Source organism: Pseudomonas sp. 22526 (assembly GCF_052044735.1).
GTDB classification, from domain to species: Bacteria; Pseudomonadota; Gammaproteobacteria; order Pseudomonadales; family Pseudomonadaceae; genus Aquipseudomonas; species Aquipseudomonas piscium.
The window spans coordinates 1-112,598 of record NZ_JBQENK010000007.1 but is presented as its reverse complement, the minus strand read 5'-3'; the positions used below and the strand labels follow the sequence as shown (position 1 = coordinate 112,598).

Annotated in this window: 104 protein-coding genes (1 of these 104 running past the window's edge); 60 read left to right on the top strand and 44 right to left on the bottom strand. The window is 64.2% G+C overall.

Annotated features, from left to right (window positions below; translation table 11 throughout):
• The 15 genes from ACTJKT_RS12605 to ACTJKT_RS12535 all read left to right on the top strand — a co-directional run.
• Positions 1-766, top strand: partial view of an ABC transporter substrate-binding protein gene (locus tag ACTJKT_RS12605; protein ID WP_440787311.1) — the 3' portion only. It extends 284 nt beyond the left edge of the window; the window shows 766 of its 1,050 coding nt (coding positions 285-1,050); the start codon falls outside the window, past its left edge; the stop codon is at positions 764-766.
• A gap of 102 nt (positions 767-868) precedes the next feature.
• Positions 869-1,501, top strand: a complete 633-nt coding sequence (locus tag ACTJKT_RS12600) for a TetR family transcriptional regulator C-terminal domain-containing protein (protein WP_440787310.1) — start codon at positions 869-871, stop codon at positions 1,499-1,501.
• A 106-nt stretch (positions 1,502-1,607) separates the two neighbouring features.
• Positions 1,608-2,324, top strand: coding sequence for a response regulator (locus ACTJKT_RS12595; protein ID WP_025809297.1), 717 nt, complete (start codon positions 1,608-1,610; stop codon positions 2,322-2,324).
• Between the two features lie 5 nt (positions 2,325-2,329).
• Complete coding sequence (locus tag ACTJKT_RS12590) at positions 2,330-3,103, top strand: substrate-binding periplasmic protein (protein WP_440787473.1); 774 nt, start codon at positions 2,330-2,332, stop codon at positions 3,101-3,103.
• Positions 3,100-5,361: an ATP-binding protein gene (locus tag ACTJKT_RS12585; RefSeq protein ID WP_440787309.1), complete on the top strand. Its 2,262-nt coding sequence runs from the start codon at positions 3,100-3,102 to the stop codon at positions 5,359-5,361. Before ACTJKT_RS12590 ends, ACTJKT_RS12585 begins: the two co-directional genes overlap by 4 nt.
• Before the next feature lie 209 nt (positions 5,362-5,570).
• Positions 5,571-6,980 carry an amino acid permease gene (locus ACTJKT_RS12580; RefSeq protein WP_440787308.1) on the top strand — a complete coding sequence of 470 codons (1,410 nt, stop codon included), beginning with the start codon at positions 5,571-5,573 and terminating at the stop codon, positions 6,978-6,980.
• A gap of 333 nt (positions 6,981-7,313) precedes the next feature.
• Positions 7,314-8,105, top strand: coding sequence for an enoyl-CoA hydratase/isomerase family protein (locus ACTJKT_RS12575; RefSeq protein WP_440787307.1), 792 nt, complete (start codon positions 7,314-7,316; stop codon positions 8,103-8,105).
• Between the two features lie 135 nt (positions 8,106-8,240).
• Positions 8,241-9,401, top strand: coding sequence for an acyl-CoA dehydrogenase family protein (locus ACTJKT_RS12570; protein WP_440787306.1), 1,161 nt, complete (start codon positions 8,241-8,243; stop codon positions 9,399-9,401).
• A gap of 27 nt (positions 9,402-9,428) precedes the next feature.
• The gene (locus ACTJKT_RS12565; RefSeq protein ID WP_440787472.1) at positions 9,429-11,531 is read left to right on the top strand and encodes an acetate--CoA ligase family protein; all 2,103 of its coding nucleotides are present in this window, start codon (positions 9,429-9,431) and stop codon (positions 11,529-11,531) included.
• Positions 11,532-11,541: 10 nt separating this feature from the next.
• A complete protein-coding gene (locus ACTJKT_RS12560; RefSeq protein ID WP_440787305.1) occupies positions 11,542-13,149 on the top strand; it encodes a 5-guanidino-2-oxopentanoate decarboxylase in 1,608 nt (535 codons plus the stop codon).
• A 29-nt stretch (positions 13,150-13,178) separates the two neighbouring features.
• Positions 13,179-14,369 carry a pyridoxal phosphate-dependent aminotransferase gene (locus ACTJKT_RS12555; RefSeq protein WP_440787304.1) on the top strand — a complete coding sequence of 397 codons (1,191 nt, stop codon included), beginning with the start codon at positions 13,179-13,181 and terminating at the stop codon, positions 14,367-14,369.
• Positions 14,362-15,771: an aldehyde dehydrogenase family protein gene (locus tag ACTJKT_RS12550; RefSeq protein ID WP_440787303.1), complete on the top strand. Its 1,410-nt coding sequence runs from the start codon at positions 14,362-14,364 to the stop codon at positions 15,769-15,771. Before ACTJKT_RS12555 ends, ACTJKT_RS12550 begins: the two co-directional genes overlap by 8 nt.
• A gap of 109 nt (positions 15,772-15,880) precedes the next feature.
• The gene (locus ACTJKT_RS12545; RefSeq protein ID WP_440787302.1) at positions 15,881-16,582 is read left to right on the top strand and encodes an NAD(P)H-dependent oxidoreductase; all 702 of its coding nucleotides are present in this window, start codon (positions 15,881-15,883) and stop codon (positions 16,580-16,582) included.
• Positions 16,583-16,774: 192 nt separating this feature from the next.
• Positions 16,775-17,320: an RNA 2',3'-cyclic phosphodiesterase gene (thpR, locus tag ACTJKT_RS12540; protein WP_440787301.1), complete on the top strand. Its 546-nt coding sequence runs from the start codon at positions 16,775-16,777 to the stop codon at positions 17,318-17,320.
• Between the two features lie 99 nt (positions 17,321-17,419).
• Positions 17,420-17,611: a hypothetical protein gene (locus tag ACTJKT_RS12535; protein WP_009048622.1), complete on the top strand. Its 192-nt coding sequence runs from the start codon at positions 17,420-17,422 to the stop codon at positions 17,609-17,611.
• 16 nt (positions 17,612-17,627) lie between these two features.
• Here the strand turns inward: ACTJKT_RS12535 and ACTJKT_RS12530 are convergent, their stop codons facing one another.
• On the bottom strand, positions 17,628-18,113 hold the full coding sequence (locus ACTJKT_RS12530; RefSeq protein WP_053278798.1) for an adenosine-specific kinase: 486 nt from the start codon (positions 18,111-18,113) through the stop codon (positions 17,628-17,630).
• A gap of 143 nt (positions 18,114-18,256) precedes the next feature.
• Positions 18,257-21,805 (bottom strand): hypothetical protein, encoded by a 3,549-nt coding sequence (locus ACTJKT_RS12525; RefSeq protein WP_440787300.1) that lies wholly within the window; start codon positions 21,803-21,805, stop codon positions 18,257-18,259.
• Positions 21,806-22,163: 358 nt separating this feature from the next.
• Here ACTJKT_RS12525 and ACTJKT_RS12520 point away from each other — a divergent pair, with 358 nt between their 5' ends.
• From ACTJKT_RS12520 to ACTJKT_RS12505, 4 genes are all read left to right on the top strand, one after another.
• The gene (locus tag ACTJKT_RS12520; protein ID WP_097135569.1) at positions 22,164-22,445 is read left to right on the top strand and encodes a DUF3303 domain-containing protein; all 282 of its coding nucleotides are present in this window, start codon (positions 22,164-22,166) and stop codon (positions 22,443-22,445) included.
• Positions 22,446-22,506: 61 nt separating this feature from the next.
• On the top strand, positions 22,507-22,779 hold the full coding sequence (locus tag ACTJKT_RS12515) for a DUF4242 domain-containing protein (protein WP_025809282.1): 273 nt from the start codon (positions 22,507-22,509) through the stop codon (positions 22,777-22,779).
• Positions 22,780-22,999: 220 nt separating this feature from the next.
• Positions 23,000-23,989 carry a DUF2157 domain-containing protein gene (locus ACTJKT_RS12510; protein WP_440787299.1) on the top strand — a complete coding sequence of 330 codons (990 nt, stop codon included), beginning with the start codon at positions 23,000-23,002 and terminating at the stop codon, positions 23,987-23,989.
• A complete protein-coding gene (locus tag ACTJKT_RS12505; RefSeq protein ID WP_440787298.1) occupies positions 23,986-25,023 on the top strand; it encodes a hypothetical protein in 1,038 nt (345 codons plus the stop codon). Before ACTJKT_RS12510 ends, ACTJKT_RS12505 begins: the two co-directional genes overlap by 4 nt.
• A 54-nt stretch (positions 25,024-25,077) precedes the next feature.
• Here the strand turns inward: ACTJKT_RS12505 and ACTJKT_RS12500 are convergent, their stop codons facing one another.
• Positions 25,078-25,431, bottom strand: a complete 354-nt coding sequence (locus ACTJKT_RS12500; protein WP_440787297.1) for a hypothetical protein — start codon at positions 25,429-25,431, stop codon at positions 25,078-25,080.
• A gap of 479 nt (positions 25,432-25,910) precedes the next feature.
• On the opposite strand from ACTJKT_RS12500, the gene ltnD reads away from it, so the two are divergent.
• The 6 genes from ltnD (at position 25,911) to ACTJKT_RS12470 (ending at position 31,784) form a co-directional block, all read left to right on the top strand.
• On the top strand, positions 25,911-26,816 hold the full coding sequence (gene ltnD, locus ACTJKT_RS12495; protein WP_440787296.1) for an L-threonate dehydrogenase: 906 nt from the start codon (positions 25,911-25,913) through the stop codon (positions 26,814-26,816).
• Between the two features lie 10 nt (positions 26,817-26,826).
• On the top strand, positions 26,827-28,119 hold the full coding sequence (otnK, locus tag ACTJKT_RS12490; protein ID WP_440787295.1) for a 3-oxo-tetronate kinase: 1,293 nt from the start codon (positions 26,827-26,829) through the stop codon (positions 28,117-28,119).
• Positions 28,116-28,763 carry a 3-oxo-tetronate 4-phosphate decarboxylase gene (gene otnC / locus ACTJKT_RS12485; protein WP_440787294.1) on the top strand — a complete coding sequence of 216 codons (648 nt, stop codon included), beginning with the start codon at positions 28,116-28,118 and terminating at the stop codon, positions 28,761-28,763. The genes otnK and otnC overlap by 4 nt, the downstream gene beginning before the upstream one ends.
• Before the next feature lie 171 nt (positions 28,764-28,934).
• Positions 28,935-30,401 (top strand): GntT/GntP/DsdX family permease, encoded by a 1,467-nt coding sequence (locus tag ACTJKT_RS12480; protein ID WP_440787293.1) that lies wholly within the window; start codon positions 28,935-28,937, stop codon positions 30,399-30,401.
• Positions 30,402-30,420: 19 nt separating this feature from the next.
• Positions 30,421-31,203, top strand: coding sequence for a 2-oxo-tetronate isomerase (otnI, locus tag ACTJKT_RS12475; RefSeq protein ID WP_440787292.1), 783 nt, complete (start codon positions 30,421-30,423; stop codon positions 31,201-31,203).
• A gap of 167 nt (positions 31,204-31,370) precedes the next feature.
• Positions 31,371-31,784: a hypothetical protein gene (locus tag ACTJKT_RS12470; protein WP_440787291.1), complete on the top strand. Its 414-nt coding sequence runs from the start codon at positions 31,371-31,373 to the stop codon at positions 31,782-31,784.
• Between the two features lie 21 nt (positions 31,785-31,805).
• Here ACTJKT_RS12470 and ACTJKT_RS12465 read toward each other — a convergent pair whose 3' ends face one another.
• Positions 31,806-32,639 carry a DeoR/GlpR family DNA-binding transcription regulator gene (locus ACTJKT_RS12465; RefSeq protein ID WP_124304861.1) on the bottom strand — a complete coding sequence of 278 codons (834 nt, stop codon included), beginning with the start codon at positions 32,637-32,639 and terminating at the stop codon, positions 31,806-31,808.
• Between the two features lie 414 nt (positions 32,640-33,053).
• Here ACTJKT_RS12465 and ACTJKT_RS12460 point away from each other — a divergent pair, with 414 nt between their 5' ends.
• From ACTJKT_RS12460 to ACTJKT_RS12415, 10 genes are all read left to right on the top strand, one after another.
• Positions 33,054-33,368, top strand: a complete 315-nt coding sequence (locus ACTJKT_RS12460) for a hypothetical protein (protein ID WP_440787290.1) — start codon at positions 33,054-33,056, stop codon at positions 33,366-33,368.
• 126 nt (positions 33,369-33,494) lie between these two features.
• The gene (gene parS, locus ACTJKT_RS12455; protein WP_440787289.1) at positions 33,495-34,091 is read left to right on the top strand and encodes a type II RES/Xre toxin-antitoxin system antitoxin; all 597 of its coding nucleotides are present in this window, start codon (positions 33,495-33,497) and stop codon (positions 34,089-34,091) included.
• Entirely contained in the window at positions 34,091-34,588 is a 498-nt protein-coding gene (locus ACTJKT_RS12450; protein ID WP_097303177.1) for an RES family NAD+ phosphorylase, read from the top strand. Before parS ends, ACTJKT_RS12450 begins: the two co-directional genes overlap by 1 nt.
• A gap of 159 nt (positions 34,589-34,747) precedes the next feature.
• A complete protein-coding gene (locus ACTJKT_RS12445; RefSeq protein WP_440787288.1) occupies positions 34,748-35,836 on the top strand; it encodes a colicin E3/pyocin S6 family cytotoxin in 1,089 nt (362 codons plus the stop codon).
• Positions 35,837-35,848: 12 nt separating this feature from the next.
• The gene (locus ACTJKT_RS12440; protein WP_440787287.1) at positions 35,849-36,088 is read left to right on the top strand and encodes a pyocin S6 family toxin immunity protein; all 240 of its coding nucleotides are present in this window, start codon (positions 35,849-35,851) and stop codon (positions 36,086-36,088) included.
• Between the two features lie 61 nt (positions 36,089-36,149).
• Positions 36,150-36,428 (top strand): pyocin S6 family toxin immunity protein, encoded by a 279-nt coding sequence (locus ACTJKT_RS12435; RefSeq protein WP_440787286.1) that lies wholly within the window; start codon positions 36,150-36,152, stop codon positions 36,426-36,428.
• Positions 36,425-36,658 carry a DUF7683 domain-containing protein gene (locus ACTJKT_RS12430; protein ID WP_440787285.1) on the top strand — a complete coding sequence of 78 codons (234 nt, stop codon included), beginning with the start codon at positions 36,425-36,427 and terminating at the stop codon, positions 36,656-36,658. The genes ACTJKT_RS12435 and ACTJKT_RS12430 overlap by 4 nt, the downstream gene beginning before the upstream one ends.
• Before the next feature lie 494 nt (positions 36,659-37,152).
• Complete coding sequence (locus ACTJKT_RS12425; protein WP_440787284.1) at positions 37,153-37,437, top strand: DUF3077 domain-containing protein; 285 nt, start codon at positions 37,153-37,155, stop codon at positions 37,435-37,437.
• 199 nt (positions 37,438-37,636) lie between these two features.
• Entirely contained in the window at positions 37,637-38,257 is a 621-nt protein-coding gene (locus tag ACTJKT_RS12420) for a dihydrofolate reductase family protein (protein WP_440787283.1), read from the top strand.
• Positions 38,258-38,648: 391 nt separating this feature from the next.
• Positions 38,649-40,076: a restriction endonuclease gene (locus ACTJKT_RS12415; RefSeq protein ID WP_440787282.1), complete on the top strand. Its 1,428-nt coding sequence runs from the start codon at positions 38,649-38,651 to the stop codon at positions 40,074-40,076.
• Between the two features lie 432 nt (positions 40,077-40,508).
• Here the strand turns inward: ACTJKT_RS12415 and ACTJKT_RS12410 are convergent, their stop codons facing one another.
• The 4 genes from ACTJKT_RS12410 to ACTJKT_RS12395 form a co-directional block, all read right to left on the bottom strand.
• Entirely contained in the window at positions 40,509-41,504 is a 996-nt protein-coding gene (locus tag ACTJKT_RS12410) for an amidohydrolase family protein (RefSeq protein WP_440787281.1), read from the bottom strand.
• 58 nt (positions 41,505-41,562) lie between these two features.
• Positions 41,563-43,017: an aldehyde dehydrogenase family protein gene (locus tag ACTJKT_RS12405; protein WP_440787280.1), complete on the bottom strand. Its 1,455-nt coding sequence runs from the start codon at positions 43,015-43,017 to the stop codon at positions 41,563-41,565.
• A 16-nt stretch (positions 43,018-43,033) separates the two neighbouring features.
• On the bottom strand, positions 43,034-44,683 hold the full coding sequence (locus ACTJKT_RS12400; protein WP_440787279.1) for a GMC family oxidoreductase: 1,650 nt from the start codon (positions 44,681-44,683) through the stop codon (positions 43,034-43,036).
• Positions 44,684-44,816: 133 nt separating this feature from the next.
• The gene (locus ACTJKT_RS12395) at positions 44,817-45,758 is read right to left on the bottom strand and encodes a LysR family transcriptional regulator (RefSeq protein WP_440787278.1); all 942 of its coding nucleotides are present in this window, start codon (positions 45,756-45,758) and stop codon (positions 44,817-44,819) included.
• A 464-nt stretch (positions 45,759-46,222) separates the two neighbouring features.
• On the opposite strand from ACTJKT_RS12395, the gene ACTJKT_RS12390 reads away from it, so the two are divergent.
• From ACTJKT_RS12390 to ACTJKT_RS12360, 7 genes are all read left to right on the top strand, one after another.
• The gene (locus ACTJKT_RS12390) at positions 46,223-48,763 is read left to right on the top strand and encodes an EAL domain-containing protein (protein WP_440787277.1); all 2,541 of its coding nucleotides are present in this window, start codon (positions 46,223-46,225) and stop codon (positions 48,761-48,763) included.
• A 414-nt stretch (positions 48,764-49,177) separates the two neighbouring features.
• On the top strand, positions 49,178-50,731 hold the full coding sequence (locus tag ACTJKT_RS12385; RefSeq protein ID WP_440787471.1) for an amino acid permease: 1,554 nt from the start codon (positions 49,178-49,180) through the stop codon (positions 50,729-50,731).
• The gene (locus ACTJKT_RS12380; RefSeq protein ID WP_440787276.1) at positions 50,731-52,020 is read left to right on the top strand and encodes an NAD(P)/FAD-dependent oxidoreductase; all 1,290 of its coding nucleotides are present in this window, start codon (positions 50,731-50,733) and stop codon (positions 52,018-52,020) included. The genes ACTJKT_RS12385 and ACTJKT_RS12380 overlap by 1 nt, the downstream gene beginning before the upstream one ends.
• A gap of 209 nt (positions 52,021-52,229) precedes the next feature.
• Entirely contained in the window at positions 52,230-53,426 is a 1,197-nt protein-coding gene (gene fabV / locus ACTJKT_RS12375) for an enoyl-ACP reductase FabV (protein ID WP_106697298.1), read from the top strand.
• A 599-nt stretch (positions 53,427-54,025) separates the two neighbouring features.
• Entirely contained in the window at positions 54,026-54,967 is a 942-nt protein-coding gene (locus ACTJKT_RS12370; protein ID WP_440787275.1) for a formylglycine-generating enzyme family protein, read from the top strand.
• 155 nt (positions 54,968-55,122) lie between these two features.
• The gene (locus ACTJKT_RS12365; RefSeq protein WP_440787274.1) at positions 55,123-57,078 is read left to right on the top strand and encodes a sulfatase-like hydrolase/transferase; all 1,956 of its coding nucleotides are present in this window, start codon (positions 55,123-55,125) and stop codon (positions 57,076-57,078) included.
• A 61-nt stretch (positions 57,079-57,139) separates the two neighbouring features.
• Entirely contained in the window at positions 57,140-58,720 is a 1,581-nt protein-coding gene (locus ACTJKT_RS12360; RefSeq protein WP_440787273.1) for a sulfatase-like hydrolase/transferase, read from the top strand.
• Between the two features lie 454 nt (positions 58,721-59,174).
• Here ACTJKT_RS12360 and ACTJKT_RS12355 read toward each other — a convergent pair whose 3' ends face one another.
• The 4 genes from ACTJKT_RS12355 to ACTJKT_RS12340 form a co-directional block, all read right to left on the bottom strand.
• Entirely contained in the window at positions 59,175-60,542 is a 1,368-nt protein-coding gene (locus ACTJKT_RS12355) for a DUF1329 domain-containing protein (protein WP_440787272.1), read from the bottom strand.
• A gap of 59 nt (positions 60,543-60,601) precedes the next feature.
• Entirely contained in the window at positions 60,602-62,572 is a 1,971-nt protein-coding gene (locus ACTJKT_RS12350) for a DUF1302 domain-containing protein (RefSeq protein WP_440787271.1), read from the bottom strand.
• A 150-nt stretch (positions 62,573-62,722) separates the two neighbouring features.
• Positions 62,723-64,108, bottom strand: a complete 1,386-nt coding sequence (locus ACTJKT_RS12345) for a glycoside hydrolase family 1 protein (protein ID WP_440787270.1) — start codon at positions 64,106-64,108, stop codon at positions 62,723-62,725.
• A gap of 53 nt (positions 64,109-64,161) precedes the next feature.
• Positions 64,162-65,583 (bottom strand): MFS transporter, encoded by a 1,422-nt coding sequence (locus ACTJKT_RS12340; protein WP_440787269.1) that lies wholly within the window; start codon positions 65,581-65,583, stop codon positions 64,162-64,164.
• A gap of 198 nt (positions 65,584-65,781) precedes the next feature.
• On the opposite strand from ACTJKT_RS12340, the gene ACTJKT_RS12335 reads away from it, so the two are divergent.
• The 5 genes from ACTJKT_RS12335 (at position 65,782) to ACTJKT_RS12315 (ending at position 69,808) form a co-directional block, all read left to right on the top strand.
• Positions 65,782-66,405, top strand: a complete 624-nt coding sequence (locus ACTJKT_RS12335) for a TetR/AcrR family transcriptional regulator (RefSeq protein WP_440787268.1) — start codon at positions 65,782-65,784, stop codon at positions 66,403-66,405.
• Positions 66,406-66,571: 166 nt separating this feature from the next.
• Positions 66,572-67,504 carry a GDP-mannose pyrophosphatase NudK gene (nudK, locus tag ACTJKT_RS12330; RefSeq protein ID WP_440787267.1) on the top strand — a complete coding sequence of 311 codons (933 nt, stop codon included), beginning with the start codon at positions 66,572-66,574 and terminating at the stop codon, positions 67,502-67,504.
• Positions 67,505-67,706: 202 nt separating this feature from the next.
• Positions 67,707-68,093, top strand: a complete 387-nt coding sequence (locus ACTJKT_RS12325; RefSeq protein WP_063430239.1) for an HvfA family oxazolone/thioamide-modified RiPP metallophore — start codon at positions 67,707-67,709, stop codon at positions 68,091-68,093.
• A 64-nt stretch (positions 68,094-68,157) separates the two neighbouring features.
• On the top strand, positions 68,158-69,054 hold the full coding sequence (locus tag ACTJKT_RS12320) for an HvfB family MNIO-type RiPP peptide maturase (protein ID WP_440787266.1): 897 nt from the start codon (positions 68,158-68,160) through the stop codon (positions 69,052-69,054).
• On the top strand, positions 69,047-69,808 hold the full coding sequence (locus tag ACTJKT_RS12315; protein ID WP_440787265.1) for an HvfC family RiPP maturation protein: 762 nt from the start codon (positions 69,047-69,049) through the stop codon (positions 69,806-69,808). The genes ACTJKT_RS12320 and ACTJKT_RS12315 overlap by 8 nt, the downstream gene beginning before the upstream one ends.
• Before the next feature lie 432 nt (positions 69,809-70,240).
• Here the strand turns inward: ACTJKT_RS12315 and ACTJKT_RS12310 are convergent, their stop codons facing one another.
• The 4 genes from ACTJKT_RS12310 to ACTJKT_RS12295 all read right to left on the bottom strand — a co-directional run bounded on the left by ACTJKT_RS12310 (position 70,241) and on the right by ACTJKT_RS12295 (position 73,646).
• The gene (locus ACTJKT_RS12310) at positions 70,241-70,747 is read right to left on the bottom strand and encodes an HvfX family Cu-binding RiPP maturation protein (RefSeq protein ID WP_440787264.1); all 507 of its coding nucleotides are present in this window, start codon (positions 70,745-70,747) and stop codon (positions 70,241-70,243) included.
• A gap of 87 nt (positions 70,748-70,834) precedes the next feature.
• Positions 70,835-71,470: a hypothetical protein gene (locus ACTJKT_RS12305; protein ID WP_440787263.1), complete on the bottom strand. Its 636-nt coding sequence runs from the start codon at positions 71,468-71,470 to the stop codon at positions 70,835-70,837.
• 116 nt (positions 71,471-71,586) lie between these two features.
• The gene (locus ACTJKT_RS12300; protein ID WP_440787262.1) at positions 71,587-72,909 is read right to left on the bottom strand and encodes an ATP-binding protein; all 1,323 of its coding nucleotides are present in this window, start codon (positions 72,907-72,909) and stop codon (positions 71,587-71,589) included.
• Positions 72,906-73,646: a response regulator gene (locus ACTJKT_RS12295; RefSeq protein WP_009048666.1), complete on the bottom strand. Its 741-nt coding sequence runs from the start codon at positions 73,644-73,646 to the stop codon at positions 72,906-72,908. The genes ACTJKT_RS12300 and ACTJKT_RS12295 overlap by 4 nt, the downstream gene beginning before the upstream one ends.
• Before the next feature lie 294 nt (positions 73,647-73,940).
• Here ACTJKT_RS12295 and ACTJKT_RS12290 point away from each other — a divergent pair, with 294 nt between their 5' ends.
• From ACTJKT_RS12290 to ACTJKT_RS12280, 3 genes are all read left to right on the top strand, one after another.
• The gene (locus ACTJKT_RS12290; RefSeq protein ID WP_097303201.1) at positions 73,941-74,204 is read left to right on the top strand and encodes a DUF2790 domain-containing protein; all 264 of its coding nucleotides are present in this window, start codon (positions 73,941-73,943) and stop codon (positions 74,202-74,204) included.
• A 47-nt stretch (positions 74,205-74,251) separates the two neighbouring features.
• Entirely contained in the window at positions 74,252-74,488 is a 237-nt protein-coding gene (locus tag ACTJKT_RS12285; RefSeq protein ID WP_440787261.1) for a hypothetical protein, read from the top strand.
• 71 nt (positions 74,489-74,559) lie between these two features.
• Entirely contained in the window at positions 74,560-75,780 is a 1,221-nt protein-coding gene (locus ACTJKT_RS12280; protein WP_440787260.1) for a cytochrome c biogenesis protein DipZ, read from the top strand.
• 601 nt (positions 75,781-76,381) lie between these two features.
• Here ACTJKT_RS12280 and ACTJKT_RS12275 read toward each other — a convergent pair.
• A complete protein-coding gene (locus tag ACTJKT_RS12275) occupies positions 76,382-76,699 on the bottom strand; it encodes an AzlD domain-containing protein (RefSeq protein WP_097305341.1) in 318 nt (105 codons plus the stop codon).
• Positions 76,699-77,397, bottom strand: coding sequence for an AzlC family ABC transporter permease (locus tag ACTJKT_RS12270; protein WP_097303204.1), 699 nt, complete (start codon positions 77,395-77,397; stop codon positions 76,699-76,701). Before ACTJKT_RS12270 ends, ACTJKT_RS12275 begins: the two co-directional genes overlap by 1 nt.
• A gap of 400 nt (positions 77,398-77,797) precedes the next feature.
• Between ACTJKT_RS12270 and ACTJKT_RS12265 the strand changes: the two genes are divergently transcribed.
• From ACTJKT_RS12265 to ACTJKT_RS12255, 3 genes are all read left to right on the top strand, one after another.
• The gene (locus ACTJKT_RS12265; protein ID WP_440787259.1) at positions 77,798-78,454 is read left to right on the top strand and encodes a ribonuclease T2 family protein; all 657 of its coding nucleotides are present in this window, start codon (positions 77,798-77,800) and stop codon (positions 78,452-78,454) included.
• A gap of 84 nt (positions 78,455-78,538) precedes the next feature.
• Positions 78,539-79,459 carry a pyridoxal-phosphate dependent enzyme gene (locus ACTJKT_RS12260; protein WP_440787258.1) on the top strand — a complete coding sequence of 307 codons (921 nt, stop codon included), beginning with the start codon at positions 78,539-78,541 and terminating at the stop codon, positions 79,457-79,459.
• Between the two features lie 57 nt (positions 79,460-79,516).
• On the top strand, positions 79,517-80,146 hold the full coding sequence (locus ACTJKT_RS12255) for a LysE family translocator (protein WP_440787257.1): 630 nt from the start codon (positions 79,517-79,519) through the stop codon (positions 80,144-80,146).
• A gap of 314 nt (positions 80,147-80,460) precedes the next feature.
• Here ACTJKT_RS12255 and ACTJKT_RS12250 read toward each other — a convergent pair whose 3' ends face one another.
• The 17 genes from ACTJKT_RS12250 to ACTJKT_RS12170 form a co-directional block, all read right to left on the bottom strand.
• A complete protein-coding gene (locus ACTJKT_RS12250) occupies positions 80,461-81,246 on the bottom strand; it encodes a hypothetical protein (RefSeq protein WP_440787256.1) in 786 nt (261 codons plus the stop codon).
• 71 nt (positions 81,247-81,317) lie between these two features.
• Positions 81,318-81,671, bottom strand: a complete 354-nt coding sequence (locus tag ACTJKT_RS12245; protein WP_440787255.1) for a DUF2493 domain-containing protein — start codon at positions 81,669-81,671, stop codon at positions 81,318-81,320.
• On the bottom strand, positions 81,659-83,368 hold the full coding sequence (locus ACTJKT_RS12240) for a Na/Pi cotransporter family protein (RefSeq protein ID WP_097303209.1): 1,710 nt from the start codon (positions 83,366-83,368) through the stop codon (positions 81,659-81,661). Before ACTJKT_RS12240 ends, ACTJKT_RS12245 begins: the two co-directional genes overlap by 13 nt.
• A gap of 21 nt (positions 83,369-83,389) precedes the next feature.
• The gene (locus ACTJKT_RS12235; RefSeq protein ID WP_440787254.1) at positions 83,390-83,605 is read right to left on the bottom strand and encodes a hypothetical protein; all 216 of its coding nucleotides are present in this window, start codon (positions 83,603-83,605) and stop codon (positions 83,390-83,392) included.
• A gap of 166 nt (positions 83,606-83,771) precedes the next feature.
• Positions 83,772-86,486 carry a magnesium-translocating P-type ATPase gene (mgtA, locus tag ACTJKT_RS12230; RefSeq protein WP_440787253.1) on the bottom strand — a complete coding sequence of 905 codons (2,715 nt, stop codon included), beginning with the start codon at positions 86,484-86,486 and terminating at the stop codon, positions 83,772-83,774.
• A gap of 289 nt (positions 86,487-86,775) precedes the next feature.
• Complete coding sequence (locus tag ACTJKT_RS12225; protein ID WP_440787252.1) at positions 86,776-87,060, bottom strand: hypothetical protein; 285 nt, start codon at positions 87,058-87,060, stop codon at positions 86,776-86,778.
• 455 nt (positions 87,061-87,515) lie between these two features.
• A complete protein-coding gene (locus tag ACTJKT_RS12220; RefSeq protein WP_063430270.1) occupies positions 87,516-88,673 on the bottom strand; it encodes a glutathionylspermidine synthase family protein in 1,158 nt (385 codons plus the stop codon).
• Between the two features lie 11 nt (positions 88,674-88,684).
• Positions 88,685-89,401, bottom strand: coding sequence for a DUF1190 domain-containing protein (locus ACTJKT_RS12215; RefSeq protein ID WP_025809226.1), 717 nt, complete (start codon positions 89,399-89,401; stop codon positions 88,685-88,687).
• A 20-nt stretch (positions 89,402-89,421) separates the two neighbouring features.
• Positions 89,422-89,850, bottom strand: coding sequence for a DUF350 domain-containing protein (locus tag ACTJKT_RS12210; protein WP_009043573.1), 429 nt, complete (start codon positions 89,848-89,850; stop codon positions 89,422-89,424).
• Positions 89,851-89,865: 15 nt separating this feature from the next.
• Complete coding sequence (locus ACTJKT_RS12205; RefSeq protein WP_440787251.1) at positions 89,866-90,516, bottom strand: DUF2491 family protein; 651 nt, start codon at positions 90,514-90,516, stop codon at positions 89,866-89,868.
• The gene (locus tag ACTJKT_RS12200; protein WP_440787250.1) at positions 90,503-91,537 is read right to left on the bottom strand and encodes a potassium channel family protein; all 1,035 of its coding nucleotides are present in this window, start codon (positions 91,535-91,537) and stop codon (positions 90,503-90,505) included. Before ACTJKT_RS12200 ends, ACTJKT_RS12205 begins: the two co-directional genes overlap by 14 nt.
• 69 nt (positions 91,538-91,606) lie before the next feature.
• Positions 91,607-92,173 carry a rhomboid family intramembrane serine protease gene (locus tag ACTJKT_RS12195; RefSeq protein WP_440787249.1) on the bottom strand — a complete coding sequence of 189 codons (567 nt, stop codon included), beginning with the start codon at positions 92,171-92,173 and terminating at the stop codon, positions 91,607-91,609.
• A 206-nt stretch (positions 92,174-92,379) separates the two neighbouring features.
• Positions 92,380-93,081, bottom strand: a complete 702-nt coding sequence (locus tag ACTJKT_RS12190; protein ID WP_440787248.1) for a PspA/IM30 family protein — start codon at positions 93,079-93,081, stop codon at positions 92,380-92,382.
• Positions 93,082-93,107: 26 nt separating this feature from the next.
• A complete protein-coding gene (locus ACTJKT_RS12185; RefSeq protein ID WP_440787247.1) occupies positions 93,108-93,842 on the bottom strand; it encodes a YjfI family protein in 735 nt (244 codons plus the stop codon).
• A 145-nt stretch (positions 93,843-93,987) separates the two neighbouring features.
• Positions 93,988-94,431 (bottom strand): hypothetical protein, encoded by a 444-nt coding sequence (locus ACTJKT_RS12180; protein ID WP_440787246.1) that lies wholly within the window; start codon positions 94,429-94,431, stop codon positions 93,988-93,990.
• Between the two features lie 51 nt (positions 94,432-94,482).
• On the bottom strand, positions 94,483-94,989 hold the full coding sequence (locus tag ACTJKT_RS12175) for a GNAT family N-acetyltransferase (RefSeq protein ID WP_440787245.1): 507 nt from the start codon (positions 94,987-94,989) through the stop codon (positions 94,483-94,485).
• Entirely contained in the window at positions 94,986-95,576 is a 591-nt protein-coding gene (locus ACTJKT_RS12170; RefSeq protein WP_440787244.1) for a GNAT family N-acetyltransferase, read from the bottom strand. The genes ACTJKT_RS12175 and ACTJKT_RS12170 overlap by 4 nt, the downstream gene beginning before the upstream one ends.
• Positions 95,577-95,679: 103 nt before the next feature.
• On the opposite strand from ACTJKT_RS12170, the gene ACTJKT_RS12165 reads away from it, so the two are divergent.
• A complete protein-coding gene (locus ACTJKT_RS12165) occupies positions 95,680-96,267 on the top strand; it encodes a LysE family translocator (protein ID WP_097303220.1) in 588 nt (195 codons plus the stop codon).
• Positions 96,268-96,485: 218 nt separating this feature from the next.
• On the opposite strand, the gene ACTJKT_RS12160 is transcribed toward ACTJKT_RS12165, so the two are convergent.
• The 3 genes from ACTJKT_RS12160 to ACTJKT_RS12150 all read right to left on the bottom strand — a co-directional run bounded on the left by ACTJKT_RS12160 (position 96,486) and on the right by ACTJKT_RS12150 (position 98,901).
• Complete coding sequence (locus ACTJKT_RS12160) at positions 96,486-97,319, bottom strand: helix-turn-helix domain-containing protein (protein ID WP_440787243.1); 834 nt, start codon at positions 97,317-97,319, stop codon at positions 96,486-96,488.
• A gap of 39 nt (positions 97,320-97,358) precedes the next feature.
• Positions 97,359-97,862 carry a VOC family protein gene (locus tag ACTJKT_RS12155; RefSeq protein ID WP_025809216.1) on the bottom strand — a complete coding sequence of 168 codons (504 nt, stop codon included), beginning with the start codon at positions 97,860-97,862 and terminating at the stop codon, positions 97,359-97,361.
• Between the two features lie 124 nt (positions 97,863-97,986).
• Positions 97,987-98,901: a LysR family transcriptional regulator gene (locus tag ACTJKT_RS12150; RefSeq protein WP_440787242.1), complete on the bottom strand. Its 915-nt coding sequence runs from the start codon at positions 98,899-98,901 to the stop codon at positions 97,987-97,989.
• Positions 98,902-99,011: 110 nt separating this feature from the next.
• On the opposite strand from ACTJKT_RS12150, the gene ACTJKT_RS12145 reads away from it, so the two are divergent.
• The 5 genes from ACTJKT_RS12145 to ACTJKT_RS12125 all read left to right on the top strand — a co-directional run bounded on the left by ACTJKT_RS12145 (position 99,012) and on the right by ACTJKT_RS12125 (position 103,949).
• Positions 99,012-99,857 carry an oxidoreductase gene (locus ACTJKT_RS12145; protein WP_440787241.1) on the top strand — a complete coding sequence of 282 codons (846 nt, stop codon included), beginning with the start codon at positions 99,012-99,014 and terminating at the stop codon, positions 99,855-99,857.
• A gap of 188 nt (positions 99,858-100,045) precedes the next feature.
• Positions 100,046-100,501: a (2Fe-2S)-binding protein gene (locus ACTJKT_RS12140; protein WP_023966162.1), complete on the top strand. Its 456-nt coding sequence runs from the start codon at positions 100,046-100,048 to the stop codon at positions 100,499-100,501.
• A 23-nt stretch (positions 100,502-100,524) separates the two neighbouring features.
• Positions 100,525-102,672, top strand: a complete 2,148-nt coding sequence (locus ACTJKT_RS12135) for a molybdopterin cofactor-binding domain-containing protein (RefSeq protein WP_440787240.1) — start codon at positions 100,525-100,527, stop codon at positions 102,670-102,672.
• 1 nt (position 102,673) lies between these two features.
• Positions 102,674-103,252: a hypothetical protein gene (locus ACTJKT_RS12130; RefSeq protein ID WP_440787239.1), complete on the top strand. Its 579-nt coding sequence runs from the start codon at positions 102,674-102,676 to the stop codon at positions 103,250-103,252.
• 91 nt (positions 103,253-103,343) lie between these two features.
• Positions 103,344-103,949 carry a GGDEF domain-containing protein gene (locus tag ACTJKT_RS12125; protein ID WP_440787238.1) on the top strand — a complete coding sequence of 202 codons (606 nt, stop codon included), beginning with the start codon at positions 103,344-103,346 and terminating at the stop codon, positions 103,947-103,949.
• Positions 103,950-103,977: 28 nt separating this feature from the next.
• Here the strand turns inward: ACTJKT_RS12125 and ACTJKT_RS12120 are convergent, their stop codons facing one another.
• Positions 103,978-104,448 (bottom strand): MarR family winged helix-turn-helix transcriptional regulator, encoded by a 471-nt coding sequence (locus ACTJKT_RS12120; RefSeq protein ID WP_440787237.1) that lies wholly within the window; start codon positions 104,446-104,448, stop codon positions 103,978-103,980.
• Positions 104,449-104,549: 101 nt separating this feature from the next.
• On the opposite strand from ACTJKT_RS12120, the gene ACTJKT_RS12115 reads away from it, so the two are divergent.
• The gene (locus tag ACTJKT_RS12115; protein WP_440787236.1) at positions 104,550-104,918 is read left to right on the top strand and encodes an antibiotic biosynthesis monooxygenase family protein; all 369 of its coding nucleotides are present in this window, start codon (positions 104,550-104,552) and stop codon (positions 104,916-104,918) included.
• Positions 104,919-105,029: 111 nt separating this feature from the next.
• On the opposite strand, the gene ACTJKT_RS12110 is transcribed toward ACTJKT_RS12115, so the two are convergent.
• The 5 genes from ACTJKT_RS12110 to ACTJKT_RS12090 are packed head-to-tail and all read right to left on the bottom strand — an operon-like array spanning position 105,030 to position 112,417.
• On the bottom strand, positions 105,030-106,640 hold the full coding sequence (locus tag ACTJKT_RS12110) for an ABC transporter ATP-binding protein (protein WP_440787235.1): 1,611 nt from the start codon (positions 106,638-106,640) through the stop codon (positions 105,030-105,032).
• 1 nt (position 106,641) lies between these two features.
• A complete protein-coding gene (locus ACTJKT_RS12105) occupies positions 106,642-107,661 on the bottom strand; it encodes an ABC transporter permease (protein WP_085531098.1) in 1,020 nt (339 codons plus the stop codon).
• Position 107,662: 1 nt separating this feature from the next.
• Positions 107,663-108,736, bottom strand: a complete 1,074-nt coding sequence (locus ACTJKT_RS12100; protein ID WP_097303228.1) for a microcin C ABC transporter permease YejB — start codon at positions 108,734-108,736, stop codon at positions 107,663-107,665.
• A gap of 1 nt (position 108,737) precedes the next feature.
• On the bottom strand, positions 108,738-110,591 hold the full coding sequence (locus ACTJKT_RS12095; protein ID WP_440787234.1) for an extracellular solute-binding protein: 1,854 nt from the start codon (positions 110,589-110,591) through the stop codon (positions 108,738-108,740).
• The gene (locus tag ACTJKT_RS12090; protein WP_169913576.1) at positions 110,588-112,417 is read right to left on the bottom strand and encodes an extracellular solute-binding protein; all 1,830 of its coding nucleotides are present in this window, start codon (positions 112,415-112,417) and stop codon (positions 110,588-110,590) included. The genes ACTJKT_RS12095 and ACTJKT_RS12090 overlap by 4 nt, the downstream gene beginning before the upstream one ends.
• Positions 112,418-112,598 lie beyond the last annotated feature (181 nt).

Here is a 112,598-nt window from a genome sequence, read left to right as displayed (position 1 = left end):
TTGTGAGGAGGGCATGTACGAGCCATTGGACTGGAAGGTCCTGGGGCGCGCCGAGCAGCTGATTGCCGACGCGGCGCAAGCCTGCGGCTCGGCGGCCCTGGTGTGGAGCGTGGCCATCGCCTATGACACGGACAAACTGGCCAAGGGGCCGGCTTCATGGGCGGACTTCTGGGATGTGGCGACCTTTCCCGGCAAGCGCGGCCTGCGCAAGCGCGCGGTGTACAACCTGGAGTTCGCGCTGCTGGCGGACGGGGTGAAAGTCGAGGATGTGTATGCGCAACTGAATACGCCGCAGGGTATCGATCGCGCCTTCGCCAAGCTCGACCAGCTCAAGCCCTATATCCAGTGGTGGGAGGCCGGGGCGCAGCCGGCCCAGTGGCTGGCGGCCGGCGATGTGGTGATGACCTCGACCTATAGCGGCCGCGTCGCCCAGGCGGCCCAGGCCGGCAGCCATCTGGGGCTGGTCTGGCCCGGCAGCCTGTACGGCATGGATTACTGGGCGATCATCAAGGGCTCCAGGCATGTCGAGCAGGCCAAGCGTTTCATCGCCTTTGCCAACCGCCCTGAGGCCCAGCTCAAGTACGTCGAGCAGATTCCTTACGGGCCGACCAACACCGAGGCGGCCGCCCGGCTCGATCCCGACCTGTCGCGGTGGGTGCCCACCGCGCCGCAGAACCTCAAGGGCGCGCTGGCGATGGACGTGGGGTTCTGGGTCGACCATGGCGAGGAGCTCGAAGAGCGTTTCAACGCCTGGGCCAGCAAGTAAGCGCCCGGGGCCAAGCGGGGCGAGCGCTGGAGGCGGCCAGGGTTCTTGCTGTACAGTCGTTCAGCGCCGCCCCCATCGATTGCCCACAGGAGATTGCCGCCGATGAGTCAGGAAGCCCGTTTTTCCCGGATGGAGCCGGAACTGCGCAAGGCCAATCTGATCGAGGCCACCCTGGTCTGCCTCAAGCGCCATGGGTTCCAGGGCGCTTCGATACGGCGGATCTGTGCCGAGGCCGGGGTGTCGGTAGGGCTGATCAGCCATCATTACTCAGGCAAGGACGAACTGGTGGCCGAGGCCTATCTGGCGGTGACCGGGCGGGTCATGCAGCTGTTGCGCGAGGCCATGGCCCAGGCCGCGCCGAGTGCCCGGGAGCGCTTGTCGGCGTTCTTTCGGGGTTCGTTCTCGGCCGAGTTGCTCGACCCGCAGTTGCTCGACGCCTGGCTGGCGTTCTGGGGCGCGGTCAAGACCGCCGAGGCGATCAACCAGGCCCACGAACACTCCTATGGCGAGTACCGCAACGAGCTGAGCGGGGTGCTTGGCGATCTGGCCACGGAGGAGGGCTGGGAAGACTTCGATGCCGACCTCGCCGCGATCAGCCTCAGCGCCTTGCTCGACGGGCTCTGGCTGGAGTCGGGGCTCAACTCCGGGACCTTCACCCCGAACCAGGGCATACAGATCTGCGAGGCCTGGGTCGACGGTTTGCAGGCCGGTGCCCGGCGGCGATTCCGGCGATAGACGGAGGGCTGTTGATCGATCGTTCAGCAGTGGCTAACCTCTGGGCGCTGATGCGGTAAAACTCTAATAAGAAACGCGCCTTCGGGCAGGTCCAGGACAACAAGCGATGACTCCTCGGGTACTGATCGTCGACGACGATCCGCTGATTCGCGAACTGCTGCATGCCTATCTCTCCCAGGAAGGTTACGAAGTGCACTGCGCCGAGACGGCGGAGCTGGCCGAAACCTTCCTGGCCTCCCACGTGGTCGATCTGGTGATGCTGGATATCCGCCTGCCGGGCAAGGACGGCCTGACCCTGACCCGGGAGCTGCGGGTGCGTTCGGAGGTGGGGATCATCCTGATCACCGGGCGCAACGACGAGATCGACCGCATCGTGGGCCTGGAATGCGGCGCCGATGACTACGTGATCAAACCCCTCAACCCGCGCGAACTGGTGTCCCGGGCAAAAAACCTGGTGCGTCGGGTGCGCCATGCCCAGGCGTGCAAGCCCGAGCCGGCGATTGCGCGCCCGGTCAAACAGTTCGCCGCCTGGGCCCTGGACACCGATCGCCGGCGCCTGATCGACCAGGACGGTGGCGAAACCCTGCTGACCCAGGGCGAATATCAGCTGCTCAGTGTGTTCCTGCGCAACAGTGGGCATACCCTGAGCCGCGACCAATTGATGGACCAGATCCGCAACCGCGAGTGGGTGCCCAACGATCGCTCCATCGATGTGCTGGTCGGTCGCCTGCGCCGCAAGCTGCATGACGATCCGGCCGAACCGCAACTGATCATCACCATCCACGGCGCCGGGTATCTGTTCACTGCCAGTGTGGCGGCATGAATGCCCTGGGGCGATGGCTGGCGCTGCTGATGCTGCTGGCGCCGCTCGGCACCCTGGCCGCCGAGCGCATCCGCTACTGCGACTACCCGGTGTATCCGCCGGTGTCCTGGAGCGACGGCAGGCAGGTGCGCGGCCTGGCGCCCAACGTGGTCAAGCAGTTGTTCGGGCAATTGGGCTACGAGGTCGAGATCGTGGTGCTCGGCAACTGGCAGCGCTGCCTGCTGGACGCCGCCGAAGGGCAGGTCGACGTGATCCTGGCCTACAGCACCGCGCAACGCGAGCAGAGCATGCGTTTCTCCAAAGTGCCGGTGCTGCGCGAAGAGGTCGCGGTGTTCGTCAACCGCCGCCATCCGGTGCGCTTCGAGCGCCTCGAAGACCTGGCCGGTTACCGCGGCGGCTTGCTGTTCGGCGAAAGCTACGGCCTGGAGTTCGACCGCTTTGTCGCCCGGCACCGCAATATCGAATGGGTGTCCGACAGCCAGCAGAATTTTGGCAAGCTGATTCGCGGCCGTATCGACTTCATCACCCAGGAGCGGCGCACCGGGCAGTTGTTCGTCGAGCGCCTGCCAGGGGCGGAAGACATCGTGGCCTTGCCCGCGGCCTTGAGCGTCGACTACCTGCGGATCGCGGTGTCGCGGCGCTCCCCGCTGGCCCGGCGCATGGCGGAAATCGATGCGCAGTTGCAGCGCATGGTCGATGCCGGCGAGATCGAACGCTGGCTGAATGAAAGCGAGGCCACCTATCGCGACATGCTCAAGCTACCGGCGGGTGCCCGATGATCAGCGCCCGACCCGGTGGCCTGCTGCGGCGCCTGCTGCTGTTCATCCTGCTGTTCAGCCTGTGCTTCACCGTGCTCGCCAGCACCGTGCAGCTGTATTTCGAGTACCGCCGGGAAATGCGTGAGATCGATTCGCGCATGGCGTTGATCCGCGCCGGTTACCTGGCCAGCCTGGAGCGCAGCCTGTGGGACTTGAACCAGGAGCAACTGAATGTGCAACTGCGCGGCCTGGTGGATTTCTCCGACGTGGCCCGGGTGCACCTGCGCAGCCCGGACTTCGACCTGGTGCAGGGCAACCCCGAGCCGACCGGGCCGCTGCGCATCGAGCGTTTCGAATTGGATTACCAGCCACCCAGCGGTGGCTCGCGGCACCTGGGCCAGCTGGAAGTCAGCACCGACCTGGGCGCCGTGCATCGGCGCCTGTACGCCACCGGGCTGACCAGCCTGTTGTGGATGAGCGTGTTTCTCTGCGGCCTGGCGGTGGCGCTGTCGGGGCTGTTCTACCGACTGGTGACCCGGCACCTGCAAGTCATGGCCGACTTCGCCCGGCGCGTCGCCGCCGGTGACTGGCACGAGCCGCTGCGCCTGGACAAGAGCCGCCGCGGCGGCGAAGACGAAATCGATACCGTGGCCCACGCCCTGGATGACATGCGCCGGGCGATCCTCAGCGATATCGACCGCCGCGAAGTCGATCGCCTGGCCTTGCAGGACAAGCGCGACGAGCTGCAGAAAATGGTCGAACGGCGCACTGCCAGCCTGATGCGCGCCAAGGACGAGGCCGAAGCGGCCAACCTCGCCAAGTCGCGGTTTCTCGCCACCATGAGCCACGAGTTGCGCACGCCGCTCAACGGCATCCTCGGCATGGCCGAACTGCTGCGCGGCGCACCCCTCGACGAGCGCGACGGCAAACGCCTGGAAGCCCTGTACAAAGCCGGGGAAGGCCTGCTGACGATCCTCAACGAGGTGCTGTATTTCGCCCGGCTGGAGGAGGGTGAAAGCCATCCGGAGCCGGTGGACTTCTCGGTGCGGCAACTGATCGACGAAGTGCTGACGCTGTTGGAACCGCGGGCGCAGGGCAACGGTACCCAGCTGCACAGCCGGATCGATCGGCAACTGGCCGAGCGCCTGCACGGCGCCGAGCAGTTCTTGCGCCAGGTGTTGAGCAACCTGCTGGCCAACGCGATCAAGTTCACCACGGCCGGGCAGATTGTCGTGGCGGTCGAGGTGGTGCCGCAGGCGACGCAGCAGGGCGGCCAGCGTCTGCGCCTGAGCGTCAGCGACAATGGCATCGGCATCGCTCCGGCGATGCAGGAGAAGATTTTCGAGCGCTTCACCCAGGCCAGCGAAGAGGTGGCGCAGCGTTATGGCGGCACCGGCCTGGGCCTGGCGATCAGCAAACATCTGGTGGAGTTGCTCGGCGGCCGTATTGGCGTCGACAGCGAAGTGGGGCGGGGCAGTCGCTTCTGGTTCGAGCTGCAGCTGCAGGCCGCTGTTGGCGGCAGCGAAGTCGCGACGGCCAGCACGCCGGTGCAGGCGCTGGAGATCCTGGTGGTCGAGGATATGGCGCTGAACCGCGAGGTGGTCAGCGGCCTGCTGGAGAGCGACGGGCACCGGGTCTGGCTCGCCGAAGAGGGCGCTGAGGCCCTGACGCTCTGCCAGCAGCGGCGTTTCGACCTGATGCTGCTGGACGTGCACCTGCCAGGCATCAGCGGCGTCGAACTGTGCAAGCGCATTCGCGGCACGCCGGGGGCCAATCGCGACTGTCGGATCTTCGCCCTGACCGCCAGCGTCCAGCCGGCCCTGGTACGCAGCTATCTGGAGGCCGGCATGCAAGGCATCCTGGCCAAGCCGCTGACACTGCACAGCCTGCGCCAGGCACTGGCGGGCCAGACGCCGCTGGCTGCCGCGGCACAGGCCGATGAGGAGCTGGACGGGGCGTTGCTGGAAACCCACCGCACCTTGCTGGGCACCGAGAAACTCAAGGGCCTGCTGACGGTACTGCGCGATTCGCTGGCCCAGCACCGGGTGACGCTCGCGGACGCCATCGCGGCCGACGACTGTACTGAAATCGCCCATCTGGCCCACCGGCTGGCCGGGAGCAGCGACTCGCTGGGCCTGAGCGCCCTGGCCAGGGTCATGCGGACGCTGGAGACGGCGGCGCTGGGTAACGATCAGCAGGCGGTGCAGCGCCTGGCCCCGCAGGTGAGTGAGCAATTGCAACGCTCCCTGCAGACCCTGGAGGCGCTGCTGGAGGCCTGACGTACAAAATCCTTACGACTTTTTACATCTTTGATCTTCAGGTTCAACGCGAACTTACATGGCTTTCCAATAATCGCTTGAACCGCGCCGGGCGCGGTCCTCGAAGCTTATTGGAGATAATAATAATGAACTGCCGTAAAGCTGATCCTTCCCCGCGCCATGACGTCCTGTCGGCCGCCGCGCTCCTCACTGACTGCTGAGGTGCCGACATGAGCGAATCTATCGAACGCAAAGGCATCCACCTGACCCGGGCCTTGAAGAGCCGGCATATTTTCATGTTGTCGCTGGGCGGGGTGATCGGCACCGGGCTGTTCATGGGCTCCGGCGTGATCATCAACCAGGGCGGCCCGGTCGGGGCTATCCTGGCGTACCTGGTGGCAGGTTTGCTGATGTACCTGGTGATGGTCTGCCTCGGCGAATTGTCGGTGCAGATGCCGGTATCCGGCTCGTTCCAGACCCACGCCACGAAGTTCATCGGTCCGGCCACCGGCTTCATGATCGGCTGGGTGTACTGGATGAGCTGGGCCACCACCGTGGGCCTGGAGTTCACCGCCGCCGGGATGCTGATGGAACGCTGGTTTCCCGGCGTGCCGATCTGGTACTGGTCGGCGCTGTTCGTGGTGGTGCTGTTCGGCATCAACGCCCTGGCCACCCGCGCTTTCGGTGAGGCGGAATACTGGTTCTCCGGGATCAAGGTGGCGGCGATCCTCGGCTTTATTGTGGTCGGCGTGCTGGTGATCTTCGGTGCTATCCCGCTGGCCAGCGGCGCACCGGCGCCGATGATGAGCAACCTGATCGGCGACACCCTGTTCCCCAACGGCCTCTCGGCGGTGTTCGCGGTGATGATGACCGTGGTCTACGCCTTCCAGGGCTGCGAGATCATGGGCGTGGCGGCGGGGGAAACCGACCAGCCGGAGAAGAGCATCCCGCGGGCGGTGCGCAACGTGGTGTTCCGCGTGCTGATCTTCTACGTGCTGGCGATCGTGGTGCTGTCGGCCATTGTGCCCTGGCAGCAGGCGGGGCTGATGGAAAGCCCGTTCGTCCAGGTGTTCGACATGGTCGGTATTCCTTATGCCGCCGACCTGATGAACTTCGTGATCCTCACCGCGATCCTCTCGGTCGGCAACTCGGGCCTCTATGCCTCGACGCGGATCCTGTGGGCGATGTCGAAAACCGGCATGGCCCCCAAAAGCCTGTCACCGCTGAGCAAGCGTGGCGTGCCGCTGCGGGCGCTGAGCATCACCCTGGGCTTCGCCCTGATCTCGCTGATGACCAGCTTCATCGCCGCCGACACGCTGTTCATGGTGCTGATGGCCGTGAGCGGCATGTCCGGCACCGTGACCTGGATCGTCATCGCCCTGGCGCAGTACAAGTTCCGCCGCGCCTACCTGCGCGACGGCGGCCAGCTCAGTGACCTGAAGTACCGGGCACCGTGGTTCCCGCTCCTGCCGATTCTGTGCATCGGCCTGTGCTGCTCGCTGTTCGTGTTCCTGGCCATGGACGCGACACAGCGGCCTTCGCTGTACTGGGGCTTCGGCTTTATCGCGATCTGCTACGGCGCTTACTACCTGATCCAGCGCAAGCGGCAGATGGTGCTGGCGCCGACCGTGCCGGTGTAGGGCGGGCAGCGGTAAACCAAAACGCGACAGGTAACTGTCGCGTTTTTTGTTGGTGCTCAAGGTGGGCGTCGGGCATTCGATTTTATCGCGAGCAAGCTNCGCGACAGGCGGCGCAGCCGCCGCTCCCTCTGTAGCCAGTTGTTCAAAGTTGTAACACCACGCCGGCCGCTCACCGCGGAACAGAAAAATAACTCAATGAAAACAATCGAGTAGCGTCAGTTTACGGCTGTTACAAGGCCCTGGGCCGCGGATTGTCGCCTTGCTGAACACTCGTTTAGTATCGTCGGCAAGTCGTCCCCACCTCACGCCAAACACAATAATTCGAGGACTCACATGACTACTCCATCGTCGCTGCTCTGCCAGGTCGAAGCAGGCGTTGCCTGGATCACCCTCAACCGCCCCGACCAACGCAATGCGCTGGACATTCCCACGCTGCAAAAACTCCATGGCCTGCTGGATGACTGCAACGCCGATCCAGCGGTCCGGGTGCTGGTGTTGACCGGCAGCGGTCGCAGTTTCTGCGCGGGCGCCGATCTGGCCGAGTGGGCCGAAGCCGAGGCCCGGGGGGCGCTGGAAAGTTATGGCTGGACCGAAACCGCCCACGCGCTGATGGGCCGCCTGTACGGCCTGGATAAACCGACCATCGCCGCGATCAACGGCACCGCGGTCGGCGCCGGCATGGACCTGAGCCTGTGTTGCGACCTGCGCATCGCTGCCCGATCGGCGCGGTTCAAGGCTGGCTACACCAGCATGGCTTACTCGCCGGACGCCGGCGCCAGTTGGCACCTGCCGCGGCTGATCGGCAGCGAACAGGCCAAGCGCCTGCTGTTTCTCGATGAGCCCTGGGGGGCCGAACGTGCCCTGGCGGCCGGACTGGTCGGGGAGCTGTGCGCCGACGAACAGCTGCCGAGTGTGGCCGCGGCGCTGGCCGCACGCCTGGCCAGCGGGCCGACCTTCGCCTTTGCCCAGACCAAGCAGCTGCTGCGCGAAGGCGCCGGGCGCAGCCTGCCCGAGCAACTGCGGGCCGAGCTGGCCGCCGGCCTGCTGTGCGGGCGCAGCGCGGATGGCGCCGAGGCCTTGCGCGCCGCTACGGAAAAACGCGCGCCGAACTTTATCGGTCGCTAGGCCCAACCCCGTAGGAGCAGCCGGTCGAGGCTCGATTGCTCGCGCTGTGGGCGCCGCGCTGTGTCAGGCATGACGCCATCGCGAGCAAGCTCGCTCCTACAGGTCCTTCAATAAAAATGCACAACAGGTAGCGCCATGAATTTCCAACTGAGCCAAGAACAAGAAATGTTGGTGGATGCGGTCCGCAGCTTCGTCGCCAAGGAACTGCTGCCCCACGAAGAGGCGGTGGACCGCGCCGACGAAGTCCCTCCGGAACTGGCCGCGCAGATTCGCGGCAAGGCCATCGCCGCCGGTTTCTACGCCTTCAACATGCCCGAGGAAGTCGGCGGCGGTGGCCTGGACTATCTGTCCCAGGCGCTGATCGAGCGCGAGCTGTCCAAGTGTTCCTGGGCCCTGCATGTGTTTGTCGCACGGCCGTCGAAGATTCTCATGGCCTGCACCGGCCAGCAGATCGACGACTACCTGCTGCCCTGCATCCAGGGCGAGAAGATCGACTGTTTTGCCCTCACCGAACCGGGCGCCGGCTCCGATGCCAATGCGATCAAGACCCGCGCGGTCCGCGACGGCGACGACTTCATCCTCAATGGCAGCAAGCATTTCATCAGCCACGCCGGCCACGCCGATTTCGCGATCGTCTTCGCCGTGACCGACACCTACGAGCACAACGGTCGCAAGCGCAACGCCGTGACCGCCTTCCTGGTGGACCGCGGCACCCCGGGCCTGACCATTCGCCGCGGGCCCAAATGCGTGAGCAACCGCGGCTACCACACCTTCGAGATGTTCTTCGACGACTGCCGCGTGCCGGCGTCCAAGGTGCTGGGCGAAGTCGGCAAGGGCTGGGACGTGGCCAACGCCTGGCTCACCGCCGGCCGGGTGATGGTCGCGGCCAACTGTGTCGGCCAGGCCCAGCGCGCGCTGGATGTTTCGCTGCAGTGGGCGGCGGATCGCCAACAGTTCGGCCAGCCGATCGGCAGCTACCAGGGGGTGTCGTTCAAGCTGGCCGACATGGCCACGCAGATCCGCGCGGCCGAGCTGTTGACCCTGCACACCGCCTGGAAGATGGACCAGGGCAGCATGACCGACGGCGAGGCCGGCATGGCCAAGCTGTTCGCCAGTGAAGTGCTCGGGCGCGTGGCCGACGAAGCGGTGCAGATTTTCGGCGGCATGGGCCTGATGGACGAGGGGCCGGTGGAGCGTATCTGGCGCAATGCGCGGATCGAGCGGATCTGGGAGGGCACTTCGGAGATCCAGCGCCACATCATTTCCCGCGAACTGCTGCGTCCGCTGTTGCGCTGAGCCGCCTGGAGAATGCCCATGACCCAGATTCTTCGCGACAACCTCAAACGTCTGCTCGCGCCGCGCCACCTGGCCTTTATCGGTGGCCGCAGCATGGCCCGGGCGCTGCGGCGCTGTGCCGAAGGCGGTTTTCAGGGCCAGATGTGGCTGGTCAACCCGCAGCATGCCAGCCTCGAAGGCATACCCTGTGTGCCCAGCGTGGCCCAGCTGCCCTGTGGCCCGGATGCGGTGTTCGTCGCCACCAACCGGGAGCTGACCCTGACCTGCGTCGCCGAGCTGGCGGCCAAGGGCGCGGGCGGGGCGATCTGCTATGCCTCGGGCTTTGCCGAGACCGGCGCCGCGGGCCAGGCCCTGCAACGCCAGTTGCTCGACGCCGCCGGCAACATGGCGCTGCTCGGCCCCAACTGTTATGGCTTGCTCGACTATCTGCACAACGCGGCGCTGTGGCCGGTGGCCCATGGCGGCCAGCCGGTGGAGAAGGGCGTGGCGGTGCTGACCCAGAGCGGCAACTTCGCCTACAACCTGTCGATGAGCGACCGCTCCTTGCCGGTGGCCTACATGGCCTCGGTGGGTAACCAGGCGCAACTGGGCATCGCTGAACTGATGGACGTGCTGCTCGACGAGCCACGGGTCACCGCCATCGGCCTGCACCTGGAAGGCCTGAAGAACGTGCCCGGCTTCGCCAGGGCGGCGTACAAGGCGCTGGAGAAGGGCATTCCGATCGTTGCGCTGAAAACCGGGGTGTCGCAGATCGGCGCCGAGCTGGCCTTGAGTCACACCAGTTCGCTGTCCGGTTCCGATGCGCTGTACGACAGCCTGTTTGCCCGTCTCGGGGTGATCCGCGTCAGTGGTTCGGTGAGTTTCGTCGAGACCCTCAAGGCCGCCGCCTGCGGCAAGCTGCCGGCGGGCGACAGCCTGGTGGCGCTGGCCTGCTCCGGTGGCGATGCCGGGTTGATCGCCGACTATGCCGAGCGCAACGGGGTGAGCCTGGTCAAGTTCGATGACAGCCAGTGTGCCGAACTGGCCCAGGTGTTGCCGGCCTACGCCAACCTGGTCAACCCGCTGGATTTCACCACCGCGATCTGGGGCGATGGCGAGGCCCTGACCCGCATGCTCGACAGTGCCCTGCGCAGCCCAGCCGACGCGGCCATGCTGGTGCTCGATTACCCGGCCGAATTCACCGGCGAGCGCCAGGAGTGCGACCTGCTGCTGGAGCTGTACTGCGCGGCGCTGGAGCGCCACGGCAAGACCGGTTTCGTCACCTCGGCCTTTCCCGAACTGCTGCCGGCCAGTGCCCGCGAGCGTTTGCACGCCCGGGGCGTGGCGGCCTTGCAGGGGGTGGAGGACGCCCTGGCGGCCTGGGCGCGCATCGCGCGTTATCAAACGACCCGCCAGGCCCTGCTGGACCTCGGTGAGGCGGCGCTGACGCCCCTGTGCCCGCAGGCCTTGCCGGGTTCCTTGTCAGGGGGCGGACGGCTGCTCGACGAGTGGCAATCGAAACAGGCCTTGCAGGTCTTCGGCCTGCCGATCCCCAGCGGGGTCTTGAGCACCCCGGACGATGCCCTGCAAGCGGCCCAGGGGATGGGTTACCCGCTGGTACTCAAGGCGGTCAGCACGCAGTTGCCGCACAAGACCGAGGTCGGCGCGGTGGCGCTGAACCTGGGTTCTCCGGCGGCGTTGAAGGGCGCGCTGGAGCAGATGGGCGCGCGGATCGCCGCCTGCGCCCCGCAAGTGCCGTTCGCCCAGGTGCTGCTGGAACCCATGGCCAGTGCGCCGTTGGCCGAGCTGATTGTCGGCATCAAGCGCGAAAACGACTTTGCCCTGGCGCTGGTCATCGGCGCGGGGGGCGTGCTGGTGGAACTGCTCCAGGACAGCCGCAGCCTGTTGCTGCCGACCACCGATGGCGCCATTCGCGCGGCCGTGCTCAGCCTGCGCAGCGCGGTGCTGCTGCAGGGCTTTCGCGGGCGCGAGCCGGCGGACCTCGACGCGCTGGTGGCGGCGATCCGCGCGGTGGCGGACTACGCCTGCGAAAACGCCGAGCAGTTGCTCGAACTCGATGTGAACCCATTGTTGGTCGGTGCCCGGGGCACCCTTGCGGTCGATGCGTTGATACGCCTCGGCCAGGCTTGAGGAGATGAACATGTACAGCACTACCTTGACCGGCGGCCAGGCCCTGGTACGCCTGCTCGCCAACTACGGTGTCGATACGGTATTCGGCATCCCCGGCGTGCACACGCTGGAGCTGTATCGCGGCCTGCCCGGCAGCGGCATCCGCCATGTCCTGACCCGTCACGAGCAGGGCGCGGGTTTCATGGCCGACGGTTATGCCCGGGTCAGCGGCAAGCCGGGGGTGTGTTTCGTCATCACCGGCCCCGGCGTGACCAATGCCGCGACCGCCATCGGCCAGGCCTACGCCGACTCGATCCCGATGCTGGTGATTTCCAGCGTCAATCACACCGCCAGCCTCGGCAAGGGCTGGGGCTGCCTGCACGAAACCCAGGACCAGCGGGCGATGACCGCGCCGATCACCGCGTTCTCCGCGGTGGCCCTGAGCGCCGAGGACCTGCCCGAGCTGATTGCCCGCGCCTACGCGGTGTTCGACAGCGAGCGCCCGCGGCCGGTGCATATCTCGGTGCCACTGGATGTGCTGGCCGCGCCGGTGGCCCGGGACTGGAGCGCTGAAGTGCGGCGTCGCCCGGGTCGCGGCGTACCGACGGCGCAGGCCTTGGACCAGGCCGCGGCCAAGCTGCAGGCCGCCCGACGGCCGATGATCATCGCCGGTGGCGGCGCGCTCGATGCGGCGCAGGAGCTGCAACAGCTCAGCACGCGCCTGGCCGCGCCGTTTTTCAGCAGTGTCGCCGGCAAGGGCCTGCTGGCGCCGGATGCGCCGCTGAATGCCGGCTCGACCCTGTGTGTCGAGCCGGGCTGGCAACTGATCGGCGAAGCCGATGTGGTGCTGGCGGTAGGCACCGAGATGGCCGACACCGACTATTGGCGCGAGCGCCTGCCGCTGAACGCCGAGCTGCTGCGGGTGGATATCGACCCGCGCAAGTTCAATGACTTCTATCCCTGTGCGCTGGCCTTGCAGGGCGACGCCCGGCAGACCGTCGCGGCCCTGTTGCAGCGCCTGGAGCCAACGCCCCGGGACGCGACGGCGGCCATCGAGGCGGTGGCGCGACTGCGGGCGGCGGTGCGCGCCGGCCATGGTCCCCTGCAACTGATCCACCAGGCGATTCTCGAACGGGTGGCCGCGGAGCTGCCGGAGCAGGCCTTTGTCAGCAGCGACATGACCCAGCTGGCTTACACCGGCAACTACCTGTTCGCCAGTCGGGCGCCGCGCAGCTGGTTGCACCCGACAGGCTACGGCACCCTGGGTTATGGGCTGCCGGCGGGGATCGGCGCCAAGTTCGGCGCGCCGCAGCGGCCCGGGCTGGTGCTGGTCGGCGACGGCGGCTTTCTTTACACCGCGCAGGAGCTGGCGACCGCCGTCGAGGAACTGGACAGCCCGCTGGTGATCCTGCTGTGGAACAACGACGCGCTGGGGCAGATCCGCGACGACATGCTCGGCCTGGATATCGAACCGATCGGCGTGTTGCCGCGCAATCCGGATTTCGCCGCGCTGGGCCGCGCCTTCGGTTGCACTGTGGCCCAGCCGCAGAGCCTGGATCAATTGCAGAACGAGTTGCGCAGCGGCTTTCGCCGCAACGGCGTGACCCTGATCGAACTCAAGCACGCCTGTGCGCGCTGACCCTCAACGCTTTTGCGGGGACTCTTACCATGCGTTTTTCCGATCTGACTCAACGTATCGCCGGTGACGGCGCCGCCGCCTGGGGTATCCACTACCGGGCCCTGGCCAAGCAGGAGCAGGGCGAGGACATCCTGCTGCTGTCGGTCGGCGACCCGGACTTCGACACCCCGGCGCCTATCGTGCAGGCGGCCATCGACAGCCTGCTGTCCGGCAATACCCATTACACCGACGTGCGGGGCAAGCGCAGCCTGCGCGAAAGCATCGCCCGGCGGCATCGGCAGCGCAGCGGCCAGCAGGTCGACGCCGATCAGGTGATGGTGCTGGCCGGTGCCCAATGCGCGCTGTTCAGCGTTGCCCAGTGCCTGCTCGACCCGGGCGACGAGGTGCTGGTCGCCGAACCGATGTATGTCACCTATGAAGCGGTGTTCGGTGCCTGTGGCGCCGTGGTGGTGCCGGTGCCGGTGCGTTCCGAGAACGGCTTTCGGGTGTTGCCCGAGGACGTCGCCGCGCGCATTACCCCGCGGACCCGGGCCATGGCGCTGAACAGCCCGCACAATCCGTCCGGCGCCAGCTTGCCGCGTGGCACCTGGCAGGCCCTGGCCGAGTTGTGTATCAAGCATGACCTGTGGCTGATTTCCGATGAGGTCTACAGCGAACTGCTGTTCGACGGCGAGCACATCAGCCCGGCCAGCCTGGCGGGCATGGCCGAGCGCACCGCGACCCTCAACAGCCTGTCGAAATCCCATGCCATGACCGGGTGGCGGCTGGGCTGGGTGGTCGCGCCGCCGGCGTTGGCGGCGCACCTGGAAAACCTCGCCCTGTGCATGCTCTACGGCTCGCCGGAATTTATCCAGGATGCCGCCTTGGTTGCCCTGGACAGCGGTTTGCCGGAGCTGGATGCCATGCGTGAAGCCTATCGCCAGCGCCGCGACCTGGTCTGTGAATGCCTGGCCGATTGCCCCGGCGTGCGCGCGCTGAAACCCGATGGCGGGATGTTCGTGATGGTCGATATCCGCGAAACCGGGCTCAGCGCCCAGGCGTTCGCCGATCGCCTGCTGGAACGCCATGGGGTGTCGGTGCTGGCCGGCGAAGCCTTCGGCCCCAGTGCCGCCGGGCATATCCGCCTGGGGCTGGTCCTCGGTGCGGCGCCGTTGCGCGAGGCCTGCCAGCGGATCGCCCGCTGTGCCCGTGAGTTGCTGGAGGTAGCGGTCGATGCGTGATTACAACCGACTGTTCATCGATGGGGCCTGGCGTGTGCCGTCGGGACAGGGCAGGGCCGAGGTCGCCGACCCGGCCTCCGAGCAGGTGGTCGGTAGGGTCCCTCTAGGCGACGAGCGCGATGTCGATAACGCCGTGGCCGCGGCCCGGCGCGCCTTCGGCCCATGGTCGCGAACGCCGTCGGCGGTGCGTGCTGGTTATATCCGGGCGCTGGCCGGGCAGTTGCGCCAGCGGGCCGACGAGATGGCCGCGCTGATCACCGCCGAGCTAGGCATGCCGGTGCAGTGGTGCCGTGCGGTGCAGGTCGACGGGCCGATCGTCGGGTTGGAGCAGTACGTCGAGCTCGCCGGGGCGATGGATGAAGTGCGCGAGGTCGGCAACTCGCTGGTGGTCCGCGAACCCGTGGGCGTCTGCGCCTTTATCAACCCCTGGAACTATCCGTTGCATCAATTGATCGGCAAGCTCGCACCGGCCTTGGCGGCGGGCTGCACGGTGGTGCTCAAGCCGAGCCAGGAAACGCCGCTGCATGCCTTTCTGCTGGCCGAAATGATCGAAGCCATCGGCCTGCCGGCCGGGGTGTTCAACCTGGTCAGCGGGCCGGGCTCGAAGGTCGGCGAAGCCCTGGCCCGGCACCCGGACGTCGACATGCTGTCGTTCACCGGCTCCACCGGCGCCGGGGTGCGCGTGGCCCAGGCCGCGGCGCCATCGGTGAAGCGGGTGTGCCTGGAGCTGGGCGGCAAGTCGCCGCTGTTGATCGGCGAGGATGCCGACCTGGCCGCCGCGGTGCGTTATGGCGTGCAGGACGTGATGATCAACTCCGGCCAGACCTGCACCGCGCTGACCCGCATGCTGCTGCCGGCCCGGCGTTATGCCGAGGCGCTGGAACTGGCCGTGGAAGAGGCGCGCAGCCTGCGCATGGGCGACCCTCAGGACCCGCAGACTTTTCTCGGACCGATGTGCTCGGCCTCCCAGCGCCGCACCGTGGAGGAGTACATCCGGCTCGGCCAGCAGGAAGGCGCGCGTCTGCTGTGGGGCGGTGCGGCGCAGTATGAGCGGGGCCATTATGTCGCGCCGACCCTGTTCGCCGATGTCGACAACCGCATGCGCATCGCCCAGGAGGAAATCTTCGGCCCGGTGCTGTGCCTGATTCCTTATGCCGACGAAGACCAGGCCGTCGCCCTGGCCAACGATTCACCGTTCGGCCTGTCCAGCGGGGTCTGGGCCGCCAGCCCCGAGCGCGCCCTGGGCCTGGCCCGACAACTGCGCGCCGGGCAGTGCTTCATCAACGGTGCGGCATTCAATTACCAAGCGCCATTCGGTGGCTACAAACAGTCCGGCAACGGTCGCGAATGGGGTGAGGAGGGCCTGGCCGAGTTTGTCGAAATCAAGGCCATCCAGCGCTGAGTCCGGTACCGTCGGTGGCGGGTCACAGACCTTTGTGGTCTTGTGTCTCGTCACCTTGGTGCAGTCTTTATTCCGCCTTGCTCATTGGAACATGTCTAAGGAACCTGCCATGAATGTACTGATCGTCCACGCCCATCCCGAGCCGCAATCCTTCACCGCCGCCTTGCGTGACCAGGCGCTGCGCACCCTCGAGGCCCAGGGGCATCAGGTGCAGGTCAGCGACCTGTACGCCATGCAATGGAACCCTGTGGCCAGTGCCGCCGATTTTTCCTCGCGGGAGAATCCCGACTACCTGGTGTACGCACTGGAACAACGCCTGGGGGTGAAAAGCCAGTCGATCGCCGCGGACATCCGCCAGGAACTCGACAAGCTGCTGTGGGCCGACCTGCTGATCCTGAATTTTCCGATCTTCTGGTTTTCGGCGCCGGCGATCCTCAAGGGCTGGATCGACCGGGTGCTGGTGTCCGGCGTCTGCTATGGCGGCAAGCGTTTCTACGACCAGGGCGGCCTGAGCGGCAAGAAGGCGCTGGTCAGCGTGACCCTGGGCGGTCGCGAGCACATGTTCGGCGAGGGGGCGATCCATGGGCCGCTGAACGACATGCTGCGGCCGATCCTGCGCGGCACCCTGGCCTATGTCGGGCTCGAGGTACTGGAGCCCTTCGTCGCCTGGCATGTGCCCTATATCAGCGATCAGGCCCGCGAGGAATTCCTGGTGGCTTATCGGCAGCGACTGGAGCAGGTGGCCGACGACCTGCCCATCGAGTTTCCACGTTTGTCGCAGTTCGACGAGGCGCTGTACCCGCTCGGCTGACGAGACCCGGGCGCCCAGGCAGATGGTTGGACCAGTGCTTGGCTATGCTGTTTGTGCCGACCGCCGGTCCGCTGTCGCCCCTTGCAACCTTGGGCTTCATGGCCTGACCGTCGGTTCGCGCTGCCGAAAAACCAGGGGCCTGGAGTAACCTGACACGCAGCACTTCGCCCGGGCCGAATCGGAGGACAGGGCATGAATGATGAACCCCGCGAGCAGGGTGAGCCGTTCAAGCGGCTGTTCTTCGCCTTGCCCTGCACAGCCGCCCAACGCCGGGCCATTGCCCAGTGGCGCGGCGCGCTTGGCCTCAGGAACGGCCGGCCGGTGGCGGCGGAAAACTTTCATTTGACCCTGATGTTCCTGGGCTCGGTCGCGGTGGCGCAGATCCCGGGGATCTGCACCGCGGCGGCGGGCGTGCGCACCTCCGGTGAGCCGCTGGACGTCCCGCTCGACCGCCTGGAGGTCTGGCGCCGGGCCGGGGTCTTGTTGCTGGCGCCGACACAAGCGCCGCTGGAGTTGCGTCAGCTGGTGTATGCCTTGCAGGAAGCGCTGCTGCCGCTTGGGTTGGTCGATTCGCCGCGGGAGTTTCGTCCGCACTTGACCTTGATGCGCGACTATCGGGCGCCGGTGCCCGAGTCCGAGACCCCTGCGGATTTTCACCTGAGTGCCCGGCACTTCGCCCTGTTCGAATCCCATAAAGGCCGTTATCGGCCGCTGGCCGAATGGGCGCTGGCGCGGTGATTGGGGGCGCCATCTCGGCAGATTCGCCGACCGGCCGAAATCCGCGTGCCTCAAGGCTTGCAGGCTATAGTTGAGGGGCCGAATCAACGGGAGGGGAGCATGCGTCAGATCGTCAGCAAAGAGCCCTGGTGGGCGGCGCCGCCGAAGCCGGGCCAGGATGAGTCCGAGCTGGAGTGGGGCTGGCTGGTCACCTACAGCGAGGGCGAACCGCGTTTCGAGTTCGTCAAGGAGCGTCCTTCGGAGCAGGAGATTCGCCAGCGCAAGAGTTGCCGGACCACGCCATCCGAGTAGCCTGTGGGCGCAGCGCTCACTGCTTGTAGCCGATCTGCCGCAACAGGTTCTTGCGCCACAGGATGTCGTCGTCGCCTTCCAGGCCCTTGGCGCAGAAGCCATCCACCACCCCCAGCACCGCCCGGCCCTGCGCCGTTTCAGCGAGAATCACCTGGGTCGGGTTGGCGGTCGCGCAGAAGATGCGGCACACCTCAGGCACCATCTTCAGGGTGTTGAGCACGTTCAACGGATAAAAACCGTCGCCGAGAAACAGGATAAAGCTATGGCCGGCGGCGATCGCCTGGGCGTTTTTTTGCGCCAGCGCGATCATCGCCGGATCGCTGCCGGACCAGCGCACCAGGCATTGGCCGGAGGCTTCGCAAAAGGCCAGGCCAAAGGCGATGTTCGGCACGGCGCCGACCAGGGCTTCGTGGATGTCCTCGACGGATTTGATGAAGTGGGTCTGGCCGAAAATGAAGTTGGTGGCTTCCGGCTTGTCGATGGTCACGCTGATCAGTTGCATCTGGAACCTCTCCTTGCCGATGTCGCGCGGCGTGGGGGGCATTGGCGAAAAGGGTGGGCCCGTCGCAGCCGTTATCGCGGCGACGGGATTGCTTCCAGCAACAGATCAAGCATAGCCACTCATCGAGTCGCCACGCTCAGTGCCTAGAACTTCGCGTAATTCAATGCATCGACAATCAGCGAGCCGCCCACGCCGGTCAGCGACAGCAGCAGGGCGCGTACCAGAGGTTCTTGCGAGTAGCGCGAGAAGGCTCCGGTATCGAGAGCATCTATGCGTCCGCGGATCAGTTTGAGCTTGTTGTAGACAGGTGTGCTGTCGGTGATTTCCAGCAGGTAGTCATCAAGGCGCCGTAACGCTGCGCCACGTGCCTTTTCTGCGGCACGGCGTAGCGACAGCGCGGACGTGAGCAATATCAGGGTGGTCAGCAGGAAGGAAATGACGATGCTGGGTGGGGTCGGCCAGTTGTCGAACACGCTGTTGCGCGAGGCAATCAGGATCAACATGACCACCGTCGGGGCATAGATCAGGCGATTGACGGTCGCCGTGCGCTTGGCGATCAGTTGCATGTCCACCCAATCGTCGATGCAGGGGTGCAGAGAAACACCGAAGAGCCTCTGGTGCTCCTTGCGTAACTCTTTTGGCCAGATCGCATAATGCTTGCTCAGGTTGCGGATGAATCGCGTCAGCAGGCGGTTGGCATCCACCACCCAGAACACCAGCAACTGGAAGGCCAGGGTGGGCAGCAGCCAGCTCAACATCCAGATCGGCGACTCGCCCCGAATGGGCATTCCTTCCATTGGCCAGAGCACGAAGAGTGCGCTGGTGGCGACCATGAATATCCAGGTGGCGAGGATGCTGCGCAGCATGCGGGCACCGAAGGTGCCACCCACGCAGTGTTCTTTCCAGAAGCTCGTGACGAAAATGATCCTGCGCTTGTCTGCAGCATAGGGCTGGACCGCGGCTGTCAGTCGCTTGGGCATGCTCCAGTCGCGACTGTTGGTCGAGAGCGGGAACAGGGTCAGGAACAGGCAGCGTCCAAGCGCGGCGCGCCACTTTTGCAGCCTTGTCCCCTTTTCCCTGCGAGCGAGACGCCGCAGCTGGCCCCACAGGCTCATCCGCAGCCTGCTCATGTACAGATCCAGGTGGTAGGCCTTTTCGATCTCGAGACTGTTGATGCGCAGGTTGCGCCAACCCCAGGCCAGCGCCGTGATCGAGATGACCACGGCGAGCAGGCGCAGGGCCACGGTGGGCCAGGCACTGATGCCCTCGAACAGGAACATCGGCTCACCCAGCCCGTCCTCCGTCAATACACGCCGGATCTGGTACATCCACAGCAAGGCCAGGACGAATACCACGACCGGTACCATGAGGTACCACGCCGAGGCGTCGAACAATCCACTGCTTGCAGGGACGGGGGGCTGTCCGGCTTGCGCTGGTTCGGGCTGATGATGGCGGATAAGTTCCGAGCAGACGATGCCCAACAGGATCAGCACGAAGGCAGTCCACATGAACTCCACACGCCAGAACCGCATGGCGAGCCATACCGACAGTCCGGACACCACATAAAGCGTCAGCGGGATACTGCGCACCCAGGCCGGCAGTTCGTCGTCGCTGGATTGCACATAAGTCCACCACCAGCCAAGGAGCGTCACCAATACCAGCAGGATGAACGTAAGCGGCCCCGCCCAGAAAAACGACTGATTCTCATCGAGCTTGTCGCGTACCGACTGGGAGAGTTCGGGATAAGGAGGTGGCGACGGATCCTGCAGGCAGCGCAGCGCCATGATGTCGTGCGTTGCTTGCCGGGTCTGGCCGGGTGCGGCGCAATCCTTGGGGCGTTCGGCGCTGAGCTTTCTCGACAGGGGGATGAAGCCGCTGATGCCCACCTCATAGATGCCCGGCGAAAGCAGCTCCGATGTGGCGTAGTCGAACTTCGCCCGCTTGGCTTCGTAGGGCTGTGGCGCCTGCGCGGCCAGAACCGCGATGAACACGGCACTTTGCAAACTGTCGCGGAACGGAGGGACATCCTGTTGCAGGGCGCGCGTCAGCGTAAGTCCGTAGGGCGCTGCCAGGACCAGGTTGCGGGTGGTCTGGGCCTGACCGCGCTGGAGCATGCGCGCATCGAGGTTGGTCGAGAAAAACACCTTGTTCGGCATCCGCCCCTTGAGGGCCTGCAACACCAGCAGCTTGTCGTAGGTATCGGCCCCCAGCACCCCGATGGCGCCGATACCGCTGGTGCCCTTGCGGCGATAGGCTTCGTCCTCGCGGGCGATGTGGTCGGCGAGGCGGCGCAGATAGTCGAGCTGGGAATTGCCGTCGGATCTCTCCAGCGGGCTCAGATCCAGGGTGTTCTTGTCCTTGCTGTTCTTATTGTCCTCGCTAGCGGGCGCTTTGTTGGCGCTTGCGGCTTCCTCCGGAAGGCGTCCGTCCATGCCTCGCAGATAGCTGAAGCGCAGTACCCAGTCATTGACGGCCGCCTGGTCTTTGCCGTCGAGGTGGGCATCCTCCGCAACCTTGGATTTGAAACTCTCGATCAGGGCGCGGCTGTAGAAACTGTCCCACTCGGAGACCAGCGCGATGCGATTGAGGCGCGGCCAGCCTCTAGCATCGCAATGGGTTCCGACCAACTGCGGTGCCCCTTCTCTGCATTGCACACCCGCGACTGGATCCACACGGCGCAGTTTCAGCTCCTCCAGCAGCAGGCGCGTCATGGTGCCGTCATGGCTGACGGTGCGCAGCAGTTTCATTGCTTCAGGCGTCGCAGGTGTTTGCTGTTGGGAGGCGACTTTGCCGGGCGAGGGCTTGCCCAGGGCACGCATCAATGTTTCGTGATCAGCGGTGGCCAGGGGGGAGTAGATCTCGATATCGGGTTTGGCGCGGCCGTTGGCTTCGTCCCGATACATATCGAGCAAGACTTTCGAGGTGGAAGGGCCGATGACCTTCAGCAGTGCCCGGTCGGGCTCCTTCGGGCAGGTGTTTGGGGGACCGCAATCCGAATGATCCCTGTTCTGCAGGGTGAGGCGCAATGTTTCGAGTCGTTGTAGCGGGTTTGAACCCAGATATTCCTGCTTTACCCAGAGCAGTATGGTCTGGGCGGATGGGCGCGGCCTATTGTCCATATCCCTGGGTGGGTCGAATGGATTGGCGATGAAGGTTTCATAGGGGATTTCTACGCGCTTCAGCTTGCCTTGCGCATCGGTTTGCAGCGTGCCCGAGAGGTCGTCTGCAAGGCCCAGGCAGCGGATGTGTTGCTCGTCCTCGGGCACCATGCGGGAGTTTTTGAACCCGGCCAGGATTGCATAACGAATGCGCCGGCGCATTTCCACTTCATCGGCGTATGGGCCGCCTTCGACCAGCGCCACCATGAATTGGGGAGGCTCTGGAGTTTGCTGCTGTTTGGCGTCCAGCCCCAATGGCGGGCTGACAACAGGCTTGTGACTGCACTCAAAGTCAGCGCCTGGGGTCTTGTTACTCTCCTTGAACTTTTTGCGATAGCGCTCGAACGCATCGAACGGGTCCTGCCACAGACGGGCTTCTATCGGTGGCTGCGTCTGGAATTGTGCACCGATGGGGCGTGGTTCGAGGAACGGCTCGCGGGTGAGGGCGAAGGTCGAGACGACCAGGCTGAGGATGAGGGCGCTACCCGGTAACCAGAGGACGAGGTTGTTACCCGAGCCATTGCTGTTGTCCATGGTCTTTTTCCCCTTCCTTAGGTGTAGGGCCGACCGCTATGCATAGGTATAGCCCCCGGATTGCGCTTTATCTACTGGCCTCCCGACGCTGCAAGGAGGGTGCTGCTGGGCCGATCGAGTGCGCTTTCAAGCGGCCTGGGGAGCGAGAGGGATCCGGCTGCTAGCCGGTGGCTTCATGCTGGGGGCGGGAACAGGATCGGCGGTCATGCGGCGGGAGCCCAAGGCTGCTATTCCTTCCCTTGGGACAATCGTTTCAGACCAGACGGAATGCGGGTCGATGCCGATGCGTGGCCGTGGTCAAGGTGCCTGCCAGGTGCGCGCGCAGAACAACGGGCGCCAGTTTCGCTGGAGGTGGCAAATGTTATTCATTGTCAGCTGGTCAATCAGCCCCGAACGTCGCAACAGTGCGATCGAACGATTTCTCAAGACCGGTGGGGCGCCACCCGCAGGGGTGAGCATGCTGGGACGCTGGCATGCCGTCGGCGGCATGACGGGGTTTGGTGTCGCACAGACCGACGATCTCACGCTGATGCAGAAATGGGTGCTGGAGTGGAGCGACCTGCTCAGGATGGACGTGCACCCGGCGCTGACCGATGAACAGGCCGCGCCGTTGCTGGCGGCGGTGATCGGCAGGCAATAGCCGTTGGCGATCGGCCTGGGGCTGTTGCTTCGGCAAGAGCGGAACAGAACTGGAGGTTGTCATGCCTAAATTTGTGATTGAACGCGATTTTCCGGGCGCTGGAGCGCTGTCGGCGCAGGATCTGCAAGGGATCGCGCAAAAGTCCTGCGAGGTGCTCGATGAAATGGGGCCGCAGGTGCAGTGGCTGCACAGCTACGTCACGGGCGATAAAATCTACTGCGTCTATATCGCGCCAAACGAGGAACTCATCCGCGAGCATGCCCGGCAAGGCGGCTTTCCGGCGGACCGGGTATCGCGGGTGACCTCGATCATCGATCCGACGACAGCGGAGTAGTGTCTTGCGGTGACAGGCGCGCGCCTGGCTCGGCGTCCCCTTGCCCCAGGGCGAGGTGATGCCGCTGGCAGGAAACCAGGCCGTCCTCGGGGCGGCCTTTTTCATGGGCGCGGCGTGCCGCGTTAGCGTCGCGGGGCGTCTTGCCAGACACAGGCTCGGCTATGCTGCACAGTCGACGGCCGGTTTGCGGCCGATGTCCAAACCTTGAACCAAGAGCGCCATGAGAAAAACCACCCAGCAGCTGTTGCTCCACGAAATCGCCGACTGGCGCCACCGTGGCCTGATCGATGCCGAGGCGCAGCAGCGGCTCGGCGCCCTGTATGAACGTCCCGAGCACCGCTTGTCCACGGTCCTGCAATGGCTGGGCATCGGCGCGGTGCTGCTGATCGGCATGGCGGTGCTGGGCGGCATTGGCCTGCTGGCCGAGTCGGTGCTGGTGGGGGCGGTGCTGTTTTTCGCCGCCGGCGTCGGGCTGTGGCTGATCGGCGCGCGCCTGGCCCGCGACCCGGCGCGGCGCATGCCGGTCACCGGGGTGGCGATCCTGACCATCGGTTTGATCCTGATGGGCGCCAGCCTGTTGCTCGGCAGCTCCGACAGCGAGACCGGCGAGTTCGGCAACCTGCCGCTGGCGCTGCTGGTCACCGCCGCCCTGAGCATCGCCACCGCCTATGGCTATCGCCTGCGCTGGCCGCTGCTGCTGGGCCTGCTCTGTGTCTTCCACGGTTTGGGTTCGTGGGAGTGGTATGGCGGTTCCGGCACTTACTATTTCGGCATCCAGGACCGGCGCTCCATGGCCGTGATCGCTGGGCTGGTCGCGCTCCTGGGGCTGTGGCACCAGCGCGCCGAGGATCATGCCTTGCGCCGGTTCAGCGGCTTCGGACGGCTGTATGTGATCTTCGGGCTGCTGTACTTCAACTGCTCGCTGTGGTTCCTCAGCCTGGAGGAAGCTTACCGCCAGGGCCTGACCTGGACCCTGTTGTTCACCCTCGGCGCCATTGCCCAGCTGGTGCTCGGTGCGCGTTTCAAGCACCCCAGCTTCACTGGCTTCGGCGTGGTGTTCCTCGGCATCGACCTGTACACGCGTTTTTATGAGTACGCCTGGGAACATCTGAGCGCCGCGGTGTTTTTTGCCCTGGCCGGCGCGGTGGGCATGCTCCTGGGCTGGTTGTTCGAACGCACCGCGCTGCGCGCCGGGGAGGCTGGCCAATGAACCCGGATCGCCGTAATCGCCAGGTGCACAACGCCCTGGACCAATGGCTGCGCGACGGCCTGATCGACACCCAGGCCCACGCGCGGATCGCCGAGCTGTACCCGCTGACCCGCTGGGACTGGCGCTCCCTGGGGCGCTGGTTCCTGACCTTCGGCGCCATCAGCCTGGCGGCTGGGCTGTTGATCCTGCTGCATGAACACCTGACGTTCACCTTGCCGAAACTGGCGGGCGGTCTCGGTGTGTTGATGGTCGGGTTGTTCGGCGCCGGGCGCTGGCTGCTGGGCAAGCAACTGAAGCTGCTCGGCGCGACCCTGGAGTTGCTTGGCGGCTTTGCCCTGATCGGCCTGAGCCTGGTGCTGGGCCTGATCTACTCCGACGGCTCGGGCAACTGGCCGGCGCTGTTGCTGGTGGACCTGCTGCTGTTGCTGGCGCTCAGCTATGGGCTGAACAACGCCTTGCTGCTGACCCTGTGCAGCGTGCTGTTCTTCGTCTGGTTCGGCGGGCGCAGCGGTTATGAATCGGGCTGGGGCGCCTACTGGTTCGGCATGAACTATCCGCTGCGTTTCCTCGGCGCGGCCCTGGCCATGGCCCTGTTCGGTTTTGTTCATCTGTGGGGCGAGGCGTCATGGCTGGCCCGTTATCGCGGCTTTGCCAAGGTGTGGATTTCCGCCGGGCTGTTCATGGCCCAGATGTCGTTGTGGCTGCTGTCGCTGTTCGGCAGCTACGACCTGATCGACGGCCCCTGGCACCTGGCCGAGTCCGGCGAGCTGGTGCTGTTCAACGGGCTGTGGGCGGCGTTCAGCCTGGGCCTGTTGGCGCTGGGCATTCGCCTGCGCTTTTCCATGCTGGTGGGCTATGGCGCGACCTTCTTCATTATCCAGCTGTACACGCTGTTCTTCACCCAGCTGGCGGAAACCCTGGGCTGGTTCGTCAGCCTGCTGATCGCCGGCGGTAGTCTGCTGGGATTGGTGATCTGGCTGGAAGGCGAACGGCAGAAGCGCCGGGCTGGGCCGGGCGAAGCGGAATCGGCGTAGGGCAGGGGAGTAGCCCATGCCCGAAGTTGCGGGCATGGGCAGGCGGAGACGGTGTCAGGCCGTCAGCCGTTTTTCGATATCCCGGTAGGTTTCGCTGTCTGTGGCCGCCAGCAGTTTGCGGCCATCCTTGAAGGTGGCGATGAAGGTCACCTCGGTTTCCTTGCCGGCAATCAGGTAGCCCGCAAGAGCACCCACCGGACCCAGCAGCATGGCCCCGGCGATGCCGTAGCCAATGGCGTCCCTGTTGGTGATGCTGTCCTGTGTCGCGATTTCCAGATGTTTGAATGCGGAGGCTTTCACTTCGACCCCCGGCGAGGGGTTGGTGACTGTGGCCAACCTGAAGACTCCCTGACGATACTCACCATCCCCTTGTAGAAAATCACCAGCCAATACGTTGATTTTTGCCATGTTGAATATCCTTGTTCAAGCATTGCGGATTGACCATACAGCGCCGCCCCATGCCTACCGTCAATGGGTGGACGATGAAGGGCGGTACCACTGATCGGGGGTGTTGCGACTAACAGCATCGGTCTCGAGTGTAGACGTTCGTTTGATACAGATCAGTTCGTTGGTCGCAATCGCCTACCGCTCGTCCGTTTGATTCTGCGCGGGCTGCAAGGTTGTCGCGAGGTGCCTGGTGTTCATGTTCGGCAATGTTAATAAATGTTAGATTGAAAAAATACTTCACATAATCCGTTCATTGGTGGATGATCGGCCACAACCTGATAACAACAAATCACAGGACGGCCCTTCGATGTCCGACAAGGTCTCGATTCACCTGCCAAGCGACCCTGTCGCCCCCGCCGCCCGTGCTCCCATTTACCCCGCGGCCCGCCACCTGCGCCTTGCCGGCGTGGACCAGGCTGCTGTCTTCCCTGGAGTACCCCATGAATAACAAGAATGTCGGTGTCGTCGGTCTGGGCGCGATGGGCCTGGGCATTGCCCGCTCGCTGCTGCGCGCAGGTTTCAATGTGCATGCCTGTGACGTGCGTGAAGCGGTCACCCAGCAGTTCGCCAGCGAAGGCGGGGTGGCCTGTGCGTCGCCGGCGCGGATGGCCGATGCCTGCGATGTGATCATCACCGTAGTAGTCAACGCCGAGCAGACCGAAACCGTGCTGTTCGGTGGCGATGGCGCCGTGTCGGCCTTGGGGGCCGGCAGCCTGGTGATAGGTTGCGCCACCGTGGCGCCGACCTACGCCGTGGAGTTGGGCGAGCGCCTGGCCGAACAGGGCCTGCTGTACCTCGACGCGCCGATCTCGGGCGGCGCGGCCAAGGCCGCCGCCGGCGAGATGACCATGATGACCTCCGGCCCGGCTGCGGCCTACGCCAAGGCCGAAGCGATACTCGCCGGCATGGCGGGCAAGGTCTACCGCCTGGGCGATGCCCATGGCCTGGGTTCCAAGGTCAAGATCATCAACCAGCTGCTGGCCGGGGTGCACATCGCCGCATCCGCCGAAGCCATGGCCCTGGGCCTGCGCGAAGGGGTGGACGCCGATGCCCTGTACGAAGTGATCACCCACAGCGCCGGCAACTCCTGGATGTTCGAGAACCGCGTGCCGCACATCCTCAAGGCCGACTACACCCCGCTGTCGGCGGTGGACATCTTCGTCAAGGACCTGGGCCTGGTGCTGGATACCGCCCGCGCCAGCAAATTCCCGCTGCCGCTGTCGGCCACCGCGCACCAGATGTTCATGCAGGCCTCCAGCGCCGGTTTCGGCCGCGAGGACGACTCGGCGGTGATCAAGATTTTCCCGGGCATCGACCTGCCGACCGCCAAGCCCGAGCCTGTCTGAGGAAGCTTTCATGACCGATTCCACCGCACGCCCGTTTCTGGGCTGCATCGCCGACGATTTCACCGGCGCCACCGACCTCGCCAACATGCTGGTGCGGGGCGGCATGCGCACGGTGCAAAGCATCGGCATCCCGAGCCGCGAAGTGGCGGCCGGGCTGGATGCCGACGCCATCGTCATCGCCCTCAAGTCGCGCACCACGCCGGTTGCCGAGGCGGTCGAGGAATCCCTCGCCGCCCTGGACTGGCTGCGCGAGCAAGGCTGCGAGCAGATCTTCTTCAAGTACTGCTCGACCTTCGATTCCACCGCCGCCGGCAATATCGGCCAGGTCAGCGAGGCCCTGCTCAAGGCCCTGAACAGTGATTTCACCCTGGCCTGTCCGGCGTTCCCGGAAAACGGCCGGACCATTTTTCGTGGCCACCTGTTCGTCCAGGACCAGTTGCTCAGCGAATCGGGCATGCAGCATCACCCGCTGACGCCCATGACCGACGCCAACCTGGTGCGCGTGCTGCAGGCCCAGACCCAACTGAAAGTCGGCCTGCTGCGCTACGACAGCATTGCCGCGGGCGTCGAGGCGGTGCGGGCGAAGATCGCCGAACTGCGCCAGCAGGGGATCGGCATGGCCATCGCCGATGCGCTGTCCGATCAGGACCTCTACACCCTGGGCAGCGCCTGCGCCGACCTGCCGCTGCTGACCGGCGGCTCGGGCCTGGCCCTGGGCCTGCCGGGCAACTTCCGCCGCGCCGGCAAACTGCGCGACTTCGATGCGGCGTCGCTGCCGACCGTTGAAGGCGGCGAAGTGGTGCTGGCCGGCAGCGCCTCGGTGGCCACCATCGGCCAGGTCGCGGCCTGGCTGGAGGCCGATCGTCCGGCCCTGCGCATCGACCCCATGGCCCTGGCCGCCGGCAAACCGGTGGTGGAGCAGGCCCTGGCCTTTGCCCGCGACAGTGACGAAACCGTACTGATCTACGCCACCAGCACCCCGGCCGAGGTCAAGGCGGTGCAACAGCAGCTCGGCGTCGAACGCGCCGGCGCGCTGGTGGAGAACGCCCTGGGCGAGATTGCCGCGGGCCTGCGCCAGAACGGCGTGCGCCGCTTCGTGATCGCCGGTGGCGAAACCTCCGGTGCGGTGGTCAAGGCGCTGGGGGTCAACCTGTTGCAGATCGGCGCGCAGATCGACCCGGGCGTACCGGCCACCCTCAGCAACTCCGCCGAGCCGTTGGCGCTGGCCCTGAAGTCCGGCAACTTCGGTAGCCGCGACTTCTTCGCCAAGGCCCTCAAGCAACTGGCCGGAGGTGACCAATGAGCGCCGCGGCAAGGGAACAGGCCCTGCGCGAAGAGATCTGCGACGTCGGTCGCAGCCTCTACCAGCGTGGCTACACCGTGGGCAGCGCCGGCAATATCAGCGCGCGCCTCGACGATGGCTGGCTGATCACCCCGACCGATGTCTGCCTCGGCCGCCTCGATCCGGCCGCCATCGCCAAGGTCAACCTGGCGGGGGAGTGGGTGTCCGGCAACAAGCCATCCAAGACCCTGGCCCTGCATCGCCAGGTCTATGACCGCAACCCGAGCGTCGGTGGCGTGGTGCACACCCATTCCACCCACCTGGTGGCGCTGACCCTGGCCGGCGTATGGCGGCCGGACGACATCCTGCCGCCGCTGACGCCGTACCAGGTGATGAAGGTCGGGCACATTCCGCTGATCGGCTACCAGCGCCCGGGTTCGCCCAAGGTCGCCGAGCAGGTGGCGTTACTGGCCAACAGCGTGCGCGGGGTGATGCTCGAGCGCCTGGGGCCGGTGGTCTGGGAAAGCTCGGTGGCCAAGGCCAGCTACGCCCTGGAAGAACTGGAAGAAACCGCGCGACTCTGGCTGATGAGCAACCCCAAGCCCGCGCCGCTGGATCAGGCAGCCCTGGATGAGCTGCGAGAGACCTTCGGCGCGCACTGGTAGCGCGCCGCTGTAAACGACACTGCAAGTACTGCCCGGGAGCCGTCGTCAGGCTCTCGACGGCCCCGGCTTGCCTGAAAAAACAATAACAACAGGACATCCCAGCATGACGTTCCCTGACTGCAGCTGTTTTGGTTTCACCGCCGCTTCCACCTTTGAGGGAGGGGCCGCGCAATGAGCCCGCTTATCCTGATGTTGACGGCCGGCGCGGGCATCGCGCTGCTGCTGTTCCTGGTGCTCAAGTACAAGTTCCAGCCCTTTGTCGCGCTGATGCTGGTGAGCATCCTGGTGGCCCTGGTGGCCGGGGTGAAACCGGCCGACCTGGTGGCGACCATCGAAGGCGGCATGGGCAAGACCCTCGGCCATATCGCGATCATCATTGCCCTCGGCGCGATGATCGGGCGGATCATCGAGCTGTCCGGCGGCGCCGAGGCCCTGGCCAAGACCCTGATCGAGCGTTTCGGCAACCGCCGCACGCCGCTGGCGCTGACCATCGCCGGGTTCATCATCGGCGTGCCGGTGTTCTTCGAAGTGGGGGTGATCATCCTCATGCCGCTGGCCTATGGCGTCGCCCGCCGGGCGCGCAAGCCGCTCTTGGTGTTCGCCCTGCCGATGTGCGCGGCGCTGCTCACCGTGCATGCGTTCCTGCCGCCCCATCCGGGCGCCGTGGCCGCGGCCAGCCAGCTGGGTGCCGACCTGGGCCGGGTGCTGATGTTCGGCCTGCCGATCACCGCTTTCCTGTGCTACGTCGGCTACCGCGTGGCCGGGCGCATGACCCGGCGCTTCTACCCGATGACCGACGACATCCGCGCCGAAGTCTATGGCCCCCACGTGACCAACGAGGACCTGCTGGCCTGGACCAATGGCAACGGCCATGAGCAGAACCCGCAACAGGCGGCGCTGGCCGTGTCCCATATGGGCCTGGAAGAGTCCACCAGCGCCATAGTCGCCAAGCTGCCAGCGGCCCCCGCACCGGGTTTTGGCCTGATCGTCGGCCTGATCCTGCTGCCGATCGTGCTGATCCTGCTGGGCACCCTGGCCACTTCGCTGCTGCCGGCCGAATCGGCCCTGCGCGGTGTGCTGACCGTGCTCGGCGCGCCGCTGGTGGCGCTGCTGATCGATACCTTGCTCTGTGCCTGGCTGCTGGGTTCGCGCCGTGGCTGGAGCCGCAGCCAGGTGTCGGACGTGATCGGCTCGGCCTTGCCGGGCGTGGCCATGGTGATCCTGATCGCCGGCGCCGGCGGGGTGTTCGGCAAGGTGCTGGTGGACACCGGGATCGGCGCGGTGGTCTCCGACCTGCTGCGCACCACCGGCCTGCCGGTGCTGGCCCTGGGCTTCTTGCTGACCATGCTCCTGCGCGCGGTGCAGGGTTCGACCACCGTGGCCCTGGTGACCACCGCCGGGATCATCAGCCCGCTGATCGCCACCCTCGACCTGACCCCCAACCACATGGCGCTGCTGTGCCTGGCCATGGGCGGTGGCGGGTTGGCCATGTCCCATATCAACGACGCCGGCTACTGGATCTTCACCAAGCTCGCCGGGCTCAACGTGGCCGACGGCCTGCGCACCTGGACCGTCATCACCACCTTGCTCGGTACCCTGGGTTTCTGTATTACCTTGCTGATCTGGCCTTTTGTCTGAGCCGTTTTTAGGAGCCAACATGCCTCGTTTTGCTGCCAACCTAAGCATGCTCTACCAGCAACACGGGTTTCTCGACCGTTTCGCCGCCGCCGCGGCCGACGGTTTCGAAGCGGTGGAATACCTGTTCCCCTACGACTACAGCGCCGAGGAACTCAAGCAGCGCCTGAGCGACAACGGCCTGGTCCAGGCCCTGTTCAACGCACCGCCCGGCGACTGGGCGGCGGGCGAGCGGGGCACCGTGACCCTGCCGGGGCGCGAGGCGGAATTCCGCGCCGGCTTCGACCGCGCCCTGGAATACGCCGCGGTGCTGGGCAACTTGCGGATCCATGTGATGGCCGGCCTGCTGCCCTCGGAAAGCCTGCGCGAGCGCCATCACGCGGTGTACCTGGAGAACCTGGCCTACGCCACCGCCCAGGCGGCCAAGGTCGGCGTCACCGTGCTGCTGGAGCCGATCAACACCCGCGACATGCCGGGCTTCTTCCTCAACCGCCAGGACCAGGCCCAGGCGATCTGCAAGGAAGTCGGCGCGAGCAACCTCAAGGTGCAGTTCGACTGCTACCACTGCCAGATCGTCGAGGGCGATCTGGCGACCAAGCTGCGTCGCGACTTCGCCGGCATCGGCCATATCCAGATCGCCGGCGTGCCGGACCGCCACGAGCCGGACCTGGGCGAGCTGCACTACCCCTACCTGTTCGCGCTTATGGACCAGCTGGGCTACGACGGCTGGGTCGGTTGCGAGTACCGGCCGCGGGGCGATACCTCGGCCGGCCTGCAATGGCTGCGGGACTGGAAAGCCTTCTGAGGAGCGGGCGGGGCGGTGGCGCTACTTGCAGGCGCACGCCGTCCTGGAACCGTGATTCTGCGGGAATCTGAACATTTCTGGAGGTGTCGGCCTTCATCTCCCACCTGCGGGTACATTGGCTCCCTGTCGCCAGGGCCATCACTGGTGCCATCAAGGAGCAGGGGAGCATGGGCAAGTCGATATTCGTAGACCAGTCGGGCCTGGACGACGCGCCTTGTCGTCCGCACGACCTGCATTGGGAACAGATTCCCACCCTGACCCTGGAGCGCATCGAGCGCGACTACCGCCGCGCCCGGCGCACCACCATGCTTGGCCAGTGGATCAATATCGCTAGCGTGCTGCTGGTGGTGCTGAGCGCCGCCTGCGGCCTCTGGCTGTGGAACCACTTCCGCGCCCAGGGGCTGGACCAGGGCTTCGGCCTTTGGCAACTGTTTGTGCTGCTGTTCTTTTTCGCCACCCTGTGCGCGGTGGTGGAGTGGCTGCGGCGCATTCGCCGAACCACTCGGGTCGCCCTCGACGGCTTGAGCGAAGACCTGCGGGATATCGCCTGCGTGCTGTGGTTCAGAAAGCAGCACCAGTGAGCCGCACTCGCGCAGCGGCTGTCAGTCTTTCGCTGCTACGGCTTGCAGGTCGGACGGCAGCAGCAATTCCACTCCTTGTTTGCGAATCCCGTCCGCCGCGGCCTGGGCCAGGTCGTCGTCGCTGATGATCACATCGAACTGCTCCAGCCCGGCGATGCGGTACATGCTGAAAGTGCCGTACTTCGAACTGCTGGCCACCAGCACCACCTGGGACGCCGATTGCATCGCCACCTGCTTGACCTCGACCTTCAACGCCGACGGCGTGGTGATGCCGCGACGCAGGTCCCAGGAGCTGGTGGACATGAAGGCGATATCGGTCACCACCTGACGCAGGGTCGCCACCGCCAGCCCGCCGACGCAGGAATGGTTGTCGTGGTCGAGCTGGCCGCCGGTGTGGATCACCGTCACCTGCGGCGCCTCCATCAGCGCCTGGACGATGCCGAAGTCGTTGGTCACCACCGTCATGCCCGACAGCGCCTTGATATAGGGCACGATCTCCAGGGTGCTGGTGCCGGCGTCCAGGTACACCGTCATGTCCGCGTGCAGCAAGCGCGCCGCCAACCGGGCCATGGCCTGCTTCTGCGGCAGCTCGACCACCGCCTTGCTCTGGTGGCTCGGCTCGCTGTGCAACTGGCTGGCGATGCGCACCCCACCGGTCACCGAATAGGCCCGGCCTTCCTGCTCCAGCAGCGCGATATCACGGCGCACCGTCATGTGCGAGCAGTCGAACATCTCCATCAACTGATGCACGCTCAACACCTGATGCTTGCGCAACTGGCGCAAAATCAGCTCGCGACGCTGCTCGGGAATCATCGGGGCGCCGCTATCGCTGGCGATGTCCTTGGGGTTGGGCATTGAGGCTCCGGAGTGGCTGGGCAGAAGGCGGGTAACTGGCGGACATAGTAGCGAATCCGCGAGGTATGGACGAGAAGCACACGCACCCGGTTTCTCCCGTAGGAGCGAGGCTTGCCCGCNGGCACTGCGCGTGATGGCTATCGCGGGCAAGCCTCGCTCCTACAAGATTGCGCGTGTTTCTTCTGTAGGAGCGCAGCTTGCTCGCGATGAACGATAACGCGGTACCCCGGTATTGCGCGTGACGGCTATCGCGGGCAAGCCTCGCTCCTACAAGATTGCGCATGCTTCTTCTGTAGGAGCGCAGCTTGCGCGCGATGAACGATAACGCGGTACCCCGGTATTGCGCATGACGCTATCGCGGACAGGCCTCGCTCCTACAGAATGGCGTGTACAAGCGGTTACCAAGGAGCGGTCATGGACCCCAAACGTTATGAACACCTGACAATCAGCGTCGAGCCCCATGAAATGCGCATGAGCCATTGGTTGTACGCGCCCAAGGTGGTGGATGGGCGCGATGGCCGGGTGCTGCTGGACCTGAGCGGCGGGCCGTGGGACCTGGTGTCCAGTTCGCCATCGACGGCGGCAGTGGAGCTGCTGTTGCGCAAGTACCCCGGAGATCGCAAGGCTGTCTGCCTGTGCATTCGTCTTGCCGACAACAGCCTGTGGCTGGAGGGCACTGCGGTTGCCACCGTGGATATCAAACGGGCGTTGGAGAGGGCGCAGGGCTGAGCGGCGCCGTGGCGCATGCCGGCGAAGCGTCACCGGGGCCTGACGACCGTTGGTAAGCTGGCGGTTCTTTCTTTTGCCAAATGGCATTAAGATTAATGCCATCTGTCATCAGGCAGGGAGATGAGCATGACCGCCGCAGCCAAAAATACCGCCACCGTGAAACCTTCAGCCAAGGCCGAGAAGGTCAAGGGCGTTGCGCCCAAGGCCATCGCCAAGGTCGAGCCACGCAAGCCCTCCGCAAGCCGCATCCCCAAGGCCAAGGTGAACCTGCTGCGCGAAGAGGCGGCTGTCTATGCGCTGCCTTCGCCCATGGTGCGCGGGCTGCTGCCCGGCACCGACGCCGATGACCCCATGGCGGTCTTCAGGGCCACCCAACTGGGGTTCTCCCTCGGCGCGGTGATCGAGCTGGTGGAGTCGGTCGAGGCCTTCAAACGCTACAACGTGCTGTCGAAGATCGTTGGGTTTTCCGAGCGCACCCTGGCGCGGCGGCTGAAGAACCAGGACCAGGCCCTGACCCCCGAACAGAGCGCCCGCGCCTTGCACTACGCGCAAGTGCTGGAAAAGGCCGAGGCGGTGCTGGGCTCCCGGGCGCTGGCCGAAGACTGGATGACCCAGCCGGCCCTGGGCCTGGACGGCGAAGTCCCCATCGACCTGCTGGCCAACCCGGTGGGCTATGAACTGGTGACGGACTTTCTGCACCGGCTCGAGTTCGGGGTCTACTGATGCTCACCGACCCCTTGGCTCCGTCCCTGCATTTCTGGCGCCTCGACCAGGCCCGGCATGCCTCGACCTGGAACAGCGGCATCGGCGCCGAAGGCAGCGGCGGCCGCTGGAACCCCAAGGGGCTGCAAGTGGTGTACGCCAGCCTGGACGCCTCGACCGCCATCCTGGAAGTGGCGGTGCACAAAGGCTTCAAGGCCCTAGACTGCCTGCCCCACACCCTGACCGCGGCCCGGGTGCTGGACCCATCGCGGGTCCACACCGTCCGCCCCGAAGACATCCCCAACCCCAACTGGCTGATCCCCGGCACCCCCAGCCACAGCCAACAAGCCTTCGGCGCCAGCCTGCTGGAACAGCACCCCTTCGTGCTGATCCCCTCCAGCGTATCGCGCCATAGCTGGAACCTGCTGATCAACCCACTGCTGGCCACGGGGTTGTATGAACTGGTGTTGCAGGAGCGCTTTGCGCTGGATGGGCGGTTGAGTCCGCCGGAGCGGTGAGGGACTTTCAGCGCGCATCACAAAGAGACCTTTGAGGTCTTCAGTTCAGAATTCTCCTAAATACCTGCTGCCGTCCTTCAGGGTAACGTCCAGCCGCTAACTGCAACTATTCGCCTCCTCCCGGAGGCTTTTTTATGGGCAATGCGGAAGCGGACACGGATGAGCGGCTATGTACCCAACGCCCCAAAGGGCTATCGCAATAGAGGCGTGGAGCCTGTCGATCTCGGTGAGCAGCGCTGGGCTGAATACAACGACCTGCCAGCCAAGCCAGAGGCAAAAACTGGCCCTGTTGGCTGTGTCTTCGCCAAGTCCTGCACCCTGCCCAATGGGGTGATAAACCACAGCAACCCTGGCGGCTTCGTACCTGTTGAGTCGCTGAAGCAGTACGGCACCTTTGCGGTACTGGGTATTGACTCCGCGATAACCGCAGGCGGCACAACACTGCAATGGGTGGGTGGTTCGGGTAGTGCTTCGGAACTGGTAACCCGTCTTGGCGGCACCTTGGCCTTGGCGGGTTCCACGGCTGTGGGTTTCGCGGCATTACTGCTGCCTGACGATACTTCGGCTGACAGTGCGTTCTATACCTCCGAGCAATACGCGCAGTTGAGCCAAGGGAACACCCGCGTACGAGTCAACGTAAAACACCTGCCGGATGGTTCTGTGAGTGTTTACGGGTTCTATACCGGGACCAAGGCAGAGTGGCAGAAGGTGCCTGTCATCGAAGCGAAGAGCCGTGGCGATCAACGGGTAGCGGATTTGGGGAACGGAACTGAGCTCATATGGACTCCGGCAGCCGATCCAGACACCGTGCTAGGCACCCCCGCGCTGGAAGGCGCCTCGTTGAAGCCGGGGACATGGGTTTTTCCTCCCACTGAGCAGGCCGATAAGATACTGGTCAACCCAGTGCATCCACCCGACTACCAAGACGCAATCATCTGGTTTCCCAACACGGGTATTCAGCCGATTTATATTTCGCTGAGTGTTCCGGGGGACCATAGCTATTATCCAGCCCCCGACGAGCTATTGGCTTTCCCAGATGCTAAGCAGGTTAAATCCAAAAGTAGCGTTCAGGGCGGGGGGAAGAAACGTCCACGCTGGAAGGACCGCAAGGGGCGGATCTACGAGTGGGATAGCCAGCATGGAGCGGTTGAGCTTTACGACAAGCAGGGCAAGCACTTAGGAGAATATGACTCTGTTTCCGGCGAGCAGACCAAACCGGCACAGCCGGGAAGAACCACACCTAAATGAAAAGGAGTTTTTATGTATTTGCGCATCACTGGTTTTCTGCCTGACGAAGCTAACGACGACTCATTGCAGTACAAGCTGAAAGTCTCATCTGAATTTGAACAGACCGTAATGGAAATATTGGGTTGGCAGAGCTTGGCAGCCGAAGCCGATGGCGAGCTACCGCTAACCAAGGAGCAGGTCAGACAGATAGCATCTGCCATCAAAGAGTCCTTACCCGATCACCTCGATTTGTTTATTGGTGTCATTGCGTAGTGCCGCTGCTGGGTCGATACCTGGCAGAACACCGGTCAATATTGAAATTGGGATATCGCCTATGTACCTCTGTCTTACTGGCTTTTTACCTGGGGACGATGAGGACGATTCGTTGAAGTATCAGTTGAAAGTCTCATCTGAATTTGAACAGCAGATTGTGTCTCTACTGGGTCATAAAAGCCTTAATGCAATGGCAAGCGGGGAGTGGTTGTTGACGGCGGAGCAGGTTCAGCAGATCGCTGCTTTGATCAATGAATCCATTCCGGATGATCTTGATATTTTTATTGGGGTTGAGGCTTCGGGGGAGGGCATGGTTAAAGTCCGCGAGGTCGAACCGTGAGATATGCCGTTGAAGCTTTCGATAAAGAAACCGAATTTTTAGCTTTTGAGATAGACCTTCCGCACAGGTGCGATGCTCATCTGGCTGAGATTATGGAGTGGTCGTCTCCTCAGCGAGGTGACGAGGGTTACACCCTCAGTTGTGGCCAGTTAGCTGCTATTGAGAAGCTCGTCGGTAGGGCGTTTTACGACCCAAGCTACATCTTCCAACTCACTTGCAACCTGAGTTGAGTGCTGAGGCGTTTGTGCTTCCAGTTGCGACCATTCCGGATAAACGCCGATAGGTCGACACCTCATTACCGCGCGCAGAGCGCGGCTCTCCATGACTTACCGCAGTACACATATTTCCAAGACGATGGGTTAGACATAAACTGCCACGCCTTTGTCGTTGCTCCGTATCGAGCCCGGAACTAGCCTTTGATCGTCGCTGCCAACTCAGCGATTGGGCTTGGTAACCCGTTTTGATACAGGCGTAACAGTGCCCCATTTCACTATTGCAGGCGCTTTTTCTGTGCCTGCACACTCGTGCAATGGCGGCTGTGCGTGGGAGGGCTCGTCCCTGCCGGGTTCCTGTATCTCCGGTTTACCAACCTGCGCGCAGCTGCCACCCATTCGCTTGGTAACGAACGTGGCAGCTCTCACTTTGATATGGGAGTTTCAATCATGTGCGCTATCAAAACCTCCGCAAATCGTGGTCGCTTCAACGGGGTAAAAGGAGGTGCGCTATGAGCACCTCCACCCCAGTCAAAACCCTCGGCTTCGTCACCTTCGGCCCTTGCGGCGATGGCGATCAAACCCTGTTTCGCGTCAACGCCGACGTACCTCTGCACCAAGCCCTGGAACACGCTTCGACCCTGCTGTACTACGCCAAGAAACTCGTCCTGGACGCTGCCATGGAGGAGCAGGGCGAACGTTACGCCTGGGCCGCGCACTTTCTGGCGGAGATGGGTAAGGCGGTAATCGATGATGTGGGGTTGGGGCTGAGGGAAGAGGAGGTGTTGCAGGTTTAACAGGTAGGCGGATGTTGGGAAGGGCGCCGTTTCTGGGTGGCAGGGAAACGGCGTTTTTTAGAGTGGTCACCCCGGAACCGCACTGTCGATTTCCCGGAGTCTGGTTCGACTATCTTTCAGGGAGTGACGCCGATGGGTCGCAATGATCGTCGGCGCTCCCTGCCTGAGCACTTTTACGCAGACGAACGAGGAGAAGACCATGCGTAAGCTTATCGTTGCCGCTTTCATGAGTCTGGATAACGTCATTCAAGCGCCCGGCGGGCCTGACGAAGACACCAGCGGCGAATTCCGCTTCGGTGGCTGGATAGTGCCCTACGCCGACGAAGCCTTCGGCCGGGCCATACAGAAGCTGTTCTCGCAGCCGTTCGACTTGCTGTTGGGGCGGCGCACCTACGACATATTCGCCGGGTATTGGCCGCACATACAGGCCGGTTCAAGCAACAGCGCCATCGCCGACCTGTTCAACCGCGTGCCCAAACACGTCGCCACCCATAGTCCCGATACGCTTGATTGGCACAACAGCCATGCGCTGAAAGGAAACCTTGCCGACGCCATACAGGTCCTCAAACAGCAGCACGGCGCCCACCTGCTGACCCAGGGTAGCGGCGATCTGGTGCACCAACTGCTTGCCGCCGGGTTGGTGGACGAGCTTCGGCTGATGATCCATCCCATCGTATTGGGACGCGGCAAGCGCCTGTTCGACGACCAGGCACAAGCTTCGGCTTTCACTTTGGTGAGCTTGACGAGTACTCCTGGCGGGGTGTTGATTGCCCACTACGTTCGCAGTGGTGAGGTGCGCACAGGAATGTTCGAAGATTGATTAGGAAAAGCCAGTGACGTCTGACAAGTTGCTCAAGGCCTAGATCTTTTGTGGGCCTCGTCCTTGACTGGGGCAGATATGTGGTCGAGTGAAAATGCCAGTAGTAGATTTATTCCCCATCTCTCGAATGCTCTTAATTTTTGAGTTTGCTGGTCGATATAGGGAGCAATGGCGTATCTATTGTCGTAAGTTATAGGTGGTGCAGTAAGGTGACAGCAAGTAAGATGATTTTTGTAGAGAGTGAGTAAGGGGTAGGCAGTAGAGGGGGTAAGTGAAATGCTCGATTTTATAGGTGCTCTGGTCGGCTGTGTTCAACTCTTAAATGATTAGGTGCATGCTTGGTGTGGTTGTATTAAGGTAAGATGGTTTTATTTTTTTATGGTGATATCTAGTGGCATTATTGGATTTTTTCGAGATTCCCCCATCTAAAGCTCCATCTTCGGATGTTAGCGCTTTTGAAAAATTTGCAAAGGATTTCTTTGTTACCCTTTATGGTGCTGTAGTTGAAAAGACAGTCGGACGAGGCCCTGATGGTGGTGCAGATATTGTAATTAGAGTGGGGGCTGAACGCTGGCTTATAAGTTGTAAGAACTATGCTAGAGGCGCCATTCCGCGCGACGATGAAAAAGCTCCTCTTGGAGATATGCAACAGTGGGGGTGTCAGAAGTTTGTTGGGTTTTATTCGCCCGAACCATCGTCGGGTTTAGAATCAAAATTAAGGCAGACGGCTGCTAATAATTCGTCTTTCAAATATCAGATTTTTGATAGTGAAGATATTGAGCGAAATTTGATTGCCACTGCTTCTTCAGCTGGTTGGATACTCGCATTTCGCTGGTTTCCTAAAAGCTTTTCTAGGATTGCTACAGCATTAGTGCTTCCGTTTTCTGAGTATAGTAAAGATCATGTGGTTAGTGGGGGAGGTGTTTCTCGAATAGAAGGTATTCCGACAACTTTTCATTATATGGCAGGTAATCTTGAGGCTGCGAATGCTGCTACCGAAGATTTAATATTGCTTGCTAATGAGTTAGCAACTGAAAAAGCCTTCTCCAATGTGTTTATGGAGCGTATCAAAGACTTTTGCTTGGTCGTTCCTGGATCTTTCCTGCGTCCAGCCTTTACTCAAGATAGTGATGTTTTTCCTCAAGGTTTGTTTCCGAGTTGGGATATAGGGTTGGTTAGGGATATTTGCTCTGGCGGAAATAGAGTTGGTCTGAAGAGTTTGTGCGTTGTTTGGTCGTTCTGGGATTTGAGATGTGCTCAGGCTATTTATTGTTATGGTAGAACTCTTATTGATAGAGGTGAAGATATCTTAATTGATTTAAGTTCGGTCTCTATGGCGGAGCTTTTTCACGCGATAAAAAAATATGAGGAGAGGGAAGATTGTACCCATCGAGGAAATGGTCTGCGCGAGGCATTATCGCTTGCTGAAATAGCTTTGACTGGTCGTACTGCTGAGAGAGGGTACTATGCGTCTCTCCTCTGTTTTTGTCCGTCTGGGTTGAAGTCAAATATTTCGAAAGAGTATGCCTTGTCGATTCTGGCAGCCAAGTCGGGGGAGGAACAGCGACTTAGGGAGGCCGTGAGAGTGCTTATGTTGAACTTTGATGCAGAGGATCGGAGGTATGTGGAGGTAAAGAGTGTTAGTTTTTTAGAGCTTCTGGTTTCAATAAATGTTGTAGAGGCGGATTATGTTGAAAGATTGATTTCTATTGATCCGTCGCTACAGTGTCTTTCTATGCCGCTTACTGAGACTTGGCAGCCTGTTGGTCTAGCAAAAGAGTCAGTAGCTAATGCGCTAGGGTTTTCGTTAGCTCAATAGGTTTTGGGTGTTTTTTAGTCCAGAATATCGAAAGATACAAATATAAGGGTTCGTCGTGATGATACTGCCAGAACTCACCATCTGAATCTTTTTTTTGTGGAAGGTGGTATTCGCTTCTCGCCAGTAGTCGCCAGTCACAAACTTTCATTCCTGGTCGTTTGCTGAAATGGTCAGGTGAAACAAACCCACAAACCATAAGCACATCGAGCTACAACAGCTCTATAGGCGCAGTAGTGTTACGGTGTGCTGTCCAGTTGTTCCATAAACAGGCGTTCGATCTAGTGGTGGGAGCAGCTGGCGCAGGTGGCCAACTGCTCCGGTTTCAGGAGGACTTTGAAGTAGATATCTATCTGGGCAGGAGCGCGCCGAGAGATATAGGCGAAAGGATTTGCAACGCAGGCATCCAGGCCCCCCAATACCTGCACCCTATTATTACTTCAACCCAAACAACCTCCGCGCATTCCCCCGCCCAATCTTCTCCCTATCGTTCTCACTGATCAGCGCCTGATCAAACCAGTTGCTCGCCGTCGCCATGCTTTCATACGGATAGTCCGCAGAAAACAGCACCCGATCGACCCCGATTTCGCTGATGGAATCCAGCAAACCCTTGGTGTGGAAGTGGCCGGCGGTGGTCAGGTAGAAGTTGTGGCTGAAGTAGTGGCTGACCGGTTTTTTTACGTTGCCCAGGCCTTCGCCTTCGCGTTGCATGTGCAGGCGGTGTTCCAGGCGTGGCAGCATCAGCGGCAGGCCTTCGGCGAGGTGGCCGAGGATGATGGTGAGGTTGGGGTAACGGTCGAACAGGCCACTGAGCATCAGACGGATCGCGTGGGTGGCGGTTTCGTGGGCGAAGCCCCAGGCCGAGCCGACCAGCGATGGATAGCCCTCGTAGATCCGTCGCTGGCTCGGCAGCGGTTCGCGTGGGTGCAGGTAGACCGGCACGTTGAGCGCCGCGACCCGCTCCCAGAACTCCCATACCGGCGGTTCGTCCAGGTATTGCGCGGTATCGGCGTTGCCGATGTTGGTGTAGCCGTTGATCAGTGCCCCCACCATGCCGTAATCCTTTACCGCACGTTCCAGTTCGTCCGCCGCGGCCCTGGGCGATTGCAGGGCCACCGTGGCGAAGGCCTTGAAGCGCTGCGGGTGGCGGGCGACGAACTGTTCGGTGACCTGCTCGTTGGTGCGTTGCGCGAAGGCGATGGCCTGGCGCGGATCGAGCAGCGACTGGGCGCCGGGGGAGGTGAGGGACAGGATGGCGAGGTCGATGCCATAACGGTCCATATCGGCGATGCGCTGGTCGCTGTCCAGCAGTCGTCGTTCCACATCCGCCATATAGGCCCGGCCATTGCGCGTGGCTTCGCCGGAAGCATCCCACAGGCTGTTGTTCAGCTCGGTGCTGACGTGTTCCTCGAGTACGATTTTGCCTTTCATGCTGATGTCACCTCTTTAAGGATAAACAGGTACGTGGCGGGTCGACTGAGGCCTGGGCCTAGGCCTCGGCGGTCGACAGGCTGATGTGTTTGTATTCGATGAAATCGTCGATGGCCGCGGCGCCGTTCAGGCGGCCCAGGCCGGACTGGCGATAACCGCCTTCCTCGAATTCGTCGTAGACCTTGGCCCAGTCGTTGATCCACACGGTGCCGGCCTGCACCTTGCGGGCGACGCGCAGCGAGCGTTTGGTGTCGCGGGTCCAGATGGCGGCGGCCAGGCCGTATTCGCTGTCGTTGGCCAGGGCCAGGCCCTCGGCTTCGCTGTCGAAGACTTGCAGGGTCAGTACCGGGCCGAAGGTTTCCTTCTGCACGATGTCCAGCTTCGAGTCGCTGACTTCCAGCAGGGTCGGGCGGTAGAAGGCGCCGTTGGCCAGTTCGCCGTCAGTGGCGGGCCCGCCGCGGACGATGACCTTGGCGCCGGCGGCAATCGCGGCCTCGACGGCCTGGTCGACCCGCTGCACATTGGCCTTGTCGATCAAGGGGCCCATGTCGCTGCGCGGGTCGGATGCCGGGCCGACCCGCACTGCTTGCAGGCGCGCCGCCAGGCGTTCGCGCAGCGGGTCGGCGATGCCGCGCTGCACCAGCAGCCGCGAGCCGGTCATGCAGAATTGCCCGGCGAATACGGTCAGGGCTTTTTCCAGGACCGGCAGGGCGGCATCGAGGTCGGCGTCATCGAACACCAGGTGCGGGGTCTTGCCGCCCAGCTCCAGGCCGAAGCGCTTGAGCGACTGCGCGCCCACCGCGGAAATGGCGCGGCCGGTGGCGGAGGAACCGGTGAAGCTGATGACCGGCACCTGGGGCGAAGCGATCAGGCGGCGCGAGCCTTCGCCGCCGGACTCGGTGAACAGGTTGATCACCCCGCGCGGCAGGGAAGGTGCCTCGGACATGACCTTGGCGATCAGGGCATTGGTCTGCGCGGTCTGCGCCGGCATCTTGATCACCACCGTGGTGCCGGCGGCCAGGGCCGGTGCCAGCGAACGCACCATCAGCACCACCGGCGAGTTCCACGGCACGATGATGCCGGCCACGCCCATGGGTTCGCGCAGCACGATGGACAGTACGTCGGGGCGCGGGGTGCCGCTGTGGCCGCGCTCGGTGCGGGCCAGGGCCGCGTAGTAGCGCAGCTTGGAGGGCACCATGCTGACTTCGAAGTGGGCTTCGGGCTTGATCTTGCCGTTCTCCAGCGCCAGTTGCTCGACCAGCGCCTCGCTATTGCGCTCGAACGCGGCGGCCAGCTCGTCGATGACCCGGGCGCGCAACGCGCTGTCGTCGGTCCAGTCACTGTTGAAGGCGCGCACGGCCGCGGCGATGGCCGCATCGGCCTCGGCGCCGCCGCCATCGGCGTAGTGGCCGATGACTTTGGAGGTGGCCGGGTCGATGGATTCGCGGTGCTCGGTCGAGTCGACCCAGGCGCCGTCGATCCAGTGTTTGGCAAGGGTGTTGTGAATGGTCATGGCAGTGTTCTCCGGCTCAGCTGTAGCGGCGCGCGATGTATTCGGCGGTGGCGATGGTGGTGACGTTGGTGGCGACCGAGATGGTGTCCGGGAAGATCGACGCATCGACTACCCGCAGGCCCTGCACGCCGTGTACCCGGCCCTCCAGGTCGACCACGGCGCCGGGGTCGCCGGCATGGCCCATCGGGGCGCTGGAGGTGGGGTGGTGGTAGGTGTCGAGGGTGGCCAGCATCGACTGCTCGATCTGCTGGTCGCTGCTGGCCTGGGCGCCCGGGTTCAGTTCCGAGTGGATCAGGTCCTTCAGCGGTGCGGTCTGGCCGATCTTGCGCGCCAGCTTCACCCCTTCCAGCAGGCGGGCGCGGTCCTCGGCCTGGGCCAGGAAGTTGAGGTCGATCAGCGGCGCCTGGGCCGGGTCGCGGCTGGCCAGTTTCAGGCTGCCCACCGACAGCGGGCGGGTCAGGGCCACGGCCAGGACAAAACCGACCTTGGTCGGGCTCTGGTCGTGGGGGAACAGGTGGGTGGCGGTGATGTGCAGGTCGAGGTCGCCATTTTTCGCCGTGGAGCTGTGGGTCCAGAGCTTGGCGCCGATCACCGGGGACTGCTTGCCGATCAGTTCGGGGCGGGCGGCATAGGCGTTGTAGTAGAAGGGGTGGTCCTTGAGCCGCTGGCCGACGGGCAGGGCGGCGACCAGGGGGATCGACAGCGACGCCAGATGCTCGCGCGGGCCGATGCCGGAACGCAGCAGAATGGCTGCGCTGCCGTAGGTGCCGGCGGACAGTATGACCTCATTCGCATGGATGACTTCGCCGCTGGCCAGGCGCACGCCGGTGGCGCGGCGGCCGTCGAACAGCACCTTGTCCACCAGCACGTCGCCGCGGATCTGCAGGTTGCCGCGGGCCCGCACGGCATTGTCGAGGTAGGCGATGCCGGTGTTGACCCGCACGCCGTCGACGATGTTCATCGGGTAGGGGCCGACGCCGTTGGCATCGGGGCCGTCGAAGTCGTCGACCGCGTGGTAGCCGTTGGCGATGGTCGCCTCGACGAAGGCCCGCTGCATGGGGCTGATGTCATTGCGGGTCAACTGGTGCACCGGCAGGGGGCCGTCGTGACCATGCAGCTCTGTGCTGCCGGTGTTGCGTTTTTCCAGCTTCTTGAACGACGGCAGCAGTTCTTCATAGGACCAGCCGGGCAGGTTCCAGTTGACCAGGTCCTGTTTGCGCGCGCGGATCGCCACCGCGCCGTTGACCGCTGAGCTGCCGCCCAGCACCTTGCCGCGAATCGCGTGGATCGGATGGCCGATATAACCGGGCAGGGTCTGGTAGCCCCAGTCGCTGCTGGCATCGCCGCCGACGCTGTCGCTGCTGGCGATGACTTTCGGGTAGTCGCGGGTGCCGTAGACGTGGCCGGCTTCGAGCAGCAGCACCTGGCGCTCGCCGCGTTCGCTCAGGCGCCTGGCCATGACCGCGCCGGCCGAACCGCCGCCGATGATCAGCACGTCGACCGGGTTGCCGGCGCTGCCGTCGCGCTTGCCGTTGGCGCCTTGCGGGGCTGCCGCGAAAGCGGGACCGGCGCCCAGCATGGAACCTATTGCCAGGGTCGCCGAGCCGGCGACTGTCTGGGCCAGCAGTTTGCGGCGCGAAGGGTTTTCTGGTTGGTGGTGACTCATCGCTCATCTCCCATAGCAGGCGAATGCCTGTCAGATGGAAGCTGAGGCTAAGGTGCGCTTGGGTTGAGCGACAGCCACTCTAAAGTGAACCGCTGGTTCAGTATTACTGGACCAGGCGTCGGGCCCCGCGCAGTCAGGCGGTGGAGCCGCGCGGCAACAATCCGCGAGCGATCAAAGCCGCGTCCCAGGGCGCCGGGCGACCGATTTCCTCGCCGAGAAATTGAATCAGTGCCTGGACCTTGGGCGGGGTTTTCAGGGTCTTGAGGTACACCGCCGAGATGTGCCCGCCGGACGGCGCATAGTCGTCCAGCACCGACACCAGCCGGCCGTCGATCAGGGCGTCGGCCGCCAGGAAGGTTGGCAGAATCGCCAGTCCCAGGCCGGCCAGCGCGCCTTCGAGCAACTGATGCCCGGAGTCGGTACGCATCCGCACCCGGACCCGGAACGAGTGCTGCGCGCCGTCCAGCGGCAGGCTCCACATGCCGTTCGGCTCGCGGTTGTAGTAGATCAGGCCGTCGTGCTGCTGCAGGTCGCCGGGGTGTTCGGGGGTGCCCTGGCGCGCCAGGTAGTCGGGGCTGGCACAGATCAGGTGGCGGTTCTCGGTCAGTGGCCGCGCCACCAGGCAGGAATCGTGAAGGTTGCCCAGGCGGATGGCGACGTCGAAATGGCCGTCCTGCAGGTTGGCGACCTTGTCCTGGGCTTCCATGTCCACGCACAGTTGCGGGTATTGCAGGGCGAAGCGCGCCAGCAGCGGCGCCAGGTAGCGCGGGGTGAAGGCCATCGGCGCCGCCAGGCGCAGGGTGCCGCCGAGGCTGGCCTGGCGGTCCTGCACCGACTCTTCGGCGCGCGCCAGGTCCCGCAGGATGCGCGTGCAATCGGCGTAGAACAGCTGGCCGGCCTCGGTCAGCTTCAGCGGCCGGCCACGGGTCAGCAACACCACGCCCAGGCGCTTTTCCAGCTGTTGCATGCGTTGGCTGACCAGCGACTTGGTGGTCCCCAGGCGGCGTCCGGCTTCGGAAAAACTGGCCGCCTCGACGACGGCGACGAAGGTGCTCATGTCCGAGAATTTATTCACCGCCACTCCTGTTGCCCTGGGTTGAAGAACCTGAAAAGAACCACGCAGGTTCGCGTGGTGCTCAGGGGCGCCATGAGAAGCCAAGCGTATCGGACAACGCAAGTGGCGAAATGGTCAGAGACGAAATCGCCACCCGGGGCGATAGGCGGGGGCGGCTGTTGCCGATGGGCAGGCGCCCGGATTGCCTGGTGTTGCCGAAGTTTGGCGTTGTTCGCACGGTTTTCCGTGGGCCGGCCACTTCGCGGCTATTCTCTAATTTCAGGTCGATGGCCTAAAAGATTCATGTCCACGCCGCTGGCCTGATGTCCTGCTCGCCCGGGTAAAAGCGCGTTTCTCAGTGTCGCTGAGCCGTGTCGGGTGTGGCTTCGAGGACCGGCCCCTCCAGTTCGAGGGCTCTCAAGGGCGCTTCAAGGGTGATCAGGGACGACGACCGTGATGGCATGCATGCAGTGGCGGCAATGGATATGAGCGTCGGGTCTACGACCGGAGAAGAGGCGGCGGACTTTTTCGTGCAGACCCTGGAACAGGCCAACGATGCCGTGGTGATCATTGACGATCGCAACCTCGTGGTGTTCTTCAACGCGGCGGCCGAACGTTTCTGGGGCTGTCAACGGCGCGAGGTGCTGGGCAGCGAGGTCAGCACGCTGGTGCCGATCCCCATCCGCTCGCGGAACGACGGCGAAACCGGGGTCAACAAGATCATCGGCACCAGCCGCGATGTCTGCATCACCCGCAAGGATGGCGAAGAACGCTGGGGCGCGATGGCGATCTCGAAAATCACTCTGCAGGGGCGCATTCTCTATGCCGCCTTTTTCAAGGACGTGACCCAGACGCGGCTCAAGGATATCGAGCAGCGCTTGCTGTCGATGTCGGTCAACGCCAGCAGCTCGGCCACCTGCATCGTCGACGCCGACGGCCGGCTGATCTACATCAACGACGGGCTGGTGCGCTTGCTCGGGTATTCCCGCGAGGAACTGCTGGAGCGCTCGCCGCAGATGTTCTTCGTCACCGATACCCCGGGGGAGGCCCAGGCCGACGAGCTGCACCTGGAGAGCATCCTCAGTGGCCAGCCCCATGAAGCCTGCGGCCTGGTCAGCAAGCGCAACGGCCAGCGGCTGTGGGTGCAGGTCTGCTCGGCGCCGGTGTTCGACGCCAAAGGGCGGATCGGCAACATCGTCATAGTGTTCACCGACATCACCCGTTCCAGGCTGCCCGAAGTGCTGCAGGACAAGGTCATCGGTGCGCTGTTGCAAGAGCAGCCCCTGGAGAACGTGTTGACTCTGCTGTGCCAGGAAATCGAGCGCCTGGCGCCAGAGGCCGTCGTCTCGATACTTGGCGTGGACCCGCAAGGGCTGCTGCATCACCTGGCCAGCCCCAGCCTGCCGGCCGATTACTCCAGGGCCATGGAGGGGCTGCCGATCGGGCCTGCCGCTGGCTCCTGCGGTACCGCGGCCTTTCGCGGCGAGCCGGTGCTGGTCAGCGATATTGACACCGATCCGCTGTGGGCCGATTACCGCTGGCTGGCGCAGCAGGCCGGGGTGCGGGCCTGTTGGTCGATGCCGGTGCGCAACAGCGGCGGCAGGGTCTGCGCGACCTTTGCCCTGTACTTCAGGGAGAGCCGCAAGCCCGATACCACCCATGCCCATCTGATCATGACCGGGACCCACCTGTGCATGCTGGCCCTGGAACGCGAGGAGGCGCGCCAGTCGCTCCGCCGCATGGCCTGCTCCGACGCCCTGACCGGCTTGCCCAACCGCAGCGCCCTGCTGGCCGAGGCCAACCGCAGCCTCGCCGAGGTCGCCCTGGAGCAGGGCGAACTGGCGGTGCTGTATGTCGACCTGGATCGCTTCAAGCAGGTCAACGATGCCCTCGGGCATGCCTCGGGCGATGAGCTGCTGCAGGTCATGGCGCAACGGCTGCGCAGCGTGCTGCGCGAGTCGGACATCGTCGGGCGGCTGTCGAGCGACGAGTTCGTGCTGGTGCTGCCCCGGATGAACGCCACCCGGGTCACGGCCTTTCTCGAACGCCTGATGCTGACCCTGGGCGCCCCGGCCGATATTGCCGGGACTGCCATGGTTCCCTCGGCCAGCGTCGGCGTCAGCCTGTACCCCAGCGACGGCCAGGATATGGAAAGCCTGCTGCATTGCGCCGATATCGCCATGTACCAGGCCAAGCGTACCGAACGCGGTGGTTTCAGGTTCTTCCTCGAGGAGATGGACCAGCTCGCCCAGCAGCGCCTGCAGCTGGAGACGGCGCTGCGCCAGGCCCTGACCAGCGACGGCCTGCACCTGGTCTATCAACCGCAGATCGATTTGCACACCAATGGCCTGGTGGGGGTCGAGGCGCTGGCGCGCTGGGAGCATCCGAGCCTGGGCAATATCCCGCCGGCGCAATTCATTGCGCTGGCCGAGGAATGCGGGTTGATCAACTACCTCAGCCAGTGGGTGCTGTGCGAGGCCTGCGAGCAACTGGCGCGCTGGCGCCGATCGGGGATCCGGGTGCCGTCCATCTCGGTCAACCTGTCGCCAATCAACTTCCATAACCTCAACCTGGCGGCCCTGATCGCCCGCCAGTTGCAGCGCTGTGGCCTGCAGCCGGCGGACCTGTGCGTGGAGGTGACGGAGGGCGTGTTCCTGTGCAGCAGCCCGACTACCGAGCAAACCATCCAGGACCTGCATACCCTGGGCGTGCGCCTGGCCATCGATGACTTTGGCGCGGGCTATTCCAGCCTGGGCTATCTGCGGCGCTTGCCGATCAGCGAGCTGAAGCTGGACCAGAGCTTCGTCGAGGAGTTGGAACACGACGCCACCTGCCGTGCCTTGAGCGAGGCGGTCATCGGCATCGGCAAGGGCCTGTCCCTGCGGGTGGTCGCCGAGGGCATCGAACACGCCGCGCAGCGCGACATCCTGCAGGCGCGGGGTTATGACGTGGGGCAGGGCCAGCTGTTTTCCTCGCCCATGCCGGCGCGGGTGTTCGGGCAGTGGTTTGTGGGTTGGCACAGTTAGCCGGCGGGACGATTCGGGCCTGCACCGCCATCAAAGACTAAGGCCTGCCGGGCGCCAGGAACGGTAGGGCTATTTGAAGAGTATTGTCTTTAAGTCAAGTTATTAGCCTGTAGGAAACTTCTATTTTTCTCCGTGTACACCAACTAATCCTGACAGGGTTTTAGTTATGGTCTATGGGAAAATAGCACTTTGCTAGTGTGTCGAGTTTTTAAAACTTTAAACCGCAGGCCTATTCCCTAAGCGACTGATGTGATGCTGGAAAATCATTTGTCAGCGGTATTTTTGTGGGCTTTAGTGGGGAGGGAAAACAATCCAGGGACACTGCCATACCGCGTGAGTCAACTCATCGGTGGCTTAAATATAATAAAAAGGTGATCCATGACAGACTCCACAAAAGTGCCGGGTGCGTGCGACATGGCCGGCGATTTTCACAGCGAGAAAACCACCGGCGGGTTGAAAAGAACCCTGACGCCCCGGCACCTGAGCATGATCGCCATTGGCGGCAGCATCGGCACCGGGCTGTTCGTCGCCTCGGGCTCGACCATTGCCCAGTCCGGGCCGGGCGGAGCGCTGCTGGCCTTTGTGGTCATTGGTGCCATGGTGTTCTTTCTGATGACCAGCCTCGGTGAACTGGCGTCCTGCATGCCAGTCACCGGTTCGTTTTCAACTTATGCCTCGAAGTATGTCGATGAAAGTTTCGGCTTCGCCCTGGGCTGGAACTACTGGTATGCCTGGGCGGTGACCATTGCTGTGGACCTGGTGGCTGCGCAGATCATCATGGCTTATTGGTTTCCCGATGTGCCGGGGTATATCTGGAGTGCGGGTTTTCTATTGATCATCACCGCACTCAATATGGCCTCGGTGCGCTTGTTCGGTGAGTCCGAATATTGGTTCGCCCTGATTAAAGTCATCACTATCCTGCTGTTTATCACGGTGGGCGTTCTGATGTTGTTCGGCATTCTCAGCGGCGGCGAAAATGCCGGCCCCAGGCTCTGGTTGATTGGCGATGCGCCAATTGTCGGCGGCCTGGGGGCCCTGGTCGGGGTGGCGATGATCGTGGGGTTTTCGTTCCAGGGCACCGAGTTCGTCGGTATCGCCGCCGGTGAAACCCGGGACCCCGGGAAAAACGTGCCGCGCGCGGTGCGGCAGATCTTTTGGCGGATCCTGCTGTTCTACGTGCTGACCATCCTGATCATCGGCCTGTTGATTCCCTACAACGACCCCAGCCTGTTGCGCAATGGCGTGTCCGATATCCGCGTCAGCCCCTTCACCCTGATCTTCGAGCGGGCCGACATGCTCGGCGCGGCCGCGGTGATGAACGCGGTGATCCTGACCTCGGTGCTGTCCGCCGGGAACTCCGGCATGTATGCCTCCTCGCGGATGCTCTACAGCCTGGCCCTGGAAGGCAAGGCGCCGGCGATCTTCGCCCGTTTGAGCGCATCCGGCACCCCGCGGTGGGCGCTGCTGGCCACCGCCACGGTGGCGGCCTTGTGCTTCTTGACCTTCATTTTCAGCCCGGGGCAGATCTATAACTGGTTGCTCAACACCTCGGGCATGCTCGGTTTTATCGCCTGGCTGGGCATCGCAGTCAGCCACTACCGGTTTCGTCGCGGCTATGTGCGCCAGGGCCATGACCTGGGCAATTTGCCCTATGTGTCGCGGTTCTTTCCGTTCGGGCCGATTTTCGCCTTTGTCCTGTGCCTGTTCGTCACCCTGGGGCAGAACTATCAGGCCCTGCTCGGCGACTCGATCGATTGGGCCGGGATGACCGCCACCTATATTGGTCTGGTGCTGTTCCTGGTGATCTGGCTGGCCCACAAGCTCATCAGCAAGTCCAGGTTCGTCCGGTTCGACGACATGAGCTTCTCGATGATTCGCAACAAGTCCGAATGCTACCCGCCAGAGGAGTCGGCTCTGGACCACGAGACGGCTCTTCCTGTGCACATGACCCAGCTCGGAGCCAAGTGATGAGTAAGGATTTTCTCGAAAGTTATTACGAAGCCACGGTTGAAAAGACCGCCTATCCGGCGCTCGGCGGCCGGGTGGAGACCCGGGTGTGCATTCTGGGCGGCGGGCTGGCCGGGCTTTCCACGGCGCTGGGTTTGGCCGAGCGCGGCGTCAAGGACGTGGTGGTCCTCGAATCCCACAGCGTCGGGCACGGCGCCTCGGGGCGCAACGGCGGGTTTGTATTCGGCGGTTACTGCCTGGGCAATGCCGAGCTGCTCAAGACCCTGGGCCGCGAGGAAGCGCGGCGGCTCTACCGGCTGACCATCGACGCGGTCGAGCTGATCCGCCAGCGCGTCCGGCAATACGGCATCCAGTGCGACCTGACCGACAGGGGCGTGTTGCTGGCCAACTGGTTCAACGACCCGGCGCGCCTGGAAAAACCGCGCCAGTTGATGAAGGAGGTCTATGGCGTCGACTGGCAGTACGTGGCGCCGGGCGAGTTGCGGGAAAGGCTGAAGACCGAGCGCTACTTTGGCGCCTTGTTCGAGAGCAATGCCTTTCACTTCCACCCGCTCAAGTATGTGTATGGCGTGGCCGCGGCTGTCGCTGGCTACGGCATCGATATCCACGAACACTCCGCGGCCCTGGCGATCGAGCAGCAGGGCGGCAAGTACCTGGTCAAGACCACGGGCGGCGAAGTGCTGGCCGAGCAGGTGGTGTTCGCCGCGGGCGGTTATGCCCGCGGTTTGTACCGCCCGGTAGAACGGGCGACGCTGCCGATTGCCACCTATGTGGTGGCGACCGAGCCCCTGGGCGAGGCGCTGAAGGATTCGATCAACTGCGAGTCGGCCATTTACGACACCCGCTTTGCCTTTGACTACTACCGCCCGCTGGCGGACAGCCGGATTCTCTGGGGCGGGCGCATTTCCATCCTCAACCGTGGCCCGCAGGCCATCGCCGGCCTGCTGAAAGCCGATCTGGTGACGGTCTACCCGCAACTGGCCGACGTCGAGATTGAATACTCCTGGGGCGGGCTGATGAGCTACGGTCGCCAGCAGATGGCGCAGATCGGCCAGGACGACAACGGCGTGTGGCATGCCGTGGGGTTTGGCGGTCACGGCATGGCCCCGACCACGGTGGCGGGGGAGGTGCTGGCGGATGCCATTGCCAAGGCCATCCCGATTCCCCAGGGGTTCGGCAAGTTCGGCCTGGTGCCCACCTTCGGCCTGGCCGGCCTGGTCGCGGCGCAGGCGACCTACACCGCCTATCAGGCCCTGGACGCCTACGATGCCCACCGCTTGAACAAATGACCGCCGCTTTTCCCAGGCCCGACGGCCCATGGAGCAATCTCAGCGTTTTCTGGCCCAAACCCCGGAATGAACTTATGCTGGCGGGCAAATCTGCACTCATTGAAAGCCCAAGGCGTGACGCGAGGACGTTCCGAGCGTCTACGACTTGAACAAGTGACGCTGCTGCAGCCCGTATTGGCTCTTGGCATATTGAAATTGGGAGATTGTGTATGGTCATCAAACCCCGCGTTCGCGGCTTTATCTGTGTGACGACCCACCCGGTCGGTTGCGAAGCCAACGTCAAGCAACAGATCGACTACGTCACCGAACAAGGCACCATCGACGCTGGGCCAAAGAACGTACTGGTGCTCGGCGCTTCCACCGGCTACGGCCTGGCCGCCCGCATCACCGCCGCCTTCGGTTGCGGCGCCAACACCCTGGGTGTGTTCTTCGAGCGCGGCAGCGTTGACGGCAAGCTCGGCACCGCCGGCTGGTACAACACTGCGGCTTTCCACAAGTTCGCCGAAGAAAAAGGCCTGTACGCCAAGAGCATCAACGGCGACGCCTTCTCCGACGAAGTGAAGCGCCAGACCATCGAAACCATCAAGCGCGACCTGGGCAAGATCGACCTGGTGGTCTACAGCCTGGCCGCTCCGCGTCGCACCCACCCGAAAACCGGCGAAGTCCTGAGCTCGACCCTCAAGCCGCTGGGCAAATCGGTGACCCTGCGCGGTGTCGACACCGACAAGGAAATCGTTAAAGAAACCACCCTGCAGCCAGCCACCCAGGAAGAAATCGACGGCACCGTAGCCGTGATGGGCGGCGAAGACTGGCAGATGTGGATCGACGCGTTGCACGAAGCCGGCGTACTGGCCGAAGGCGCGAAAACCACCGCCTTCACCTACCTGGGCGAGAAGCTGACCCACGACATCTACTGGAACGGTTCCATCGGCGAAGCCAAGAAGGACCTGGACCAGAAAGTCATCGGCATCCGCAAGGAACTGTCGGACCTGGGCGGCGACGCACGGGTATCGGTGCTCAAGGCCGTGGTGACCCAGGCCAGCTCGGCGATCCCGATCATGCCGCTGTACCTGTCGCTGCTGTTCAAGGTCATGAAAGAGCAGGGCAGTCACGAAGGTTGCATCGAGCAGGTCTACGGTCTGTACAAGGACAGCCTGTACAACCCGAACCCGATCATCGACCAGGAAGGCCGCCTGCGTGCCGACTACAAGGAACTGGAACCGGCCATCCAGGACCGCGTGAAGCAGCTGTGGGATGAAGTCACCAGCGAAAACCTCTACCAGCTGACCGACTTCACCGGCTACAAGCAGGAATTCCTGCGCCTGTTCGGCTTCGAGATCGACGGCGTCGACTACGAAGCCGATGTCGATCCGGACGTGAAGATCGCCAATCTGATCCAGGTGTAAGCGAGCTTACTGCGTCATCGCCAACGCCCCTCTCATGAGGGGCGTTGTCGTTTCTGCGGCGCCATTTGTCCTTTCAACTGAGCGTCCGGTGCTGAACGGCGGAATTCGCGGCCCTTGGTTGGGCCCGTCGCAGCGCTACAGGACTCGCGCGAGCCAGCCGCCGCCACTCCCTCGAGCGCCGGTCTGGCGCCAGTGATCGACCCGCCGGGAAACGCTCATGGCGAGAGCGAAGGGCGTTGACATCAGAAAAGGCAGTCTGCATATTTATCCAGTTGGATGATTTTTTGTCCGCGGTGTATCAGCACCGCGCCTTCACAGGTTTCCCGCCGAACCTGTGTTCGTGGCCAGGCCCGACATCCGACCCCAGGTCTCTGCACCGCAAGCCAATAACAAGAAAAGGTAACAGGAATGGAAACATTGCCCGGCAGCCTGGCGCTCAGCGTCGAAGGCTGTTTTCACTCTCCTGCATCGAAGGCTCCGGGTTTCCTGCCCGGTCGATTGCCGCAAAGTGCTGGTCGCCAGGAAACCCTGAACCCAGCCAATCGGAATTGCCCTCTACCGAAGAGATGCCCCTGGGGTTCAAGCGAGGAGCCGCGGCAATGTCCAGCCCTGTAGCTCATTCGGACGCCATGGTTTATCTGTCGGGCGGAACATTCAGCATGGGCTCCGAGAATTTTTATCCTGAAGAACGGCCCGTCCGCACGGTCAGGGTCGATCCGTTCTGGATCGACGCAACCCCGGTTACCAATCGCCAGTTCGCGGTGTTCGTCGCCGCCACCGGCTACCGGACCTTTGCCGAGAAAGCCCCCGATCCTGCCGACTATCCGGGCATGCCGGCAGAGATGGCGAAGGCCGGCTCCCTGGTTTTCAGCGCGCCTTCCCAGGCTGTCGACTTGGGCAATGTGGGCCAATGGTGGGAGTTCCGGTTCGGGGCCTGGTGGCGCGAACCCCTGGGCGACGGCAGTTCGATTGTCGGCCTCGAGGATCACCCGGTCGTGCATATCGCCCATGAAGATGCGCAGGCCTATGCGGCCTGGGCAGGCAAGGCGTTGCCGACCGAAGCCGAGTGGGAGTACGCCGCGCGCGGAGGGCTGGAGTCCAGCGAGTTCGCCTGGGGCGATAGCCTGGCACCGGAAGGCGCGATGCTCGCCAACTACTGGCAGGGCCGGTTTCCCTGGGAAAACCTCAGGTATGACGGCTGGGAGCGCACCTCTCCCGTGGGGGCTTTTCCTGCCAATGGCCATGGCCTGTTCGACATGATCGGCAACGTCTGGGAGTGGACCGACGATTGGTTTGGCCTGCCGCCAACCCCGTCGGCGGCCAGTTGCTGCGTACCTGCCAATCCGCGTGGGGGAGACGAAGCGCAAAGCCACGACCCGGCGATGCCCGGTATCGGGCGCAAGGTCCTCAAGGGCGGCTCCCACCTCTGTGCGCCGAACTATTGCCAGCGTTATCGCCCGGCCGCGCGAATTCCCCAGCCGATAGACACAACGACAAGCCATGTCGGGTTTCGCTGCGTCCAACGCATGCCGGTTACATAAGGCCACGGCAGCGTCATCCCCGCTCGTTTTTCCCTTGAGCACAAACAGTGTATGGCACCCCTCGGCCCAGCAACGGGGAGGGGAAAGCTGTCCGCCGCGTCCGCAGAGATCACCGAGCGACGCTTCGGGCTGGCTGGATCGACCAGGAGTGAGGCATGAAAAAACAACAGAGTGTGGACAGGGCAGCGCCAGAGGGTAGTGCAGTCGAGGGGCCCTCGCGCCGGGCCTTTCTCAAGCAGAGTGTGACGGGGCTGGCCGCTCTGGGGCTGGCCGGCGGTCTTGTCGACAGTGCCCATGCCGGGCAGGCACAGCCCAATATCCTGTGGCTGGTCAGCGAGGACCATCGGCCGATGTACGGAGCCTATGGCGATCCGCTGGCGCAGACGCCCGCCATCGATGCGCTGGCGAGAAAGGGCCTTGTTTATCGCAATGCCTTCTGTACGGCGCCGGTATGCGCGCCTTCACGTTTCGCCATCCTCACCGGGCTGCATGCCGAGAGCAACGCTCCGGCACATCACATGCGCGCGCAAGCGACGCTGCCGCAGGTCATTGGCACCTGGCCCCAGTATCTGCGCAAGGCCGGCTATTACTGTGTCAACGCGAACAAGACCGACTTCAACTGCGATGTTGACCCGGCCGCGATCTTTGATGATGCCGGGTCCGGGGCGCACTGGAAGAACCGCCCGAAAGGCCAGCCGTTCATGGCGATGTTCAACAGCATGACGACCCATGAATCGAAGCTGCTGCGCTCGGTTTCCGGCGCGGTAAAGCCTGAAACGATCCGGTTGCCCGGTTATCTGCCCGACACCCCGGAGCTGCGCGAGGACCTGGCGAGCTATTACAACCTGATAGCGAAGATGGACCGCGAAGTCGGCGAGTGGCTCGACGAACTGGAGGAAGAGGGGGTCGCCGACGACACCATCGTGTTCTATTTCTCCGACAATGGCGGCGGGCTGCCTCGAGGCAAGCGCTACTGCACCGACGAGGGCTTGCGTTGCGAACTGGTGGTCTATGTGCCGCCCAAATGGGCGCACCTTTCGCCGGCCAGGATGGGCACGCAGGTTCTCGATCCCGTGAGTTTTGTCGACTTTTCGCCCACGGTCCTTTCGATTGCCGGTATCGCCACGCCGCCGCAGATGCAGGGGCGCGCCTTCCTGGGAGGGCATTTGGCGCCACCTCGGCGCTATGCCTTCGGAGGCAGCAATCGCATGGACGAGCGTTACGACTTCGCACGGGCCGCCAGCGACGGACGCTTTCATTACGTGCGCAATTACAGCCCGCACCGGCCAATGGGGCAGCACGTTGCATTCGAGTGGTTGACCGGCGGTTACCAGAGCCTGGAGCGCGAGTACCTGGCGGGACGCCTGAATACGCTGCAGGCCCGGTTTTTCCAGGGGCCGAGGGCCTATGAAGAACTGTATGACCTGCAGCAGGACGCGGACCAGTTGCACAACCTGGCAGGACAGCCCGAACACGCGGCACTCCTGGTGCAAATGCGTGGCGCGCTGGACGAGCACATGCTGGCAATCAATGACAACGGCTTCATCCCCGAACGGACGGCGCTCGAAGGTTACCTGCCCAGCCGTGATCCCGTGGCCTACCCACTGCCGCGCCTGATGCAACTGGGCGAGCTTGCCGCTCAGCGCCAGGCGTCGAATCTTCCTGTGTTGCTGGGCCACCTGGATGACCCCGATCCGTTGATCCGTCATTGGGCTCTGCAGGGCCTGCTGATGCTGGGCAAGGACTCCCTCGCGGCCCACGGGCGAATGTTGCGGCAGATGCGCGACGACCCGCTGGTACACAACCGTGTGGTCGCCGCCGAGGCCGCAGCCTCGTCAAGGCCTACGCCTGAAGCGGTCGAGGTGCTGGCGGCGATCATCGACGACCCGTCGTCGCCCTGGCAGGTGCAACTCCAGGCGCTCAACGCCTTGACCTTCATCGGCGAGCAGGCCGCCATGGCCTTGCCGACGATCAAACGCATGGCGGGTAGCGACCAGGAGTACCTGCGTAACGCCGGTCGTTATCTGGAGGCCGTGCTGGAGGGGCGCTACGAACCCTCGTATCCGGTCCAGCAGCTCTGGCGCTTGCTGTGGAAAAAATGGGTGGGCTGAAGCGCCAGGCGGATACGGTCGAAAACCACCCTCAGATGATGTCAAAACAATAGGAATGTCCATGATGAACCCCCCTGTCCCGTTCGCCCGGCCGCTCGTCGAGCCAGTACCGGCGCGTTACCCAAAGCGCCGACTCATCACCGCGCTGGCCCTGATGGGCATCTGCGCCCTGAGCTCGATGCAGGCGCAAGCGGCGCCCGCCACCGGCGAGCGCCCTAACATTATCTTGCTGATCGCCGATGACATGGGCTGGGGGGACCTGGCCAGTTATGGCAACCCGGTGCTCGAGACCCCGAACCTCGATCGGATGGCCCAGGAAGGGCAGCGCTGGACCGATTTCTACGTCAGTTCACCTATCTGTTCACCGAGCCGCGGGGCGATGTTGACAGGCCGTGTCGAGACGCGGACGGGCATGTACGGTGTCCACAATAACGTTGTCATCGAGAACGATCCGAACACCTTCCTCGACAAGGAGGTCACGGTCGCGCAAATCCTCAAGGGCATCGGCTACCAGACGGCATTGTTCGGCAAATGGCACCTGGGGGACGTTCCCGCGGCCTATCCGACCCGCTCGGGTTTCGATACCTGGTGGGGCACGCCCAAGTCCAACGACGGCTACTTTGTGGGTGGTGTGACGACCGAGACATTACGCAAACGTGCCCTGGCAGGCGAGTCGCGACAGAAGCTCTACGCGGAATACCTGGCTCAGGCCAGCGCAAACTTTACCAACCCAAGGAATGAGATGTGGGACCTTCCCCTGGTCAAGAGCGACCGGCTTGAGGCTAACGGACAGGTCCGGTTCGAGGACAGTGTGCTCGAGCGTCCCATCGACCAGAAAACCTATAACAGGCGCTTGACCGACCAGGTGGTCAACTACGTCGGCCAGCCCCATGAGCGGCCCTTCTTTGTCTGGGTTGGCTATGAGAAGCCGCACTTGCCTCACTTCGCCGGTCCCGAATTCGAAGGAACCAGCAAGGGAGGGCGACTGGGAGATGTGATTGCCGAACTCGATCACAGTGTCGGGCGGGTGCTCGATTCCTTGCGCAAGAGTGGCAACGACAAGAACACGCTGGTGGTATTCGTGAGCGATAACGGGCCATGGCTGCGGTTCGAGGAACTGGTGGGCTCGGCGGGTGTCCTGCGTGAGGGCAAGTCATCGACCTATGAAGGCGGGGTCAGGGTTCCCGCGATCTTCTGGCAGCCCGGGGTGATCAAGCCTGCGGTGGTACACGACATAGGCAGCGCGTATGACTTGCTCCCGACATTCTCGGCACTGGCGGGGGCCAGGCTTCCGGCTGTCGCGCTGGATGGCGTCGACCTTTCCGGCACGCTCGAGGGCCGGCAGCCAAGCCCGCGTGCCAGCATGCCCTATTACCTTGGAGGCAAGCTGATGGCCTGGAGGGAAGGGGACTGGAAACTCAATATCTATGAGTCGAGCGCGCGAATCGGCAGACGTGAGGGCAAGCTGCAACCGCCTACCTTGTACAACCTGGGGCGTGACCCGGGCGAGAAGTACGACCAGGCTGCCAAGGAGCCGGAAATCGCACAACGTCTGCTCGAGGAGGCGCAAGCCTTCGAGCAATCGTTCAGCAAGGCTCCGGCAGGTTTTGACCGGGTCCTGGAGACGCTCAAGAAGCGCTGACTCGCGCTTGAAACAGTCCGGCACTGAGGGATCACTGGCCCTACCGCCGTGCGTCTTCGGTGCCTCTGCCGTGCCAGACGCTCCTTCATGATCAAGAGTTCATTGGCAAGGTAGCGGGCAACCCCATTGCTACAGGGGCGTACGCGCCGTGTTTCTTGTAGGAGCGCAGCTTGCTCGCGATCAAGGATAACGCGGTAAGCCAGACGTTCTGTGTCGCGCCTCTCGCGGGCAAGCTTGGCTTCTTGTCTGTTGTGACCGCATGACAATCCTGATCTGCAATCTCCCCAAAAAACGCCACTGTTTCAGTGGCGTTTTTTGTGGGTTGTGTGCGGGCTGGAGGCAATCGAAGCGTGGCGCAGGTGCGTCGGGAGGGCGGTTCGTTGACTTGCCATGGGGGCAACGCTGGCGCGCGCCCCGGCAACAGCGGTCTGGCGGTTTTGCAAGGGCACGGGATTCAGCGTATGCCGCGAGCCCTCAGGCTCGCCGGGCTGAAGTACTCGTCGCTCGGTATGGGCTGGCTGAAGTCGATACTGCCCTGCGCTTCGTTTTCCATGAGCTGCACCATGTAACGCCGCGATTGCAGGTCATGGTAGACGTCCAGCACGCTCATGGTGGTAGGCAGGTCGTAGAGGTTCGACAGATAGGCCATGGACACTCGCCACAATTCGCCGCGACCGTCGTATTGGTCGACCACGGCGGCGCTCCAGCTGTCTTCATCGAGATAGAGGGTACGACGCGAGTAGACGTGGCGTGCGCCGGGCTTGAGCTTGCCCTCGACGACCCAGACCCGGTGCAGTTCGTAGCGGGCATATTGCGGGTCGATGTGACCGGGCTTGATCAGGTCCTGGTATTTCAGCTCGGGGCTGGAGGTCTTGTAGTTATTGTAGGGAATGTAGATTTCCCGCTTGCCGACCAGGGTCCAGTCATAGCGATCCGGCGCACCGTTGAACATGTCCAGGTCGTCGATGGTGCGCAGCCCGTCCGCGGAAGAGCCTGGCGTATCGTAGGCGAACAACGGTGCCCGGCGTACCCGGCGCTGGCCGGCATTGTAGCTCCAGGCCTGGCGTGGCTCCGCGACCTGGTCCAGGGTTTCGCGCACCAGTGAGGCATTGCCCGCCAGGCGCGCCGGGCTCTTGGTCAGCGTCTGGTAGTAAAACAGGGTGTTGTTCAGCTGGTCGAAGCTGCTGCTTTGCTGGTAGTAGCGAGAGAGCATCTGGTACTGGCTGGTGACCGGCGTGAAGCTGCCGTCGCGCTGCACCGCTGCCTCTGCCGGATTACGCACAAGGAAGGTGCCTCGGTAGCGGGCGACATGGTTCCACAGCGCCTCGACGCCGCTCTGGGGCAGAGGGAAAGGAACGCCGCCGAAGGCATCGGCAAAGCCGATCCCACCCTCGACCAGCCTGGCGCTGGTGGCATTCTTGAAGATGTTGTCGTAGACCCACTGCGGCGCCGAACCGGAACGACGGGTCGGGTATACCGGCATCTTGAAGGTGTCCGGATAGGTATTGAACAAGGCGATTTCACCGGCGGTGAGGTTGGCCTTGTACTGTTCCAGGTTGGCCTTGGTGATGGTGAACAAGAGTTTGTCCGCGTTGAACGGGTCGCTGCGGTACTGCCCCGACTTGTAGCCGGCCGGTGCCTGGGTCAGGCCGCCGGTCCAGGCAGGAATGGTGCCGGCGGCGTTGCCGGCCTTTTCCGCGCCCATGGGGGTCAGGGTGGTGTGCAACTTGCCCGCCTCGCTGGCGGAAACCGCGGCCACGGCGCTGCCGGTGCACAGCACCAGGGCAGCGGAGGCGACGATCAGGGCTGGTAGATGACGCATGGTGAATCTCCGTGAGAAACCCGCCGTGCCATGTCGAATGGCTCGGCATGGGCGGTGGGTTAAAAGGAGTACTTGACGTTGAACCCGACGTTGTCGTGGTCACGCGTGCCGTTGTTCTTCCCGGCGCCATAGAACGCGGTGTATTGCAGTTCGGCCTCGAGCGTGTTGCGGTAGGAAGCCTTGAGGCCCAGGGTGTGAGCCTTGCGTCCTTCGATAAAGTTGCCGGCGGAGGAGGAGTTGCCCTTGAAGTCTTCCTTGTAGACCACATAGGGCGAGAGGTTGACGCCGGCGAACAGGTCGTTCCAGGTTCCCGCGAGCTGCAGGGTGTAGCCGTAGGCGTTGCGATCGGCCTGGCTGTCGCGGCCGTAGCCGGAGACGTAGCCCTTGTTCGCGCTGCTGGCGTAATACCTTGTGCTGCCATCCTGGGCGGTGTACTTGAGGCTGCTGCCGCGCACGTGGTCGCTGGCGATCTCGGCCACCCCGGTCATAGTGTCGAAGAACAGCGTGGGGCCGAAGTTGTAAAGGGTGCCGATAGAGGTATTGAAGGACTCCACCCGTTCGTAGTTATGCACCATCGGGCCGTTGCCCAGGGCGATTTGCTGGTTGCCGACAGTCACCGTCTGTCCCTTGCTCAGGTTGGGGGCTTGGCTCATCAGGTCGCCGAGCAGGTCGTTGGTGGTGGCGACGCCTATCGGCAGGTTCGGCCGGTAGGCCAGTTCACCGAATACCGTGGCATTGCCCACATTGGTATTGAAACTCACCCCCAGCATCCGGATGTCCTCCGGGTATTCGCGCTGGGCCACCAGTTGGTTGGTCAGGTCTACCACGCTCGCGCCATTGACCAGCCCCAGGGCCTGGGCCGCCGCGGCATTGCCGCCACGAGCCGCGGCGGCCAGCTGGTTGTAGCTGCCAAAGCCGCCGAGCGCGGCCAACTGGTCGAGGTTGACCCCGCTGTAGGCGCCATTCACATGGGCCGCGACCGAGGGTTCCTTGGCGTGATAGTTGACGAAGTAGAAACCGAATTCGGTGGAGTTGAGGGATTCGGCCATGTAACGGAAGGCCACCCCGAACTGGCCATCGTTTTTCGCGTTGATATCCGGGCCGACGCTGGCGGCCTTGATCACGCCATTGGCGCCCAGGTAATCGGTGCCCTGCAGGCCCCCCACATGGGCCCCGGCCAACTGTCGATACAGGCTCTGGAAGGCCGGGTTGGCCAGCGACCTGACCTGGGTGTAGGCGGTGTTGCCGCCATCGGCGAACAGATCGGTGCTGCCATAGAAGGTGCCGACCGGATCGATGCGGGTCTCCTTCCAGTTCCATTGGTAGAAGGCGTCCATCGACAGGTTCTCGGTCAGCCCGAGGTTGAAGCTCAGGGCCTCCAGCGGCATCAGCACTTCCTTGACCTCCGAGCCCGGCAGGTGAAAGGCCGAGGCATCCACGGGGTTGGTGGTGTTGACCCCGCCGCGATAGAACAGGCTTTCACCCCAGTTGAACACCTGGCGCCCCAGGCGAGCGGTCAGCGGCCTGCCCGCCACCTCCCAGTTACCGTACACATAGGCGTCGAGGATCTCCGCGTTGCGTCCGGCGACACTGCGGGTCTCGTCGGTGAAATGGTCGTCGTGGGGGTAGGACTGGCTCGGCTGCTGCGGCAAGTTGCGATCGTAGTAGTCCGAGCGCTTGTCCATGATCTGCGTGTCGTAGAACGCCGAACCGCGCAGGAACAGGCCGTAGTTCTGGTAGGTCGCGCCGAGGTCGGAAGTGACCTTGTAGACCTCCGAGACCAGGCCGGTGCCGAAGTTGCGGTTGCCGTCGTTGCCGTTGATGTCGTCGTTGTTCTTGTCCTGGCCCTGCACGCGCCACAACCTGCCATAGGAGAGGGTGGTATCCAGCGAGCCGGTAATCTCGTTGTCGGCGAAGCTGAACTCCACCGCCTGGGCAGGCAGTGCCAGGCACAGCGACCACAGGCCGGTGAGGGCGAAACCGGCACGCGCGGCAGCGGGCAGGGGGCGAGTCCGAAGGAAGATATCCATGGCGAAAGTACTCGAAGTCTGATCATTGTTATTGGCGCCGTCAGTGCGGCGCCGTTGTTGTCGATCTGGCTGTGCAGCAGGTGAGCGCGCGACCCTGGAGCCTGGTCGAGGCGCTACCGGACAAGCAGTGTTCGATGGCTGGGCGATACCTCAGGCCTGTGGCGCGTCGAGGGCGGCGTTGTGGCGGATGCAGTCGGCGAAGTAGCCTAGGCTGCGTTTCGGCGTGCGGGCCAGGGTGGCGCGGTCGACCTGGATCAGGCCGAAGCGCTTGGCGAAGCCTTGGGCCCATTCCCAGTTGTCGGTGGCCGACCAATAGAACAGCCCCTTGAGGCGCACGCCCTGGGCATGGGCGGCCTGCGCGGCCTTGAGGTAGCTGGCCAGGTGGGAGATCCGGCCGAGGTCATCCACCACACCGTCCAGGGGCTGCGGATCGGGCATGGCGAAGCCGGTTTCGGTGATATAGAGCTGCGGTGAGTCGTACTCGTCGTGCAGGCGCAGGAGCATTTCGGTGAGGCCGTCCGGCTCGACGTGAAAATAATCGGTATTTGCCAGATGCCGGGGCGCCTGGCCCTGGGCTATCCCCAGCACGTGATCGGCGGCTTGCCTGACGTAGATCCGGCTGTAGTAGTTCATGCCCAGGAAGTCGGGCTTGACCGCGATCAGCTCCATGTCGCCCTCGGCGACGTAGGGGGCGATCAGGTCGGCGGCGAGTTGCGGATAGCCCTTGCCATACAACGGGTCGACGAAGGCGCGGTTCCACAGTGCATCGACCATGCGCGCAGCCTGTTCGTCCTGCGCCGAAGTCGTTTCGGCGCGTACCGGCTGCAGGTTCACCGTGGTGCCGATGCGATGCCCGCCCGGCAGGGTCGCCCGCAGTGCCTGGAACGCCAGGCCCTGGGCCAGGTTCTGGTGGTGGATCGCGGCATACGCGGCCTCGGCGCTGTTGAACGCCGGGGCGTGGACCTGGGCGGCATAGCCGCGCAGGGCGACGCTGTTCGGCTCGTTCAGGACGATCCATTGCTGCACCCGGTCGCCGAGCTTGCGTGCCACGATCTCGGCATAGTCGGCGAGGCGTTGGCAGATATCGCGCTGGCGAAAATCCCCGGCCCAGGCCGGCACATCCCAGTGGAACAGGGTTGGCCAGGGGGTGAGGCCTTTTTCCAGCATGGTGTCGACCATCCGGTCGTAGACCGCCAGCCCTGCGGCATTCGCCGGGCCAGGGCCATCCGGCTGGACCCGGGGCCAGGCGATGGAGAAGCGAAAAGCCTGCACGCCAGCCTGGGCCAGTAACTCCAGATCCTTGGGATACAGATCCTCGAACTGTGTACACAGGGCATTGGTCGAGCCATCCAGCATCGCCCCGCGTTCAGCGCAAAGCGCATCCCAGTTACTGGGGCCACGGCCGTTGCGGCTCTCGGTCTGCGCGGCGGAGGCCGCTACGCCCCAGACGAAGTCGGAGCAGAAACGCAGTGCCGCAGTGTCCTCGGGCAGAGGGCTCGAATCGGTATTCTGCGGGTGCGCGCGGGTAGCCATCATATGGATTTCCTTAAGGATTATTGTTGTTCGGGGGGATGGAGCGAGGCCTGCGTCTACGTCCGGGGCAAGGGCGAGGCTGCGGGCAGGTCCGGGCTATCTGGCTCCTCTTGGGGGCGCAGAGCCAGGGCATCGAGCAGGCGGCGGTGGGTCGCCGGGTCGATGGGGTAGATCCAGGCGAGCAGGAACACGCCCAGGCTGCCGAGTAGCGGCACGCCGGACATGGTGCTCAACAGCAGTTGGGTGGTATGCGGCGACTGCAGGCTGTTGGGCACGAAACCGATGCTGCTCAGTGCCAGGCCCAGGCTGCCGGCGGCGATGCCGAGCGCGGCCTTCTGGGCGAAAATCACCGTGCCGATAATCAGTGACTCGCAGCGAATGCCCGAACGCCACTGGCCGTACTCGACGGTATCCGGAACCATGGCCCAGAAGCACACAACGGTGGCGCTGGCGCCGATCGCAAGCAAGGCGAGAATCGACAGGAGCACGGCATACCCCGAGGCGCTGAACAGGTACCAGAGGATAAAACCCAGGCAGTAGAAACTGGTGCCTGCCAGCATGGCGAAACGCTTGCTGCGCGCGCGCGCCACATAGGCCCAGAGCGGTGCGGCCAGCGCTGCTACGCACGCCATCAGGGCCAGCGCCGTGCCGCCGAAGTCGGCATCGTTGCGCACGTACTTGAAGTAGTAGAGAAGGTTCTTGGAGAAAAAGGTGCTGGCCAGCGAGTTCATCAGCGTGATGCCCAGCACGATCAGCAGCGGCCGATTGCTCAGCAGGGAGCCCAGCAGGCGCTTGGCATCCGGTCTGTTGGCGGATGTCTGTGGCTCATCCTGCGTCGAGTCATCGGCGCCCGCCGCGATAGCCGCGACGATCAGCATGGCACTGGCCAGGCAGGCGAACAGGCCCACCACCAGCCCCCAGGCGAAAGTCCCGCCGCCGAAATGACGCGTTGCCGGCAGGAGCGTCGCCGAGACGGCCATGGCGGCGAGAATGGCGAACACCATGCGAATGCCAGCCATGGTCGCGCGCTCGGCGCTGTCCTGGGTGACCCGGGCATAGAGCGAGGCATAAGGCACCGAGACCAGGGCGAACAAGGTTCGGAAAGCGAAGTGGCTCACCAGGGTGAGCAGCACCAACTGGGTGGCTTCGCCACGGGGCAGGATGAACATGAGTACAAAGGCGATGGCCAGTGGCGCGGCGCCCAGCAGCAGGTAGGGGCGGAAGCGGCCGAAACGGGTCCTGGTACGGTCGGCCATGGCACCGATCAGCGGATCGACGAGCGCATCCCAGATCAGCGCGCTCATGTAGATCAGTCCGGCGGTGTACGCGGAGAGGCCCAGCACTTCGGTGTAGAAGAACAGCAGGAACAACGATGCGATCTGCCAGTAGAGGTTGACCCCGAAGTCGCCTGCACCGAGGGAAATCTTGCGTACCAACGACATCTTGGGCGGTGCCTTGCGCGCTACGAACCCGATCATTTGCAATCTCCGCATATGCCACTTTGGCTATTGTTTTGCCCGTTTCGATGCCTCGCCCCGGGGTTGTTTCGCATGAGATGAGTTTTTCGCTAAAAAACTATCCGGTCGGATAATTACTCGACCGAATAGGGTTGTCAATACTCGGACACCTGCGCCAGACTTGCGCCCATTCAAAATACTGGCCGGCAGGTACGACGTATGAATACGCCACGAATCGCTAAGCAGGAACGCAGCGAGCAGACGCGAACCGACATCCTGCAGACCGCCCTGGATCTGTTCGCGGCCCGAGGTTTCGCGGCGGTGAGCCTGCGCGATATCGCGGATCGGGTAGGGGTCAACCATGCGATGATCCGCTACCACTTCGGTGGCAAGGAGCAGCTCTGGCGCGAAAGCGCGGCTTTCCTGTTCGAGCGCCTGGAACAGGAAATCCCGCCGCCGGACCTCTCGCGGGATCCGTCTCCCATCGATGCCCTGAAACGCTACATCCGTGCCTATGTCCATTACTGCGCGCGGCATCCCGAGCACGCCCGGCTGATCGTGCAGGAGTCGATCGAAGGTTCGGACCGGCTGCAATGGCTGGCTGAGCACTACATCCGTCCCAATCACGCGCGAACACTTGGTTTTCTGAAGGGTGTCGAGTTGCCCGCCGGCCTCGGAGGGCTGGACCCGGTGATGATGCTGTACATGGTGGTGGCCATTGCGCAGATGCCTTATCTGGTCACCGCTGAGCTGCGATTCGTCCACGAGCGCGATGCCCTCTTGCCTGAGGCAATCGAAGCCCATGCCGAGGCGGTCATGAAGTTCATCTTCCGCGACGGTTGATAGCGGCGCCGCCGGCACAGGCGGGCCGATAATGTCGCCGCCCCAGGCCTGGAGAGCACAGGATGCCTTGAATTGCTTCAGTCGCCCCGGCGCAAGGCCCGGGATGGCATCGACAGCCGCCTCGCCATTGCTGTTGAATGACGCCGAACAGCCAAGAGGGACACTCATGCAAGCCGCACCCGTGCGTATCACCGCGGAGCAATTGCTCTCCGACAACTGGTACCTGCTGAAGAAATACAGCTTCGACCTGCAACGCCGCGACGGCAGCTGGCAGGCGCAGACCCGCGAGGTCTACGACCGCGGCAATGGCGCGACCATCCTGCTGTACAACCGCGAGCGGCGCACCGTGCTGCTGATCCGCCAGTTCCGCATGCCGACCTACGTCAACGACCACAGCGGCTACCTGATCGAGACCGCCGCCGGCCTGCTGGACAATGCCAGCCCGGAAGAACGCATCCGCCTGGAAGCCGAAGAGGAAACCGGCTACCGCGTCGGCGCGGTGGAGAAGGTCTATGAAGCCTTCATGAGCCCCGGCTCGGTCACCGAGCGCCTGCACTTTTTCATCGGCGAGTATGCCCCCGACGACCGCATCGGCGACGGCGGCGGCCTGGAGGAAGAGGGCGAGGACATCGAGGTGCTGGAGCTGGGTTACCAGCAGGCGCTGGACATGGTGCGCAGCGGCGAGATCGTCGACGGCAAGACCATCATGCTCCTGCAATACCTGGAACTGCGCCTGATGCCGCCGCGTCGCCTGACGATCCTGGTGGCCGCGCCCCGGTACTCGGGGGCAGAAGACCCAGCGGCGCTGGCGCGGCAGGTCGCCAGCCTGGACGACTGTGCCGCGCGGCTGTTCGAGGCCGGGCACAGCCCCGTGTTTGGCCAGTGGCTGGGGCTGGCGGCGGAGGATTCGAGCGCTGCCGGCGAGCCAGGCGCCCGGTTCCAGGAGCGTGCGCGGCATCAGTTGCAGCGTTGCGACGCGCTGCTGCGCATCGGCGGTGCCTGCGCCAGTGCCGATGCCCTGGTCGCGATGGGCGAGGGCCGGGGCCTGCCGGTCTACCGCTCGCTGCAGGATATCCCGCGTTGCAATCCGGCCAGTTGAACCCGCGTTCAGCAGGCTGGGTGGTCGACGGCCTTGTATCGGAGTGTGTATCGGCCCGGCGCTGATACACCTGCTTGTCCTGGCGCCGGTTGCGCACACAACCCGGATACACCCCGAGGATTAACTACGTCCACTCGCCAGCACCGAGCTTCTCGGTATCGATGGCGAGAACACTTAGTCAATCCATCCAAGGGGTATCAGCATGTTCAAACTCTCCAATGTTTCCAACGTAGCGCTCGGCCTGGCACTGGTCGGTGGCCTGGGCCTGTCCACCGCCGCTTCGGCGCTGAGCATGACTGCACTGTCCCAGGGCTACACCCTGGCCGCGGCGGACGGGGTCAAGACCTCGGCCGAAGGCAAGTGCGGCGAAGACAAGTTCGCCAAGACCGACACTAACCATGACGGCAAGGTGTCCCGCGAGGAGTTCATCGCCGCGGCCCCCGAGCGGGCGGCCGAGTTCGACAAGATCGACGCCAACCACGATGGCGCCATCAGCCTGAGCGAAGCCAAGCAGTACCTGGCGGCCAAGGCCGGTTCGGCCGAAGGCAAATGTGGCGAAGGCAAGTGCGGTGCGGCGATCGAGTCCTGATCGGCGGTGGCGGGGGGCACTCAGGTGCTCCCCGGTTTTTTCGGGGCAACCAGGAGACGGACCCATGCCTCCCTCAATACGACCCTGCAACATCCCATCATCCGCCCAAGCCCCACAGCAGCCCGTTTCGGCAGCCGTGGGGCTTGGCTTGCGTCGTGCCTTGCTCGACTCATTGAATACGGCGCCTGCGGGCGCTTTTGATTTTCTGGAGCTGGCGCCGGAAAACTGGATCGGCATCGGCGGTGCCCATGGCGCCGCGTTGCGCGCCCTGGCCGAGCGTTACCCGTTGAGCTGCCACGGGCTGTCGTTGTCCCTGGGTGGTCCGGCGCCGCTGGACCTGGGATTCCTGCGGGAAGTCCGGCAGTTCCTCGACCGCTTTAATGTGCCGCTGTACAGCGAACACCTGAGCTACTGCGGCGACGACGGGCACCTCTACGACCTGTTGCCGCTGCCGTTCACCGAAGAGGCGGTGCGCCATGTCGCGGCGCGCATCCGTCAGGCCCAGGATGTGCTGGGCCGGCGTCTGGCGGTGGAAAACGTCTCGTACTACGCGGCGCCACGCCAGGACATGGACGAGCTGGCCTTCACCAACGCGGTGCTGGCCGAAGCCGATTGCGACCTGTTGCTGGACGTCAACAACCTCTATGTCAACTCGGTGAACCACGGGTTCGAGCCCCAGGCCTTTCTCGCCGGCCTACCGCCAGAGCGGGTGGTGGCGATGCATGTGGCCGGGCACTACGACCAGTCCGACAGCCTGAAGATCGACACCCACGGCGCGCCGGTCAAGCCGGTGGTCTGGGCCTTGCTGGCGCGTGCCTATGAGTTGTTTGGCGTGCAGCCGACCCTGCTGGAACGGGACTTCAACTTCCCGCCATTCGCCGAGCTGCTGGGCGAGCTGGACAGCATCCGTCAGTTGCAGGCCGATGCCTGCCAGGCACAGGGGAGGCTGGCCCATGGATAAGCCGCTGATCGCCCTCGACACCCAGCAACAGGCCCTGACCGCTTACCTGCGCGATCCCGAGCACCGGGCGCCGCCCGCCGGGATGGACCGCGCGCGGGTGGAGATTTACCGCGAGCTGGTGTTCGACAACCTACTGTCGTTGCTTGGCAATACCTTCCCGGTGTTGCGCTCGATACTGGGCGAGGCGGACTGGCGCCGGCTGCTGCGGGTGTTCCTGCGCGAGCACCGTTGCGCCACGCCGAAGTTCGGCGAGATCGCCGGCGAGTTCGTGGCCTGGATGGCCTCCGCGCCCGCCGCTTTGCAGGACGCCGGCTGGCCGGTCTTTATGCTGGAGCTGAGCCATTACGAGTGGATCGAAATGGCCCTGCAACAGGCCGAGGCCGAGCCGCTGCCGGCCAGCGACCCGGAGCGGCTGCTGACCCAGCCCTTGCGCCTGTCGCCCCTGGCCTGGCCGCTGGCCTACGCCTGGCCGGTGCAGCGCCTGGGGCCGGCCTGGCGTCCCACCGAGCCTGGGGCAGCACCGACCTTGCTGCTGATCCGCCGCGATGCCGACTACCGGGTGCACTTCTCCGAACTCAGCCCCCTGGCCTGGCGCCTGCTGCAACGTATCGAGGCCTTTCCACTGCTATTGGGTCGCGACCAGTTGCAAGGCCTGGCCCTGGAAGCCGGTATCGACGACCTCGAGACCTTTCTCGCCAATGGCCAGAGCCTGCTGCAACAGATGCACAACCAAGGCGTTATTGGCTCTGTGTAGCCGCTGGCGCAGCCTGCGATCGGCGGCGTAGCCGTCGTAAAACCTGCGATTGCGGTCTTCCTGATACACCGCGTTGCTTGGGGTGCGTCTGCTGCGCAGCCGATCGCAGGCTGCGCCAGCGGCTACAGGTTGCGCGGCGTCGACATGTTGTTCTGTCACCCTTGCTGCCAATGGCCTGGACCGGTTGTAACAAATGCAGGGTGCTACCGGCTCTGTGTAGCCGCTGGCGAAGCCTGCGATCGGCGGCGCAGCCGTCGTAAAACCTGCGATTGCGGTCTTCCTGATACACCGCGTTGCTTGGGTTGGCGGCCGCTACGCAGCCGATCGCAGGCTGCGCCAGCGGCTACAGGGATATGTGCCTGTTATCAAAATTTCCTTCCGTAGAAACACCAAAGCCGCAGCTCAGGCTGCGGCTTTTTTTGCCCCGAGATATCAGCGCCTGTGGCGCAGGCGCCCGATCAACGCATCCAGGCTGAGCTTGCCCGGGCCCTGGAACAGCAGCGGCAGCAGCGCCGCCAGGTAGATCACCGGCAGCTTGAAGTTGCCGTGGCCCTTGTTGCTGATGGCGTAACCCTGGGCCAGTTCGCTGAGGGTCGACCACTCGGCCGGCCAGTGCACGGCGGCGGTGGCGACCACCGTGACCATCATCAGTACCAGCGCGGCGCAGCGGGTGCCCAGGCCCAGCAGCAGCGCCAGGGCGCACAGCAGTTCGGCCCACATCGACAGCTGCCAGTTCAGGCTCGCCGGCAACTGGTCGAAGGGAAAGGGGAAGGCGGACTGGATCTGCTGGAACCAGTTTTCACCCTGCCATTTTTCCAGGCCCGATTCGAAGAACTCCCAGGCCAGCAACAGGCGCAGGCTGAGGAGCGCGACCCAGGGGGAGACGCGGTTGAGGTGGCGTTGCAGCTCGTTGAGGGCGGATGAAAGCGTGAGGATCATGGGGTGGGTCTCCTGTGCAAAGTGGAAAAGCGACGCCGCCTGCGGCGTCGATCGCAGCCTGTGGCAGCGGCTACAGGGCGGTTGAGTTCAGCGCGGGCTCAGGGTCTGGCGTTGCCGGCGTTTGTTGGCCTGGGCCAGCTTGCCCAGCAGGTTGATCGTCATGGCCGAGCAGGTGATGGCGAAGGGCAGCAGGTACCAGGCGCTCAGCGGAATACGTTTGAAGTTGGAGTAGGCGAATATCGTCGCGATCACCCACATGCCGGTGGTGTGCAGGCGTTTCCAGGCGGTACGGCTGAGCAGCGACGCCGGGCCTTTGAACGAGGTCAGGGTCAGCAGCAGGATAAACAGGTAACCCACGGAGCCGGGCAGGTTGCCCAGGGTGCTGCGGCCGGGCCAGAACTCTGGGTTCAGTTGCCCGTAGCTGTAGATCAGCAGGGCGTGCACCAGATGCGAGAAGGCGAACGCCAGGCCGATGAAACGGCGCTCGCGCACCAGTGCCTGGCCCAGCGGCGAGGGCAGCAGCACGGCGAATGCCGAAGCAGTGAAGGCCAGCAGAAACAGCACGAAGGACGAACGCGCGGTGGCGCGGATCGCGCTACGGGTGGCCTCGACCAGGTCTGGATTGAGCAGCAGGATCAGCGCGGTCATCAGCAGCACGACGGCGGCCAGCAGGCTGAACAGCCGCCAGCCGTGGAAACGCAAGGGGAGGGATTGAGTGGGCATGAGAGGCTCCTTGAGGTTGGGCGCCGCTGTCGCGGCGCGTCCCAGGAGTCTTGCAAGGCCGTGTATATCGGCTGTGTCGGCAAAGGGCGGTTATGTATGCCTGTGTAGCAAAGCGTTCAGAGACTGGCCTGGTTGCCGCTGACCAGGATCAGTTCGGCGCACAGGCCGCCTCCTTCGCGATTGCTCAGGCGCAGCGAGCCGCCCAGGGCCACCGCCAGTTGCTGGGCGATGGCCAGGCCCAGACCGGTGCCGCCGGTGTCGCGGTTGCGCGAGCTTTCCACCCGATAGAACGGCTTGAGCACTTCGGCCAGCTGTTCTTCGCTGATCCCCGGGCCACGGTCCAGGACCTTGACCGACAGGCGATCGCCGGCCTGTGCCTGGACCTCGATCTGCGCCGCGCCGGAGAACTTCAGCGCGTTGTCCACCAGGTTCACCAGGACCCGGCGCAGGGCATGGGGGCGGGTGTCGATCAGCGCGCCGTTCTTGCCCGCCAGCTCAACGTCCTGGCCGGTGTCCTGGTAGTCGAACACCAGGCTGTCGAGGAAGGCGTCCAGGTCGATGCGGCAACTGGCCTCGGTGGCGCCATGGATGCTGCGGGCATAGGCCACGCCCTCGCGCACCAGGTGCTCCATTTCACTCAGGTCGTTCCACAGCTTGTCCTTCTCGGCGGACTCGTCCATGAACTCGGCGCGCAGCTTCATGCGGGTGATCGGCGTCTGCAGGTCGTGGGAGATTGCCGCCAAGAGTTGCATGCGCTCCTTGAGGTAGGCGCCGATCCGCGCCTGCAGGGCGTTGAAGGCCTTGGCCGCGTGCACCACTTCGAGCGGGCCTTTTTCGTCCAGGTGCACGCCGTGGGTGTTGGGGTCGAGGCTGTCCACCGCCTGGGCCAGTCGGGTCAGCGGGCGCACGGCGATGCGCACCGCCAGCCAGGCGCAGAGGATCAACACCAGCAGCTGCCCCAGCAGCACCGCCGGCAGCCAGGGCGACATCGGCATCAGCGCCGGGCGCACGTCGATGGTCAGTGGGCTGCCGTCGGCCAGTCGCAGGTGGGCCTGGTAGTGTTGGCGCGGGCCGGGAATGTTGTTGAATGCCAGGTCGTAGTCGCGGCCGAGGGCGTTCTTGATCGAGTTCACCGAGACCGGCACATCGTCGCCGTCCAGGGGCTGGCCGGGTTCGCCGGCGCTGAGCAGGTAGCCATAGTTGCGCCGTTGCAGGCGTTGCAGCCAGGCGGGGCGCTCGGCGGCGGGCAGGCGGTCGAGGATGGCGATGGAGGTCGAGACGTCGCTCTCCAGGTTGCCGAGCATGGTCATCTTCGCGCTCTGGTAGCGCTCGTAGGACTGCGCGGCGAACGACAGGCCCTGGGCCAGCGCCAGGCCGATCAGGAAGATCAGCGACAGCCGCGAGGCGAGGGTACGCGGCCAGTGCAGCGCCAGCTTCATGACGCGGCCTCGAGGATCTCCACCGGCAGCGAGAACACATAGCCCTCGCTGCGCACGGTCTTGATGTAGGCCGGTTCCCGGGCGTCGTCCAGCAGGCGCTGGCGCAGGCGGCTGACCAGCAGGTCGATGGAGCGGTCGAACAGGTCGGCGTCGCGGCCCTGGGTCAGGTTGAGCAACTGGTCGCGGTTGAGCACCCGTTGCGGGTGGTCGAGGAACACCCGCAGCAAGCGGTATTCGGCGCCGCTCAGGGCCACCATAGTGCCGTCCTGGTCCAGCAGGTGGCGCGCGGTGGTGTCCAGGCGCCAGCGGCCGAAGCCCAGCAGGCGGCCGCTTTCGGTGACCACCAGGTTCGGCGGCAGCATGCGCGTGCGGCGCAGCACGGCATTGATCCGCGCCAGCAGCTCGCGGGCGGCGAAGGGCTTGACCAGGTAATCGTCGGCGCCCATCTCCAGGCCGATGATGCGGTCGGTCTCGTCGTTGCGCGCGGTGAGCATCAGCACCGGCGTGGCCTTGTGCTTGCCGGCGCGCAGCTCGCGGCACAGCAGCAGGCCATCGTCGCCGGGCAGCATGATGTCGAGCACGATCAGGTCCACCGGGGTGGTTTCCAGGAAGCTGCGCATCTGCCGCCCGTCAGCCACTACCGTGGTGCGCAGGCCGTTCTTTTTCAGGTAGTTGCCTACCAGCTCTCTGATCTCGCGGTCGTCATCGACTATCAATACGTGATCGACATGATCCATGGGGCTGCCTCTGTATAGGGTCGTGCTGCCTAGTTTATAGGGGCCGAACGGCCTTGCCTGCGGGCCTTTGTATTGCAGTGTATCTGGCGCCTCGTTGAACACACGGCGATGCAAAACAAGGTTTTTCCGGCGCCTTTGTATCGCTCTGTATCCCCCGGCGGCGTGGATACGCAGGGAGACCGCAAGGGCGGTTTGCCGACACAAGCGCGATACCTCCCGCGCATTCAATGGGCTCCATCGAGGCACAGCCACTCGCCTCGCCACCAAAACCCATTGTCGCCCGAGGAAAGCACCATGAAACGCACCGCCCTCTACGCCGCCTGCCTGTTCGCCGCCCTGAATATCTGCACCCTGTCGGCCCGCGCCGAAAGCACCGTGCAGGCCCAGACCTACAGCTACGGCACCCAGCTGGATATCCAGAAAGTCCTGTCGATGAGCGAAGACGCCGAGCCGAGCTGCGGCGTGGTCAATGCGCGCATGACCTACCTCGATTCCCAGGGTCGCACCCAGGCCCTGGATTACCGCAAGTTCGCCAACAACTGTAACGACGGCAACTGAGTGCACTCCCTTGTCATGTAGTCCCTGTTGAACATGAGGATCAGCCCATGAATACCCTGAAAACCTGCCTGCTTTCCCTGACCTTGGCCCTGGCCGGCGTGGCCGTGGATGCCAGCGCCGCCGACTCATCCTGCTCGACCTGCTTCCAGCTCAGCCCGCTTTCAAGTGTCAGCTCCTTTAAACCTGACAGCTTGAAAGCCAGCACCTTGCAGCAGCACAGCTGGCTGGCCGAAGGCGGCTACGAGCGCACCCCGCAAGGGATGCGCGCCGACAACCAGGCCTGAACCGGGCCTGCCACCCCTGAATCCGCCCGCCGCCGATGGCGGGCGGACATTGACCTATCACAGGTGATGCCATGTTGCTCATAGCGTTTCTCGGCGGGGTGCTGACCATCCTCAGCCCCTGCATTCTTCCGGTGGTGCCGTTCCTGTTCGCCCGGGCCGACCGCTCGCGCGGCTCGGTGCTGCTGACCCTCGGCGGCATGGCGCTGACCTTTGCCCTGGTATCGAGCCTGGCGGTGATCAGCAGCGACTGGATCGTCCGCGCCAACGGCATCGGGCGCCAGCTGGCGCTGATCGTGCTGGGGCTGTTCGCCTTGTCGTTGATCTTTACCCGCTTCGGCAACTGGCTGGCCCGGCCCTGGGTCAGCCTGGGCAATCGCCTGGATGGCCTGCGCCTCGATCGGGCGCGCAAGCTCTCCGGGCCCTTGGCGGCGCTGTTGCTCGGGGTGGCCACCGGTCTGCTCTGGGCGCCCTGTGCCGGGCCGATTCTCGGGGTGATTCTGACCGGCGCCATGCTGCAAGGGGCCAGCACCCAGACCAGCTTGTTGCTGCTGGCCTACGGCCTGGGCAGTGCCTTGTCCCTGGGGCTGCTGATTTTCGCTGGAAGAGGGCTGGTCAACCGGCTCAAACCATCCCTGCCGGCCACCGCCTGGTTGCGCCGCACCGCCGGTTACCTGGTATTGCTGGCGGTCGTGGCGATCGGCAGCGGGGTGGACGACCGTCTGTTGGCCAGCACTTCATCTCAAGGTGGCGCGGCCCTCGAGCAGAGCCTGCTGAAGGCCGTGCCCAAGGCCCTGGACTACCTGATCGACAAGGCCGGCGCCGCGCCCGTCGAGACGCTGCCGAGCAAAGGCCCGATGCCTTCGCTGAATGGCGCGGTGCAATGGCTGAACTCGCCGCCGCTGGACGCCGAAGCCCTGCGCGGCAAGGTAGTGCTGGTGAATTTCTGGACCTACGACTGCATCAACTGCCAGCACAGCCTGCCCTATGTGAATGCCTGGGCGAAAAAGTACGCCAAGGACGGGCTGGTGGTGATCGGCGTGCACACCCCGGAGTACGCCTTCGAAAAGGTCATCGACAACGTCAAGGCCCAGGTGCGCAAGCTGGATATCGGCTACCCGGTGGCCATCGACAACGACTACGCGATCTGGCGCGCCTTCGACAATCAGTACTGGCCGGCCCACTACTTTATCGACGCCCGCGGCCAGGTGCGCTACAGCCACTTTGGCGAGGGCAGCTACGAGGCGCAGGAGCAGGTGATCCAGCAGTTGTTGCGGGAGGCCAAGGCGTCGTGAGGGGACGGGTTGCCGGTCGAGGATTTGCGGGGCGGTGGGTCAGTGACACCGCGTCGCCCCCAATCGCCGGCAAGCCTGGCTCCTACGGGTTTTGCGGCGCATGCCGGATTCGCGGCAAACCCCGAACCTGTAGGAACGCAGCTTGCTCGCGAGGCGTCGGGTCAGACACCCCGCGTTCTTCAGTTACACCGCGTCGCGCCCAATCGCCGGCAAGCCTGGCTCCTACGGGTTTTGCGGCGCATGCCGTATTCGCGGCAAACCCCGAACCTGTAGGAGCGAAGCTTGCTCGCGAGGCGTCGGGTCAGACACCCGCGTTCTTCAGTTACACCGCGTCGCCTCTATCGCCGGCAAGCCTGGCTCCTACAGGTTTTGCGGCGCATGCCGGATTCGCGGCAAACACCGGACCTGTAGGAGCGCAGCTTGCTCGCGAGGCGTCGGGTCAGACACCCCGCGTTTTTCAGTTACACCGCGTCGCGCCCAATCGCCGGCAAGCCTGGCTCCTACAGGTTTGCGGCGTATGCCGGATTCGCGGCGAACACCGGACCTGTAGGAGCGCAGCTTGCGCGCGAGGCGGTGTGTCAGGCTCACCGCGTTCTCCAGATCACCCCTGTAACCACCACCGCAGCAGGAAAAAGAACGCCATGCTCAGCAGCATGCTGACCAGGGTGTTGCGGGTGTAGATCACCAGGACGATGGCCACCAGCGAGCTGATCAGGTACGGGTTGTCGTAGGCCAGGTTCAGCTGGTGTTCGGGCATGAACACGATCGGTCCGCAGATCGCGGTGAGCATGCCCGGTACGGCGAACCCGAGGAACTGCCGGGCGTTGCTGCTCAGGCGCACCGGCAGGCGCGGTTCGAGAAACACATAGCGGTTGAGAAACACCAGCAACCCCATGCCGAAAATCACTGCCCAGACCATCATGTGCGCTCCCGGTAGAACTTGTTGCAGAGAAAACCCGCGGTCATGCCCATCAGGCCCGAGAGCACCAGGGCCGAGCCCCATTGCCAGTAGCTCAGCAGCACCGAGCAGAACAGCGACACCGCCACGCAGACCACAGTCGGTACGTTGCGCACCAGCGGGGTGATCAGGGCGATAAAGGTGGCGGCGATGGAGAAGTCCAGGCCCAGGTGTTCGAGCCCGGGAATGGCGCGCCCGAGGACGATGCCGGCCAGGGTGAACAGGTTCCAGGCGATATAGAAGGTCAGGCCCACGCCGAGGGCGTACCAGCGGTCGAACTGCTGCTTGTCGTGCTGGCTGGTCAGGGCGAACAGCTCGTCGGTGAGCAGGAAGCCCAGGCCGACCCGCCAGCGTCCCGGCAGCGGGGAAATCACCGAGCGCAGGCTCATGCCGTACAACAGGTGCTGGGAGGTCAGCAGCAGGGTGGTGAGCAGGATCGAGAAGATCCCCGCGCCGCCCTTGAGCATGCCGATCGCCACCAGCTGCGCGGCGCCGGCGAAGACGATGCTCGACAAGCCCTGGCCTTGCAGGGGCGTGAGATTGGCCTCGATGGCCATGGAACCCGCCAGCAGGCCCCAGGGCGCGGTGGCCAGGGACAGCGGCATGATGGCAACGGCGCCGCGCAGGAACGCGGTACGGGGAAGAAGAACGCTGGACATGACAGCCTGCAACCAAGGAACGGAAACCGACTGTGCCAGCCCGCGATGGGAATGGCTTGAACGATCTTGCGCACTTGCTGCCAACGGCGGTGCTTTTGTAGGAGCCAGGCTTGCCGGCGATGGGGGCGACGCGGTGTGCCTGATACGACGCCTCGCGAGCAAGCTTCGCTCCTACAGAAGCCGGGGGACCGCGAGTCCTGTGCCCGGTTCGTCATCTGTCGCAATGGCGACAACCCGATCTGTCTGCTACAACGCTTCGTTAGCATTGGCCAGCTTCTCCCGTGGGGAAGGTGGCCTGTCATCTTCCTGCAACAGCCCCGTGCCAAGAAAGGTGTCTGGCCGATTCCGGTCAGATCACTACCGGGCTGTCCACCAACCGCCCATCCCAAGGAGAGGGTCAATGAGAAAACTTTTCGCAACCGCGGCGCTGGCCGCGCTGATGATCTGCACCGTCGGTGTCAGCCAGGCACGGGAGACGCGGCAGCAGCGCGACTCGGTCGCCGGGGTGTTCGACTACTACCTGCTGTCGCTGTCCTGGTCGCCGACCTTTTGCCTGACCCATCCGGAAAACGAGCAGTGCTCGGGCAAGGGCTACGGTTTTGTCCTGCATGGCCTGTGGCCGCAATACGCCAAGGGCGGCTGGCCGGAATCCTGCCCGCCCTTGACCCAGCTGACTGCCGAAGAGCGGGCCAAGGGCCTGACCCTGTTCCCGACGGCCAAGCTGATGGAGCACGAGTGGAGCAAGCACGGCACCTGCAGCGGGCTGGGCGCCATGGGTTACCTGGAGAGCTCCGACCAGGCCCTGGGCAAGGTGAAGATTCCTGAGGTGCTGGAACCTTCGACCACCGTGCATTACTTCGAGGCCCGGGAGATCGAGCAGTTGTTTCGCCAGGCCAACCCGGGCATTCCGGACAAGGGCGTAGCGGTGTTGTGCAGCGGCCCGGAACTCTCCGAAGTGCGGGTCTGCCTGGACAAGAACCTGGGCTTCGGCGCCTGTGGCAAAGGGGTGCGTACCCAGTGCCGCAGCGGCGACATTCGCGTACCGCCGATTCGCTGATCGGCGAGCGGCCAGGGGGAGCGGCAGGGGCAGGTGCAAGCATCTATGGTTGGAAGACCGCCGTCTTCCTCCGAGGAGCCCACGATGCTACATATCCGTACCCCCCTGATCCTGCATCCCGGCTTGTCCACGGCCAGCCGGCGCATCTGGCTCAAGCTGGAAAACCTGCAGCCCGGCGGTTCGTTCAAGATCCGTGGCCTGGGCCTGCTCTGTTCCCAGGCCGCGCAGCAGGGCAAGCGTTGCCTGGTCTGTCCGTCCGGCGGCAATGCCGGGCTGGCCACGGCGGTGGCGGCGGCCAGCCTCGGCCTGCAAGCCTGCATCGTGGTGCCGCAGACCACCCCACAAACCACCCGTGAACGCATTGCCCGGACCGGCGCCCAGGTGCTGGTGCACGGCCAGGTCTGGGACGAGGCCAACGAGCGGGCGCTGGAGCTCTGCACCGACGCCGACTGCGAATACGCCCCGGCCTTCGACCACCCGGTGTTGTGGCAAGGGCACAGCAGCATGGTCGATGAAATCCTCGAAGACTGTCCGCAGGTCGATGCGATTGTCGTGTCGGTGGGCGGTGGCGGCTTGTTGGCCGGCATCCTCACCGGCTTGTTGCGCCACCATCGTCACGACTGCCTGATCGTTGCCTGCGAAACCGAGGGCAGCGCCTCCTTCGCCGCGGGGCTGGCGGCCGGCTACCCGGTCAAGCTGGCGAAGATCGAGACTGTCGCCAGCTCCCTGGGGGCGGCCCGGGTAGCGGCCTGGCCGTTGCAGCAGATCCAGCGGTTCACCTACCAGTCGCTGGTGTTGTCGGATGCCGAGGCGATCCTCGGCGTGGTGCGTTATGCCGACGATCTGCGGCAATTGGTGGAGCCGGCCTGCGGCGTCTCGCTGGCGGTGGCCTACCTCGATCACCCGGCCATCGCCGCAGCGCGGGACGTGGTGATAGTGGTGTGCGGCGGCGTCAGTATCAGCGCCCGCCAGGTGGCGGACTGGGGCGCTTCGCTGCCGGGTTGAAAGCGCCTGGTGTATGCTGGCCGACCTGTCGTGTCTGTGGTTTTACGGAGGGTTCGGATGGACGCCACCACATTGTTTCTGTACGTCGTCACCGTCAGCGCGGTGATGATGACCCCGGGGCCGTCGATGCTGCTGGCTCTCAATAACGGTGCTACCCATGGTATGCGCATCGCCGGTTGCGGCATGGTTGGCGCGATGCTGTCCGACCTGCTGCTGATCGGTGCGGTGGGTTGCGGCCTGGGTGCGTTGCTGCAAGCCTCCGAGCAGTTGTTCTCCCTGGTCAAGTGGGGCGGTGTTGCGTACCTGCTGTACCTGGCGTGGGTGCTGTGGAAGGCGCCGACCCAGGCGCTGGCCGCGCAGACGGGCGGCAGTGCCAGCAGTGGGCGCGGGGCGTTTGTGCGGTCGTTGCTGGTGGGGCTGTCGAACCCCAAGGGCCTGCTGTTTTTCTCGGCCTTCCTGCCGCAGTTCGTCCGCCCCGACCAGCCGGTGGCGCAGCAGTACCTGATCCTGGCGCTGGTCAGCACGGCGATCAATTGCGTGATGATGGCGACCTACGCCTTTGGCGGGCGCTATGCCATGCGCACCTTCTCCGCGCGGGTGATGCTGTGGATCAACCGCAGCTGCGCCGGCATGCTCGCGGTCCTGGCGGTGGGGCTGAGCCTGTATCGGCGCAGCGATATCCGTTGAAGCTGCATTGACCTGACAGACCGGCGTCCTGCTTCCTGCTTCTGTAGGAGCGGCCGGTCGACGCTCGATTGCTGGCGATAGGCACACTGCGGAATGCCTGACACACCGCTTCGCGAGCAAGCTTCGCTCCTACAAAAGATGTCTTCGCGCAGCTTGTGCGCGAAGCAGCATATCTGACACACCGCGTCGTTCCTATCGCCGGCAAGCCTGGCTCCTACAGGTTCTGGGGCGCTGCGAGTGGTGCGGCGTACCTGCTTCTGTAGGAGCGAAGCTTGCTCGCGAGGCGGTGTGTCAGGCACACCGCCAGAAGCCATTTAGAACCTCAAGGTCGCGCCGCTGGTCAGCCAGCGGTCGCGGCCTTCGTTCAACTGGCCGCCCAGCACCAGGTCGAGGTCCAGGTTCGCTCCCAGATGCAGCCGTGGCCCGGCTTGCCAGGCCTGTTCGCCGCCGCGCTGGCCGTAACGTTCGGCGACCAGGGTCAGGCGTTCGCCCAGGTCGTATTCGAAGCCGCTGCCCCAGGTCCAGTGATGGTTCTGCTGGCCGTCGTCATAGGCGTGGGCCCAGCCGGCGTTGAAGTTCAGGCGCAGGCTTTGCAGGGGCTGGTAGGTCAGGGGCAGGCTGATGTCGCCACCGTCGAACGCATGGCCGCGGTTGAGGGCGAAATGCGCGGACGTCGCCAACGCCAGTTGCAGGCCCAGGTCTTCGCGGTTCCACAGTTGCGCCTTGAACTGCGGGCTCAGCTGGGTTTCGCCGTGGCCGTCCTCGCGGCTGCGCTCGATGGCGGCGCCCACCTGCAACCAGGGCAGGCCGGCGAAGGTGCAGGCCGGGGAGAACACCGCGCCATGGTTGGAACCCTGGTGGCGCAGGCTCTGGTACCAGATATCCAGGTTGCATTCCCCCGGGGCGTTGATCGCGCCGTCGTCCACCACATAGGCGCCGCCCGCGGCGTTGGCTTTGGCGACCAGGGTCAACAGGCCGATCAGGCTCAGGGTGAGGGTGACGAACATCAGGTTGCGCCGCAGCATGCGCCGTTTCGCCGGGGGCAGGTCGCGGGTGAGGCTGGCGAAGCGGTTGTGGCGCGAAGGGTTGTACTTGGACATGACGGTTCTCGCTAAGGCATGGGAAGCGGTCGCGCTGCGCGGGCCGCTCCGTGGTCGAGTGGGGAAAAGGGTCATTGCCAGTCGTTCACTGACAGGGTCTGGATACCGGCGGCCCTGGCCAGGGCCACCAGCTCTTCGGTGTCGTCGCCGCCGGGCAGGGCGATGACCAGGTCGGGCCGGCTGTCGCGCAACATGAAGGCGTTGCGCAGGCGTTCGGCGAGCTTGCCGTGCAACTGCCAGTTGGCCGGGTAACGCACGATGTCGGCGCCGATTTCCCGGCCCCAGTCTTCTATTTCCGCGCCGAGGAACTGGCTGCCGCCGTGGATCAGCACCTGCACTTCATGCAGGCGCTGAAAGGCGTCGAGCACCCGCCGGCACAGCTGGACGTCGGCGTAATGGCGCCCCGCGCAGATCAGGACGCGCATCGTGCGCGCTCCTGCGCCGTCGGGTTGATGCTCAACGGGTTGTCCAGCAGCACGTCGCCCAGTTCGGCGTTATCCAGGTCGCGCTCGCCGGCCCGCTCCAGCGCCGGATAGGCCAGGGCCGCGATGTGGTGGTGCACGCGTCGGTAGTCGCGCAGCACCCGCTGGAAAATGTCGCCGGACTCGGCCCAGGCCGTGCGGTCTTCGCGCAGGCTGCGAAAGTGCTCGCGGCTGGCGTCGGCTTCCAGCCGCCTGACCAGTTCCTTGCGGTTCACCAGTTGGTGGGCGTTGGCCAGGTCTTCGCGCAGGAACACCGTGATCGCCAGGCTCAGGCTGTCCACCACGGCCTGGTGCAGAGGCTCTATGCAGTCCAGCTCGAACACCGAGAACTGCTCGCCACGCCGCAGCCGGCGCGCCGCCAGCTGGGTCAGGCTGCTGGAGAGGATGTCGCCGGCGTGTTCCAGGTTGATCACGAACAGCAGGATCTCCTGGGCGCGGTCGGCGTCCTGGTCGCTGATGCCGTCCTGGCCGATATCCGCCAGGTAGGCGCGGATCGCCGCGCTGAGCAGGTCCAGCGACTGGTCGATGCGCCGCACCTCGTCGGCGCCGGCCGGGGTCGAGGCCTGGAACAGGCGCAGCACCCGGTCGAGCATCAGCGACAGCATGTCGGCCAGGCGCAGGGCCTCGCGGGCGGCGTTGGACAGGCCGATATTGGCCACCGCCAGGCCGGCTTCGTCCAGGTAGTGGGGCATGCCCGGGTCGACGTCGCGCGGCGGCTCCGGCAGCAGGCGGCTGAGCAGGGTTGCCATGGGCCCGGTCAGGCCGATGAACAGCAGGGCCAGCACCAGGTTGAACAGGCTGTGCAGGTAGACCACCTGCAGGCTGGCATCGAGGGCGGCGACCGGCGCACTCTGGGCGATCCAGGGCAGGCACGGCAGCAGCGCGACGGCACCGCACAGGCGCACCAGCAGATTGCCCAGGGGCAGGCGCCGGGCCACGCTGGAGTCGGCGTTGAGCAGCGACGGCAGGGCGCCGCCGATATTGATCCCCAGCACCAGGGCCATGGCGGTCACCGAGGACAGCAGCCCGGTGGCGGCCAGGGACGCCACCAGCAGCACCACGGCGACGCTGGAATGGCACAGCCAGGTCAGCAGCGCCGCCGCCAGCAGGGCGATCAGCAGGTCGCCGTCGAGGCCACGCATCAGCGCGGCGAATACCGGCGTGCCTTCCACTTCGCCCAGGGTGCTGCCGAGCATGCGCAGGGCCAGCAGCATCAGCCCCAGGCCGATCAGCGCGCAGCCGAGGCTTTCAAAGCGCGAGTCGTCGCGCAGGCGGAACACGATAAAGCCCGCCAGCAGCACCAGCGGCGTGAGGATCGAGATATCGACGCTGAGCAGTTGCACCACCAGGGTCGAGCCGATATTGGCCCCGAGCATCACCGCCAGGGCGGGGGCCAGGCCCAGGGTGCCGGTGGCGGTAAAGGAGCTGGCCATCAGGCTCACCGCGGTGCTGCTTTGCAGGACCCCGGTGATGGCGATGCCGGACAGCAGGGCCATCCAGCGGTTGTTCAGGTGCTGCCCCAGCCACTGGCGCAACTGGGTGCCGAAGCCGCGCAGCAGCGCCGAGGAAATCATCTGGGTGCCCCACAGCAGCAGGGCGATGGAGCCAGCGAGGTTGATCAGCAGAGTAGTTCCCGACATGAGGACTCTCCCTTGTGTGTTTCATGGCTTGGCGGATCGCAGCAGGCGGATGCAGCGGCGATGAATGGCGCTGGCAAGGCCCAGCAATAGGCGAATGGCAGCGCGGCTCAACAGGCTTCTGGCATACAGGCGGATGCCGACCAGGGTGATCAGGGCGGCGATGCCTTCCAGGGTGCTCACCAGCAGGGCGCGCAAGGTGCGCTCGCCGCGGGCCAGCAGCTCGGTGACAGGTTTCATGGTGGATGCTCCACTTGGCTGGGCCCGGCGGCGTGGTGCCGTCGGGCCTGGCGCCGCGTTGCGGCTTTCGCGAGCAAGCTCGCTCCTACAAGGACAGTTGCAACCTGTAGGAGCAGCCGGTCGACGCTCGATTGCTCGCGATGGCCGCGCCGCTAACCGCCGGACTTCAGAACCATTGCTTGAAGCGACGGATGTAGAGGGTCTTCATGGTCTGGGCGACGACGCAGTAGCACAGCAGGGTGCCGACCAGCCAAGGGAAGTATTCCCACGGCAGCGGTACCAGGCCGACCATTTCACCCAGTGGCGAGAACGGCACGTAGATACCCAGGGCCATCACCAGGCCGGTCATCAGCATCACCGGCAGCGCCGCGGTGCTCTGGATGAACGGGATCTTCTGGGTGCGCAGCATGTGCACCACCAGGGTTTGCGAGAGCAGGCCTTCGATGAACCAGCCGGACTGGAACAGGGCGGCCATTTCCACGCTGTTGGCGGCGAACACGAACCACATCAGGGCGTAGGTGGTGATGTCGAAGATCGACGAGGTCGGCCCGATCCACAGCATGAAGCGCCCGATGTTCTTGGCGTCCCACTTGCGCGGCTTGCGCAGGAACTCCTTGTCCATCTTGTCCCACGGCAGCGACAGCTGGGAGATGTCGTACATCAGGTTCTGCAGCAGCAGGTGGATCGCCAGCATCGGCAGGAACGGAATGAACGCACTGGCCACCAGCACCGAGAACACGTTGCCGAAGTTGGAACTGGCGGTCATGTTCAGGTACTTCATGATGTTGCCGAAGGTCTCGCGGCCCTTGATCACGCCTTCTTCCAGGACCATCAGGCTCTTTTCCAGGAGGATGATGTCCGCCGATTCCTTGGCGATGTCGGTGCCGCTGTCCACCGAGATACCGACGTCGGCGTCGCGCAGCGCCGGGGCGTCGTTGATCCCGTCGCCGAGGAAGCCCACGGTGTGGCCGTTGGCTTGCAGGGCCTTGAGCACCCGGGATTTCTGCAGCGGGGTGAGCTTGGCGAACACCGTGCGTTCTTCCACCAGGCGCGCGAGCACCGCGTCGTCCATGTGCTCGATATCGCGCCCGAGCAGCGGCTGGCCGACTTCCAGGCCGACCTCGCGGCAGATCTTCGCGGTGACGATCGGGTTGTCGCCGGTCAGCACCTTCACCGTCACGCCGTTCTCGCGCAGGGCGGCGATGGCCGGGCCGGCGGTTTCCTTGGGCGGATCGAGGAAGGTCAGGAAGCCTTCGATGATCAGCTCGCGCTCGTCGCTGGCGCTGTACTGCTGGCGGGTTTGCCCCGGCGCCAGGTCACGGGTGCCGACCAGCAGCACGCGGAAGCCGTCGCGGTTGTATTCCTCGGCCAGCTCCAGCAGCGCCGCCCGGCGCCCGGCGTCGAGGGCCACAGTGACGCCGTCCTGGCGCACCCGGGTGGCGGTGTCGAGCATTTCCTCGACGGCGCCCTTGCACACCAGCAGGTGATGGCCGCTGTCGTCGGAGAGGATCACCGAGAGGCGCCGGCGGACGAAATCGAACGGCAGTTCATCGACCTTGCTCCAGGCATCGGGCGCGCTGAACTTCGGGTTGTTCTCGGCGTAGCTCACCACCGCGCGGTCCATCAGGTTCTTCATGCCGCTCTGGTGGTAGCTGTTCAGCCAGGCCAGTTGCAGCACCTGGTCGCAGCGGCTGCCGCTGATATCGACGTGGTGCTCGAGGATGATCCGGTCCTGGGTCAGGGTGCCGGTCTTGTCGGTGCACAGCACGTCCATGGCGCCGAAGTTCTGGATCGCATTGAGGCGCTTGACCACCACCTTGCGCTTGGCCATGGCCGCGGCGCCTTTGGCCAGGTTGGCGCTGACGATCATCGGCAGCATTTCCGGGGTCAGGCCGACGGCCACCGCCAGGGCGAACATGAAGGCTTCGGCCCAGTCACCCTTGGTGAAGCCGTTGATCAGCAGCACCACCGGCACCATCACCAGCATGAAGCGGATCAGCAGCCAGCTGACGCTGTTCACCCCGCGGTCGAAGGCGGTCTGGGTCCGCGAGCCGACGATGGAGCGCGCCAGGGAACCGAAGTAGGTGCGCGACCCGGTGGCCACCACCACCGCGGTGGCGGTGCCGCTGACCACGTTGGTGCCCATGAAGCAGATGTTCGGCAGGTCGAGCAGGTCCTGCTGGTCGGCCGCGGTGCGGTGGGCGGATTTCTCCTGCACCGCGCCCAGGGTGTCGTACTTCTCCACCGGCAGCGCCTCGCCGGTCAGCACCGCCTGGCTGATGAACAGGTCGCGGGATTCGATCAGGCGGATATCGGCGGGGATCATGTCGCCGGCCGACAGCTGCACGATGTCGCCGACCACCAGGTCGCGCATCGGCACTTCGCGCAGCGCGGCCTTCATGCCCATCTGCTCGCGGCGCAGCACGGTGGCGGTGGTCCGCACCATGGCCTTGAGCGCCTCGGCGGCCTTGGCCGAACGGTATTCCTGCCAGAAACGCATCAGGCCGCTGACCAGGACCATGACCAGGACGATGATCACCCCGGTCAGGTCGGTTTCCTCGCCGGACTGCAGGGGCAGCCAGAAATCGGTGAAGAAGCTGATGCCGGTCAGGGTCATCAGCACATAGATGAACGGGTTGTTGAAGGCTTGCAGCAATTGCACCAGCGCATGGGGCGGCCGGTCGTGGGCCACCTCGTTGAAGCCGTCGCGCTGCAGGCGGCCTTCGGCGTCGAGCTCGGTCAGGCCGTTGGCGTTCGACTTGACGTTGTCCAGGGTCACGCCAAGGCTGTTCTGCGCTTCGCGGGCGGCACGCATCGACAGCCGGGTGTCGTCGCGGGTGGGGTTTTGCGAGGAGGAGGTGCGGGTTTTTACCGTAGTCATTACGTGTGCTCCTGCCGCAGGCTTGCGGCACGACACACAGACCACTCACCTATTCATAGACGAGCGAACGTATGTCGAGCCGCAAGTAAGCGATCGATTCAGGTAGTTGCGTTTTATTGGTTTTAACGTTCGCCGCCTATTCAATGAGCATGAATAGACGACGAACCTACTACTGGCTTCGTCCATAACAATTACCACCAACTTTTGGTTTTAAGCAGGCAATAGGAAGTTGCCGAATTCCTTATTCAGGAAAACGTTCCGGAAGGACTTGGAAGTGCCTTCGATTGAACTAGAAGTGCGAGTCCCGAGACAGACTCAGCAGCAGGCCGGCCTGCATCAGGAAGCCGGCCAGGCTCCGACTCTGAGGGTCCTGGCTGTCGTCGAAACTCCAGCGTTGCTGGAGCCGGCAGGTGACCGGGCAGACGCGCCAGTTGGCCCGCGGCCGGGTTTGCGAGGAGGGGGTGGAATACAGGGTGCCGACCCGGGAAACGCCAGCGCGCTCAGCGCAGGGCTTGACCCGCATGGTCGATGCGAAGGCGCGTACGCCGGGCATTACAGTGGATTTGAAGTTCATAACAGTTGCCTCGCGACCGGACTGGCTCCGGTGAAGGCAAGTTACGAAGGAGCGTCAAGCTCTAGCGCAGCTCACCCGACCGAAAAGTCGAGTCCCGTCATTTTCTGGGTTAAGTGCCCAGCCCTGCGCAAGCGCATCGACCAGACAGCGTCTAGATACTGTGTCCATTGGCTTCTTTAGTGAGTTGAAAAAAGGCCGGTTTGGCCGGCCCGCGCAATTTACTCAGGCCGACCTGTCAAGTCAAGATTAAATTGCCACGAATCATATATTCGTTCAGCTTTAAGTAAGGTCTGTATCTGAACTCAGATAAATGAAGGGGCAAGTTATATAGGGCAGACCTGAGTAACTGTCATTGAAACAATATTATGAAGCCGTGCGCGCGATAGTTATTGTGCTGTGACAGTTTGAACGCCTGGAGAAACAGGCCGAGGCGCATTGCGCGCCTCGGCGACTGTTCAGTCGAGGATCAGGTGCGGCAGGAAGCGGCTGGAGTCCTTGGTGATCAGGCTGTCGTCTTCGCGCACGCCGATGCCGGCGGCCTGGTCGCCGATGACCCAGGAGCCGATCAGGGTGTAGCTGTCGCCAAAGCGCGGCAGCGGGGCGAAGGACTGCAGGATGTAGGGCGCGTCGGTGTAGGGGCCGTCTTCCTTGACCACCTCGTCCTGCGGGGTGCGCAACTCGATGTTGGCGCCTTCGCGGGAAAAGAACGGCTTGCGCACCCAGCCCTTGGGCACATCGCGCTGCGGGTGCAGGTCCAGGTGGGTCTCCAGCAGGTTCGGGTGGCCCGGGTGGGCCTCCCAGAGCAGCGGCAGGATGCCCTTGTTGGAGAGAATGGATTTCCACGCCGGTTCGAAGAACTGCGTGTCGCTGGCGGCGATTGCCGCGCCGAAGGGCTCGTGGAAGATGAACTCCCAGGCGTGCAGCTTGAACAGGTGCGGGATCCAGCGGTCCTGCAGGTCGACGAAGCGGCCTTCGGCGGTGAGGCCGATGTCTTCCACGTCGATATGCCGCGACTCGATGCCGGCCTTTTCCGCGATCAGGCGCAGGTAGTCGGTGGTGGCGCGGTCTTCCACCGAATCCTTCATCGAGGCGAAATAGAACGGCCGCTCGATCCCCAACTGGGCAAAGGCCTGGTGCAGCCGGGTGTCGATGCTGTTGAACTGGTCGGCATGCCGTGGCAGCAGGCCGCGCTCGATGTTCTGCTCCAGCCAGCCCCATTGGAACGCCGCGGTTTCATAGAGGCTGGTGGGGGTGTCGTAGTTGAGCTCCAGCAGCTTGGCCGGGCCCTGGCCGTTATAGGAAAAATCCAGGCGGCCGTAGAGGTGCGGGTGACCCTCGAGCCATGAAGTGCGGATCATGTCGTAGAAGGCCGGCGGAATGCTCAGGCGATCCAGCAGGGCCTCGCTGCGCACCACCCGGTCCACCAGGTCCATGCACATCTCGTGGATCTCGGTGGTCGGGTCTTCCAGGTCGTCCTCGATCTGCTTGAGGCTGAACTGGTAGTAGGCGCTTTCGTCCCAGTAGGCTTCGCCGTCGATGGTGTGGAACAGGAAGCCGAGTTTTTCCGCGGTCTGTCGCCAGTCCGGGCGTTCGTTGCAGAGGATCTTCTTCATGGCGCGCTTCCTTAGCTGCTCGAGCGCCCCGAACTCCAGCTCGAGGAGCTGGAGCCGCCCCAGCCGCTGCGGGCGCTGGCCTGGCTGCCGAAGCCGCCACGGGAGGTGGAGGAGGACACGGACATTGGCCGGGTGGTGGTCCGGAAGCCGCTGCCCGACTGCGCCTGGCGCGACTTGGAGAAGGTCGAGCCGCTGGCGATGCGCTGGTTGAGCGTCGAGTTGGCGTAGCTGCCGCGGTCGTCGCGGTAGCGGTAGACCGGCTCGGAGTAATAGTTGCGGTTGCCGCCGCTGAGCAGGTTGCCGATCAGCAGGCCGGTGAGCAGGCCGCTGTCATTGCTGCTGAACGACGAGCTGCGGCCGGCCTCGGGGCTGACCCCGGCTGCCGCCAACTGCTCGCGGGTGAAGGCGCCCTGGGCGTTGATTTCAAAGCCGCCCAGCTTCGGCACGAACTTGCCGCTGGAATCCATCTGGCACCAGTTTTCGACGAAGTCGGCATCGCAATCGGCCTGGTTGTCGTAGACCGGCGCCTGGGCGCGGTGCTCCGCCATGGCCTTGATATAGGCATCGGAGCAGACGTCCACGGCGATCTTGCCGTCCACGCATTCCTGCACCGACTGGAAGTTGAATTTCTGCTGGACCGCGAGGGTCTCCGGCTCCGAGTTGCAGCCCGAGATCGCCAGCGCCACCGAGGCGGCCAGGGAGAGCTGAACGTATTGGCTTCGTTTCATCGAGGGCTCCGTGCGGTCGATCAGTTCTGCGAAGGGGTCATGCAGGCGGCGTTGAGCAGGCCGACGCTGATGGCCACGGCGGCGACGTAGATGCCGGCGGCGATTTCGCCGTTGCGGATGCGCTGCGACGTGCCCTTGAGCACCAGGCTGGTCATCAGGAACGCCAGCAGTTGCACCACGGCGGCGATCAGCGCCCAGACGGCGAAGTCCAGCAGGCTGATGGAGTAGGCGATGACGTTGCTCGCCGGGATGGCGAAACCGATGATGGCGCCGCCCAGGGCGATGGCGGCGGAGACGTTGCCCTCGCGGATCAGCTGGAACTCCTTGTGCGGCGTCAGGCGGGTGTAGACGAACTGGAACAGGGCGAACAGCACGGCCGCGCCGAGGATGTAGGTCAGGAAACCGACCACGGCGAATTTGTTCAGGGAAATGGAAAGGGCTTCAAGCATGGGTTCTGGTCCTTGTCAGAGGGTTTGCAGGTCGGTCATGTAAAGGGAAATGCCCAGGGAGGTCACCAGGCTGACGCTGCCGTCGGCGTATTGCTCCACGGAAAACAGCAGGAACTCACGGCGATTGGTCAGGCCGGTGTCACGGGCATACAGCATCGAATGGCTTTCGAAGGCGAAGGTCTCGTCCGGCTTGGACACCTGCTCGCGCAGCGGCACCAGCTCGGTCTGCCCGGCTTCGGTGCCCCATTCGCGCTGGTACTCGACGCCGTCGAGGCTGTAGGTGGGCTGGCCGATCAGGCTGTTCGGGCCGGCCAGGCGCTGCAGCTCGGCTTCGCTGTTGACGGCCTGGTTGCTCAGGTAGTTGAACAGGATGATCGATTTGACCTGGCCGTCGATGCCGCCGCTGGTGTGCACCTGCAGCCAGTAGTCCTCGTCGTCCAGGTAGTAGCGCGACAGCCATTCGGACTGGCCCAGGTCCACCAGGCCTTCGCTGTAGACCGCCTGGTCGCCGGGAATCGCCACGCGGCTGTTGTCGGCGAGCAGCAGCTTGAGGCTGGCATCGAAGCGGATGCCCGCGCCCATGCTCAGGCCCAGTGGGCCGGTGGCGAAACTCGAGCTTGTGGTGGCCGGGGCCTGGAGCCCCAGAAAGCGTTTAAACCATCCCATTGTCGATGTCCTTGAGGCGGGTGGAAGCGATGTAGAAGAGTTCGCCGCCCTGGATCCGCGTATCGCTGTGCGGGTTGATCTGCGGGTGTTGCGCGCCGCGGGCGCGGTAGCCGATCAGGGTGGCGTTGTAGCGTTCCTTGAGGTGTACGTAGAGTTCGGCGAAACGGCCCTCGTAAGTCTCGGGCAGGCGCATGACGTATTGGGTGGCGCCCTGGCCGACGCACAGCAGTTCGTTGATCACCACCGAGGAGCCCGGGTCCTGGGACGAGCGCACCAGCATCTCGATGGCCATGCTCGAGGTGCATTCCAGCTTCGGTGCGTAGGAGGCGGCCAGGGTGGCGATTTCACTGTCGTTGAAGTGGGCGACCACATGGCCGGCAGGGCGCAGCTGGTTGATCGCCAGCACGCTGGCCAGGGTCAGGTCGTCGGAACTGGTGCGCACCAGCACCCGTTCGGCGCCGGGCACCCCGGCGCGCAGCAGCAGGGCGGCGGACGACAGGCTTTCGCCCCTGACGAAGGCGGCCTTGCCCTGCATCGGGTTCTCGTCGAGGGTCGCGTCGCAGATGACGATCAGGTTGTCGTTGGAGGTTTCGTCCTGCAGCAGCAATTCGATCACCCGCTCACTGGACGCGCCTTCCCAGCCGACCAGCACGGTATGCCCGGTCTTGCCGGTGAAGTCGCCTTTGCCTTTCATGCCTTTTCTCCATAGATCCATAACGCTGCTGGTGGTTTTGCCGATGGCCGCGGTCAGCAGCGCGATGCCGCCGAGCATCACCCATAGGGCGACGAAGACCCGGCCGGCGGCGGATTGCGGCGACAGGTCGCCATAACCCACGGTCAGGGTGGTGGTGAAATAGAAATAGATGAAGGTCGCGGGCGCGGTGAGGTGCTGCTCGCCCAGGGCCGCCAGGCCGAGGTAGGAGGTCGCGGCATGTACGCCGAGCGCGATGGCCAGGCCCATCCAGCCGAAGCGCTGGAAGAAGGTGGCCGCGTATACCCGAAGCAAGATGAAAATCGACATCGAATCCCTGATTTCCTGTTGAGCTGATCTATCCGTGATGCAGCGCGCCGTGCCCGGGCAAGGCATGGCTCATTGCCGCGCGGCATTAGACATCGGCTTGGCGCCGGATAAAAGCATTTTTGCTGCGATGAACCCCGCGAAGGCACCAAAGATATGCCCTTCGAAGGAAACCCCGGCCCGTGGCAGGAACCCCAGGACCAGGCCGGAATACAGAAACATCGTCACCGCGGCGGCCAGCAGGCTGCTCCAGCTGCGCAATAACCAGGCGCGGGTGAGGATGTAGGCCCACAGGCCGAAGACCCAGGCGCTGGCGCCGACATGGATGCCGCGGAAGCCGAACAGCCAGAGCAGCGCGCCGCCGAGCAGGACGATGATCAGGCTGACCGCCACGAAGCGTCGCTGGCCTTCGGCGATCACCATGGCGCCGAGGATCAGGAAGGGCACCAGGTTGGCGGTCAGGTGGGTAAAGGAACCGTGGAGAAAGGGCGAGGTGAGTATCCCCGGCAAACCCTGCAGGGTGCGGGGGATCAGGCCGAAGATATTCAGGCTGTAGCCGCTCAGGCTATTGAGCACCTGCACGCCGATCATCAGCAGCGCCAGGCCCGCCAGGGTCTTGAAACCGTTTGCAACGACCATCGCGGTCCTCCCATAGGTCAGGAAAAGGGCGCAGGGTGCTTAAGCGCAGGTGATCCATTGTAGGAGCGCAGCTTGCTCGCGATGATCGTTAACGATACCGCGTACTGACTGGGTGAGCGCGGCGCTCTCCAGTCCATCGCGAGCAAGCTCGCTCCTACAGTTTCCGTGGCATTGCACCGCGTGCCTTTTTTACTGCTCCAGGAGCCTTACTCGGCCGACTTCTGTTTCTTCAGGCGCTCGAGGATGGCGTTGGCGCTGCCCTGGTCCGGCACGATGTTGGCTTCGCGCAGGCGGCGTTCCAGGTCGTTGCCGTTGCTCGCATCGGCCAGCTGTTCCTGGGCGTCCATTTCCGCCGCGCGCTGATCCTGGCGGGCCTGCAGGCGGTTCAGGGTGTTGACCGCGGTTTCCAGCTTGCCGTTGGCGCCGCCGCTGGCGATCGAGGCGCTGACCTGGGCCTTCTGCACACTTTCCCGGGCCTTGGCCATGTCCACTTGCTGGCGCAGGCTGCGGATGCGCGCTTCGGCCTTGCCGATGTCCTTGCGCATATTCTCGGCGTAGGCGCCGAATTCGCTGGCTTGCTTTTGTTCCGCTTCCAGGCCGGTGGTCAGGGTCGAGATGGCTTCGGCGACTTCCAGGGCCAGGTCTTCGCGGTTGGCCTGGAGGGAGGCGAGGGCCTTGGATTCCAGGTCGGCGATCTTGGCGGTGAATTCGCTGACCCGCTCAGTGGACAGCTTGTGCTTGGCCATGATGGTGACCAGTTCGCGCTTGGCGTTGGACAGGGCGTTGTCGGCGTCGCGGATTTCCTGGTCGAGGATGCGCAGGGCCTGCTGGTCGGCGATGGCTTCGCCGACTTCGTTGGCGCCGCCGCGCAGGGCGGTGAACAGTTTGTTCCAGATGGACTGAGTCATGTAGGCGTACTCCGGATTCTCGGCAATCAGTTGAAGAAGCTTTCGAAGGCTTCGGTGGCGCGTTGGACGTTGTCCACCAGGGTCTTGACCTCGGTCACCACGTTGGTCAGGTTCGAGCTGGCGCTCAGGGCGCCGAACATGTTGTAGACGGTCTGGCCGTTGGGCATGGCCTCGATGCCGATCGAGGACAGGGGGAACATCTCCCGGCTGCGCAGCACCGCGTCATTGAAGCGGGCGACGTCGTTGATCGACTCCAGGTCCACCAGCACGGTGTCGACGATGATCTGCTCGCCGACCACCGCGATGTAGATCGGCAGGCCGCCGAAGTCGTGCATTTCCAGCTTGATGCTTGGCTCGGCGCCTTGAATCAGGCTCAGGCCGATTTCGTTCGAGGTCACTTCGTCCAGGGCCTGCAAGGCGCTGAAGAGGCGGTCGATGGTCCAGTTCTCACCTGCGATCATGTCATTCTCCAATACCGGTGCGCCGCCGATCAGGGGTTGGCGCAGCTTCTTCTCAATGTGCTTGAGCACGCTCCGGTTTTCCGGAAGTACCCAGGTTTCGTGTTTCACATAACCAGCGGCACTCAGGCCCGCGCGCATCTGCTTCATGTAGAAGCTCGACGGCTTCTTGGCGGAAGCCTTGCTGCTAGGGGCCTTGTTGCTGGAGGCCTTACTGCTGGAAGCTTTCGAGCGCTCTCCTTGTCGACTCTCAGAGGAAGCCGGTAGGTCAGCAGGCTGACTGGCCGGGAGGGTCTTTTTCATGGGGTGACTCCGTTGTTCACGTATCACGCGTGATAACATTACAGCGGATTTTGTTACGACTCAATGACTCACGCGTGATATTTTTAGATCCATCGAAAAAGTAGTTGAAGGTCTCTGGGGCAGCGCTTTCCGTTGATAAGTCGATTCAGTCCAGGCTCGCCAGCCGCTGGCGCAGGCGCTCGACCTGCTGCGTCTGCTCGAGCTGTTCCGCGGGTGTCAGCGCCCGTTCGGCGTATTCGCGGCTGACAAACAGGATAGCGTCGTTGCCGTCGGGTTCGTCGGGGTAATCCGGGTGTTCGACTATCTCTTGCAACAGTTCCCGGGTCACCGCCACCACGTGGAAATGCACGCTGAAACCGCTGGAGAACCCCAGCTTGTAGAACACCACCTTGTGCGGCTGGTACTCCAGGCGCAGCAGGTGTTCGCTGAGGGCCAGGACCTGGCCCAGGGCGGCCAGCGCCGCAGGTGCAAGGTCGGCGAGGTCGCTGGCTTGGGCGCGGGAGGCGACGATCAGGCTGCCCGGGTGGCGGGCATCGCGGCGATAGCTGATGCGCCAGTGCTCGGTGTCCAGAAGGCTCGTTGAATCCATGCCGGGGCGGTCCTTGTGCGGCGGGCGAGGCTGTTGATGATCGCGTCTCGATCATTGCCCGGGCGCTGTCGGGGTGTGGAATTTATACAGGGTGCAGGGATAGCCGTCTGCCGTGATCGGATGACAGCGGTAGGCGTCGCCGGTGAGCCTGGGAATGACCCGGGCCCAGAAATCCCGGGCCGGCCGGTTGTCATCGATATGGAAGATCTGCCAATGCCCGGGCAGCAGCGCCAGCAGTTGCGTCACCACCTGCCGGCCGATGCCGCGACCGCGAAAGCGCCGGACCACGAAGAAGTAGGCGAGGTTGTACTGCACCTCGGCGAAGTGCACCTGGTCGTCGACTATGACAAAGCCTGCCAGCTCGCCGTCGACCCGCAGCAGCCAGGGGCGGGTGCCGGGCTGGCGCCAGTATTCGGTCATCGGCTGGATCTGGAACAGGCCATGGCAGCCGAGTTTGATCGGCAGCCACTCGCTGAGTTCGTACAGGTAGAACTGCATCAGGTTTTCGATGCATTCCAGCTCGTCGCGCTGGGCCGGGTGCAGTTCGATCTGGCTCATGGTTCCAGGCTCCGCACCGTGTCGGTGGGCGATGTGGCCTTGGCCGCGAAGTAGCGTTCGGCGCTGAGGCTGTACAGCAGGCTGGGGGCCAGGCCGGGGAAGTCGTCCAGTTCGCCGTCCAGGGTCAGGCCCAGGCGCTCCAGGGCGCGGCGCGATGGCAGGTTGTCGGGGCGTACCAGGCCGATCACCTGTTCCTGGCCCAGCACGCGAAAGGCCAGGTGCAGCGCGGCGTCGGCCATTTCACTGGCATAACCCTGGCCCCAGGCATCGACGGCGAAGCGAAAGTACAGGTTCAGCCCGGTGCGCTCGCCGAAGCGGCTGTGCATGATGCCGCCGAACCCCAGCACCCGCTTGGGTTGGGCGCGGTCGCAGACTACCCAATAGCCGAAACCCTGTTCCTGCCAGTGTTGTATCCAGCCCTGCAGCCGGCGCTGGCAGCTCTCGCGGCTGTCGGGGCCGGCCGGGTTGTAGCGCTGGGTCCGCGGATCGCTGTGGATCAGGTGGGTGATGTCCAGGTCGGCGGTCGTTGGTGCGCGCAACAGCAGGCGGGCGGTGAGGGTGGTCGCGGAGGAGGGAGTGTCGGGCATGGGATTCGTCCGTGAGCGAGGGGGTATTTTCTTCAATACACTGGGCGGTCTGCGCACTTACCTTGGTCACCGGACTTTCCGATCGATCCTTTGAAGGTGTGTGATGAGCCTAGTGTTTTCCATGGCGGCCTTTGCGCTAGCCTCTTCGATTACCCCCGGCCCGGTCAATATCGTGGCCCTGAGTTCCGGCGCGCAGTTCGGCTTTCGCGCCAGCCTGCGGCATGTCGGTGGCGCGACCCTGGGGTTTGTCCTGCTGCTGGTGCTGATTGGCCTGGGCCTGCACGAGCTGTTGCGGCTGTGGCCGTTCCTGACCCGCGGCATCCAGTTGTTCGGGGTGGCCTTCCTGCTGTTCATGGCCTGGAAGCTGGCGCTGGACGACGGCCGGCTGAGCAGCGACGGCCAGGCCAAGGCGCCGTCGGCCTGGTACGGCGCGATCATGCAATGGCTCAACCCCAAGGCCTGGCTGGCCTGCGTCGCCGGCATGGGGGCCTTTGCCGCCAATGGCGAGGCGCTGCTGGTGTGGCAGTTCGCCCTGGTGTACTTCGTGATCTGCTACCTGTCGATTGCCTGCTGGGCCTACGCCGGGACTTTTTTGCGCCAGTACCTGAGCAATCCGAAGGGCATGCGCCTGTTCAACCGCAGCATGGCGGCGCTGCTGGTGGCGAGCGCGGTGTATCTGTTGTTGCCTTGAGCATCGACGTGGGTTTTATCGCGGGCAAGTCGGATCGCCGCCCGCTCGCTCCTACAGACCGAATAAGCCTGTGCTTTTGTAGGAGCGAAGCTTGCTCGCGATGAACCTGAGGATCGCGCGGAGTATCAGGTGCTCCGCGTCATCGTTGACGACCATCGCGGGCAAGCCGGATCGCCGCCCGCTCGCTCCTACAGAAGCGGTTTGCGGGCTGCGATGAATCACCCGCGATATTGCCCCGGTGTCGCCGCCAGGTGCTGCTTGAAGGCGCGCTGGAAATGCGCCTGGTCGGCGAAGCCGGCTTCCAGGGCCACGTCGGCGATCGGCTCGCCGTCACGCAGCCGGGACTGGGCGAACTGCACCCGCTGGTTGACCACGAAGGCGTGGGGCGTCATGCCGTAATGCTGCTTGAAGGCGCGGATCAGGTAGGACGGCGACAGCTCGGCGGCCTGGCAGATTTCCTCCAGCTTCAGCGAGCGGGTGCAGTGTTGGCGAATGTAGTCGGCCGCCCGTTGCAGCTTCTGGTTGCTCTCGCGCGGCGGCCGGCTTGCCGGGTTCAGGCGCTGTTGCAGGTCGCTGAAAAACGCCACCGCGGCGCTGTGTTTCTGTAGCGTCTCAGCGTCTTCGTCCACCAACACCTCATACAGGCGATTGAGCCCGGCATAGAGCTCGGGGTCGTTGCTGTAGGGCGTGGAAAAGGCGCGAAAGCCCTGGTCCTGGCTGAACCCCAGCTGGTGCTGCAGATCGGTCAGCCAGGGGGTGTCGACATAGAGCATGAGATACGACCAGGGCTGGTCGTCGATGGGGTTGCAAGCGTGCACTTCGCCGGGGTTCATCAGCACTACGGTGCCGGCGCCGATGCGAAATTGCGCCTGCTCGTGCAGGTAAGTGCTGTGCCCGGCGGTGATGGCGCCGATGGAGAAATGCTCGTGGGCATGCCGGGCGTAACAGACCTTGCGCCCATCGGCGATCGAGCGGGCCTCGATAAAGGGCAGCGCCGCATCGCGCCAGAACTGCGGGGCGGTATCGAGGCTGGGGCTCAAAGTCGGCTTCATCAAAGGCATCCCATCGGCAAGCGTCGGTCTGCGAGTGTATTAGGTCTCGCCGGCGAAGGCTCGCTCCAGCGCGGCGATATCGAGTTTTTTCATTTGCAGCAGGGCCTGCATCACCCGCTGCGACTTGGCTGTGTCGGGGTCGGTCATCCAGTGGTTCAGCGCGCAGGGCAGGATCTGCCAGGACAGCCCGAACTTGTCCTTGAGCCAGCCGCACTGCTGGGCCTGGGGATCGCCGCCGTAGGACAGGGCGCTCCAGAAATGGTCGATTTCGCCCTGGTTCTGGCAGTTGACCTGCAGGGAAACCGCTTCGTTGAACTGGAATACCGGGCCGCCGTTGAGGCCGGTGAAGGTCTGCCCATCGAGCTCGAAGGACACGGTCATCACTGAGCCTTCGGGGCGGCCGTGGAACTCGAAGCCGGCCTTGCCATAGTGGGTGAGGGCGGTGATGCGCGAGTGCTCGAAGATCGAACAGTAGAACTGGGCGGCGGCTTCGGCCTGATGGTCGAACCACAGGCAGGGCGTGATGCGGTGAATGGACGACATGACGGTTCTCCTCGGCGGATGGTCCACGCTTGAGCAAGCGTAGCCAGCCCGGGGGCGGCCGGGGCTGCCGTAGATCGACAAAACGCAGCCGGGCGAGGAGTGGTATCGAGCCGGCGCATCCGCCTCAGAATCGCCGCCCTGGCTCGGCCACCCAGGCGTTGGCCATGTCGATAAAGGCGCGCAGTTTCGGCTGGCTCTGGGTGCGGCTGGGAAAGTACAGGTACAGGCCCGAACTCAACGGTATGAAAGGCTGCAGCACAGACTCCAGGCGCCCGCTGGCCAGGTCGTCGGCCACCTCGAAGTCGCAGGCGTAGGCCAGCCCCTGTCCGCCCCGCGCCATGGCGACCAGCAAGTGCCGATCGTTGACCACCAGCGCACCCTCGACGCCGACGGTGAAATCCCGCCCATTGCGCCGGAACTCCCAGCGATGGGTCGTGCCCGAGGTGAGGAAGCGAAAGCCGATGCCCTGGTGCCGGGTCAGCTCTTCCGGGGTCTGCGGCCTACCGGCCCGGGCGAAATAGTCCGGGGAGCCGACCACCGACCATTGCAGGTCCGGGGTCAGGCGCACGGCGACCATGTCCTTTTCGATCGACTCGCCCAGGCGGATACCGGCATCGAAGCCCTCGCTGACCAGGTCGACCGCGGCATCGTCCAGGGAAATCTCCAGCCTGACGTCGGGATAGGCCGCGCGAAAGCGCGAGACCAAGGGTTCGATCAGCCGCTTGCCGGACAGCCGTGGCGCGGTGAGGCGCAAGGTGCCCATCGGCCGGTCGCGATAGCTGCCCAGCACCGCCAGGGCGTCGCCGATTTCACTGGCGGCCGGGCGCAGGCGGATGAACAAGCTGCTGCCGGCTTCCGTCAGGGCCACGCGGCGGGTGGTGCGCTGGAACAGCAGCACCCCGGTACGCCGCTCCAGGGTCTTTACCGCATGGCTCACAGCGGTCGGGGTCACCCCCAACTGGGTGGCCGCAAGGGTGAAGCTCTTGTGTTCGGCGACGGCGAGAAACTCGGTCAGGCCGTCGAAAGGGTCCTGGTTCATTGCAAGGCCATTATGAAAGAGAGGTTCATAGTGCTTGTAGCACGAGGCCATTTTTCCAGCCAATGCGCTTGCGTACCTTGTGCTCACCCACTTCTCACAAGGTACCGATCATGACTTCGCAAACGACTTTCAAACGTGTCTGGCTGATCACCGGGGCTTCCCGTGGCATCGGCGCAAAAATCACCGCTGCGGCCCTGGCCCATGGTGATGCGGTGGTGGCCACCGCGCGCAATGCCCAGTCGCTCATCGAGCGTTTCGGCGCGCAGCCGGGCCTGCTGGCGGCGCAACTGGATGTCACCGACGAGGCCCAGGCCCGCGACGTGGCGCAGATGGCCGTCGAGCGTTTCGGCCGTATCGACGTGCTGGTCAACAACGCCGGTTTCGGCCTGCTCGGCGCGGTGGAGGAGGCCAGCAGCGACGAGATCCGCCGGGTCTATGAAACCAACGTGTTCGGCCTGCTCAATGTCACCCGCGGGGTGCTGCCGCACATGCGTGCCGCCCGCAACGGCCATGTGATCAATATCTCGTCGATCGGCGGCTATCAGTCGGGGCCGGGCTACGGCGTCTACTGCTCGACCAAGTTCGCCGTCGAAGGCCTGAGCGAAGCCTTGCACAGCGAGCTGGCGCCCTTGGGGGTGAAGGTCACGGTGGTCGAGCCGGGCTACTTCCGCACCGATTTCCTCGACGGCAATTCGTTGCTGGAGTCGCCGGCATCGATTGCCGACTACAGCGCCACCGTTGGCCAGGTACGCCAGCAGGCCAAGGCCTATAACCAGCAGCAGCCGGGCGACCCGGACAAGCTGGCGCAGGCGATGATCGCCCTGGTCGAAGCCGGGCAACCGCCGCTGCGCCTGCCCCTGGGCACCGACACCCTGGGTGCCATCGCGGCGAAGAACGCCTACGTCGAGCAGGAAACCGCGACCTGGCGGACGCTGTCGGCCTCCACTGATTTCTGATACTGCGCATCGCCCGGCCGCCTTGTTCGGGGCGGCCTGGGCGTGACCGGCGGTCGCAGAATCCGGCCTGTTCGGCAAACTGCGCTTAGCTGTATGGAAAACCTCGCGGCGCGCGTAGGCCCTCGGCCACAGCGACGCCGCTCCAGGATCCCGTGAATCCTGTCCCCCCTCGGCCTGAGGAGTTCTGCATGTTGACATTCAATATCAATGGCAAAGACCAGCAGCTCGAGGTGCCCGCGGACATGCCGCTGCTCTGGGTGCTGCGCGATGTGGCGCACCTGACCGGCACCAAGTTCGGCTGCGGCATGGCGCAATGCGGCGCCTGCACCGTGCATGTCGACGGCGCGCCGCTGCGTTCCTGCGTGACCCCGGCCGCGGCGGTGGCCAATGGGCAGAAGATCCTCACCATCGAAGGCCTGTCGACGGACGGTTCGCACCCGGTGCAGCGCGCCTGGGCCGAGCTGGACGTGGTGCAGTGCGGTTACTGCCAGTCGGGGCAGATCATGTCGGCCGCGGCCTTGCTGGCGAAGATCCCATCGCCCACCGACAGCGATATCGACCAGGCGCTGTCCGGCAATATCTGCCGCTGCGGCACCTACCCAAGGATCCGCGCGGCGGTCAAACGCGCCGCCGAAATCGGCTGAGTCGGCATTAAGAGGGACAAGGCATGATCACTGCGTCGCGTCGTGGATTTCTCAAAGGGGGCGCGCTGCTCGGCGGCGGGCTGGTGGTGGCGTTTGTCATCCCGGGGGCCAATCGTTTTGCCCGGGCGGCAAGCGAAGAGTTCGTGCCCAATGCGTTCTTGCGCATCGCCCCGGACGGGGTGGTCACCGTGGTGCTCGGCCATTCGGAAATGGGCCAGGGCATCTGGACCGGGCTGTCGATGCTGATCGCCGAGGAGCTGGATGCCGACTGGTCGAAGATCCGCGTCGAGCACGCGCCAGCCGCCGCGGTGTATGGCTTGCCGGCGTTCGGCGGGATGCAGATCACCGGCGGCTCGACCTCGACCTGGATGGAGTTCGACCGCTATCGCCAGGCCGGCGCTGCGGCCCGCCAGATGCTGATCGAGGCGGCGGCCAAGCGCCTGCAGGTGGCGCCCTCGACCCTGCACACCGAGCAGGGCTGGGTGGTGGCCGGGAAGCAGCGCCTGAGCTACGGCGACCTGGCCAACGACGCCGGGCAGCTGCCGGTGCCGGACCCAGCCTCGCTGCGCTTGAAGGAAGCCAAGGACTGGCGGCTGATCGGCAAGCCGACCAAGCGCCTGGATACCCCGGAGAAAATCACCGGCCGTGCGCAATTCGGCATGGACATGTATTTCGACGGCCTGCTGACCGCCGTGGTCCTGCGTTCGCCGGTGTTCGGCGGCACCCTCAAGTCCTTCGATCCCCAGGCGGCGCTGGCGGTGCCCGGGGTGCTCAAGGTGCTCCAGGTGCCCACGGGCGTGGCGGTGGTCGCCGAGCATTACTGGGCGGCCAAGCAGGGGCGCGACGCGCTCAAGGCCGAATGGGACCTGGGGCCGAACGCCAATATGAGCAGCGAAAGCCTGATGCAGAGCTTTCGCAAACTGGCGCTGACCCCCGGGACCAAGGCGGCCGAGGCTGGCGATGCGGCCGGGAGCATGGCCAAGGCGACACAGGTGATCAAGGCCGAATACAGCGTGCCCTACCTGGCCCATGCGCCGATGGAGCCGCTCAACTGCACGGTGCGCATCGGCGCCGATAAGTGCGAGATCTGGACCGGCACCCAGTTCCAGACCCTGGACCAGATGGTCGCGGCGAAGATCACCGGGCTCAAGCCGGAACAGGTGCAGATCCACACGCAATTCCTGGGCGGCGGTTTCGGCCGCCGGGCCAACCCCACCTCGGACTTCGTCAGCGAAGCGGTGGAGGTGGCCAAGGCCGCCGCAGCCCCGGTGAAAACCGTCTGGTCGCGGGAAGACGATGTGCGCGGCGGCTATTTCCGTTCGGCGTTCCTGCATCAGGCGCAGGTCGGCCTGGACGCCCAGGGCCTGCCGCTGGCCTGGCAGCATGTGCTGGTGGGGCAGTCGATCATGGCCGGCACCTCGTTCGAGGCCAGCTTCGTCAAGAACGGTATCGATAACACCTCGGTCGAGGGCCTGGCGGACGGGCCTTACCTGAAGGGCACGCCGAACCACAGGGTCGACCTGCATTCGCCGATGACCGGCATCACCGTGCTGTGGATGCGCTCCGTGGGCCACACCCATACCGCGTTCGTCGTCGAGTCGTTGATCGACGAGATGGCCGACGCGGTGGGCAAGGACCCGGTGGAGTACCGCCGGATCTTGCTCAAGGATCACCCGCGGCACCTGGGCGTGCTCAACCTGGCGGTGCAGAAGGCGAGTTGGGGCAAGCCCGTGCCCAACGGGCATGCCTTGGGCGTCGCGGTGCACGAGTCCTTCGGCAGCTACGTGGCGCAGGTGGTCGAGGTGTCCCAGGAGGCCGAGCGGATTCGCGTGCATCGGGTGGTCTGCGCGGTGGATTGCGGCATCGCGGTGAACCCGCAGAGCATTGCCGCGCAGATGGAGTCGGGCATCACCTTCGGCCTGGGCATGGCCCTGCACAGCCGCATTTCCTTCAAGGACGGCCGGGTGGTGCAGTCCAACTATCACGACTTCCAGGTGTTGCGCCTGAACGAGATGCCCCAGGTCGAGGTGCATATAGTCGCCAGCACCGACAAACCCGGCGGTATCGGCGAGGCGGGCGTGCCGCCCACGGCGCCGGCGGTGGCCAACGCGGTGTTCGCCCTGACCGGTCAGCGCCTGCGCGAGTTGCCGCTGCAACTGGCGGGGGTGTGAGATGAAACGCCACCTGTTGCTCGGCGCGCTGATCCTGGTCGGCCTGGGCGGTTATGCCTCGGACCTGTTCGCCGCCGATGAACCGGCGCTGGCGGCGTTCGCGACGGTGCAGAAGGTGTTCCAGAGCCCGCGCTGCCAGAACTGCCACATTCCCGGGGATGCGCCCTTGCAGTTCGACGCCGGCACGCCCCATGCCATGGCCGTGGTCCGTGGCCTGGACGGCAAGGGCGCGGCGGGGCTGCCGTGCGCCACCTGCCATGGCACAAGCAACCCGCCGGCCAGCTACGGCCCGCACATGCCACCGGGGGCGCCGCACTGGAGCCTGCCGCCGGCGGCGCACAAGATGGCCTGGATCGGCCTGCCGGGCGACCGCCTGTGCCAGATGATCAAGGACAAGGCCAGCAACGGCGACCGTGACTTTGCCGCGCTGATCAAGCATGTCAGCGAAGACAAGCTGGTGCTCTGGGGCTGGAACCCCGGCGGCAACCGCGCGCCGGTACCGGTGCCCCACGAGGTGTTCGTCAGCCAGTTCAAACTCTGGGCCGAGGCGGGCGGACCCTGTCCGGCGGTCGGAAGTTGACGCCAGGGGCCCCCAGGGAGGGCTGGTTGCAGGGCAGTCACAGGCCTCGGCAACTAAGCTCTATAGGTGATTCCCGCCAATGGAGTGTGCGATGTTTTCCCCAGACAAGCCTGTCCAGGCACCGGACCAGGTGCCATCCCCGGAGGCGGACGACCCGTCCCGGCAACTGTTGCGCGATCAGAGCCGCCGGGCCGAGCAGGAGCTGGCCGCGGTGCAGGTAGCCAACCTCGATAAACTGACCCTGCTGCCCAACCCCCACGGCTTCGCGGTGCTGGCCGGCGATGCGTTGCAGGCCTGCAAGGACCTGAACTGCCCGGCGACCTTGCTGCTGTTCGATCTCGACGATATCTACCGTATCGCCCGCGCTTACGGGCCGGACGAAGGCGAGGCGGCGCTGAGAACCTTCGCCGACGGCCTGCGCATCGCCTTTCGCGAGAGCGACGTGGTCGGGCATCTGGAGTACCAGCGTTTCGCGGTACTGCTGACCGGCTCGGAACGGGTGGAAAAACTGGCGATCATCACCCGCCTGCAGGCCATCCTCGACGAGCGCACGGCCACCCAGCAGTGCATTTACGACATCTGCTTCAGCATCGGCCAGATCGAGTTCGATCCGGCCCGGCCGGCCGATGTGGAAACCTTGCTGGCGGACGCCGACAAGTCCATGAGCAGGCCGGGGCTCGGGCCGTTGAAGGCGTGATGCTGGACCGATATCGCGATACGGCTGGTCATTGCTCGGTGTCGGTCTGCCCTTGGAGCCTGTTGCGCAGCTCGGTGATCACGCGCAGGGCCGTTTGAATATCTTCAACCTCAAGTCCGGCCGACAGCTCGTTGACCAGCGGAGTGTACAGACCGATGGCCTCGTTGAAGGCTGTCGTGCCCTTGTCTGTCAGCGTCACGAGCTGCGCGCGCCGGTGATGCGGATTGGGCTGGAATGTCACCAGCCCTTCCTTCGCCAGGTCGTTGACGATGCGCTGGACGTTCTGCCGGTTGGCCTCCAGGTCCCGAGCGAGCCAGGCGACCGGCTGCGGGCGCTCCGCCGCCACGATCGCGCCCAGAATTTGCCAGCGGGCGCTGGTCAGCCCGAGGGGCGCGACTATCCGGTCGCCCCAGGCCAGCGTCAGGTTGCTGGCCCGGAACATACTCAGAATGAAGTCGGTCAGGGCGGCCCCGGCCGGGGTGGGTTCAGGTTCGTGCATAACGTGGTTATCCAGACAAAGTGATTCTTCAGGGACATTGACATCATGATGTCAATATTGCAATGTGGTTACGAATTCAGCCCTCACACCTGGAGCTTGCCATGCCTCTCATTCGCCCTATGGACCCCGCCTTTCCGATCGACCGCCAGATTACGCTGGAAGCCTCGCCGGTCATCCTGATCAACGTCTTCACCCTGGACCAGGCCGACGAGCCGACCTTCCTGCAGGCCTGGCAAGACGATGCCTGCTTCATGAAGCAACAGCCGGGGTTCATTTCCACCCAGCTGCATCGCGCCATCGGCGAAAGCCCGACCTATCTCAATTACGCGGTCTGGGAGTCCAACGCGCATTTCCGGGCGGCCTTCGTGCATCCGGAGTTCAGGGCCAAGCTCTCGCACTATCCGTCCTCCGCGGTCGCTTCCCCACATCTGTTCCAGAAGGTCGCGGTCCCGGGCATCTGCGTCGCCTAGGAGGCCGACACCCGGCCCAGGTGGTTGCAGCCGTGAGGCGCTTGCCGGCCACTGCTGCATCCGCGCCCGGCCTGCTGGCCGTCGCCCGGTGACAGCAGGCCAACCGCGCATTCATGCCTCGCTGGCCGGCACCAGGAAGGCGGCCTCCAGCAACTGCCGGGTGTAGGGGTGCTGGGGCGCGGCAAAGATGTTCTGCGCGTCGCCCTGTTCCACCACCTGGCCATGCTTGACCACCATCAACTGGTGGCTCAGGGCCTTGACCACCGCCAGGTCGTGGCTGATGAAGAGGTAGGTCAGGTTGTACTTGGCCTGCAGCTTGCGCAGCAGCTCCACCACCTGGCGCTGCACGGTGCGGTCGAGGGCCGAGGTCGGCTCGTCCAGCAGGATCAGCGCCGGCTTGAGCACCAGGGCGCGGGCGATGGCGATACGCTGGCGCTGGCCGCCGGAGAACTCGTGGGGGTAGCGGTGCCGGGTTTCCGGGTCGAGCCCCACTTCCTTGAGCGCTTCGATGATCGCCTGTTCCTGCTCGGCGGCGGTGCCGATCTTGTGGATGCGCAGCCCTTCGCCGACGATCTGGCTCACGCACATGCGCGGGCTGAGGCTGCCGAAGGGGTCCTGGAACACCACCTGCATCTCTCGGCGCAACGGCCGCACCTGCTGCTGCGACAGGCAGTCCAGCTGCTTGCCTTCGAAGCGGATGGCGCCCTTGCTGCCGATCAGCCGCAGGATCGCCAGGCCCAGGGTGGATTTGCCCGAGCCGCTTTCGCCGACAATGCCCAGGGTCTGGCCCTGGGGCAGGCTGAAATTGATGCCGTCCACCGCCTTCACATGGTCGACGGTGTGACGCAGCAGGCCTTTCTTGATCGGGAACCAGACCTTCAGGTCCTCGACCTGCAACAGCGGTGGGCCGACTACATTGGTCGCCGGTTTGCCGCTGGGTTCGGCCGCCAGCAGTTCGCGGGTGTAGGGATGCTGCGGTGCGCGGAACAGCTCTTCGCAAGGCGCCTGCTCGACGATGCAGCCGCGCTGCATCACGCAGACGCGGTGGGCGATGCGCCGGACCAGGTTGAGGTCGTGACTGATCAGCAGCAAGGCCATGCCCAGGCGCGCCTGCAGTTCCTTGAGCAGCTCGAGGATCTTCAACTGCACGGTGACGTCGAGGGCGGTGGTCGGCTCGTCGGCGATCAGCAGCTCCGGCTCGTTGGCCAGGGCCATGGCGATCATTACCCGTTGCCGCTGGCCGCCGGACAGCTCGTGGGGCAGGGCCTTGAGGCGCTTGTGCGGCTCGGGGATGCCCACCAACTCCAGCAGCTCCAGGGTGCGCTGGGTGGCGATCTTGCCGGTCAGGCCCTTGTGCAGGCCCAGCACCTCGTTGATCTGCTTCTCGATGCTGTGCAGCGGGTTGAGCGAGGTCATCGGCTCCTGGAAGATCATGGCGATGCGGTTGCCGCGGATATGGCGCAGGGTCTTCTCTTTCTGGGTCAGCAGATCCTGGCCGGCGTACTGGATGGTCCCGGACGGGTGGCGGGCCAGCGGGTAGGGCAGCAGGCGCAGGATCGAGTGCGCGGTCACCGACTTGCCGGAGCCGCTTTCGCCCACCAGGGCCAGGGTTTCGCCGCGCTTGATGTCGAAGCTGATGCCCTCGACCACCCGCTGCTGGTGTTCGCCGACGACAAACTCGACGGCGAGGTCGCGAACTTCGATCAGATTGTCCTGATTCATCTCATTTCCTCGGGTCGAAGGCATCGCGAGCGGACTCGCCGATGAATACCAGCAGGCTCAACATGATCGCCAGTACGGCGAAGGCACTGATGCCCAGCCACGGCGCCTGCAGGTTGGATTTGCCCTGGGCCACCAGTTCGCCCAGGGACGGCGCGCCGGGCGGCAGGCCGAAACCGAGGAAGTCGAGGGCGGTCAGGGTGCCGATGGCGCCGGTGAGGATGAACGGCATGAAGGTCATGGTCGAGACCATGGCGTTGGGCAGGATATGGCGGAACATGATCGCGCCGTTCTGCATGCCCAGGGCGCGGGCGGCGCGCACGTATTCCAGGTTGCGCCCGCGCAGGAACTCGGCGCGCACCACGTCCACCAGGCTCATCCAGGAGAACAGCAGCATGATCCCCAGCAGCCACCAGAAGTTCGGCTGCACGAAGCTGGCGAGAATGATCAGCAGGTACAGCACCGGCAGCCCCGACCAGATTTCCAGGAAACGCTGCCCGGCCAGGTCGACCCAGCCGCCATAGAAGCCCTGCAGCGCCCCGGCGATGACGCCGATGATCGAGCTGAGGATGGTCAGGGTCAGGGCGAACAGCACCGACACCCGGAAGCCGTAGATCACCCGCGCCAGCACATCGCGGCCCTGGTCGTCGGTGCCCAGCAGGTTGTCCGCCGAGGGCGGCGCGGGGGCCGGGACTTTCAGGTCGTAGTTGATGCTCTGGTAGCTGAAGGGGATCGGCGCCCACAGCACCCAGGCGTCCTTGGCCGCCAGCAGCTCGCGGATGTACGGGCTCTTGTAGTTGGCCTCCAGGGGGAATTCGCCGCCGAAGGTGGTTTCCGGGTAGCGCTTGAGCGCCGGGAAGTACCAGCCGTCGTCGTAGTGCACCACCAGCGGCTTGTCGTTGGCGATCAGCTCGGCGCCCAGGCTCAGACCGAACAGGATCAGGAACAGCCACAGCGACCACCAGCCGCGCTTGTTGGCCTTGAACAGCTCGAAGCGCCGGCGATTGAGGGGGGACAGGTTCATCTCAATGCTCCCGGCTTTCGAAGTCGATGCGTGGGTCGACCAGGGTGTAGGTCAAATCGCCAATCAGTTTCACCACCAGCCCCAGCAGGGTGAAGATGAACAGGGTGCCGAACACCACCGGATAGTCGCGGTTGATCGCCGCCTCGAAGCTCATCAGGCCCAGGCCGTCGAGGGAGAAGATCACCTCCACCAGCAAGGATCCGGTAAAGAAGATGCCGATGAAGGCCGAGGGGAAGCCGGCGATCACCAGCAGCATGGCGTTGCGGAACACATGGCCGTACAGCACGCGGCGCCTGGTCAGGCCCTTGGCCCTGGCGGTGATCACGTACTGCTTGTTGATCTCGTCGAGGAAGCTGTTCTTGGTCAGCAGGGTCATGGTGGCGAAGTTGCCGATCACCAGGGCGGTCACCGGCAGCGCCAGGTGCCAGAAGTAGTCGAGGATCTTGCCGCCCCAGCTCAGCTGGTCGAAGTTGTTCGAGGTCAGGCCGCGCAGCGGGAACCAGTCGAAATAACTGCCGCCGGCGAACATCACGATCAGCAGGATGGCGAACAGGAACGCCGGGATCGCATAGCCGACGATGATCGCCGAACTGGTCCAGACGTCGAAGTGGCTGCCGTGGCGGGTGGCCTTGGCGATCCCCAGGGGGATCGACACCAGGTACATGATCAGGGTGCTCCACAGCCCCAGGGAAATGGACACCGGGAGTTTCTCGCGGATCAGGTCGACCACCTTGGCGTCGCGGAAGAAGCTGTCGCCGAAATCCAGGGTGGCGTAGTTCTTGATCATGATCCACAGGCGTTCCGGCGCCGACTTGTCGAAGCCGTACATCTTCTCGATTTCCTTGACCAGGGCCGGGTCCAGGCCCTGGGCGCCACGGTAGCTGGAACCGGCCACCGAGACTTCGGCGCCGCCGCCGGCGATGCGGCTGGTGGCGCCCTCGAAACCCTCGAGCTTGGCGATCATCTGTTCCACCGGGCCGCCGGGGGCGGCCTGGATGATCACGAAGTTGATCAGCAGGATGCCGAACAGGGTAGGGATGATCAGCAGCAGTCGTCGCAGAATGTAAGCCAGCATCTTATTGCTCCACGCCGGCGGGGGCGGCCTGCGAGTGGGTGTCCGGAGTCACGGCCGGCTTGGCGTCGGGCTTGATCCACCAGGTCTGGATGCCGATGTCATATTTGGGCGAGACCTTGGGGTGGCCGATATGGTCCCAGTAGGCCACGCGCGAGGTCTTGATGTGCCAGTTGGGGATCACGTAGTAGCCCCATTGCAGCACCCGGTCGAGGGCACGGGCATGGGCCACCAGGCTCTTGCGCGAGTCGGCGTTGATCAGGTCTTCCACCAGGGCATCGATGGTCGGGTCCTTGAGGCCGATGAAGTTGCGGCTGCCGGGGTTGTCGGCGCTGGAGGACTGCCAGTATTCGCGCTGCTCGTTGCCGGGCGAACTCGATTGCGGGAAGCCGCCGACCACCATGTCGAAGTCCCGCGAGCGCAGGCGGTTGATGTACTGGGAAACGTCGACCCGGCGGATCACCAGGTCGATCCCGAGGTCCGCGAGGTTGCGCTTGAACGGCAGCAGCACGCGCTCGAACTCGGTCTGGGCCAGCAGGAACTCGATCACCACCGGCTTGCCCTGGGCGTCGACCATCTTGTCGTCGACGATGCGCCAGCCGGCTTCCTGCAACAGCTGGTAGGCATGGCGCTGCTGGGCGCGGATCATGCCGCTGCCATCGCACACCGAGGGCTGGAAGGCTTCAGTGAAGACCTGGTCGGGAATCTTGCCGCGTAGCGGTTCGAGGATCTGCAGTTCGTCGGCGTCGGGCAGGCCGGTGGCGGCCATTTCCGAGTTCTCGAAGTAGCTGCGGGTGCGGGTGTAGGCGCCGTTGAACAGTTGCTTGTTGGTCCACTCGAAGTCCAGCAGCAGGCTCAGGGCCTTGCGCACCCGTACATCCTGGAACAGCGGGCGGCGGAGGTTGTAGACGAAGCCCTGCATGCCGGTGGGGTTGCCGTTGGGGATCTGTTCCTTGATCAGCCGGCCTTCGGTCACGGCCGGGATGTTGTAGGCATTGGCCCAGTTCTTCGCGCTGGTTTCCAGCCAGTAGTCGAACTGGCCGGCCTTGAGGGCTTCCAGGGCCACGGTGTTGTCGCGGTAATAGTCGGTGGCCATGACGTCGAAGTTGAACTGGCCGCGGTTGATCGGCAGGTCCTTGCCCCAGTAGTCCTTGACTCGTTCGTAGCGCACCGAGCGCCCGGCCTTGACCTCGATCACCTTGTACGGCCCGCTGCCGAGGGGGATTTCCAGGTTGCCCTTGGAAAAGTCGCGGTGTTCCCACCAGTGCTTGGGCAGTATCGACAGCTGCCCGAGAATCAGCGGCAGTTCGCGATTGTTGGTGTGCTTGAACTTGAACAGCACCTTGAGCGGGTCTTCGGCGATCACGTCTTCGACGTCGGCGTAGTAGCCGCGGTACATCGGCGCGCCGGCCTTCATCAGGGTCTGGAAGCTGAACACCACGTCTTCGGCACGGATCGGGTGGCCGTCGTGGAAGCGCGCCTCGGGGCGCAGGTAGAAACGCACCCAGCTGTTGTCCGGGGCCTTCTCGATCTGCCCGGCGATCAGGCCGTACTCGGTGAAGGGTTCGTCCAGGCTCTGGCGCATCAGGGTGTCGTAGATCAGGCCGATATTGTCCGCCGGCACGCCTTTATTGATGAACGGGTTGAGGCTGTCGAAGCCACCGAAACCGGACTCGCGGAAGGTGCCGCCCTTGGGCGCGTCCGGGTTGACGTAGTCGAAGTGCTTGAAGTTGGCCGGGTACTTCGGCGGTTCGTTGTACAGGGTCAGGGCGTGTTGCGGGGCGGCCTGGGCGAGGCAGGCGATTCCCGTCAGCAGCACGCCGCCGGCCCACGGGAGCAGGGCACGCAGGGGCATCATTGGGCTTTCTCCAGGGACTTCAGCCACCAGGCGCTCAGGCCCAGTTGGTAGGGCGGCGTGGTGACGAAGGCGAACCGGTTGCGGTACGCCAGACGATGATAGTTGAGGTACCAGTTAGGGATGATGTAGTGCTGCCACAGCAGCACCCGATCCAGGGCCCGACCGGCGGCCAGTTGCTCGTCGCGGCTGTGTGCGGCGAGCAGGTGTTCCAGCAGGTGATCGACGATGGGGTTGTTGATGCCTGCGTAGTTCTTGCTGCCCTTGACCCCGACCTGGCTGGAGTGGAAGTACTGCCATTGCTCCAGGCCCGGGCTGAGGGTCTGGTTCAGGGTCATGAGGATCATGTCGAAATCGAACTGGTCCAGGCGCTGCTTGTACTGCGCGCGGTCCACGGTGCGCAGGCGCGCGTCGATGCCGATGCTGGCCAGGTTCTCGACGTAGGGCTGGAGGATCCGTTCCAGGTTCGGGTTGACCAGCAGCAGCTCGAAGCGCAGCGGTTGCCCGTTGCTGTCGAGCAGGCGCTGGCCGTTGAGCTTCCAGCCGGCTTCGGCGAGCAGGCCCAGGGCCTGGCGCAGGGTCGCCCGCGGGATGCCGCGGCCGTCGGTCTGCGGCAGGCTGAAGGGCTGGGTGAACAGGCTGGCGGGCAACTGCTCGCGGTAGGGCGAGAGCAGCAGCCATTCATGGCCGACCGGCAGGCCCGTGGCGGAGAACTCGCTGTTCGGGTAGTAGCTGGTCGCGCGCTTGTAGGCGCCGCTGAACAGGGTGCGGTTGGTCCACTCGAAGTCGAACATCAGGCCCAGGGCTTCGCGCACCTTGCGGTCGGCGAAGATCGCCCGGCGGCTGTTCATGAACAGGCCCTGGGTCTGGGTCGGGATCTGGTGCGCCACCTGGGCCTTGATGATGTCGCCGCGGTTGACCGCGGGAAAGTTGTAGCCGTTGGCCCAGTTCTTCGCCTGGTGTTCGATGTAGATGTCGAACTCGCCGGCCTTGAAGGCTTCGAAGGCGACGTCGCTGTCACGGTAGAACTCCACCGCGACCTTGTTGAAGTTGTTGAAGCCGCGATTGACCGGCAGGTCCTTGCCCCAGTAGTCCTTGACCCGCTCGAACAGCAGCGAGCGCCCCGGCTGCACCCGGGTGATGCGGTAGGGGCCGCTGCCCAGCGGTGGCTCGAAGGTGGTGGCCTTGAAGTCGCGGTCTTTCCAGTAGTGCTGCGGCAGCACTGGCAACTCGCCCAGGCGCAGGATCAGCAGCGGGTTGCCGGAGCGCTTGAACACGAAGCGGATGCGCTGCGGGCCAAGGATGTCCACCCGCTGCACTTCCTGCAGGTTGGTGCGGTATTGCGGGTGGCCTTCCTTGAGCAGCAGCCGATAGGAAAACGCCACATCGTAGGCGGTGATCGGCTTGCCATCGTGAAAGCGCGCCTCGGGGCGCAGGTTGAACACCACCCAGCTGCGGTCTTCGCTGTATTCGACGGAACGGGCGATCAGGCCGTAGCTGGAAGTCGGCTCGTCGCCGGACGGCGCGTACTGGCCGGTGCCGACCATCAGCGGCTCGTTCAGCTCGTTGACCCCGTATTGTAGGAAGTTGGGCGTGGAAACCGGGCTGCTGCCCTTGAAGGTGTAGGGGTTGAGGGTGTCGAAGGTGCCAAACGCCATGACCCGCAAGGTCCCGCCTTTGGGCGCGGCGGGGTTGACCCAGTCGTAATGGGTGAACTTGGCGGGGTACTTGAGCGTGCCGAACTGCGCGTAACCATGGCTTTCAGTGATCGTTGCGCTTGCGGGAAAGCTCAAGGCCAGACTGATTAGGGACAGGAGGAGGGGACGCATCAAGTCAGAGATCCGATCCAGGCGGCTTGGGCTTTTTATGCTCCGTACAGTAACAGCTTGTATCGGCAGGAAAAAGGCCGCCCCGGGCCGGTCACGACATTTGCTTGCCGCCGCTGGATACAGCGCAATCCGTAGCCGCTACCGAAGGCTGCGATCGACCGGAACGGTCGTGGGGATCTTC

Bases quoted from the DNA above. Each gene is read 5' to 3' on its own strand.
- ACTJKT_RS12225 (WP_440787252.1), bottom strand. From the start codon at position 87,060: ATGAACTTCAAATCCACTGTAATGCCCGGCGTACGCGCCTTCGCATCG.
- ACTJKT_RS12120 (WP_440787237.1), bottom strand. From the start codon at position 104,448: ATGCACGAACCTGAACCCACCCCGGCCGGGGCCGCCCTGACCGACTTC.
- ACTJKT_RS12195 (WP_440787249.1), bottom strand. From the start codon at position 92,173: ATGGTCGTTGCAAACGGTTTCAAGACCCTGGCGGGCCTGGCGCTGCTG.
- ACTJKT_RS12460 (WP_440787290.1), top strand. From the start codon at position 33,054: ATGGACCCCAAACGTTATGAACACCTGACAATCAGCGTCGAGCCCCAT.
- ACTJKT_RS12140 (WP_023966162.1), top strand. From the start codon at position 100,046: ATGTTGACATTCAATATCAATGGCAAAGACCAGCAGCTCGAGGTGCCC.
- ACTJKT_RS12585 (WP_440787309.1), top strand. From the start codon at position 3,100: ATGATCAGCGCCCGACCCGGTGGCCTGCTGCGGCGCCTGCTGCTGTTC.
- ACTJKT_RS12405 (WP_440787280.1), bottom strand. From the start codon at position 43,017: ATGACCATTCACAACACCCTTGCCAAACACTGGATCGACGGCGCCTGG.
- ACTJKT_RS12170 (WP_440787244.1), bottom strand. From the start codon at position 95,576: ATGCCCGACACTCCCTCCTCCGCGACCACCCTCACCGCCCGCCTGCTG.
- ACTJKT_RS12275 (WP_097305341.1), bottom strand. From the start codon at position 76,699: ATGGTCTGGGCAGTGATTTTCGGCATGGGGTTGCTGGTGTTTCTCAAC.
- fabV (WP_106697298.1), top strand. From the start codon at position 52,230: ATGGTCATCAAACCCCGCGTTCGCGGCTTTATCTGTGTGACGACCCAC.
- ACTJKT_RS12555 (WP_440787304.1), top strand. From the start codon at position 13,179: ATGCGTTTTTCCGATCTGACTCAACGTATCGCCGGTGACGGCGCCGCC.
- ACTJKT_RS12560 (WP_440787305.1), top strand. From the start codon at position 11,542: ATGTACAGCACTACCTTGACCGGCGGCCAGGCCCTGGTACGCCTGCTC.
- ACTJKT_RS12535 (WP_009048622.1), top strand. From the start codon at position 17,420: ATGCGTCAGATCGTCAGCAAAGAGCCCTGGTGGGCGGCGCCGCCGAAG.
- ACTJKT_RS12115 (WP_440787236.1), top strand. From the start codon at position 104,550: ATGCCTCTCATTCGCCCTATGGACCCCGCCTTTCCGATCGACCGCCAG.
- ACTJKT_RS12480 (WP_440787293.1), top strand. From the start codon at position 28,935: ATGAGCCCGCTTATCCTGATGTTGACGGCCGGCGCGGGCATCGCGCTG.
- ACTJKT_RS12450 (WP_097303177.1), top strand. From the start codon at position 34,091: ATGCTCACCGACCCCTTGGCTCCGTCCCTGCATTTCTGGCGCCTCGAC.
- ACTJKT_RS12335 (WP_440787268.1), top strand. From the start codon at position 65,782: ATGAATACGCCACGAATCGCTAAGCAGGAACGCAGCGAGCAGACGCGA.
- ACTJKT_RS12435 (WP_440787286.1), top strand. From the start codon at position 36,150: ATGTACCTCTGTCTTACTGGCTTTTTACCTGGGGACGATGAGGACGAT.
- ACTJKT_RS12580 (WP_440787308.1), top strand. From the start codon at position 5,571: ATGAGCGAATCTATCGAACGCAAAGGCATCCACCTGACCCGGGCCTTG.
- ACTJKT_RS12595 (WP_025809297.1), top strand. From the start codon at position 1,608: ATGACTCCTCGGGTACTGATCGTCGACGACGATCCGCTGATTCGCGAA.
- ACTJKT_RS12315 (WP_440787265.1), top strand. From the start codon at position 69,047: ATGGATAAGCCGCTGATCGCCCTCGACACCCAGCAACAGGCCCTGACC.
- ACTJKT_RS12350 (WP_440787271.1), bottom strand. From the start codon at position 62,572: ATGGATATCTTCCTTCGGACTCGCCCCCTGCCCGCTGCCGCGCGTGCC.
- ACTJKT_RS12360 (WP_440787273.1), top strand. From the start codon at position 57,140: ATGATGAACCCCCCTGTCCCGTTCGCCCGGCCGCTCGTCGAGCCAGTA.
- ACTJKT_RS12200 (WP_440787250.1), bottom strand. From the start codon at position 91,537: ATGTCGATTTTCATCTTGCTTCGGGTATACGCGGCCACCTTCTTCCAG.
- ACTJKT_RS12280 (WP_440787260.1), top strand. From the start codon at position 74,560: ATGTTGCTCATAGCGTTTCTCGGCGGGGTGCTGACCATCCTCAGCCCC.
- ACTJKT_RS12090 (WP_169913576.1), bottom strand. From the start codon at position 112,417: ATGCGTCCCCTCCTCCTGTCCCTAATCAGTCTGGCCTTGAGCTTTCCC.
- ACTJKT_RS12520 (WP_097135569.1), top strand. From the start codon at position 22,164: ATGTTATTCATTGTCAGCTGGTCAATCAGCCCCGAACGTCGCAACAGT.
- ACTJKT_RS12220 (WP_063430270.1), bottom strand. From the start codon at position 88,673: ATGAAGAAGATCCTCTGCAACGAACGCCCGGACTGGCGACAGACCGCG.
- mgtA (WP_440787253.1), bottom strand. From the start codon at position 86,486: ATGACTACGGTAAAAACCCGCACCTCCTCCTCGCAAAACCCCACCCGC.
- ACTJKT_RS12325 (WP_063430239.1), top strand. From the start codon at position 67,707: ATGTTCAAACTCTCCAATGTTTCCAACGTAGCGCTCGGCCTGGCACTG.
- ACTJKT_RS12210 (WP_009043573.1), bottom strand. From the start codon at position 89,850: ATGCTTGAAGCCCTTTCCATTTCCCTGAACAAATTCGCCGTGGTCGGT.
- ACTJKT_RS12260 (WP_440787258.1), top strand. From the start codon at position 78,539: ATGCTACATATCCGTACCCCCCTGATCCTGCATCCCGGCTTGTCCACG.
- ACTJKT_RS12570 (WP_440787306.1), top strand. From the start codon at position 8,241: ATGAATTTCCAACTGAGCCAAGAACAAGAAATGTTGGTGGATGCGGTC.
- otnI (WP_440787292.1), top strand. From the start codon at position 30,421: ATGCCTCGTTTTGCTGCCAACCTAAGCATGCTCTACCAGCAACACGGG.
- ACTJKT_RS12345 (WP_440787270.1), bottom strand. From the start codon at position 64,108: ATGATGGCTACCCGCGCGCACCCGCAGAATACCGATTCGAGCCCTCTG.
- ACTJKT_RS12205 (WP_440787251.1), bottom strand. From the start codon at position 90,516: ATGGGATGGTTTAAACGCTTTCTGGGGCTCCAGGCCCCGGCCACCACA.
- ACTJKT_RS12340 (WP_440787269.1), bottom strand. From the start codon at position 65,583: ATGATCGGGTTCGTAGCGCGCAAGGCACCGCCCAAGATGTCGTTGGTA.
- parS (WP_440787289.1), top strand. From the start codon at position 33,495: ATGACCGCCGCAGCCAAAAATACCGCCACCGTGAAACCTTCAGCCAAG.
- ACTJKT_RS12420 (WP_440787283.1), top strand. From the start codon at position 37,637: ATGCGTAAGCTTATCGTTGCCGCTTTCATGAGTCTGGATAACGTCATT.
- ACTJKT_RS12525 (WP_440787300.1), bottom strand. From the start codon at position 21,805: ATGGACAACAGCAATGGCTCGGGTAACAACCTCGTCCTCTGGTTACCG.
- nudK (WP_440787267.1), top strand. From the start codon at position 66,572: ATGCAAGCCGCACCCGTGCGTATCACCGCGGAGCAATTGCTCTCCGAC.
- ACTJKT_RS12510 (WP_440787299.1), top strand. From the start codon at position 23,000: ATGAGAAAAACCACCCAGCAGCTGTTGCTCCACGAAATCGCCGACTGG.
- ACTJKT_RS12240 (WP_097303209.1), bottom strand. From the start codon at position 83,368: ATGTCGGGAACTACTCTGCTGATCAACCTCGCTGGCTCCATCGCCCTG.
- ACTJKT_RS12550 (WP_440787303.1), top strand. From the start codon at position 14,362: ATGCGTGATTACAACCGACTGTTCATCGATGGGGCCTGGCGTGTGCCG.
- ACTJKT_RS12370 (WP_440787275.1), top strand. From the start codon at position 54,026: ATGTCCAGCCCTGTAGCTCATTCGGACGCCATGGTTTATCTGTCGGGC.
- ACTJKT_RS12500 (WP_440787297.1), bottom strand. From the start codon at position 25,431: ATGGCAAAAATCAACGTATTGGCTGGTGATTTTCTACAAGGGGATGGT.
- ACTJKT_RS12255 (WP_440787257.1), top strand. From the start codon at position 79,517: ATGGACGCCACCACATTGTTTCTGTACGTCGTCACCGTCAGCGCGGTG.
- ACTJKT_RS12390 (WP_440787277.1), top strand. From the start codon at position 46,223: ATGAGCGTCGGGTCTACGACCGGAGAAGAGGCGGCGGACTTTTTCGTG.
- ACTJKT_RS12235 (WP_440787254.1), bottom strand. From the start codon at position 83,605: ATGAAACCTGTCACCGAGCTGCTGGCCCGCGGCGAGCGCACCTTGCGC.
- ACTJKT_RS12515 (WP_025809282.1), top strand. From the start codon at position 22,507: ATGCCTAAATTTGTGATTGAACGCGATTTTCCGGGCGCTGGAGCGCTG.
- ACTJKT_RS12470 (WP_440787291.1), top strand. From the start codon at position 31,371: ATGGGCAAGTCGATATTCGTAGACCAGTCGGGCCTGGACGACGCGCCT.
- ACTJKT_RS12320 (WP_440787266.1), top strand. From the start codon at position 68,158: ATGCCTCCCTCAATACGACCCTGCAACATCCCATCATCCGCCCAAGCC.
- ACTJKT_RS12440 (WP_440787287.1), top strand. From the start codon at position 35,849: ATGTATTTGCGCATCACTGGTTTTCTGCCTGACGAAGCTAACGACGAC.
- ACTJKT_RS12425 (WP_440787284.1), top strand. From the start codon at position 37,153: ATGAGCACCTCCACCCCAGTCAAAACCCTCGGCTTCGTCACCTTCGGC.
- ACTJKT_RS12380 (WP_440787276.1), top strand. From the start codon at position 50,731: ATGAGTAAGGATTTTCTCGAAAGTTATTACGAAGCCACGGTTGAAAAG.
- ACTJKT_RS12125 (WP_440787238.1), top strand. From the start codon at position 103,344: ATGTTTTCCCCAGACAAGCCTGTCCAGGCACCGGACCAGGTGCCATCC.
- ACTJKT_RS12445 (WP_440787288.1), top strand. From the start codon at position 34,748: ATGAGCGGCTATGTACCCAACGCCCCAAAGGGCTATCGCAATAGAGGC.
- ACTJKT_RS12245 (WP_440787255.1), bottom strand. From the start codon at position 81,671: ATGCGCGTCCTGATCTGCGCGGGGCGCCATTACGCCGACGTCCAGCTG.
- ACTJKT_RS12135 (WP_440787240.1), top strand. From the start codon at position 100,525: ATGATCACTGCGTCGCGTCGTGGATTTCTCAAAGGGGGCGCGCTGCTC.
- ACTJKT_RS12505 (WP_440787298.1), top strand. From the start codon at position 23,986: ATGAACCCGGATCGCCGTAATCGCCAGGTGCACAACGCCCTGGACCAA.
- ACTJKT_RS12270 (WP_097303204.1), bottom strand. From the start codon at position 77,397: ATGTCCAGCGTTCTTCTTCCCCGTACCGCGTTCCTGCGCGGCGCCGTT.
- ACTJKT_RS12110 (WP_440787235.1), bottom strand. From the start codon at position 106,640: ATGAATCAGGACAATCTGATCGAAGTTCGCGACCTCGCCGTCGAGTTT.
- ACTJKT_RS12400 (WP_440787279.1), bottom strand. From the start codon at position 44,683: ATGAGTCACCACCAACCAGAAAACCCTTCGCGCCGCAAACTGCTGGCC.
- ACTJKT_RS12250 (WP_440787256.1), bottom strand. From the start codon at position 81,246: ATGTCCAAGTACAACCCTTCGCGCCACAACCGCTTCGCCAGCCTCACC.
- ACTJKT_RS12130 (WP_440787239.1), top strand. From the start codon at position 102,674: ATGAAACGCCACCTGTTGCTCGGCGCGCTGATCCTGGTCGGCCTGGGC.
- ACTJKT_RS12180 (WP_440787246.1), bottom strand. From the start codon at position 94,431: ATGGATTCAACGAGCCTTCTGGACACCGAGCACTGGCGCATCAGCTAT.
- ACTJKT_RS12190 (WP_440787248.1), bottom strand. From the start codon at position 93,081: ATGACTCAGTCCATCTGGAACAAACTGTTCACCGCCCTGCGCGGCGGC.
- thpR (WP_440787301.1), top strand. From the start codon at position 16,775: ATGAATGATGAACCCCGCGAGCAGGGTGAGCCGTTCAAGCGGCTGTTC.
- ACTJKT_RS12305 (WP_440787263.1), bottom strand. From the start codon at position 71,470: ATGCCCACTCAATCCCTCCCCTTGCGTTTCCACGGCTGGCGGCTGTTC.
- ACTJKT_RS12160 (WP_440787243.1), bottom strand. From the start codon at position 97,319: ATGAAGCCGACTTTGAGCCCCAGCCTCGATACCGCCCCGCAGTTCTGG.
- ACTJKT_RS12100 (WP_097303228.1), bottom strand. From the start codon at position 108,736: ATGCTGGCTTACATTCTGCGACGACTGCTGCTGATCATCCCTACCCTG.
- ACTJKT_RS12105 (WP_085531098.1), bottom strand. From the start codon at position 107,661: ATGAACCTGTCCCCCCTCAATCGCCGGCGCTTCGAGCTGTTCAAGGCC.
- ACTJKT_RS12355 (WP_440787272.1), bottom strand. From the start codon at position 60,542: ATGCGTCATCTACCAGCCCTGATCGTCGCCTCCGCTGCCCTGGTGCTG.
- ACTJKT_RS12165 (WP_097303220.1), top strand. From the start codon at position 95,680: ATGAGCCTAGTGTTTTCCATGGCGGCCTTTGCGCTAGCCTCTTCGATT.
- ACTJKT_RS12285 (WP_440787261.1), top strand. From the start codon at position 74,252: ATGAATACCCTGAAAACCTGCCTGCTTTCCCTGACCTTGGCCCTGGCC.
- ACTJKT_RS12385 (WP_440787471.1), top strand. From the start codon at position 49,178: ATGGCCGGCGATTTTCACAGCGAGAAAACCACCGGCGGGTTGAAAAGA.
- ltnD (WP_440787296.1), top strand. From the start codon at position 25,911: ATGAATAACAAGAATGTCGGTGTCGTCGGTCTGGGCGCGATGGGCCTG.
- ACTJKT_RS12545 (WP_440787302.1), top strand. From the start codon at position 15,881: ATGAATGTACTGATCGTCCACGCCCATCCCGAGCCGCAATCCTTCACC.
- ACTJKT_RS12530 (WP_053278798.1), bottom strand. From the start codon at position 18,113: ATGCAACTGATCAGCGTGACCATCGACAAGCCGGAAGCCACCAACTTC.
- ACTJKT_RS12265 (WP_440787259.1), top strand. From the start codon at position 77,798: ATGAGAAAACTTTTCGCAACCGCGGCGCTGGCCGCGCTGATGATCTGC.
- ACTJKT_RS12215 (WP_025809226.1), bottom strand. From the start codon at position 89,401: ATGAAACGAAGCCAATACGTTCAGCTCTCCCTGGCCGCCTCGGTGGCG.
- otnC (WP_440787294.1), top strand. From the start codon at position 28,116: ATGAGCGCCGCGGCAAGGGAACAGGCCCTGCGCGAAGAGATCTGCGAC.
- ACTJKT_RS12310 (WP_440787264.1), bottom strand. From the start codon at position 70,747: ATGATCCTCACGCTTTCATCCGCCCTCAACGAGCTGCAACGCCACCTC.
- ACTJKT_RS12150 (WP_440787242.1), bottom strand. From the start codon at position 98,901: ATGAACCAGGACCCTTTCGACGGCCTGACCGAGTTTCTCGCCGTCGCC.
- ACTJKT_RS12600 (WP_440787310.1), top strand. From the start codon at position 869: ATGAGTCAGGAAGCCCGTTTTTCCCGGATGGAGCCGGAACTGCGCAAG.
- ACTJKT_RS12465 (WP_124304861.1), bottom strand. From the start codon at position 32,639: ATGCCCAACCCCAAGGACATCGCCAGCGATAGCGGCGCCCCGATGATT.
- ACTJKT_RS12410 (WP_440787281.1), bottom strand. From the start codon at position 41,504: ATGAAAGGCAAAATCGTACTCGAGGAACACGTCAGCACCGAGCTGAAC.
- ACTJKT_RS12300 (WP_440787262.1), bottom strand. From the start codon at position 72,909: ATGAAGCTGGCGCTGCACTGGCCGCGTACCCTCGCCTCGCGGCTGTCG.
- ACTJKT_RS12145 (WP_440787241.1), top strand. From the start codon at position 99,012: ATGACTTCGCAAACGACTTTCAAACGTGTCTGGCTGATCACCGGGGCT.
- ACTJKT_RS12290 (WP_097303201.1), top strand. From the start codon at position 73,941: ATGAAACGCACCGCCCTCTACGCCGCCTGCCTGTTCGCCGCCCTGAAT.
- ACTJKT_RS12295 (WP_009048666.1), bottom strand. From the start codon at position 73,646: ATGGATCATGTCGATCACGTATTGATAGTCGATGACGACCGCGAGATC.
- ACTJKT_RS12185 (WP_440787247.1), bottom strand. From the start codon at position 93,842: ATGAAAAAGACCCTCCCGGCCAGTCAGCCTGCTGACCTACCGGCTTCC.
- ACTJKT_RS12095 (WP_440787234.1), bottom strand. From the start codon at position 110,591: ATGATGCCCCTGCGTGCCCTGCTCCCGTGGGCCGGCGGCGTGCTGCTG.
- ACTJKT_RS12155 (WP_025809216.1), bottom strand. From the start codon at position 97,862: ATGTCGTCCATTCACCGCATCACGCCCTGCCTGTGGTTCGACCATCAG.
- ACTJKT_RS12175 (WP_440787245.1), bottom strand. From the start codon at position 94,989: ATGAGCCAGATCGAACTGCACCCGGCCCAGCGCGACGAGCTGGAATGC.
- ACTJKT_RS12365 (WP_440787274.1), top strand. From the start codon at position 55,123: ATGAAAAAACAACAGAGTGTGGACAGGGCAGCGCCAGAGGGTAGTGCA.
- ACTJKT_RS12575 (WP_440787307.1), top strand. From the start codon at position 7,314: ATGACTACTCCATCGTCGCTGCTCTGCCAGGTCGAAGCAGGCGTTGCC.
- otnK (WP_440787295.1), top strand. From the start codon at position 26,827: ATGACCGATTCCACCGCACGCCCGTTTCTGGGCTGCATCGCCGACGAT.